This is a genomic window from Clostridium sp. AUH-JLR23 (assembly GCF_964238065.1).
GTDB lineage: Bacteria > Bacillota_I > Bacilli_A > Erysipelotrichales > Coprobacillaceae > Allocoprobacillus > Allocoprobacillus merdigallinarum.
This window is the reverse complement of the sequence record NZ_CAXSKY010000004.1, coordinates 57,672-139,005: the sequence shown is the minus strand read 5'-3', so window position 1 is coordinate 139,005 and position 81,334 is coordinate 57,672. Positions and strand designations below refer to the sequence as shown.

General features: G+C 30.9%; 89 protein-coding genes, 1 riboswitch and 1 other annotated feature (1 of these 91 running past the window's edge). Of the genes, 64 read left to right on the top strand and 25 right to left on the bottom strand.

What is annotated here, in order from left to right:
* Positions 1 to 131: 131 nt before the first annotated feature.
* Entirely contained in the window at positions 132 to 803 is a 672-nt protein-coding gene (locus tag ACESR5_RS03490; RefSeq protein WP_087245858.1) for a transcription antiterminator, read from the bottom strand.
* A 70-nt stretch (positions 804 to 873) separates the two neighbouring features.
* Positions 874 to 1,860 (bottom strand): metallophosphoesterase, encoded by a 987-nt coding sequence (locus tag ACESR5_RS03485; RefSeq protein WP_158094002.1) that lies wholly within the window; start codon positions 1,858 to 1,860, stop codon positions 874 to 876.
* Positions 1,861 to 2,027: 167 nt separating this feature from the next.
* A riboswitch (Lysine riboswitch) is annotated at positions 2,028 to 2,197 on the top strand.
* 65 nt (positions 2,198 to 2,262) lie between these two features.
* On the opposite strand from ACESR5_RS03485, the gene ACESR5_RS03480 reads away from it, so the two are divergent.
* The 4 genes from ACESR5_RS03480 to lysA are packed head-to-tail and all read left to right on the top strand — an operon-like array spanning position 2,263 to position 5,687.
* Positions 2,263 to 2,712, top strand: a complete 450-nt coding sequence (locus ACESR5_RS03480) for an ACT domain-containing protein (RefSeq protein ID WP_240924514.1) — start codon at positions 2,263 to 2,265, stop codon at positions 2,710 to 2,712.
* Between the two features lie 10 nt (positions 2,713 to 2,722).
* Positions 2,723 to 3,619: a 4-hydroxy-tetrahydrodipicolinate synthase gene (dapA, locus tag ACESR5_RS03475; RefSeq protein ID WP_373154256.1), complete on the top strand. Its 897-nt coding sequence runs from the start codon at positions 2,723 to 2,725 to the stop codon at positions 3,617 to 3,619.
* Between the two features lies 1 nt (position 3,620).
* Positions 3,621 to 4,364: a 4-hydroxy-tetrahydrodipicolinate reductase gene (gene dapB / locus ACESR5_RS03470; RefSeq protein WP_087245841.1), complete on the top strand. Its 744-nt coding sequence runs from the start codon at positions 3,621 to 3,623 to the stop codon at positions 4,362 to 4,364.
* Positions 4,365 to 4,376: 12 nt separating this feature from the next.
* Positions 4,377 to 5,687: a diaminopimelate decarboxylase gene (lysA, locus tag ACESR5_RS03465; RefSeq protein WP_373154255.1), complete on the top strand. Its 1,311-nt coding sequence runs from the start codon at positions 4,377 to 4,379 to the stop codon at positions 5,685 to 5,687.
* A gap of 12 nt (positions 5,688 to 5,699) precedes the next feature.
* Here lysA and ACESR5_RS03460 read toward each other — a convergent pair whose 3' ends face one another.
* Complete coding sequence (locus tag ACESR5_RS03460) at positions 5,700 to 6,542, bottom strand: LysR family transcriptional regulator (RefSeq protein ID WP_373154253.1); 843 nt, start codon at positions 6,540 to 6,542, stop codon at positions 5,700 to 5,702.
* Between the two features lie 106 nt (positions 6,543 to 6,648).
* Here ACESR5_RS03460 and ACESR5_RS03455 point away from each other — a divergent pair, with 106 nt between their 5' ends.
* From ACESR5_RS03455 to ACESR5_RS03445, 3 genes are all read left to right on the top strand, one after another.
* Positions 6,649 to 7,266 (top strand): YitT family protein, encoded by a 618-nt coding sequence (locus ACESR5_RS03455; RefSeq protein ID WP_373154251.1) that lies wholly within the window; start codon positions 6,649 to 6,651, stop codon positions 7,264 to 7,266.
* Positions 7,267 to 7,311: 45 nt separating this feature from the next.
* Positions 7,312 to 7,683 carry a hypothetical protein gene (locus ACESR5_RS03450; protein WP_224762555.1) on the top strand — a complete coding sequence of 124 codons (372 nt, stop codon included), beginning with the start codon at positions 7,312 to 7,314 and terminating at the stop codon, positions 7,681 to 7,683.
* A gap of 145 nt (positions 7,684 to 7,828) precedes the next feature.
* Entirely contained in the window at positions 7,829 to 9,214 is a 1,386-nt protein-coding gene (locus ACESR5_RS03445) for a M17 family metallopeptidase (RefSeq protein WP_373154249.1), read from the top strand.
* A 23-nt stretch (positions 9,215 to 9,237) separates the two neighbouring features.
* Here the strand turns inward: ACESR5_RS03445 and ACESR5_RS03440 are convergent, their stop codons facing one another.
* The 3 genes from ACESR5_RS03440 to ACESR5_RS03430 all read right to left on the bottom strand — a co-directional run bounded on the left by ACESR5_RS03440 (position 9,238) and on the right by ACESR5_RS03430 (position 11,518).
* Complete coding sequence (locus ACESR5_RS03440; RefSeq protein ID WP_373154248.1) at positions 9,238 to 10,032, bottom strand: MurR/RpiR family transcriptional regulator; 795 nt, start codon at positions 10,030 to 10,032, stop codon at positions 9,238 to 9,240.
* 58 nt (positions 10,033 to 10,090) lie between these two features.
* A complete protein-coding gene (locus ACESR5_RS03435) occupies positions 10,091 to 10,669 on the bottom strand; it encodes an RDD family protein (protein WP_289528229.1) in 579 nt (192 codons plus the stop codon).
* A gap of 123 nt (positions 10,670 to 10,792) precedes the next feature.
* Positions 10,793 to 11,518 carry a glucosamine-6-phosphate deaminase gene (locus ACESR5_RS03430; RefSeq protein ID WP_168081595.1) on the bottom strand — a complete coding sequence of 242 codons (726 nt, stop codon included), beginning with the start codon at positions 11,516 to 11,518 and terminating at the stop codon, positions 10,793 to 10,795.
* A gap of 287 nt (positions 11,519 to 11,805) precedes the next feature.
* Between ACESR5_RS03430 and ACESR5_RS03425 the strand changes: the two genes are divergently transcribed.
* Positions 11,806 to 13,176, top strand: a complete 1,371-nt coding sequence (locus ACESR5_RS03425) for a PTS sugar transporter subunit IIC (protein WP_373154247.1) — start codon at positions 11,806 to 11,808, stop codon at positions 13,174 to 13,176.
* Between the two features lie 218 nt (positions 13,177 to 13,394).
* Positions 13,395 to 13,946: a DUF5714 domain-containing protein gene (locus ACESR5_RS03420; RefSeq protein WP_087305194.1), complete on the top strand. Its 552-nt coding sequence runs from the start codon at positions 13,395 to 13,397 to the stop codon at positions 13,944 to 13,946.
* A 52-nt stretch (positions 13,947 to 13,998) separates the two neighbouring features.
* Here the strand turns inward: ACESR5_RS03420 and ACESR5_RS03415 are convergent, their stop codons facing one another.
* Entirely contained in the window at positions 13,999 to 14,922 is a 924-nt protein-coding gene (locus ACESR5_RS03415; RefSeq protein WP_373154246.1) for an alpha/beta hydrolase, read from the bottom strand.
* Positions 14,923 to 15,027: 105 nt separating this feature from the next.
* Here ACESR5_RS03415 and ACESR5_RS03410 point away from each other — a divergent pair, with 105 nt between their 5' ends.
* The 19 genes from ACESR5_RS03410 (at position 15,028) to mscL (ending at position 28,997) form a co-directional block, all read left to right on the top strand.
* On the top strand, positions 15,028 to 15,594 hold the full coding sequence (locus ACESR5_RS03410) for a GNAT family N-acetyltransferase (RefSeq protein WP_373154244.1): 567 nt from the start codon (positions 15,028 to 15,030) through the stop codon (positions 15,592 to 15,594).
* Positions 15,595 to 15,640: 46 nt separating this feature from the next.
* A complete protein-coding gene (locus ACESR5_RS03405; protein WP_373154242.1) occupies positions 15,641 to 15,847 on the top strand; it encodes a hypothetical protein in 207 nt (68 codons plus the stop codon).
* Between the two features lie 108 nt (positions 15,848 to 15,955).
* On the top strand, positions 15,956 to 16,558 hold the full coding sequence (locus tag ACESR5_RS03400; RefSeq protein WP_373154239.1) for an L-threonylcarbamoyladenylate synthase: 603 nt from the start codon (positions 15,956 to 15,958) through the stop codon (positions 16,556 to 16,558).
* On the top strand, positions 16,555 to 17,001 hold the full coding sequence (gene rpiB / locus ACESR5_RS03395) for a ribose 5-phosphate isomerase B (protein WP_373154237.1): 447 nt from the start codon (positions 16,555 to 16,557) through the stop codon (positions 16,999 to 17,001). The genes ACESR5_RS03400 and rpiB overlap by 4 nt, the downstream gene beginning before the upstream one ends.
* Positions 16,998 to 18,239: a serine hydroxymethyltransferase gene (gene glyA, locus ACESR5_RS03390; protein ID WP_191492983.1), complete on the top strand. Its 1,242-nt coding sequence runs from the start codon at positions 16,998 to 17,000 to the stop codon at positions 18,237 to 18,239. The genes rpiB and glyA overlap by 4 nt, the downstream gene beginning before the upstream one ends.
* A gap of 114 nt (positions 18,240 to 18,353) precedes the next feature.
* Positions 18,354 to 18,977, top strand: a complete 624-nt coding sequence (gene upp / locus ACESR5_RS03385; RefSeq protein WP_346698052.1) for a uracil phosphoribosyltransferase — start codon at positions 18,354 to 18,356, stop codon at positions 18,975 to 18,977.
* Positions 18,978 to 19,140: 163 nt separating this feature from the next.
* Positions 19,141 to 19,506: an ATP synthase subunit I gene (locus tag ACESR5_RS03380; protein WP_087245157.1), complete on the top strand. Its 366-nt coding sequence runs from the start codon at positions 19,141 to 19,143 to the stop codon at positions 19,504 to 19,506.
* Positions 19,507 to 20,172 carry a F0F1 ATP synthase subunit A gene (locus tag ACESR5_RS03375; protein ID WP_087936123.1) on the top strand — a complete coding sequence of 222 codons (666 nt, stop codon included), beginning with the start codon at positions 19,507 to 19,509 and terminating at the stop codon, positions 20,170 to 20,172.
* 57 nt (positions 20,173 to 20,229) lie between these two features.
* Positions 20,230 to 20,472 carry an ATP synthase F0 subunit C gene (atpE, locus tag ACESR5_RS03370; RefSeq protein ID WP_087296957.1) on the top strand — a complete coding sequence of 81 codons (243 nt, stop codon included), beginning with the start codon at positions 20,230 to 20,232 and terminating at the stop codon, positions 20,470 to 20,472.
* 37 nt (positions 20,473 to 20,509) lie between these two features.
* Complete coding sequence (atpF, locus tag ACESR5_RS03365) at positions 20,510 to 21,013, top strand: F0F1 ATP synthase subunit B (protein ID WP_087296958.1); 504 nt, start codon at positions 20,510 to 20,512, stop codon at positions 21,011 to 21,013.
* A complete protein-coding gene (locus ACESR5_RS03360) occupies positions 21,013 to 21,543 on the top strand; it encodes a F0F1 ATP synthase subunit delta (protein ID WP_168081579.1) in 531 nt (176 codons plus the stop codon). The genes atpF and ACESR5_RS03360 overlap by 1 nt, the downstream gene beginning before the upstream one ends.
* Before the next feature lie 8 nt (positions 21,544 to 21,551).
* Positions 21,552 to 23,075, top strand: a complete 1,524-nt coding sequence (gene atpA / locus ACESR5_RS03355) for a F0F1 ATP synthase subunit alpha (protein ID WP_373154231.1) — start codon at positions 21,552 to 21,554, stop codon at positions 23,073 to 23,075.
* A 3-nt stretch (positions 23,076 to 23,078) separates the two neighbouring features.
* Positions 23,079 to 23,927, top strand: a complete 849-nt coding sequence (gene atpG, locus ACESR5_RS03350; protein ID WP_087296960.1) for an ATP synthase F1 subunit gamma — start codon at positions 23,079 to 23,081, stop codon at positions 23,925 to 23,927.
* Between the two features lie 14 nt (positions 23,928 to 23,941).
* Positions 23,942 to 25,348 carry a F0F1 ATP synthase subunit beta gene (gene atpD, locus ACESR5_RS03345; protein ID WP_373154229.1) on the top strand — a complete coding sequence of 469 codons (1,407 nt, stop codon included), beginning with the start codon at positions 23,942 to 23,944 and terminating at the stop codon, positions 25,346 to 25,348.
* Positions 25,335 to 25,742, top strand: a complete 408-nt coding sequence (gene atpC / locus ACESR5_RS03340; RefSeq protein ID WP_191341708.1) for an ATP synthase F1 subunit epsilon — start codon at positions 25,335 to 25,337, stop codon at positions 25,740 to 25,742. The genes atpD and atpC overlap by 14 nt, the downstream gene beginning before the upstream one ends.
* 87 nt (positions 25,743 to 25,829) lie before the next feature.
* The gene (locus ACESR5_RS03335) at positions 25,830 to 26,138 is read left to right on the top strand and encodes a PTS sugar transporter subunit IIB (protein ID WP_087245148.1); all 309 of its coding nucleotides are present in this window, start codon (positions 25,830 to 25,832) and stop codon (positions 26,136 to 26,138) included.
* A gap of 98 nt (positions 26,139 to 26,236) precedes the next feature.
* Positions 26,237 to 27,016 (top strand): N-acetylmuramoyl-L-alanine amidase, encoded by a 780-nt coding sequence (locus ACESR5_RS03330; protein WP_373154226.1) that lies wholly within the window; start codon positions 26,237 to 26,239, stop codon positions 27,014 to 27,016.
* A 61-nt stretch (positions 27,017 to 27,077) separates the two neighbouring features.
* Positions 27,078 to 28,508, top strand: a complete 1,431-nt coding sequence (locus ACESR5_RS03325) for a polysaccharide deacetylase family protein (RefSeq protein WP_373154223.1) — start codon at positions 27,078 to 27,080, stop codon at positions 28,506 to 28,508.
* A gap of 93 nt (positions 28,509 to 28,601) precedes the next feature.
* Positions 28,602 to 28,997: a large conductance mechanosensitive channel protein MscL gene (mscL, locus tag ACESR5_RS03320; RefSeq protein WP_087245145.1), complete on the top strand. Its 396-nt coding sequence runs from the start codon at positions 28,602 to 28,604 to the stop codon at positions 28,995 to 28,997.
* A gap of 43 nt (positions 28,998 to 29,040) precedes the next feature.
* On the opposite strand, the gene ACESR5_RS03315 is transcribed toward mscL, so the two are convergent.
* The 5 genes from ACESR5_RS03315 to ACESR5_RS03295 all read right to left on the bottom strand — a co-directional run bounded on the left by ACESR5_RS03315 (position 29,041) and on the right by ACESR5_RS03295 (position 33,131).
* Positions 29,041 to 29,277 (bottom strand): zf-TFIIB domain-containing protein, encoded by a 237-nt coding sequence (locus ACESR5_RS03315; RefSeq protein WP_087296967.1) that lies wholly within the window; start codon positions 29,275 to 29,277, stop codon positions 29,041 to 29,043.
* 76 nt (positions 29,278 to 29,353) lie between these two features.
* Positions 29,354 to 30,724 carry an aldehyde dehydrogenase gene (locus tag ACESR5_RS03310; protein ID WP_373154219.1) on the bottom strand — a complete coding sequence of 457 codons (1,371 nt, stop codon included), beginning with the start codon at positions 30,722 to 30,724 and terminating at the stop codon, positions 29,354 to 29,356.
* On the bottom strand, positions 30,714 to 31,883 hold the full coding sequence (locus ACESR5_RS03305) for an iron-containing alcohol dehydrogenase (RefSeq protein WP_373154216.1): 1,170 nt from the start codon (positions 31,881 to 31,883) through the stop codon (positions 30,714 to 30,716). Before ACESR5_RS03305 ends, ACESR5_RS03310 begins: the two co-directional genes overlap by 11 nt.
* 11 nt (positions 31,884 to 31,894) lie before the next feature.
* On the bottom strand, positions 31,895 to 32,353 hold the full coding sequence (locus tag ACESR5_RS03300) for a hypothetical protein (protein ID WP_087936134.1): 459 nt from the start codon (positions 32,351 to 32,353) through the stop codon (positions 31,895 to 31,897).
* A gap of 436 nt (positions 32,354 to 32,789) precedes the next feature.
* On the bottom strand, positions 32,790 to 33,131 hold the full coding sequence (locus ACESR5_RS03295) for a DUF4299 family protein (RefSeq protein WP_165352240.1): 342 nt from the start codon (positions 33,129 to 33,131) through the stop codon (positions 32,790 to 32,792).
* Positions 33,132 to 33,303: 172 nt separating this feature from the next.
* Positions 33,304 to 33,502, top strand: a binding site (T-box leader).
* 31 nt (positions 33,503 to 33,533) lie between these two features.
* Between ACESR5_RS03295 and metG the strand changes: the two genes are divergently transcribed.
* Positions 33,534 to 35,459: a methionine--tRNA ligase gene (gene metG, locus ACESR5_RS03290; protein WP_087245138.1), complete on the top strand. Its 1,926-nt coding sequence runs from the start codon at positions 33,534 to 33,536 to the stop codon at positions 35,457 to 35,459.
* Between the two features lie 37 nt (positions 35,460 to 35,496).
* On the opposite strand, the gene ACESR5_RS03285 is transcribed toward metG, so the two are convergent.
* Positions 35,497 to 36,453 carry a hypothetical protein gene (locus tag ACESR5_RS03285; RefSeq protein WP_373154212.1) on the bottom strand — a complete coding sequence of 319 codons (957 nt, stop codon included), beginning with the start codon at positions 36,451 to 36,453 and terminating at the stop codon, positions 35,497 to 35,499.
* A gap of 135 nt (positions 36,454 to 36,588) precedes the next feature.
* Here ACESR5_RS03285 and ACESR5_RS03280 point away from each other — a divergent pair, with 135 nt between their 5' ends.
* The 3 genes from ACESR5_RS03280 to ACESR5_RS03270 are packed head-to-tail and all read left to right on the top strand — an operon-like array spanning position 36,589 to position 38,476.
* Positions 36,589 to 37,233: a YggS family pyridoxal phosphate-dependent enzyme gene (locus ACESR5_RS03280; RefSeq protein WP_087296974.1), complete on the top strand. Its 645-nt coding sequence runs from the start codon at positions 36,589 to 36,591 to the stop codon at positions 37,231 to 37,233.
* Complete coding sequence (locus ACESR5_RS03275) at positions 37,226 to 38,203, top strand: HD domain-containing protein (RefSeq protein WP_087296975.1); 978 nt, start codon at positions 37,226 to 37,228, stop codon at positions 38,201 to 38,203. The genes ACESR5_RS03280 and ACESR5_RS03275 overlap by 8 nt, the downstream gene beginning before the upstream one ends.
* 42 nt (positions 38,204 to 38,245) lie before the next feature.
* On the top strand, positions 38,246 to 38,476 hold the full coding sequence (locus tag ACESR5_RS03270) for a hypothetical protein (protein WP_087296976.1): 231 nt from the start codon (positions 38,246 to 38,248) through the stop codon (positions 38,474 to 38,476).
* A 34-nt stretch (positions 38,477 to 38,510) separates the two neighbouring features.
* Here the strand turns inward: ACESR5_RS03270 and ACESR5_RS03265 are convergent, their stop codons facing one another.
* Positions 38,511 to 39,827 carry an amidohydrolase gene (locus tag ACESR5_RS03265; protein WP_373154208.1) on the bottom strand — a complete coding sequence of 439 codons (1,317 nt, stop codon included), beginning with the start codon at positions 39,825 to 39,827 and terminating at the stop codon, positions 38,511 to 38,513.
* 148 nt (positions 39,828 to 39,975) lie between these two features.
* Between ACESR5_RS03265 and ACESR5_RS03260 the strand changes: the two genes are divergently transcribed.
* The 6 genes from ACESR5_RS03260 (at position 39,976) to ACESR5_RS03235 (ending at position 49,421) form a co-directional block, all read left to right on the top strand.
* The gene (locus tag ACESR5_RS03260) at positions 39,976 to 40,407 is read left to right on the top strand and encodes a MarR family winged helix-turn-helix transcriptional regulator (RefSeq protein ID WP_087296978.1); all 432 of its coding nucleotides are present in this window, start codon (positions 39,976 to 39,978) and stop codon (positions 40,405 to 40,407) included.
* An 82-nt stretch (positions 40,408 to 40,489) separates the two neighbouring features.
* A complete protein-coding gene (locus ACESR5_RS03255; protein ID WP_373154205.1) occupies positions 40,490 to 44,710 on the top strand; it encodes an acyl-CoA dehydratase activase-related protein in 4,221 nt (1,406 codons plus the stop codon).
* Positions 44,711 to 44,875: 165 nt separating this feature from the next.
* Entirely contained in the window at positions 44,876 to 45,997 is a 1,122-nt protein-coding gene (locus ACESR5_RS03250) for a betaine/proline/choline family ABC transporter ATP-binding protein (RefSeq protein WP_373154203.1), read from the top strand.
* Positions 45,997 to 47,562 (top strand): glycine betaine ABC transporter substrate-binding protein, encoded by a 1,566-nt coding sequence (locus tag ACESR5_RS03245; protein ID WP_373154202.1) that lies wholly within the window; start codon positions 45,997 to 45,999, stop codon positions 47,560 to 47,562. The genes ACESR5_RS03250 and ACESR5_RS03245 overlap by 1 nt, the downstream gene beginning before the upstream one ends.
* A 204-nt stretch (positions 47,563 to 47,766) precedes the next feature.
* The gene (locus tag ACESR5_RS03240; RefSeq protein ID WP_373154200.1) at positions 47,767 to 48,381 is read left to right on the top strand and encodes a hypothetical protein; all 615 of its coding nucleotides are present in this window, start codon (positions 47,767 to 47,769) and stop codon (positions 48,379 to 48,381) included.
* A gap of 77 nt (positions 48,382 to 48,458) precedes the next feature.
* Positions 48,459 to 49,421 (top strand): alpha/beta hydrolase, encoded by a 963-nt coding sequence (locus ACESR5_RS03235; protein ID WP_373154198.1) that lies wholly within the window; start codon positions 48,459 to 48,461, stop codon positions 49,419 to 49,421.
* A 62-nt stretch (positions 49,422 to 49,483) separates the two neighbouring features.
* On the opposite strand, the gene ACESR5_RS03230 is transcribed toward ACESR5_RS03235, so the two are convergent.
* The 4 genes from ACESR5_RS03230 to ACESR5_RS03215 form a co-directional block, all read right to left on the bottom strand.
* Positions 49,484 to 49,660, bottom strand: coding sequence for a hypothetical protein (locus ACESR5_RS03230; RefSeq protein ID WP_158095459.1), 177 nt, complete (start codon positions 49,658 to 49,660; stop codon positions 49,484 to 49,486).
* 74 nt (positions 49,661 to 49,734) lie between these two features.
* On the bottom strand, positions 49,735 to 50,547 hold the full coding sequence (locus ACESR5_RS03225; protein WP_373154197.1) for an HAD family hydrolase: 813 nt from the start codon (positions 50,545 to 50,547) through the stop codon (positions 49,735 to 49,737).
* A gap of 10 nt (positions 50,548 to 50,557) precedes the next feature.
* Entirely contained in the window at positions 50,558 to 51,577 is a 1,020-nt protein-coding gene (locus tag ACESR5_RS03220; RefSeq protein ID WP_373154195.1) for a M42 family metallopeptidase, read from the bottom strand.
* Between the two features lie 12 nt (positions 51,578 to 51,589).
* Positions 51,590 to 52,018, bottom strand: a complete 429-nt coding sequence (locus tag ACESR5_RS03215; RefSeq protein ID WP_087244651.1) for an Rrf2 family transcriptional regulator — start codon at positions 52,016 to 52,018, stop codon at positions 51,590 to 51,592.
* A 151-nt stretch (positions 52,019 to 52,169) separates the two neighbouring features.
* On the opposite strand from ACESR5_RS03215, the gene ACESR5_RS03210 reads away from it, so the two are divergent.
* The 5 genes from ACESR5_RS03210 to ACESR5_RS03190 all read left to right on the top strand — a co-directional run bounded on the left by ACESR5_RS03210 (position 52,170) and on the right by ACESR5_RS03190 (position 56,559).
* Positions 52,170 to 54,617, top strand: a complete 2,448-nt coding sequence (locus tag ACESR5_RS03210) for a YhgE/Pip family protein (protein WP_373154194.1) — start codon at positions 52,170 to 52,172, stop codon at positions 54,615 to 54,617.
* 115 nt (positions 54,618 to 54,732) lie between these two features.
* Positions 54,733 to 55,146, top strand: coding sequence for a bilirubin utilization transcriptional regulator BilQ (gene bilQ, locus ACESR5_RS03205; protein WP_087244649.1), 414 nt, complete (start codon positions 54,733 to 54,735; stop codon positions 55,144 to 55,146).
* 2 nt (positions 55,147 to 55,148) lie between these two features.
* Positions 55,149 to 55,475 (top strand): hypothetical protein, encoded by a 327-nt coding sequence (locus tag ACESR5_RS03200; RefSeq protein ID WP_373154192.1) that lies wholly within the window; start codon positions 55,149 to 55,151, stop codon positions 55,473 to 55,475.
* Between the two features lie 11 nt (positions 55,476 to 55,486).
* Positions 55,487 to 56,035 carry a hypothetical protein gene (locus ACESR5_RS03195; RefSeq protein WP_373154191.1) on the top strand — a complete coding sequence of 183 codons (549 nt, stop codon included), beginning with the start codon at positions 55,487 to 55,489 and terminating at the stop codon, positions 56,033 to 56,035.
* Positions 56,036 to 56,118: 83 nt separating this feature from the next.
* A complete protein-coding gene (locus ACESR5_RS03190) occupies positions 56,119 to 56,559 on the top strand; it encodes a hypothetical protein (protein WP_087244646.1) in 441 nt (146 codons plus the stop codon).
* Positions 56,560 to 56,657: 98 nt separating this feature from the next.
* Here ACESR5_RS03190 and ACESR5_RS03185 read toward each other — a convergent pair whose 3' ends face one another.
* Positions 56,658 to 57,341 (bottom strand): YjjG family noncanonical pyrimidine nucleotidase, encoded by a 684-nt coding sequence (locus ACESR5_RS03185; RefSeq protein WP_087936154.1) that lies wholly within the window; start codon positions 57,339 to 57,341, stop codon positions 56,658 to 56,660.
* Positions 57,342 to 57,437: 96 nt separating this feature from the next.
* Here ACESR5_RS03185 and rnmV point away from each other — a divergent pair, with 96 nt between their 5' ends.
* Positions 57,438 to 57,974, top strand: a complete 537-nt coding sequence (gene rnmV, locus ACESR5_RS03180; RefSeq protein ID WP_087244644.1) for a ribonuclease M5 — start codon at positions 57,438 to 57,440, stop codon at positions 57,972 to 57,974.
* A gap of 14 nt (positions 57,975 to 57,988) precedes the next feature.
* Here the strand turns inward: rnmV and ACESR5_RS03175 are convergent, their stop codons facing one another.
* A complete protein-coding gene (locus tag ACESR5_RS03175; RefSeq protein ID WP_373154188.1) occupies positions 57,989 to 58,564 on the bottom strand; it encodes a hypothetical protein in 576 nt (191 codons plus the stop codon).
* Between the two features lie 92 nt (positions 58,565 to 58,656).
* On the bottom strand, positions 58,657 to 59,166 hold the full coding sequence (locus ACESR5_RS03170) for a transcription repressor NadR (RefSeq protein WP_373154187.1): 510 nt from the start codon (positions 59,164 to 59,166) through the stop codon (positions 58,657 to 58,659).
* A 140-nt stretch (positions 59,167 to 59,306) separates the two neighbouring features.
* Between ACESR5_RS03170 and ACESR5_RS03165 the strand changes: the two genes are divergently transcribed.
* The 18 genes from ACESR5_RS03165 (at position 59,307) to ACESR5_RS03080 (ending at position 75,045) form a co-directional block, all read left to right on the top strand.
* Positions 59,307 to 59,600, top strand: a complete 294-nt coding sequence (locus ACESR5_RS03165; RefSeq protein ID WP_087297025.1) for a hypothetical protein — start codon at positions 59,307 to 59,309, stop codon at positions 59,598 to 59,600.
* Between the two features lie 26 nt (positions 59,601 to 59,626).
* Complete coding sequence (locus ACESR5_RS03160; protein WP_087244640.1) at positions 59,627 to 60,214, top strand: hypothetical protein; 588 nt, start codon at positions 59,627 to 59,629, stop codon at positions 60,212 to 60,214.
* Complete coding sequence (locus ACESR5_RS03155; protein ID WP_373154184.1) at positions 60,211 to 60,852, top strand: LytR/AlgR family response regulator transcription factor; 642 nt, start codon at positions 60,211 to 60,213, stop codon at positions 60,850 to 60,852. The genes ACESR5_RS03160 and ACESR5_RS03155 overlap by 4 nt, the downstream gene beginning before the upstream one ends.
* A gap of 25 nt (positions 60,853 to 60,877) precedes the next feature.
* Positions 60,878 to 61,432: a DUF2812 domain-containing protein gene (locus ACESR5_RS03150; RefSeq protein WP_373154182.1), complete on the top strand. Its 555-nt coding sequence runs from the start codon at positions 60,878 to 60,880 to the stop codon at positions 61,430 to 61,432.
* 131 nt (positions 61,433 to 61,563) lie between these two features.
* Positions 61,564 to 62,379 carry a 16S rRNA (adenine(1518)-N(6)/adenine(1519)-N(6))-dimethyltransferase RsmA gene (rsmA, locus tag ACESR5_RS03145; protein ID WP_373154181.1) on the top strand — a complete coding sequence of 272 codons (816 nt, stop codon included), beginning with the start codon at positions 61,564 to 61,566 and terminating at the stop codon, positions 62,377 to 62,379.
* Positions 62,380 to 62,405: 26 nt separating this feature from the next.
* On the top strand, positions 62,406 to 63,152 hold the full coding sequence (locus tag ACESR5_RS03140; RefSeq protein WP_087297028.1) for a sporulation peptidase YabG: 747 nt from the start codon (positions 62,406 to 62,408) through the stop codon (positions 63,150 to 63,152).
* Between the two features lie 5 nt (positions 63,153 to 63,157).
* Positions 63,158 to 64,018, top strand: a complete 861-nt coding sequence (gene ispE, locus ACESR5_RS03135; protein WP_087304471.1) for a 4-(cytidine 5'-diphospho)-2-C-methyl-D-erythritol kinase — start codon at positions 63,158 to 63,160, stop codon at positions 64,016 to 64,018.
* A gap of 125 nt (positions 64,019 to 64,143) precedes the next feature.
* Positions 64,144 to 65,544, top strand: a complete 1,401-nt coding sequence (glmU, locus tag ACESR5_RS03130) for a bifunctional UDP-N-acetylglucosamine diphosphorylase/glucosamine-1-phosphate N-acetyltransferase GlmU (protein WP_087304467.1) — start codon at positions 64,144 to 64,146, stop codon at positions 65,542 to 65,544.
* 18 nt (positions 65,545 to 65,562) lie between these two features.
* Positions 65,563 to 66,522, top strand: coding sequence for a ribose-phosphate pyrophosphokinase (locus ACESR5_RS03125; RefSeq protein ID WP_191340929.1), 960 nt, complete (start codon positions 65,563 to 65,565; stop codon positions 66,520 to 66,522).
* A 290-nt stretch (positions 66,523 to 66,812) separates the two neighbouring features.
* Complete coding sequence (locus ACESR5_RS03120) at positions 66,813 to 67,571, top strand: TatD family hydrolase (protein WP_373154177.1); 759 nt, start codon at positions 66,813 to 66,815, stop codon at positions 67,569 to 67,571.
* Between the two features lie 12 nt (positions 67,572 to 67,583).
* The gene (locus ACESR5_RS03115) at positions 67,584 to 68,522 is read left to right on the top strand and encodes a G5 domain-containing protein (protein WP_373154176.1); all 939 of its coding nucleotides are present in this window, start codon (positions 67,584 to 67,586) and stop codon (positions 68,520 to 68,522) included.
* Positions 68,523 to 68,585: 63 nt separating this feature from the next.
* Positions 68,586 to 69,254, top strand: coding sequence for a deoxyribose-phosphate aldolase (gene deoC, locus ACESR5_RS03110; RefSeq protein ID WP_129738373.1), 669 nt, complete (start codon positions 68,586 to 68,588; stop codon positions 69,252 to 69,254).
* A 111-nt stretch (positions 69,255 to 69,365) separates the two neighbouring features.
* Positions 69,366 to 70,655, top strand: a complete 1,290-nt coding sequence (locus ACESR5_RS03105) for a PepSY domain-containing protein (protein WP_373154175.1) — start codon at positions 69,366 to 69,368, stop codon at positions 70,653 to 70,655.
* An 88-nt stretch (positions 70,656 to 70,743) separates the two neighbouring features.
* A complete protein-coding gene (locus ACESR5_RS03100) occupies positions 70,744 to 71,259 on the top strand; it encodes an RNA polymerase sigma factor (RefSeq protein ID WP_373154174.1) in 516 nt (171 codons plus the stop codon).
* A gap of 3 nt (positions 71,260 to 71,262) precedes the next feature.
* The gene (locus ACESR5_RS03095) at positions 71,263 to 72,225 is read left to right on the top strand and encodes a PepSY domain-containing protein (protein ID WP_373154172.1); all 963 of its coding nucleotides are present in this window, start codon (positions 71,263 to 71,265) and stop codon (positions 72,223 to 72,225) included.
* A gap of 43 nt (positions 72,226 to 72,268) precedes the next feature.
* Positions 72,269 to 72,961 (top strand): polyphosphate polymerase domain-containing protein, encoded by a 693-nt coding sequence (locus ACESR5_RS03090; RefSeq protein ID WP_168081505.1) that lies wholly within the window; start codon positions 72,269 to 72,271, stop codon positions 72,959 to 72,961.
* Between the two features lie 14 nt (positions 72,962 to 72,975).
* A complete protein-coding gene (locus tag ACESR5_RS03085; protein WP_373154170.1) occupies positions 72,976 to 73,647 on the top strand; it encodes a DUF4956 domain-containing protein in 672 nt (223 codons plus the stop codon).
* Positions 73,648 to 73,650: 3 nt separating this feature from the next.
* Positions 73,651 to 75,045, top strand: a complete 1,395-nt coding sequence (locus tag ACESR5_RS03080) for a CotH kinase family protein (RefSeq protein WP_373154169.1) — start codon at positions 73,651 to 73,653, stop codon at positions 75,043 to 75,045.
* A gap of 35 nt (positions 75,046 to 75,080) precedes the next feature.
* On the opposite strand, the gene ACESR5_RS03075 is transcribed toward ACESR5_RS03080, so the two are convergent.
* Positions 75,081 to 76,550, bottom strand: coding sequence for a family 1 glycosylhydrolase (locus ACESR5_RS03075; RefSeq protein ID WP_087244623.1), 1,470 nt, complete (start codon positions 76,548 to 76,550; stop codon positions 75,081 to 75,083).
* 289 nt (positions 76,551 to 76,839) lie between these two features.
* Between ACESR5_RS03075 and nagB the strand changes: the two genes are divergently transcribed.
* Together nagB and ACESR5_RS03065 are read left to right on the top strand one after the other, a co-directional pair.
* On the top strand, positions 76,840 to 77,589 hold the full coding sequence (gene nagB / locus ACESR5_RS03070) for a glucosamine-6-phosphate deaminase (protein ID WP_373154168.1): 750 nt from the start codon (positions 76,840 to 76,842) through the stop codon (positions 77,587 to 77,589).
* Entirely contained in the window at positions 77,573 to 78,892 is a 1,320-nt protein-coding gene (locus ACESR5_RS03065; RefSeq protein WP_373154258.1) for a 6-phospho-beta-glucosidase, read from the top strand. The genes nagB and ACESR5_RS03065 overlap by 17 nt, the downstream gene beginning before the upstream one ends.
* A 43-nt stretch (positions 78,893 to 78,935) precedes the next feature.
* Here the strand turns inward: ACESR5_RS03065 and ACESR5_RS03060 are convergent, their stop codons facing one another.
* The 3 genes from ACESR5_RS03060 to ACESR5_RS03050 all read right to left on the bottom strand — a co-directional run.
* The gene (locus tag ACESR5_RS03060; protein ID WP_373154167.1) at positions 78,936 to 80,534 is read right to left on the bottom strand and encodes a potassium/proton antiporter; all 1,599 of its coding nucleotides are present in this window, start codon (positions 80,532 to 80,534) and stop codon (positions 78,936 to 78,938) included.
* A gap of 148 nt (positions 80,535 to 80,682) precedes the next feature.
* Positions 80,683 to 81,219: a hypothetical protein gene (locus ACESR5_RS03055; RefSeq protein WP_191492563.1), complete on the bottom strand. Its 537-nt coding sequence runs from the start codon at positions 81,217 to 81,219 to the stop codon at positions 80,683 to 80,685.
* Between the two features lie 16 nt (positions 81,220 to 81,235).
* A protein-coding gene (locus tag ACESR5_RS03050; protein ID WP_373154166.1) for a PstS family phosphate ABC transporter substrate-binding protein crosses the window boundary here: on the bottom strand, positions 81,236 to 81,334 show its end. The gene runs 1,353 nt beyond the window's last position; 99 of the gene's 1,452 nt are visible here — the last part of the coding sequence; the start codon falls outside the window, past its right edge; the stop codon is at positions 81,236 to 81,238.

Sequence of the window (81,334 nt, the reverse complement as noted above, 5' to 3'; positions counted from 1 at the left end):
AATTTATCAATTTGCATAAAAAATAAAAAGAAGTGGTAGATTTAATAAAAAATTCTACCACTTTGTCAACAGCCTGAAATCAGCTTATAAAGCTGATTTTTTGCAAAAAAAAGAAAGCCTTTCGACTTTCATTACTGTTTCTTTAAAGCTGTTCCAAAATGTAAAGCAATATAAGCTAATTCATGTTCATTAAATCTTTTATGATAATGTTCATTGACAATATCATTGAAAATTTCTGCACACTTATATTCTAACTGAAATTGAGCTTGAATTTTATCTTTTAATGGGTTGTTAGTGAGTTGATGATTGTTTTGTAAGCGATCTAAAGCAGGATAGAAATGAAGTGTTATACCTGTATAGAATTCTTTGTTTTTTCTTAAATCTAATTGAAGATCGGCTTCAATACGGTTGATTGTTTCATTAATAATATCTTCAGTTTCATCATCACATAAATCAAACTCACAATTAAAATCAATATCTAACAGATTAATATTTGCTAAATACATAGTGACATATTGAATTTGATTTTCATCAATTTCAACATGAAATTGTTGATCTAATTGATCAATAATTTGTTTAGAAACACCATAATATTCATGACTTTTTAAATGATTAATCTGGCTTTCGCTTGTTGGAATATAAGTTCCATTGATTTCTCTAGAAATACATAAAGAAAGATGAATAATTAAGTTATCAAAAGAAACATCAGATATTTCAATATTGTGATCTTGAATAACCTTTCTCACAATATTTTCAATGATTTCTTTTCTATTTTCAAATTGACTGTCTAATTCTATAACCATAATACCTGTACCTCGCTTTTCATATGATATATTATTTGAATTCAAAAGTCTACCATAAAAAAATTTTTTCTTAAAATGAAACATATACTTCAACATATTCACAATTTGTCATAAATCTTATAGGAAATCCCCATGAACCATAACCACTGGAAACAATTAATGAATGATGATCTTGTACCAATAAACCATAATCATTATCATAAAGCAAATTGGTAATGACATTTCCAGGAAAAATCTGTCCAGCATGTGTATGACCAGAAAGCTGAATATCAGCATATTTTTGATTTTCTTTATATCGACCAGGGTTGTGATCTAAAACAATGGTTGGTAGTGAACTATCCATATTTTCACAAATTGTATCTATGGAAGTTGAAGAATGTAAACTTACATCTTCTCGTCCTATTATATTAAACAGTCCATCAATACATACAAATTTTTCATTTAAATAAGTGATTTTGTATTTTTGATATAGTTTTTGACTAGATAGAGAAATGTATTTTTCATGGTTACCATCAACTGCATAAATACCATATTTGCAATGAGCAGCAGATAATATTTTTAATGTTTGTTCGATATAGTCTTGAGGAGAATTTTCATCAAATATATCACCACCCAAACAAATGAGGTCATATTGATTTTGATTTAATGTATCAACAAGATTTTTGATTTGTTGAGGGCTTGTTCCACTACCAATATGAATATCACTTATAAAGGCTATTTTTAATGATGAAAGAGTCGTATTTTTAGGAATAGTGACATGGTAATCTGTGATTTCTTTATGAAAATGAGAGCTATATCCTAAACCAGTTATAGAAATAGATACAAGTAAAAGACATATTATAAAAAAAGAATGATGTTTATGATGAATGATATGACACCATAAATGATATAAACCAATCCATATAAAAAAACAAAAAGAGCATAGGATATAAAAATTTATTATATTGTTCCAAACAAACCATAAAGAGGATGTTGGTTGAAAAATGACTTCTATAAGAAGTGTTATGATGGCTATAAGTGTTAAAATAGATAAAGTATAACGCCAACTTTTTTTCATATGTTTAAATATACGAAGAAAATATAGAAAAGGTGTTATAATAAGAAATAGGGATAGGAGTGTATAAAATATAATCATTCATAAAAACCTCTTTTCTTTTTTTACAAGTATAACATAATTGAACAAAAAATAAAGGTTGCTTTCAATGAAGTCATATGATAGTATTAAAAAAAGATAGAGGTGCAAGAGTTAAGAGTTCTTTTATCAATAGATGCAACTAAAAAGAAGGAGGAACGATTGCCGAAGGGATAATTATTTGCATGTGATTATTGCCTGGGGGTATAGAGAATATCTATATCACTGTCACTTTGTAATGAAGTGGTGTGCTATTGCCTTAATAAAATAATATTTATTATTGCAATGGTACCATTGCAATTTTTTATTTTAAAGAAGGTGAAAATATTGAAATTGATTGAATCAGATCATCATATTATTCAAGTTAAATTCATGAATGTAGAAAAGAATTCATTATTTGTTGGAGATATTTTTCAAACCATTTCTTCAATGAATGTCAATATAGATATGATTTCTGAAGTGATGTTAGAAGATGAAATGCGTATTGATTTTACATGTAGTCAAGATGATCAGAAAAATTTAGATCATGCTTTATCGTTAATAAGATCAAAACATCCACGTATGCAAATTTATCAAAATAGACAAGTTGCGAAAATTAAACTGGAAAGTCATGAAATGAAAGATGAAGTAGGTGTTGCTGCAATGTTATTTACATTATTAGGGAAACATCAAATTCCTTTACTTCAAGTCACAACATCAGAAGTATCTATTTCATGTGTGATTCCATTGGAATATGTTGATTTAGCTTTGTCAGAAATTCAAAATGAATATAAATAGGAGGAAAATTATGGAACCAATTTTTGAAGGAAGTGCAGTTGCGCTTGTATTACCAATGTTAGATGATGGAAGTATTGATTATGATGGCTTTAAAAGACAAGTGCAAAGAATGATTGATGGTGGAGTACAAGCTCTTTTAGTGAATGGAACAACTGGAGAAACACCAACAATTCATATTGATGAAGAATTTGAATTAACAAAGATTGTCATGGAAATGACAAAAGGAACAGGTGTGAAAGTGATTGCGGGAGCTGGTTCAAATGATACAGAAACAGCTTTGAAAAAAGCAAAGTTTGCAAAAGAAGTTGGCGCAGATGCTATTTTAGTTGTAACACCTTATTATAATAAGACAAGTCAAAGAGGTTTAATTGATCATTATACTTATATTGCAGATCGTGTTGATATTCCAATGATTATATATAATGTACCAGGTCGTACAGGAATGAATATTGCAGTAGATACAGTTTTAGAACTTGCTAAACATAGAAATATTAAGGCTATGAAAGATGCAACTGATAATATTGCTTATGCTATGGATGTTTTAACACACACAAAAGACTTAGATTTTGATATGTATAGTGGCTGTGATGATAATATTTTACCGTTTATTGCTGCGGGAGGAAAAGGGGTCATTTCTGTTTTATCTAATCTTTATCCAAGAGAAACAGAAAAATTTGCTCAAGCTGTGCTACATGGTGATATGGATTTAGCTAGACAAATGGCATATGATTTCAATGATGTCAGCAAATATTTATTTATTGATGTCAATCCAATTATGCCTAAGGCTGCACTTAAAAAAATGGGTGTATGTGGTGAAATGGTCAGAAGACCATTAATCCCAACAACAGAAAAAAATAAACAATTATTATTTGATGCTATGGAAAGATTTGAAAAGAAGGGCTATTAATATGAATGTATTGGTTTATGGTTTTGGTTTAATGGGTAAAAAAGTAACGCAAGCGGTGAGAGATAACGCCCAAATGAATTTAGTTGGTGTTGTTTCTCCTGTCTTTGATGCGAAAATTGATGAAAAAATGTATGCATCTTTAAATGAAGTTCATGAAAAAGTAGATGCTATTATTGATTTTTCGCATCCAGATAATTTAAATGATATTTTAAAATTTGGTGTTAGAAATCATTGTGCACTTGTTCTAGCAACTACAGGATATAGTGAACAACAAATTTTACATATTGAAGAAGCATCTTCACAAATTCCTATTTTTCAATCATATAACACATCTTTTGGTGTTTCTATGTTAACAAAGATTGTCAAAGAAGTAGCGAAAGAATTTTATGAAAATGGATATGATATTGAAATTATTGAAAAACATCATAATCAAAAAATTGATGCACCAAGTGGAACAGCTAAACTTTTATATGATGTGATTCATGAAGATATTGAAGAGACAAAAGAAGTTTATGATCGTTCTACTGTTCATCATAAACGTGAAAGAAATGAAGTTGGTATTCAATCTGTGCGTGCTGGAACGATTTTTGGTGAACATAGTGTTTTATTTGCGGGACATGATGAAATTATTGAAGTGAAACATACAGCTTTATCAAAAGAAGTTTTTGTACAAGGGGCTATTTCAGCATGTTTGAAGATTGCTGATAAAGAAAATGGTTTATTTAGTTTAAAGAATTTATATTAAAGGGGAAGAACAATGGTTTTACAGACACAGTTTGCTCAAATTAGGGATCGTAGTTTATATATTGATGATGTCAATGCAATGGATTTAGTTAAAAAATATGGAACGCCACTTTATGTTATGAGTGAAGGACATATAAGACATCAATTTGAAGAATTAAAAACAAAGTTTTTAGATAAGTATGATAATGTTTTGCCATTATTTGCTTCAAAGTCATTTAGTTGTTTAGAGATATATAAAATTGCCAGTGAATATGGTATTGGTATTGACTGTGTGAGTGCAGGAGAGATTTCTATTGCCTTAAAAGCTGGTTTTGATCCTCATAAAATTTATTTCCATGGAAATAATAAACTTCCATCTGAAATAGATTATGCGATAGCTCATGATGTTGATCATTTTGTGATTGATAATTTTTATGAGATAGAATTAATTGAAAAAATAGTAACTCAATACGATAAAACCATTTATGCAACTGTAAGAGTTGTGCCAGAAATTAAAGCTGGTGGACATGGATATATTCAAACTGGACATAAAGATACAAAGTTTGGTTTCAGTGCTAGAAATGGCATTTATTTAAAAGCTATCCAACAAATTGCCGATTCTACACATATTGAATTTGAAGGTATACATTGCCATATTGGTTCACAGGTTTTTGATTTATATGCTTATATCAGTGCTATGCATCGTTTTGTACGTTTTGCCTATGAAATATATGATCAATTAGGTATTATGGTGAAAAAGATAAATGCTGGTGGTGGATATGGAATTGCCTATACTAAAAAAGATGAACCACTAGAATTTGAAACAATCACTTCTGAAATCATGAATATTATTAAAGATGGTTATGATAAACGTGGTTGGGAAATGCCAATGGTACTTGTAGAACCAGGACGTTATGTTGTTGGTAATGCTGGAATTACATTATATACAGTAGGAGCAGTCAAAGACATTCCAGATGTTCGTACTTATATGAGTGTTGATGGTGGAATGACGGATAATATTAGAACAGCTTTATATGATGCGCAATATGATGGTATTATCGTTAATAAAGCTTATGAACGTCGTGATACAAAAGTGACTGTTGCTGGAAAGGTTTGTGAATCTGCTGATATTGTTGTTAAAGACATTATGTTACCATATCCTGAACCTGGTGATATCTTTGCTCAATTTTCAACAGGGGCCTATCATTATTCCATGTCTTCTAACTATAATCAGTTACCAAAGCCAGCTGTTGTTTTTACATATCAGGGCAAAAGTAAATTAGTGATTAGAAGACAGACTTTTGATGATTTAATTACTTTTGATGTACAGGAAGACTATCAATAAGAGGAAGAAACATTATTCTTTCTCTTTTTTGATACTTTGTAAAAATGCATTCAAACTTTTATTTTGAGAGTTTTTATGCCAAATCAGATAAATATGGAATTGTTGAGAAAAGTCTTTTAAAGGTAAAAAGCAAAGATATTTTTGATAAGCATAATAATCTTCAACAAATTGGGCTAAGATAGCAGTATCCTGACTAATAGCTAAATGCATGAAAAGAGTATCTAAATCATGGCTTTTAAAATCAGGATGACTTGTATCCATAATCACATGTGTTTGATTTTTTATATCAAAATAGTCTAAAGAAGGATATGAAGATAAAATATGATTTTTATTCATAGCAACAACAAATGGATAAGAATAAATATGGAGATAATCAAACTGATCTTCAAAAGGAATAGGATCATGACCAACTCTAGCAGTAAATACACAATCGACTTTATGATTTTTTAACAGCTCTTCAATTTCTTGTCTAGAATCACAATAAAGCTGAATATCCATATGTTTATTGTGTTGATAAAAATTCTGAATATTTTTAATCATAATGCAATGTTCAATACCTTTTAAATATCCAATTCTTAATTGACCAAAATTTTCATGATGTAAATATTGAATCGTTTGATAACATTCTTGATTTGCTTCCAAGACTTTAAGAGCACTTTTTAAAAAGATTTTTCCTTGTTGAGTTAACTGAACATGCTTTTTGTTTCTTATAAACAAATGAAAACCAAGTGTTTCTTCTAAATGTTTAATATGATTACTAACAACTGTTTGAGAAATAAATAGATTTTGACTGGCTTTTGTAAAGTTTAAAGTTTTAGAAACTTCGACAAAGCATTTTAATTGTTGAATATTCATAGAAAAACTCCTTTATTATAACTTTTAGTTATTATATTATATCGTTTTTATATGAGACAATTATAATAAATTGATTAAAATAAGTATAAATTGAAGGAGTTAGATTATGAAAAAAATCATTATTTATATTATTGGTTTAAATTTTTTAGCATTAGGAATTGTATTGAATATTTCTACAGGACTGGGAGTTGCTGCTTTATCAAGTTCCATTTATACAACAAGTCAAATATTTCATATATCATTAGGAACAGCCTCTATTATCTGGTATATAGTGTTTGTTGGAATACAATGTTTATTATCAAAGAAAATAACTAAGGAATACCTTTTAGAAATACCGTTATCTTTTGTATTTGGTTATCTTAATGATTTTTATGATTATATCATTCATATAACACCATCATCTTTTATACATTCACTGTTACTATTATGTATCGCTTTACTTTGTATTTCTTTAGGCGTTTATTTGACAAGTGAAACAAACTTTGTATTGAATCCAGGCGATGGCATTGTGAAAACAATAAGTGAAGTTTTCCATTATCCTTTCTATAATGTCAAAAATATGTTTGATATTTCTATGATTTTATGTTCGCTTGTTTTAAGTTGGATAACACATAATCCTATTATGGGAATAGGTATAGGAACTATCATTTCAGCAGTTATGATTGGTAGGCTTATTAAAGTCTGGCAATATCTTCTTCAAAAAAGATTATTTATTGAGGTATAAAGTTTTTATATGTGTTCATAATTCACATATGAGGTGATAAACAATATGAACAATATAAAAAAAATCGTTTTTATTATACTTGTATGCATGTTATGTGTCAGTGTTGAAGCGAAAAGTGACGTTCCTAAATATAAAATTATATCTAACAGTTATCAGCAAACTGATATTCAAGACATGTATGATATAAAAAATCAATTACTAACAGATTATAAAGAATGGGTCAAAGGGGTTGATAATCCAGATCAGGCTTTAGCTGATCACCAGAGTGATTATCAGGCAACCTTTAAACAGGGTGTTTATACTATTGTTTTAGGAAAAGGAAAAGGGAAAACTTTAACAGGAGATTTAAAGGTCAATTATTGTGAAACAACTGAAGATATAGAAACAAAATCCTTGATATGGGATTGGCTATTTTGATATGAAACAATATGTTTCATATTTTTTATTCTCTTTAAAAAATAAGAGAATAAGCAAATATTATAGGATTAAGGGTAAAATTAATGAATTATTTTATTTCGTTCTCAAAAAGTGATATGATATATATCATAAGGAGGATTGTTTCATGAAACAGTTAAAACAACCAGACAATAAAATAATGATTTATCCGATCTATCATCATCAAAGTGTCTTGAATGATATATGTGATACCTTAGGATATGATATCAACACAATCATTAATAAAGACTTCAATCAATCCACAAAAGTCTATACACTTGGAAAATATGATTTCCCTTATATTCTTTTTGTGGGACTTGGTGATGTCAGTGAACTAACTACAGCCAAACTTAGAAAGTTAGTTTTGAATATTTCAAAAAATATTAACGAGCCTGTTCAGCTGATGACTGATCATCTTGATGAAGGTATTGACAAGCATGCCTTTGTCAGAATATGGGTAGAATCACATATCATTGCCCAGTATCAGGAATGCAAGATTGGACATGATGCGAAAATGATAGCTGACTTGGATATTGTATCATCAGGATATGTTGAAAAGGATATTGAAACAGGAAGAATCTATGGAGAAGGCATCAACTATGCCAGAAGACTTGCCGATACACCATCCAATCTGATGACACCAGAAGACATGGTGAAAGAAGCTGTCGAACTGGCTAAGGCGTATAACATTGAATATACAATACTCAACAAGAGTGCCTTAGAGGAAATGAAAGCAGGAGGCATTCTGTCCGTCAATCAGGGAAGTCATATACCTGCCTACATGATTGTATTGAAGTATACGCATAATGGAAATGCACCACATAAAGCCGTGATAGGAAAAGGAATTACATTTGATTCAGGAGGATACAACCTGAAATCAAACAGCTATGGCATGAAGTATGACATGTGTGGAGGAGCAGATGTTTTAGGAATCATGAAGATTCTTGCTGGTATCCAAGCCAAGACAAATGTTTACGGAATCATTCCAGTGACAGAGAATCTGGTGAATGGAAAAGCCTATAAACCACAGGATGTCATCACAACACTATCAGGAAAGACAGTCGAGGTCGTAAGCACAGATGCAGAAGGACGACTGATCTTATGTGATGCTATCACATATGCACAAAAATTAGGAGCTACTCATCTTATTGATTTAGCGACTCTTACAGGAGCATGCGTAGCTGCTTTAGGAGATGTTTATACAGGTGTTTTCGCTAATGATGATGCCTATTATCAAGAATTTGAACAAGCCATGAAAGCAGCTGATGAAAAGGGATGGCGTTTACCAATGGATGATGAATATTTTGCAAAAATTAAATCAAATAGCGCAGATTTCAAAAATTCTATGGGAAAACCTGGTGCAGGAGCAAGTATTGCGGCTAATTTCTTGAATGCTTTTGTAGAAGAAGGTACAAAATGGATTCACCTAGATATTGCAGGAACAGCGGACAATGATGGTACTGGTGCAACAGGAGCCATGATTAGATCAGTTGTTAATATGTTTAGTAAATAAAAACCGAGATTTTTCTCGGTTTTTTAAATATTCTTTTCTTGTATGTAGTTAGAATATTCTATACATATCATATCAGCAATCATAGTCAGCGCATAAGGATGACTAGAATAATCTTTTCTCCTTTTATAACAAATATACTTATCTACATAAGGAAGATTAAGATTATCTGCAGATGTTATCATGACAATCTTAGGTTTAGATTTATTATTTTTAAAAGGTATTGTTCTAGAGAAAACACGATTAAAATATGTTCCCGTATCAGAAAAAATGATAATTAAAGTATCTTCATGAGAATGAGATATATAATCTATTTGATCAGCAAATTTAATTCTTGTAAAAATCATTTTCTCACTTGTTTGAAGATCATATTGCATATTTAAGGCAACATTTTGAGAATGCATATATCCAAATGCAGCAACGTGTTTATATTGATATATATCAATAACGAGCTCTTTGATCTGTTTATCTAATTCTGTAGAATAAAGCATATTTAAATTATCTATAACTGATAAAGTATATGATTTAGATAAACTTTGTTCATCAAAACTTTTGAAATCAAATTTATGATGCGCATGCTGGTATTCAAGAGGAATTTTTGCTATTTGGGTTTTTAAAGAATTAAAATCATTAAGGCCAATCTCTCTACAGAAACGTGAAACACTAGAATTAGAAACATAACATGTTTTTGCAAGTTCAGATATAGAGAAATCCTCTAGATTCCTAATGTTTTCTATTAAGAATTTTGCTATTTTATAATTATTAGAATCTTTAGGTTCACTATTAATTGTTGATAAAAGTATGATAACGAGATTAAACATAAAAAATCCCTCCTTAATTTGACATGATTATATCATGTAGAAAAGGGATTTCACAACATTAATTTTTTATGACTATTGTTTTTGCTATCTTATCATGAAAAGATTGTGATTTTTTATTAAAATAAGCATAAATAATAGAAATAAGTGTTAAACCATAGGCAATATATTGAAGAATTTGAGCAACTTGCATAAATCCAAAAAATTCAATGAGCTTTCTAATATATGAACTTGTTACAACAATACCACCTTCTAAAAGAGTTGCTCCAATCAGTTCTCTTTTTAACATACATGCTAAATTTATATCTTCTCTTTCTTCAGTAACAACTTTGACTTTGCATATTTTTTTACCAATTGTTTGACCTTTCCAAAGATATGTAGGAATAACTATATAATAGAAAACACCTACAAATATTCCAAATAGACCTAAAAATAAACCGATAGAGAAAGAATAGTGTGATAAATCAAACATATATGGCTTTAAATAATCACCATCTCTTAAATAAAATGTTATAGGTATAACAACAATCATATGGGTAATATACCAATCTATAATCATTGCAACACATCTTCTTACTCTTGTTTCTATAATATCCATCTTTGTTTCAGGTTTTATTTTTTGTTTTTTCTTTTTTGACATAATCATCACTCCATAACATGATTATATCAAATATAAATATATTATTTTTTATTTTTCCAAAATTTGGAAAGTATATATGTAAAAAATGACTATAAACTCTGCAGAGTTTATAGTCACCAATAATTACATTCTATGTTCTGGGTAATCTTTCATATCTAATAGAGAAGCAGCATCTTTATCACAAATAATAGTAAAGTTAGGATGAAGTTTTAAAATAGTAGATGGTAATTCATCAGAAATTGGAGAATCTAACATTTGTTTTAAAATTTCAGCTTTTTCTTTACCAGTTACAATCATAACAAGATGTTTAACTCTCATCAAACTTTTTGGTCCCATAGATAATGTGATAGGAAGATGTTCTTTTGCTGGATAAGTTGGATTTGCAGCATTTTTTGTTTTTCTATCCATAGGGTAAGTATAGCTATCCATTGGTGTACATCTTGGACAGTTACTACAGAAATGTCCATCCCAACCTAAACCAATTAACATCACATCTAAACCACCATGTTCTCTGATATCCCAATCATAAGTTTCCCAGTTTTCCATAGTCGTTGTATGAATATGATCTTCTGGAATATGTGCATCTTTGAAAAATAATTCTTGCATTTCATCCCAGTTAGGACCATATTTTTTATCTTGATATGGAGCTTCATCAAATAGATAATAATGAATATTTTTAAACTTATCTTGATCTTTAACTTCTGGAATCATCATTTGATAAAGCATTTTAGGAGAACGACCTGCTGTTAAAGAAATATTAACTCTCTTATCTTGCATCATAGCTCCTAATAAGATGTGCATTGCACTTTCACTCATTTTCTTTTCAGATTCTTCAATAATTAATTTCATATTTTTTCCTCCTTATGAATCTGTATATCATAAGAAGATAACACTAACACACACCACTCATTATAGATTATATATTTATTTTGTCAATCAACAATTTAAGAAAATAATACAAATTTTGATTAAATTTGTTAAATATACAAAAACAATTGTATTATTATATATGATTATAATTATAATAATCAATATATTTCCAAAAGTTGGAAATGTTTTCAATTATATGGAAAAATGGTGTCAAATTTTGTGTTTTTTTATATAATCAAAACAATTAAATGAAAGGGGAGATTGATATGAATTTTATGGAAAAGTTTAATGAACTTGCGAATCGTACCTTAGTCCCTGTAGCTAATAAGTTGGGAAACCAAATTCATTTGGCTTCTATTCGTGATGGTATGGTTGTAGCAATTCCATTGTCTATTCTAGGTGGGGTTTGTTTAATTATTTCAACACCGCCATTTACTCCAGATACATTGCCAAACTGGGGATTTATTAGTGACATGTTGATGGGTTGGTATAATTGGGCTCAAACATATAAAGCAGCTTTACAAGTACCTTACAACATGACAATGGCGTTAATGGGGTTATTTGTATGTTTTGCAATTTCTTATAATCTTGCAAAAAGATACGATATGGCACCATTGAATGCATCTATTGTGACTACTGCAGTATTTTTAATTGTATCTGCACCTTCTATGTCAGCTGTTCCAGCTAGTGTGATTCAAGAAGGAACTGCTGTAACTGATATGTTAACTCAAGTAGGAAGTTATATTCCAACAACATTCTTGGATGCTAAAGGTATTTTTACAGGAATTATTTGTTCTATAGGCTGTGTAGAAATTATGCGCTTCTTAATTAATAAGAACATTAGATTCAAAATGCCTGAAGGGGTACCACCTGCAATTACATCATCATTTGATGCAATTATTCCTTTATTTGTATGTGTTATAATTTTCTATGCAATATCATTAATTGTACAAAACTTTAGTGGTGAATTATTACCAAGTATGATTATGACAATATTGGCACCTGCAGTATCAGGATTAGATTCATTAGTAGGTATTTGTTTAATTACTATTATTGCACAAGTATTCTGGTTCTTTGGTTTACATGGTGCAAGTATTACTCAACCAATTAGATTACCATTTATGCAAATGTATTTAATGGCTAATATTACTGCATTTAGTGCAGGTGAACCTATTGTACATTTCTTTACGCAATCATTCTGGTCTTATGTTATTACATTAGGTGGTGGAGGTGCCACTTTAGGATTATGTCTCTTATTATTAAGATCTAAATCAGTAGAATTAAAGACATTAGGTAAATTATCTATAGGTCCAGCAATATTCAATATTAACGAACCAATTATCTTTGGTTTACCAATGGTATTAAATCCATTGATGATGATACCATTTATATTTGTACCAGTTGTTAACTCTATTATTGCTTATGGTTTAATGGCAGTTAATTGGGTAGGTAAAGGTGTTATTGAAACACCATGGACAACACCAGCACCATTAGGAGCTGCATTAGGATGTATGGATATTAAAGCAGCATTTATGGTTATTGGATTAATTATATTAGATATTGTTTTATATTATCCATTCTTTAAATTAATGGAAAAACAAAAATTAGAAGAAGAAGCTTCAAAAGCAAATTCATAATCAAAAGAAGATAAACGACTAACACACATTATAACCGTACTTTTTGTACGGTTTTTTAATTCAATAAAAGCTCTTCAGGTATTGTTTGTTTTTTGATATTCATTTTAGAAATCGAACGATATTTATGATTTATTTTACTGTACATATACAACTTTTTCTTTTTGAATTTATTGAATGTCTAAGAATGTTTATATACAATAAAAAGAGAGGTGAAATTTATGGATGAAAATATGCAAATAATCAAAGATATATGTTTAAAAGAAACAAGTCAAAATCCAATAAAAATTGTGAAGAAATTGATGAAAATTGAAAATATACCAATCCATGGACCGGTTCATCATATTATTGATGGATATGCTTTTTTGACTGCTATGCATAATGTAGGAGTTGAATTTGATTTTCCAAAAGCCTTAGATGAGCTAGAAGTTAGAGGAAAGAAAATGCCAGGAGCAACTTGCGGACAATGGGGAATTTGTGGATCAAGTTCTTCTGTTGGTGCAGCTTTAGCGATTATTCATCAGACAACACCATTATCAGATAATGAATATTATAAAGATAATTTAAAACTGACTTCATTAGCACTTGGCAACATAGCTGAAGTTGGAGGACCAAGATGTTGTAAAAGAAATGCTTATCTTTCGTTAAAAACAGCTATCAAATTCGTTGAAGAAACGTATGGTATTCTATTAGAAGATACTGATGAAAAATGTGAGTTTTCTCATTTGAATCAACAATGTATCAAAGAAAGATGTCCATTTTATCATCACTAACAGATATAAGAATTTATTATTAAAAGAAAAATGACTGAAAATCAGTCATTTTTTACTCTTTAACGTATTTATTCATAAATTCAATAATTGTGCTTTCACATAATTGAGGATCAACCAAATAGCTTTGCGCATGACCAGCTCCCTCAACAATCAATAAATCTTTATCAGCACTACATGCATTATAAAGATCATAAACCATATAGGTTGGCACAAAATTATCACGATCACCATGTATAAATAAAGTTGGTGTTTTAGATTTTTTAACTTGTTCAATTGTTGAAGCTTCTTTGAAGCTATATCCTACACGTTTTTTACTTAATAAAGTTGCAGTTGGTAAGACAAGAGAAGCAGGAATATGTCTTTGATGAAGTTCATGTTTAAATTCATCAAGAACACTTGTAAATCCACAATCAGAAATAATACATTTGACATCATCAGGAAGTTCTTCACCACTAGCCATGAGAACAGTGGCACTTCCCATTGATATACCATGTAAAACAATTTGTAAATCTTTATGAAAATAATCTTTAACCTGATGAATCCATTGAATACAATCTAATCGATCTAACCATCCAAATCCAATATATGTGCCTTCACTTTCTCCATGAGCACGATTATCTGGCAATAAAATATGGAATCCTAGATTATGATAAAATTTAATATAATAGGCATATTCTTTTAAATTATATGAACGATAACCATGAACAGCAATTAATACTTTATTTGTATCTCTATCAGCTTTTAAAAATTTAGCTTTGAGTTTTAAACCATCATTTGAAGTCATTTCCCATGTTTCAAAATGTTGTTGTTTTAACCAAGGAAGATATTTTTCAATACGTGGATCAACTTTTGGTTTCATTTTATTAAGTGGTGTGCTTTTATGACAGGCAAAATCAATTGCAGTGACACCTACAAAGCCAACAATAGCACCAGATAATAAAGCTGCACAAGCAAGAGTTTTCTTTTTCAATTTCATCATTCCTTTCCTAGTGATAATATCATACCATAAATTCATGAAAAAATAATGTTCTTTTTTCATATAATCATCATTTATTGTATACTTATAGAGGGAGTGAGACTTATGGAAAGAGAAATCATATATCAAAAAGATGGTTATACTTTAAGATTAACGCAAAAAGAAGATGCTATGGAATATTATGAAAACAACTTTAATTCAATAGATCCAGATATAGTGAGATTGACAGGGAGTCAATCTTCTTATACTCAAGATGAAGTGGTCAACTTTTTTATAAGCTGTATAGATGCTAAGGATCGTTATGACTTTATTTTAATTGATCCTGAGGGACATATTGTAGGGGAAAGTGTTATTAATGAGATTGATTATGAATTGAAGAGTGCTAATTTTAGAATTGCGATATTTCATCATCAAGCACGTGGACAGGGTATTGGAACATGGATGATTGATCAGACATTGTCATTTGCTTTTGATGTTTTAAAATTGCATCGTATCTCTTTAGATGTCTTTTCCTTCAACAAAAGAGCCATTCACACTTATGAAAAAGTAGGATTTAAACATGAGGGTGTTCTAAGAGATGCTATCAAAGATGGAAATCAATACGCTGATGATATTTTAATGTCTATTTTAGAGGATGAATGGAGAAAAATGAAATCTCAAAAACATTCATAAATTCTACATATTTTTATGTTATGATATATAAGAGGAGAAGATTTTTATGAAAAAGTTAATAGAAACTTTTGGGCTAGGGGTTTTAATGATTTTAGGTGGTTCATTAGCTGAATATACGCTTTCTTCATTTTCAGTAGTTTTTATTGATAGTGGTGCGTTTGTTTTGATTTGGGGTCTAGGATTATTTTATTGGAAAGAGATTCAAAAAGGTATGGATTGGATTAAAGAACTTAAAAATATTTCAAAAGAATAATAATGAGGCGATAGAAAATAAAGAATCTATCGCCTATTTTTTATTTTCAAGTGATATTTGTATAATTTTAAAGGCATTTGTGTTAGAATATCAGCTAAGGTGATGAAGATGACAAAAGTTGTATTAGAAAATCAAATGAATGAAATTTGTGATGTGATTCAAAAAGGTGGTATTGTTGCTTTTCCTACTGAAACAGTTTATGGCGTAGGTATTCATTTTAATGATGAAGAAGCATTAGAGCGTTTAATGGAAGCAAAAAATAGAGATTATTCTAAAGCGATTACTTTGATGGTTGCGGATAAAGCAGATATTTCTCAGTATGCTTACATTAGTCCACAGGCACAAAAGATGATTGATCAATTTATGCCTGGAATGATTACGTTGATTTTTAAGAAAAAAGAATCTGTTCATGATAGCATGACAAATGGAAAATCAACCATAGGAATACGTATTCCAGATAGTGAATTTGTTTTATCTTTATTAAAAAAGGTAGGACCTATGTTAGTCACAAGTGCGAATTTATCTCAACATTCAAATACAACTTCAACTCAAGAAGTATTGAATCAATTGGACGGACGTATTGATTTAGTCGTTGATGGTAAAACATCTGATAACATTGCCAGTACAGTTGTTGACGTGAGTCAAGATGAAATCAAAATATTAAGAGCTGGAAAAATAACAAAAGAACAGATAGAGGAGGCAATAAAATGAAAATAGCAGTTGCATGTGATCATGGAGGATATCGTTTAAAAAATGTATTAATGGAAGAAATGAAAAAACAAGGATATGAAGTTGTAGACTTTGGAACATATAATGAGGAAAGCTGTGATTATCCTGATTATGCTGCCAAAGCTGCCAAAGCTGTCGCAAATGGAGAATGTGAAAAAGGTGTTGTCGTTTGTGGTACAGGTATTGGTGTTTCTATTACATGTAATAAAGTCAAAGGTATTCGTTGTGCATTAGTTCATGATGTGTTCAGTGCCAAAGCAACAAGAGCTCATAATGATACAAATATGTTAGCAATGGGGCAAAGAGTGATTGGAGAAGGTTTAGCATTAGAAATCTTGAATGCGTGGCTACATACTGATTATGAAGGTGGTAGACATGATCAAAGAATTGCCAAAATGATGGCTTTGGAGAGTGAGCAAAGATGAGAGATGAACAAGTCTTTGAAAGTGTTGAAAGAGAATTAAATAGACAAAGAAATAATATTGAGTTAATTGCTTCAGAAAACTTTGTATCAGAAGAAATATTAGAATTAGCTGGAAGTGTTTTAACAAATAAATATGCAGAAGGATATCCAGGTAAGAGATATTATGGGGGATGTCAATTTGTAGATGAAGTCGAAACTTTAGCAATCAATCGTTTAAAGGAATTATTTGGCTGTGAATATGCAAATGTTCAGCCTCATAGTGGGGCTCAAGCCAACACAGCTGTTTATTTGGCATTATTAAATCATGGGGATAAAGTGTTAGGAATGTCACTTGCTGATGGAGGACATTTAACACATGGACATCCACTCAATTATTCAGGAATCAATTATGAATTTTATAGTTACGGAGTTTCTCGTGATACAGAAACGATTGATTATGATGAATATAAGAGAAAAGTCGAAGAAATCAAACCAAAGTTAGTTGTTGCAGGAGCGAGTGCCTATTCAAGAATTATTGATTTTGAATATATGGCCAAGATTGCTCATGAAAATGGTGCTTTATTTATGGTAGATATGGCACATATTGCTGGTTTAGTTGCTGCTGGTTTACATCCTTCACCTTTCCCTTATGCTGATGTTGTCACAACAACAACACATAAAACATTAAGAGGACCACGTGGTGGTGTCATTATGTGTAAAGAAGAATTAGGAAAAGCGATTGATAAAGCTGTTTTTCCTGGTATGCAGGGTGGTCCATTAATGCATATTATCGCAGCGAAAGCCGCATGTTTCTATGAAGCTTTACAACCAGAGTTTAAAGATTATGCGAAACAGATTATGAAAAATGCTAAAGCATTAGAACAATCTTTAAAAGAAGAAGGATTTAGATTAGTGGCTGATGGAACGGATAATCATTTGATTTTAATTGATGTTAAAGCAAGTTGTGGTATGAGTGGAAAAAAAGCTGAAAGATTGCTTGATGAAATTCATATTACAGCTAATAAAAATGCGATTCCATTTGACACTGAGAAACCTTTTAAAGCAAGTGGTATTCGTGTAGGAACACCAGCGATGACAACAAAAGGTTTTGATGAAAATGATTTTAGAGAAGTTGGTAAAATTATAGCGTATCGTTTAAAAAATGAAGAAACAGATAGTGTTAAGGAAGAATGTTTAAAAAGAGTGAAAGCATTAACTGATAAAGTGACAATGTATCAAGATAAAACATATTTGAAATAAGAGAAGTTTAATCTTCTCTTTTTTGATTATTGATCATGAAGATGGATAAAGATAGGCTTTATAGGGATAATTTGATATAATGATACTAGAAATGAAAGAAAGAAGGGATTAGAAATGGCAACAATTATTTTAAATCATCCTCTTATTGATCATAAGTTGACCATTATGAGAAATAAAGAAACAGGTACAAAAGAATTTAGACAGAACTTAGATGAAATTGCGATGTTAATGGCTTATGAAGTGACAAAGAGTTTACCATTACAAAATATTGAAATTGAAACACCAATATGTTCTATGACTGGTAAAAAATTAGTCCGTCCTATTGTTTTGGTTCCTATTTTAAGAGCAGGTCTTGGTTTAGTTGATGGTTTTAAAACAATTATACCAACAGCCAAAGTTGGACATATAGGAATGTCAAGAAATGAAGAAACTTTACTGCCAGAGGAATATTATGCTAAATTTCCTTCATGTTTAAAAGAAGCTGATGTGATTGTCCTTGATCCAATGTTAGCAACAGGTGGTAGTGCTTGTGCTGCTATTACAAACATTAAAAAAAGAGGCGCTAAAAATATTAAATTTGCTTGTCTTGTTGCTGCTCCAGAAGGTATTCAGGTGATTGAAACTGAGCATCCTGATGTGGATTTAATTGTTGGAGCACTAGATGAGAAACTGAACGATAAAGGCTATATTGTGCCAGGATTAGGAGATGCTGGAGATCGTTTGTTTGGAACAGATTAGCTATATGTCAAAATTGTATAGTGTGAATAATGGTATGATTTAAGTTATCTTGACAAATACTAAAAAGAAATGACTTTTGAACTATATCTTGTAATCAAAAGATTTGTTATTTTTGATTATCCACGGTATAATCAAGATAGTGTTAAAATAAGGAGTGAGCAATGTGAATGAAAAAGATGTTCAAACAGAGTCTAAAAAAATCTTTTTAATCATGTTGCTCTTTTTTTGTTTGATAGGTTTAATATTGAAGAATATGGCCTATCCTTTAGGAGTCATTGTTGGATATATAATTTGTTATATCAATTTTATATTGACGATTAAATTTAGTCATACTATTTTGCAGGAAGGACATCATATTTTATTAATTATATTGATGTTTATGTTAAAATTATTTTTGATGATTGTAGGATTTATGATAGCTGTTATATGGAAAGAATACGTTCATCTTTTGAGTGTGTTTTTTGGTTATTTGATTACACCTATCACAATTCATTGGTTAAATTTAAAAACAAGAAAGGAGATGAAATAGATGCATATAGTGATTCAGACAGAATTGATATTTTCTTTAATTATCATGGCCATGTTAGCAGTCTTTTTTATTTATGCAGGAAGAAAGATTGCATTAGCAGATGCAACCAAAAGACCTAAAGGTTTAGTTCTGGTCGTTGAAACAGGTGTAGAAATGATTTATAACTATTTGAAATCAATTATGCCTAGTCGTTTTGAAAAGAACTATTATCCTTATTTTGCAATGCTGTTTTGTTATCTGATTGTTGCTAATATTAGTGGATTAATTGGTTTTGATGCACCAACATCCAATTATTCTATTACGTTGGCTATGACAATTATTACATTTGTTTTGATACAGTTTAACGCAATTCGAAAAAAAGGAATTAAAGAATATATCAAGGGTAATGTTTGGCCACCAACGAATATCTTTGGAACAATAGCTCCCTTAATATCGTTATCATTCCGTATTTTTGGTAATATTTTAAGTGGTAGTATTTTAATGTCGTTGCTTTATCAGTTTACAGGTTGGTTATCAAGTTTAATTATTCCAACGACAGTTAATTTTTTAGGACCAGTTATTGCGCCAGTGTTCCATGTTTATTTTGATTTATTTGCTGGTGTTATTCAGACATTAGTGTTTGTAACAATTTCATCTATATTAATCATGATGGAAAATGAAGATTGATCTTAACTATAAATATAGTTTTGATAATTAAAAAAATATAATGGAGGTAAATAAAATATGACAGATTTAGGTTTAGTTGCAATCGCTGCAGGAATTGCAGTATGTGCAGGTTTAGGTACAGGTATTGGTGAAGGTATTGCTGCAAGTAAAGCAGTTGAAGCAGTAGGTAGAAATCCAGAAGCTGAAGGTAAAATCAGAACAATGATGATTTTAGGTATCGCATTAACTGAAACAGTTGCTATTTATGGATTATTGATTTCAATTATTTTAATTTTCGTATTCCCAGCTTTATATTTATAAAAAGGTGACTGGCTTTTTATAAGAAGGGAGGCATACAATGAGTATTGATGTTGCAGGGAAATTATTCCCTAATCTTGCGACAATCGTGATTCAATTATTATCCACAGGTGTTTTATTGATTATTTTTAGAAAGTTCTTTTGGGCTCCAACACAAAAGTATTTTCAAAAACGTGCTGATTTTATCGAATCACAAATTCAGGATGCAAAAACATCTCAGCAAAAAGCAAAGCAGCTTATGTTAGAAAGTGAAGAACAGGCACGTCAATCTGCTAAAGAGTATCATGATATTATTGAACAGGCTAAAAATGATGCTTTAAAAATTCATGAAGATTTAGTTGCAAAGGCAAAAGAAGAAGCTGCTCGTAAGCTAGAACAGGCAGAAAGAGAAATTGAAGTTGAAAAACAACAGGCTAGAGAAGACATGAAGAAAGAAATGGTTAATATAGCTATTGAGGCAGCAACAAAAGTAATGAGTAAAGAAATGAATTCAAAGGAAAATCAACAAATGGTAGAAGATTTTGTTGATCAGGTTGTTCATTAATGGATACCATTGCAAAAAGATATGCTGAAGCATTATTTGCTTTAGCAAAAGAGGAAAATGCTGTCAAAACATATCAAAAAGATATGGAGAAAGTTGAAGATATCTTTCATGATCAAAGTATTTTACAGTTTTTTAGTCATGTTGCGATTCATGATGAAGATAAATATCAGGTATTGAATCAATGCTTAAAAGGACAAATTGAAACATATGTCTATCAATTTCTTTTATTGCTGATTAAAAAAAGAAGAATCAAATATATTGTTTTGATTTGTCATCAATTTCAAAATTTATGTTATGAATACTTGGGTATTCAAGTTGGAAAAGTATGGAGTGCTTATGAACTTTCTCAAGCAGAAATAGAGAAAATTCAAGAAGCCATGTCTATGAAGACAAACAAGAAAGTCTTATTAAAACAAGCGATCGATCCATCTTTAATTGGTGGAATTAAAGTTGAGATTGATCATCATGTATATGATAATTCTATATCTTATAAGATGGGATTATTGAAACAGGAATTATTAAGAAAGTAGGTGAAAGTGTGGATTTAAGACCAGATGAGATTAGTTCGTTAATTAAGGAACAGATTAAACATTTTGCAGATCAAATAGAATCAAAAGATGTTGGAACTGTTATGACAGTAGGTGACGGTGTAACATTGATTCATGGTTTAGATAATGCCATGTTAGGAGAATTGTTGTTATTTCCTGGTAATGTTTATGGAATGGTTATGAATCTAGAAGAAGATGCTGTAGGTGCTGTTTTACTTGGTGATGAAGGTTCTATCAAAGAAGGCGATGAAGTCAAAAGAACAGGACGAATTATTGAAGTCCCTGTTGGTGATGGATTATTAGGGCGTGTTGTCAATCCATTAGGACAACCTATTGATGGACAAGGAGAAATTGTTTATCAGCATACACGTCCTATTGAAAAGATTGCACCAGGTGTTATGGCAAGAAAATCTGTTGATCAGCCACTTCAGACAGGAATTACATGTATTGATGCAATTATTCCTATCGGTAGAGGTCAACGTGAGTTAATTATTGGTGATAGACAAACAGGAAAGACAGCTATTGCGATTGATACAATATTAAATCAAAAAGGACAGAATATTTATTGTATTTATGTTGCTATTGGGCAAAAGAATTCTACTGTTGCTCAAATTGTTGAAAAATTACGTCAAGGTGGAGCAATGGAATATACAACTGTTGTATCTGCTGGGGCCAGTGAATTAGCTCCTGTTCAATATATTGCGCCTTATGCAGGATGTGCTATGGCAGAAGAATGGCTAGAAGAAGGTAAAGATGTCTTGATTGTTTATGATGATTTATCTAAACATGCGGTTGCTTATCGTACAGTCTCTTTATTATTAAAAAGACCACCAGGACGTGAAGCTTATCCAGGTGATGTATTCTACTTACATTCAAGATTACTGGAAAGAGCTTGTCGTTTAGATGATGAACATGGGGGAGGATCAATTACAGCTTTACCAATTATTGAAACACAGGCAGGGGATATTTCAGCATATATTCCAACAAATGTGATTTCTATTACAGATGGACAGATATTCTTACAACAGGATTTATTTAACTCAGGAATAAGACCGGCTATTGACACTGGATTATCTGTCAGTCGTGTTGGTTCATCAGCACAGATTAAGGCTATGAAACAAGTATCAAGCTCTTTAAAATTAGAACTTGCACAATATAGTGAAATGCAGGCATTTGCACAATTTGGTAGTGATTTGGATGCTGCGACAAAAGCAACTTTGGAACATGGACAAAGAGTGAGAGAAGTTTTAAAACAGGCTCAATATTCTCCACATAGTGTAGATCAGCAGGTTATCACATTATTTGCTTTAAAATATGGTTATACAAAACAAATTCCAGTTGCTAAAATCAATCAATTCATGGATGAACTTTATCAAAATATTCAAAACCAACATCCTGAAATGATAACAGATATTCAACAACAAAAATCAATCAGCGATGAATTATCTTTAAAAATGAAAGATGTTATCAATGCTTTTGTAGAAAATTTCTTAAAAGTGAATAAGGAAGGTTAGTTTATGGCTAATGATATGCAGTCTATTAAAAGACGTATAAAATCCGTTGAATCAACAAAGAAAATTACAAAAGCAATGCAGCTTGTCGCAACTTCTAAGTTGAGAAAAGCAAGAAATCAGATGGATGAATTAAGACCTTACTATAGTAAAATTCAAGAAACGGTAGGACAAATCTTAGAAAGCAATAAAGGTATGGTGGAAAGTCCATATTTAATAGAAAATCAGGCAGGAAAACATATTTATATTATTGTCACATCAAGTTTAGGACTATGTGGTGGTTATAATGCAAATGTTTTTAAAACCATGGTTGAATGTTTAAAGCCAGATGATGAAATTTATATGATTGGTAGTAAAGGTGCAAGCTATTTAGCGCATCATCATATTGACTATCATTCACAATATGTAGAATTAAATTCAACATTAGATTTCAAAGATGTCATTAGACTTGTTCATGAATTAACAAAACGTTATCAAAATCAAGAGATTGCAAGTATTCAAATGATTTATACAAAGTTTGTTAATAACTTGACATTCCAGCCATGTGTGATGGATTTATTGCCTGTTCATACACAGGATTTTGAAAATATGACTTTAACTAAAAAAGCGACTTTATTTGAACCAAGTCCAGAAGCTGTTTTGAATGATTTGATACCTATGTATTTACAGTCAGTTATTTATGGATATTTGGTAGAATCAGTGACAAGTGAAAATGCTTCAAGAAGAACATCTATGGAAAATGCTACAGATAATGCAGAAGATTTAATAGAAGAATTATTATTGAAATATAATCAGGCAAGGCAAAGTGCTATTACGAATGAAATTAGTGAAATCGTGGCAGGAGCCAATGCTTAATAAGGAGGTGCAGCATGTCAAATATAGGAAAAATCGTACGTGCGGTAGGTCCAGTTGTTGATATTGCTTTTGATGATGGACATTTACCAGCATTAAATACTGCTATTGAAATTGATAATAATGGCGAATTATTGACAGTAGAAGTCGCACAACACATTGGTGATGATGTGGTTCGTTGTATTGCGATGGGGTCTACTGATGGTTTAAAAAGAGGTTTGGAAGCCAAAGATACTGAGCATCCTATTTGTGTACCAGTAGGAAATGAAACATTGGGAAGAATGTTTAATGTACTAGGGCAACCGATTGATGAAAAAGAGGCATTACCTTCAGATATTCAAAAAATGCCAATTCATCGTAATGCTCCAACATATGCTGATCAAAAAACAGAAACAGAAATCTTAGAAACAGGGATTAAAGTTATTGATTTAATTTGTCCTTATATCAAAGGTGGAAAGATTGGTTTATTTGGTGGTGCCGGTGTTGGAAAAACAGTTTTAATTCAAGAATTGATTAATAATATTGCGACGCAACATGGTGGTTTATCTGTATTTGCAGGTGTTGGAGAACGTTCAAGAGAAGGTAATGATTTGTATTATGAAATGAAGGAAAGTGGCGTTTTAAATAAAACAACACTTGTCTTTGGACAAATGAATGAACCGCCAGGATCACGTTTAAGAGTAGGTTTAACTGGATTGACAATGGCAGAATATTTTAGAGATGAACAACATCAGGATGTCTTATTGTTTATTGATAATATTTTCCGTTTTACTCAGGCAGGTTCAGAAGTGTCAGCATTGTTAGGACGTGTTCCATCACAAGCAGGATATCAGCCTACTTTAGCTACAGAAATGGGACAATTACAGGAACGTATTACATCGACAAAGAAAGGGTCTATTACATCAGTTCAGGCTGTCTATGTTCCGGCAGATGATTTAACAGACCCTGCTCCAGCAACAACATTTGCTCACTTAGATGCAAAAGTTGTCTTAGATCGTTCTATTGCTGCGTTGGGTATTTATCCAGCCGTTGATCCATTGAATTCATCATCACGTGCATTGGATCCATTGATTGTCGGAAAAGAACATTATGAAGTTGCTCATGGTGTTCAACAGATTCTTCAAAGATTCCAGGATTTACAGGACATTATTGCCATTTTAGGTATGGATGAATTAAGTGAAGAAGATAAAGTCACAGTTGCTAGAGCAAGACGTGTTCGTAATTATTTATCACAACCATTTACTGTTGCTTCACAGTTTACGGGATTAGAAGGAAAATATGTTCGTGTACAAGATACAATTCAAGGATTTAAAGAAATTCTTGAAGGAAAATGGGATCATTTACCTGAACAGGCTTTCCATAATGTCGGATCTATTGAAGAAGCAGTTGAGAAAGCAAAAACTTTAACAGATGACAACATTTAAATTAAAGATTGTAACACCTAAAGGTGTTTATCAGGAAGTAGATGTTGAAATGCTAAATCTACGAACAACAACAGGGCAAATTGGTATACTTGCCCATCATATTCCTCTAGCCAGTAGCATAGATATATCAGAAATGAACTATGTTGATTCTCATCATGATAAACATTATTTTGCGATTGCAGGTGGTTTTGTTTATGTGGGTGAAGAAGATACAACCATTATCACAAGTGCTATTGAATCAAGTGATGAAATTGATTTATTACGTGCTCAAAATTCTAAAAAGAGAGCAGAGGATCGTTTAAAAACACCACAGGACATTGATGTTTTACGTGCTGAAATTGCATTGAAAAAAGCAATAACAAGAATAAATGTGAAAACAACACATCAAACATAGAGTTATCTCTATGTTTTTTTCAAAAACTGATTAAAAAATTTTACAACTTCCTTTGAAATTGTTATCATAATAAATGGAGGAATGCTTATGAAAATTTTACTAGTATGTTCAGCAGGAATGTCAACAAGTTTGTTAGTTGAAAGAATGTTAGCTGCTGCTAAAGAAAGACAATTAGATGTTGATATTGAAGCCAGACCAATTGCAGATACAGTTCAATATGGTCAAGATGCTGATGCAATCATGTTAGGACCTCAAGTTCGTTTTCAGGAAGAACATATTCGTTCATTATTTGATGAAAATAAACCTATTGCCGTTATTGATATGAAAGATTATGGGATGATGAATGGGAAAAAGGTTCTTGATGAAGCGATTCAACTTATAGAATCAAAGAAATAAATCATATTGATGAGAGTCAATATGATTTTTTTATGGAAAACATTTGATTATACGACAAAAAATGATAAAATAACAACGATTGCAAAGGAAGTGAAAAAGTGGTTAGAAAAAAGAAAAGAATTAGAAAAGATAGAGTGATTATTGTTTGTGTATTAGCATTAGTTATATGTTTTGGTATTTATAAAGGAACATCTTGGATGATTCATACAATTTCTTCTTTATTAGAACCTGAAGTTCAACAAGAAGTTGTCCAAGAAAAAGAGGAAGAAAAGGTTAAAGAATATATAGCAACAGTTGTATTAGATCCTGGACATGGAGATTGGGATCCAGGCGCTAATGTCAATGATGTCTTAGAAAAGGATATAACATTAACAACTGCAAAAGCGATTGGTCAAGCCTTAGAAGAAGCCAATATTAAGGCTGTCTATACAAGAGAAAGTGATGTCTCTTTATCTAATAATAAAATAGAAGATTTAAAGAAAAGAGCAGCGACAAGTGCTGAAAATAATGCACACTATTTTGTATCTGTTCATGTGAATTCATTTGATGAATCTGATGAAGTTTCTGGATTTGAAATTTATAAAAAAAATAATGAGAGCGAATCATTAGCTCAAAATATTGGAAAACATATGGAAACATTAAATTATTCAAAAAAAAGAGGTATTATAGATGGAGGGAAATCTCTACAAGTTTTAAGAGATAATACAGTACCGTCTGTTTTGATTGAAATGGGATATCTCAATAATAAAAATGACTATAGTTATTTGAGTGATAATGAAAAATTACAAAAAATGGGAGAAGCTATAGCAAATGGAATTATTGATGAAGTTCAAACTCATCTTTTAAAAGATTCAGCACAAAATAATACAAATAAGTAGAAATATCCACAAGAAATTCATAACAATTTGATATCATGAAAAACGTGGAAAGGTGTTATATATGAGTCTAAAATTAAAAAAGGATATAAAGAAAAAAGCTATATTATTGGTTGGAATATTATGTATTGTTACAGTTGTGTTTTTTATCTTTAAAATGTTCAATAAACCTTTGATTGCATTTAAGAAAAATCCTGTTGAAGTAGAAATAAATGAAAGTATTGATCCAACTTCTTATATAGAAGAGATACATGGAAAATATAAAAGCAGCGATGTAAAAATTGATGCAAGTCAAGTGGATACAAAAAAATTAGGTGAATATACTATCCAGTATGCATTAAATGATAAAAAATATGATTTAACTGTTAAAGTTGTAGATACACATGCACCTACTTTTAAAGTTAAAAATTTAGATATAGATGTTGGTATGAAAGTAGATGTTAAAGATGTTGTTTCAGACATTAAAGATGCAACAAAAACAAAAGCATATTTTAAAAAAGATTATAACTTTACAAAAGAAGGTAAACAAAATGTCACTGTTGTTGTGGAAGATGAAGGTGGCAATAAAACAGAGAAAGAGATAGAAGTCAATATTGTCAAGGATACTGAAAAACCAGAATTAACAGGATTACATGATTTAACTGTAAAAGTTAATGGAGATGTTGATTATCTTTCAGGTTTAACTGCTAAAGATAATCGAGATCCTAGTCCAAAAATTACTGTAGATTCAAGTGATGTCAATTTGAAGAAAGCTGGAACATATACAGTTAAATATACTGTTAAAGATAGAAGTGGAAATGAAAATGTTTTTGCAAGACAAATTGAAGTACTTGAAAAGGTTGTATCAAAGGCTGTTCCATCAAGTGAAGAGAAAATTGTATATTTAACATTTGATGATGGACCATCTGAAAATACCAAGAAAATTATTGATATATTGGATAAATATGATGCGAAAGCAACATTCTTTGTGACTGGTAACAATAAAAAATGTAATAAGTATATTAAAGAAGCTTATGAAAAAGGACATACGATAGGATTACATACCTATAGTCATGATTATAAGGAAGTTTATTCATCAATGGATGCTTATTTTGATGATTTAAATAAAATTGGACAAATGGTTAAAGAACAAATTGGTTTTGTACCTAAATATATTCGTTTCCCTGGGGGAAGTTCTAATACCAAATCAGCAAAATATAGTAAAGGTTTGATGACAACTTTAGTATCAGAAGTTCAAAATAGAGGATATCAATATTATGACTGGAATGCAGATTCAACAGATGCTGCTGGAAATAACAGACCTGTTTCTGTCATTGTGAAAAATGCAACCCAAAGTAAAGCGAAAAATATTAATTTATTAATGCATGATACAGCTGCGAAATCAACAACTGTAGAAGCTTTACCAAAAATTATAGAACATTATCAAAAATTAGGTTATACATTTAAAGGAATAGATGATACATCATTTACTCCACATCATGGGGTTAATAATTAAAGTCAGACATGATATTGTTTGACTTTTTTTACGATAAGATATTCTGTATTTTCTTGTTGGAATATGTTATTCTATGAAAAAGTAGGTGAAGATATGAAGAATTTTATGAATGAATTTAAGAAGTTTGCTTTACGTGGAAATATGCTTGATATGGCTATTGGGGTTATTATAGGGGGAGCTTTTACTGGCATTGTGACCTCTTTAACTGACAATTTTATTAACCCTATTTTGAATTTTGTCACTGGTGGAAAAATATATACTTTACAGGATATTGCAGGTTTTGCATCAGCATTTCTTTCATCATTAGTAAATTTCTTTATTATGGCTTTTGTTTTATTTTGTATTATGAAGGCTGTGAATAAACTCATGAGCATTGGTAAAAAAGAGGATGAAGTTATTCCTGATAAGAAAATTTGTCCGTTTTGTAAATCAGAAATTCATATTGAGGCATCACGTTGTCCTCATTGTACATCACAATTAGAAGACTAAAAAAAGCTGTCGGAATAAGCATTTCACTTATCCCTGACAGCTTTTATTCTCCACCAAAGATTTCAAGAATATCAATTAAAGTAGAACTTTTCTTCTTTTTGTGTGATTTTTCATAATCTTTAGATGAATGCTGTTTTTGTTCTCCTGAAGCTCGTTCAATAATTTTATCAAGTTCACCACGATCCAACCAAATTCCACGACATTCAGGACAATAATCAATTTCAATACCATGTTTTTCTGACATCAGTAATGTCACATCTTTGCATACAGGACACTTCATTATATTTCCCCCTTTATGTTGTATTTATATATATGATATATATTATATTTTAAATCAATATTAACAATATGTGAAATCATTTGAGAAACATTCTGATCAGTTTATCTTTCATTGAATTATAAGGATAATAACGCATTGGTAAATCTATCCAAGTTGCCTTTTTGACAATACTTCTGGTATGAGAGAAAGTTTCAAAACTCTTTTTACCATGGTATGATCCCATACCACTATTTCCAACACCACCAAAACCTAATTCACTTGTCGCAAGATGAATAATTGTATCATTAATACATCCACCACCAAAGCTACAATGTTTTAATAATTTCTTTTGAATCGCCTTATCTTGAGAGAAGATATAGAAAGCCAGTGGCTTTTCTCTTTGATTAATAAAGGCTATAGCTTCATCAATGTTTTGATAAGTTAAGATAGGAAGAATAGGACCAAAGATTTCTTCTTGCATTAATGGATTGTTTCCATCAACATGATCAACAACCGTTGGTTCAATCTGTAAAGTTTCTAGATTTCTATGACCACCAATCACAATATCCTGATTTTCTAATAAATGTGATAATCTATCAAAGTGTTTTTGATTAATAATTTTAACAAGTTGAGGATTTTGTAAAGGTTGATCACCAAAGAATTCATGAATAGCATCTTTCATATATTGAATGAACTGATCTTTATATTTGTCTTTGATTAATAAATAATCAGGAGCCACACATGTCTGACCAGCATTTAAAAACTTACCAAAAGCAATACGTTTAGCAGCCAGTTTTAAGCTCTTATCATCATCAACGATACAAGGACTTTTCCCACCTAATTCTAAAGTTACAGGTGTTAAATAACGACTCGCTTTTTCCATAACCAGTTTGCCAACATTCACACTACCTGTAAAGAAAATATAATCAAAACGTTGTTCCAAAAGTTCTGTATTCTCAGCTCTTCCACCTTCAACAACTGCCACATATCTTTCATCGCAGCTTTCACTCACCATTTGTTTAATCACATGTGAAACATTTGGAGCATAAGCACTTGGTTTAATAATGACAGTATTTCCAGCTGCAATAGCGCCAACTGCTGGTTCAATTGATAACATGAAAGGATAATTCCAAGGACTCATAATCAATGTCACACCATAAGGTTCATAAGATTCAAAGCTTGTTCCATAGAATTGAGAGATTGGCGTCCAGACATATTTATTGCGACTCCATTTTTTAATATGTTTTAACTGATAGTTTAATTCACTTAAAACCAAACCAATTTCACACATATAAGATTCGACAGCATCTTTATTCAAATCTTTTTTCAAGGCTTCAATAATACGATTTTGATGTTCTAAAATCCAAGTTCTCAAAGCTTTTAAAGTCTGTATTCTATGATTAATATCTTTAGTATATTGTGTCTGATAAAATTCACGTTGAGTTTTCACTAATTCTTTAATATCCATAATGACCCTCCAATATATTGATAATATCTTGTTTATTTGCATATTTGTTATTGACTATTAAAGCTCCATCATTTAAAGCCTTCTCAGCCACTTCATTGATATTTTCAGGCAAACTTTCAACACTTTCCAGTGATACAGGAAGATTTGTCTTTTCATGTAAAGTTTGTAATAAACTTGCAATATAATCAATCGCCTTTTGTCCTAACTGCTCCTTTGGTGTTTGACTATAAAGTTCTTTTTGTCCAAGATATAATAACAAATCCCCATATAAGTCTTTATTGATTTCAAGATTATAACGCATACAAGGGACAAGCAGCATACTCATGGCATCTCCATGAGCTACATGGCAGACAGCTCCTAAAGCATGTCCAATCGCATGAACAATACCAACCATTGAATTTGAAAAAGCACATCCTGCTTCATAAGAAGCTAAAGCTAAATTCAGTCGAATGTTTTCATCTTTAGGGTTTTCAACAACTTTTAAAATATTTTGTGATATGGTTTGGATAGCTAAAATTGCATAGGCATCACTGATAGGATTTTTTTGTGAACATGTGTAAGCTTCAATCGCATGTGTTAAAGCATCAATACCAGTAGAAGCTGTTGTTTTTAATGGAAGATTTTGTGTTAAAACAGGATCAAGAAAAGCCACATGACTTTGAATGTGCTGTGAGATGATTTCCAGTTTGACTTGCTTTTCAGGATGACTGACTACGGCGACACATGTCGCTTCACTACCAGTCCCACTTGTTGTTGGAATAGCAAAGAATGGCACATCTTGACCAAGTTTTAAATCTTCAAAACCTAAAATATCTTCAATGGATTCACATTCCTGTGATAACATCAAATAAACACCTTTAGCAGTATCTAGAACACTTCCACCACCTAAAGCAATCAATCCATCACAATTTTCTTTAATATAATAATCTTGAATATCTTCAATTGTATGAATAGAAGAATCAACAGGAATATCTGTATATAGACTATAATCTAATGATAAATGTTTGGTAAGAATATCAACATATTTGAGTTGATATAAAACATGGTCTGTTAAAATTAGAGGATGTTTCATATGATATTGTTGACATTCGTATTCAAGTTGGCTTAAAGCATTTTGCCCAGCACATACCTTTGTTTTATTGACAAATTCAAAATACATAATGATCCCTCCTAAGCAAATAAAGCTTTTATATAAATCAATAAAGTCGGTTTATATTTCTTTTCCTGATGATTTAAAATACGTTTTGTCATAAAACGAGGGAAAAGATAAGTTTCCACCAAATCAACACATCTGACAAATCTCATACTTTCAAAAACATCTCCTCTTAAAGAAAAACGATGTTCTAAATAAGCACTTTTGACACTCATCATACCTGTAAAAACAAGCAAAGCTGTCTGAATGCTTTTAAAGGTAATACAAATATCAGGTTTTACATTTTTGACTTTCTGTAATCCTTTTTGATATGTGTATTTGATTGTGATGGAAGGTCCATGCATGACTTGTAATGTTAAAAATTTATCTTGTTTCCATCCATCTAATTCTTCTTTCATACGTGGATCATCATGATAAAGAACTTTCATACCACGATATAAAAACTGCATCACAACCCAAATAATCAGCTTTTTCATATGCACTCACTCCTTATCAATATTATAACATTTAAAAAAGTGATAGTAAAAAGATAAAACTTGACCATTATTTTTTATACATTATCCTTTTCCCTTCATCGTGTTTATGGTTTCAATAATGATAAGAACAATATAAATAATCAAAGTTATGATATATATAATAGAATAAGAAGAAATAAAAGAGATGACACTATCTCTTTGCGTGTTGATAATCAGTAGATAAATCAATAATAAAGCAGTGAAAAGAGAATTGGCTTTTTTAAGATAACTTTAATTACGATACTTTATGTTTAAAATCTTTATTATGATACAAGAAACAACAATGAACTCTAAAATAATACCTAAAATCATTTTTTTACCTTCCTTTCATGTGTTCAATATTTGTATTTATAAGATTGTTCAAATAATCAAAATATTATAATTGTTATAAGTTATTTTATAGACTCTTCAATTCATCTAAAGTTAATCCTCTTACTAAAATAAAATTGCTATCTTCAGCAAGGATATAAGGCTGTAATTTTTTAAGACATGTTCCATAATCCATTTGACCTATCATCGAATCATTTGTCGTGCTGATAAGAGCGATTCTCCATTGTGATATACGCTGACCTTCAACCTCAAAATGTATTTGAGGCTGTTTTAAGAACATTGTTTTCACACCTTCAGTTAAACTCATCGCACCAAATACACTCCCATCAGATTGCTTATAAAAATGAGGTTTAGCTTTATAAGCATCATCCCAATTGACAGTTTTTTTCTTTTTGTTAAATAAACCCATAAAATCAGTCCTTTCTATTCTTATTAATTTCATTATATCATTAGAACTGTAATGAAATCATTTATTTCGTTTATTTAAATAGAAAAGATAGATCTCTATTTTGTGGTTTATAAAAATAGTTATGAAACTTTATTGACTTTAAAAAAAATATTTGATAATGTTTAAGAGTATAAAAAAGGCAAAGAACAGCAGAGATTAAAAGGGCGTTGTAGAGAACTGATGGTTGGTGCAAATCAGGACATAACTTTTATGAAGATGGGCTGGGAGCTGTTATCTTGAATAGTGAGAGATAAACGTTAACTGCGTTAAAGTTTTGAGGGTATATCGACAGATATAAAAAAAGGTGGTACCGCGTATAATACGTCCTTTTATAAGGACGTTTTTTATTTTGAAGGAGGAGATATGATGAAAGATCCAAAAGATTATTATTTAACGACGGCGATTACTTATACTTCAGGAAAACCTCATATTGGAAATACATATGAAATTATTTTAGCTGATGCTATCGCAAGAAGTAAAAGACAGGAAGGATACAATGTTTATTTTCAGACTGGAACTGATGAACATGGGCAAAAGATTGAGTTAAAAGCTCAAGAAGCTGGTATTCCGCCTAAACAATTTGTTGATGAAAAAGCAGCTGTTGTCAAAGAAATTTGGGATATGATGGATACAACATATGATCGTTTCATGAGAACAACAGATGAATACCATGTGAAACAAGTGCAAAAAATCTTTAAGAAATTATATGATCAAGGAGATATTTATCTAGGACATTATGAAGGTAAATATTGTACAGCATGTGAATCATTCTTTACTGAATCTCAATTGGTTGATGGAAAATGTCCTGATTGTGGTGGAGAAGTTCATGATGCGAAAGAAGAAGCTTATTTCTTTAAATTATCTAAATATGCTGATCGTTTAATTCAACATATTGAAGAGCACCCTGAATTTATTCAACCTGTTTCAAGAAAAAATGAAATGATGAATAACTTCTTAAAACCAGGTTTACAGGATTTATGTGTTTCACGTACTTCATTCAAATGGTCTATCCCTGTAGACTTTGATCCTAAACATGTTGTGTATGTATGGATTGATGCTTTAACAAACTATATTACAGGACTTGGCTATGATGTTGATGGAAATCATGGTGAATTATATAAGAAATATTGGCCAGCAGATTTACATTTAATTGGTAAAGATATCGTGAGATTCCATACGATTTATTGGCCTATTATGTTGATGGCTTTAGATATTCCTTTACCAAAACAAGTTTTTGGACATCCTTGGTTATTACAAGGTGAAAGTAAAATGTCTAAATCTAAAGGAAATGTAATCTATGCAGATGATTTGGTTAAAATCTTTGGTGTCGATGCTGTCAGATACTATGTTTTACATGAAATTCCTTATGACAATGATGGAAGTATCACATGGGATTTATTAGTTGAACGTATTAATTCTGATTTAGCTAATATTTTAGGTAACTTAGTCAATAGAACAATTGCCATGACAAATAAATATTTTGATGGTATTGTGACAAATCCAGGTGTGAGTGAACCTGTTGATGATGAATTAAAAGAAATTGCTTTAGCTATGCCAAAGAAAGTTCAGGCTTACATGGATGAATTTAAAGCATCTAAAGCCTTAGATGAAATCTTTGTATTACTAAGAAGAACAAATAAATATATTGATGATACAATGCCTTGGGCACTTGCAAAAGATGAAAGCAAGAAAGATCGTCTCGCAACAGTTCTTTATAACTTAATTGAAGCCATCCGTTTTGCTGCTATTGCATTAGAACCATATATGCCTTCTACATCTACAAAGATTTTAGATCAAATCAATACAGATCAAAGAAACTTCTTAGACTTAAATACTTTTGGTTTATATCAAGAAGGAACAAAAGTCACTGAAAAACCTCAACAGTTATTTGCAAGATTAGATCCTAAAGAAGTAGAAAAGAAAGTAGCAGCTTTATATCCTCAAAAAGAAGAAAAACAAGAGGATGACAATCAAATTACAATTGATGATTTTGCGAAGATTGAACTAGTTGTAGGTACAGTTGAAAAATGTGAAAAACATCCTGATGCTGATAAGCTGTTAGTTTCTCAAATCAATATTGGTAAAGAAACAAGACAGATTGTCAGTGGTATTGCAGATTTCTATACACCAGAAGATATGATTGGTAAGAAAGTTATTGTTGTATCTAACTTGAAACCTGCAAAATTAAGAGGTGTTGAATCTCAAGGTATGATTCTTGCAGGATCTAAGAAAAAAATGTTAGAACTTGTGTCTGTAGAAAACTTACCAAATGGTACAAAAATAAGATAAAAACACAAGACCATAGAAATGGAATCATTTCTATGGTCTATTTTTTAAATAAGAAACGATATGATTTTATGTTTCTCACTAATTTATATAATGAAATAAAGTAGATAAAGAATAAAGCTGTAATAATAAATGCATTAACAAGAATATATTGAAAATTTGTATTTATAGGTAATAAATATTGACTTAAAAAATGAGAATTCACAACAAAGATTGTTAAAGAAACAATAGTAAATAAATTAGTAATAAAGCTATATTTTAAATATTTCTTAGTATATATTTTTTTGGTCATATCTATAAAATAATCAAAAATAATGATCATAATAAATGGTTGAAAGAAATAAGTCATCATATGAATCATTTGATATGATTCATGTTGTATTTTAATAATAATATCACTAGAAAAGAAAAAACCATAACAGATAAAGAAAGCAATAAATATAATCATAAAGATGGTTTCAATAGTATGATTTGGATAATGGGATGGATGGGGTAAATGATCCAGATCTTGTATATTCCAACGGAGATTTAAATCTTGAGGAATAGGCTCTTTTTTATCCAATATGATTAAAGCTAAGATTGCTATGGCAATGATACCAATCATTATAATGATTGGATAAGAAAGAAAAGCTTCAAAGATAGATGAAGTATTCATTGTTGTCACAACATTGTTTGTTGATTGAAATGATAAACAACCAAATTGTTCAAGATAATAAAGGGTTGATAAAAAAAGATAAATACCTGAAATTAAAAAAACAAGTTTTTCAATGAAATTAACTATTTTAGGATTAAAATGATGATAAATTGTAGGACGATAACCATATGAGTAAGCAACACTTAGTGGATGTCCATAACTCATTAATAAGTCTTCCATATCTTCATATTGATGTACCGATTGACTGATTTGAGTTTTTAAATCATGATAAACATATTGGCGTTTTCTTCCAAAAAAATAAGAACACACAGCACCTAGATATCTTTCTAATAAATCATTCATTGACTTCACCTCATTTATGCATCCATTATAACACGATTTTATGAACTCTTTTTGATAAATGTATGATTTTATAATTTAAGTTATGTTAAAAAGATTATATAATAGAAATATCGAATAAAGATGGGAGGCTTTTTTATGTATGTCAATGAACAAGCAGTAAAAGAAATATTAGAGAAAGTGAAACCAGCTAAACTTGTTGCAGCAACGAAATATATAGATGAAAAAGAAATAGAAAAACTGGAAGCATGTGGTTGTTTATATTTTGGAGAAAATAGAGTTCAGGCTTTTTTGGAAAAATATGAACAATATCATGGTCAAGGACATTGGCATTTTATTGGAACATTACAAAAGAATAAAGTGAAATATATTATTGATAAGGTTGATTTGATTCATTCTGTGAATAGTTATCATTTGATTGATGAATTAGAAAAACAGGCAAAAAAACATGATTTAAAAGTTCATATATTATTACAAGTAAATATTGCTAGAGAGGAAAGCAAACATGGGTTTGATATAGAAGAAATGGATGAAGTGATGAATTATTTGATGAAATGTCCATCTTTGATTGTTGATGGACTGATGATGATGGCACCAAATATTGAACCAGAAGATACACGTATTTATTTTAGACAGACAAGAGAATTATTAGAAAGATTAAAAGAAACATATCCACAATATCCATTACATGAATTATCAATGGGTATGTCACAAGACTATCAGATTGCTTTAGAAGAAGGGGCAACAATAGTCAGAATTGGCAGAGCTTTATTTCATGAGTAACAGTCTTTATAATTTATATCATGAATTTATTCCTGATTATGTACAGGATATAATGAAAACATCTCTTTTTCAAAGATTGAAAGATGTGGGTATGAATTGTGGTATGGAGTATACTCAGTTTGAACCATTTAAAGATTGTCGAGGTGTATCAAGATATAATCATAGTATAGGAGTCGCTTTGATTGTTTATCATTTTACACACGATAAACATCAAACGATTGCTGCATTACTTCATGATATAGCCACACCTGTATTTGCTCATGTGATTGATTTTATGTATCATGATTATATACATCAAGAAACAACAGAAAATTTAACAGAGGAAATGATTCAAAAGAGTTTAGAACTTCAATCTATTTTTGAATATTATCATATTGATAGTGATAAAGTCATGAATTATCATGATTATCCCATTGCTGATAATGATACACCCCAATTATCAGCTGATCGTTTAGAATATACATTATCAAATGCAGTCTATTATAAAATAATGACTAAAGAAGAAATAGGCAATATTTATAAACATGTTCAAGTCAATGATTCCAAAGACGAATTGATTTTTGATGATTTCAAGATAGCTAGACTATTTACTCAAGTGATGTTGAAATGCAGTTTATGTTATACAAGTGATGAAAATCGTTATTGTATGGAATATCTTGCAAGATTAATGCGTTTAGCTATAAATCATCATGTTTGTTCATATGATGATTTATATACAACCGAAACACAAGTTATCCAAAAATTAATAAGTCATTCCTTAACAAAAGAACTTTATGAAAATTATACACACTTTCATAAAGTTCTGAGATCTTCATTTCCTCAAACTGGATATTTAAAGGTGAACGCTAAAAAAAGATATATTAATCCTACAGTCAATCATCAACGTATTTTAGATATTGATTCAAAGCTCAATGCACTCGTTCAGGAATATTTAAGTGATAATTTTGAACGTTATATAAAAGCTATATAAAATTATTTCATTAGAATATTTTCAAAAAAGTGCGAGAAAAAAGTGCGAGAAAAAAAGTGCGAGAAAAAAAGTTCAGGAAAAACATTCAAACAATATGAACAAATTCTTTCTTATATGGAATATGGACAATGGTATAAGGTAAAAGATTTTATAGATATTTTGGGTGTTAAGGAAAGACGTGTTCAAACATTATTAAAAGAACTAGTAGAAAATGAAAAACTTATTGATAATGGTGTAACCAAAGGAAAACGTTATAAGAAAGCTAATAAATAATGAAAAGGCATAAAAGATACTTGATTTGTATCTCTTATGCCTTGTTTTCATGAGAAAGATAATAGATAAGACTTGCAAAGATGCGAGGTCCTAATGCTAGAACTTTTTCATCAAAATCAAAAGCATCATTATGTGGTGATGAAACAATAGGTGTTAAAAGTTTCATATAAGTTGCTTTGCCACCATGAGCTTGAACACGTTCCATGAAATATGAAAAATCATCACTACCCCCAAGTGGACTTAAATTATAAGGTGGTAATTTTAGATCAGGAAGATACTGTTGACACATAGAGCGAATGGTATTCATGAAGTCATCGTCACAGTTGAGAGCATAGGCTTTACCCATTTCTTTGATTTCTACAACAGTATCATGCATACGTGCAGAACCTTCAATAATATCTCTGGCATAGATTTCCATATAGCGATTGAGTTCACTTGTCACCCCACGAACTTCAATTTCAAGTTTAGCTGTTTCAGGTACAACGTTTCTTCCCGTTCCTGCATGAACAGTTCCAACGTTCACACGTGTCTGACCATCACTGTTTCGAGGAATAGAGTGTAAATTTAAAATACAGTTGGCAGCTGATAATAAAGCATTTTTTCCAAACTGTGGCGATTCAGCAGCATGAGTCGAAACACCATGATAAGTAATATCAAGTTTTGTGGTCGCAAAAGATTCATCCATTCCAAAATACAAATCATAAGGTTCATTTTCTTGAGGCATAATATGAGCTGCACAAATATAATCAACATCATCCAAGAATCCACTTTCAGCAATACTTCTTGCTCCCATGACACCTTCTTCAGCAGGCTGAAATATAAGTTTGATTGTTCCATGCAAATGTTCTTTGATTTGCATAAGTATTCTCGCTGTGGTTAAACCAATTGCAGTATGACCATCATGACCACAGGCATGCATTGTTCCACGATGTACAGATGCAAAACCATTCGTAAAAGGAAAATGACTTGATGATGATTCTTCAATGAGGCCTAAAGCATCAATATCAAATCTTAAAGCAAGTGTTGGACCTTCGCCACATTTTAAAACACCTGCCACGGCAGTCATTCCCATTTTAACTTTTTCCAAATAGTAAGGATTTGCTCCCTGCTTTTGAGCACGGTGGTAATTTAAATGTAAAATTGTTTCTGCTGGCACACCCATACGTGCTTCTTTTTTCATAATATCTTCACCAACAAGCACTTCGTATCCTAATTCCTCTAATGTAGAAGCAATATAACAGGCTGTTCGCATTTCTAACCAGCCTTTTTCAGCATACTTATGTAAATCACGACGACAATTTACAGTATCAGGATAATATAACTTTGCAAGTTCTTTTATTTTTTCATACATATGTATATCCCCCTCTTTTCTTTATTGTATCAACATCAAATTTGAACATCAAACAATATCGCTTATTTTTCACAAATAGACAAATAAACAAAAAAATTGACAAAAGTGATAAAGTTGTATAAAATGCTCATAGTGTGAGGTAATAAAAATGGATTATCAAAAATATGCAAAAGAATTAATTTGTTATATGGTGGAAAATGAACAGAATTTTAAATTCTGTAATCATGATGTTAGTGAAATCGCTAGAGGAGAAGGTGCTGTCCTCATTTACTTGATGGATGACCATGATGGAGTGAATGCATCTGAAATTAGCCAACGTTTTGATATTAATACCTCTAGGGTAGCCGCTGTATTAAATGCTTTATCTAAAAAAGGATATATAGAGCGTGTCGTTGATTTACAGGACAAACGTAAGATTAAAGTATTTATTACAGACAAAGGAAGAATTTTTGCTCAACAAAGAAGAGCAGAAATAGAGGATTATTTTAAAAAGATGCTGGAGATGTTAGGTGAAGAAGATACAAAGGAATATCTACGTTTGTATCGTAAAGTGAATCAGATTATTAAGGCCTTAAAATAAAGCATAAAGATTGAAAAAGATGTCGAAATTCGTTAAGATTGAAAATTATAAAATAAGTTGTAATGTTTAAAGGAGAAGTGTTATGAGTCAATATTATTTAGGAATTGATGTGGGATCTACAACAGTTAAAGCTTATTTAACAGATGAAAAGGATGTCTGTTTATTTTCACGTTATGTCAGACATAATTCAGATGTAAGAAATACAATACTTACATTATTAGAAGAAATTCATCAAGAATATCCAGGAATCAATATTTATCCAGTTATTACAGGATCAGGAGGATTGTCAATTTCTCAATCATTGAATGTCAAATTTGTACAGGAAGTGATTGCATGTACCAAAACAATAGAAACTTATATTCCACAAACAGATGTTGCCATTGAATTAGGTGGAGAAGATGCGAAAATTACATACTTTGAAGGTTCGTTAGAACAACGTATGAATGGAACTTGTGCCGGTGGAACAGGTGCATTTATTGATCAGATGGCCACTTTATTACAGACTGATGCTTCAGGATTGAATGAATTAGCCAAAAATCATCAGCGTATTTATCCAATTGCTTCTCGTTGTGGGGTTTTTGCGAAAACCGATGTTCAGCCTTTAATCAATGAAGGCGCAAGAAAAGAAGATATAGCGGCTTCTATTTTCCAGGCGGTTGTGAATCAGACTATCAGTGGGTTAGCCTGTGGAAAACCTATTAAAGGAAAAGTGGCTTTTTTAGGAGGACCTCTATACTTCTTAAGTGAACTAAGACAACGTTTTATTGAAACATTAGAGCTTCAAGATGAGGATATTATTTTCCCAGATAATTCCCAATTGTTTGTAGCTATGGGAGCTGCATTAAATGCAAAAGATGTTGAAGAATCACTTTCATTAGAAAAATTGATTCGTGATTTAAAAACATTAAAAGATAATGGAACAGAAGCAGCTCATACATTAGAACCTTTATTTCATAATGAAGATGAGTTAAGAGGATTTAGAGATCGTCATCTTCAAGCCATGACAAAGAAAAGAAATCTAAAAAAATATCAAGGCAATATTTATGTTGGTATTGATGTTGGTTCAACAACATCTAAAGTTGTATTAATTGATGATGAAGGATCAATATTATATTCTTTCTACAATTCTAACGAAGGAAATCCTTTAGATTTAATTATTAGAATTATGAAGGAAATCTATGATTTAATTCCTGAAGGATGTCATATTCAAAAAACTGGTGTCACTGGATATGGTGAAGCTTTAATTAAAGCAGCATTAAAAGTAGATTATGGTGAAGTAGAAACAATTGCTCATTACACAGCAGCTAAACATTTTGAACCTGATGTTGACTTTATTTTAGATATTGGTGGACAGGATATGAAGGCAATCACCATTAAGGATGATGTCATTCAAGATATTACATTGAATGAAGCATGTTCATCTGGATGTGGGTCTTTCCTTGAAACATTTGCTCATTCTTTAGGATATGAAATTGATGAATTTGCCGAGATGGCATTGATGTCAAAACATCCACTTGATTTAGGAAGTCGTTGTACAGTTTTCATGAATTCAAAAGTGAAACAGTCTCAAAAAGAAGGTGCATCTTTAGCAGATATTTCAGCAGGATTATCATATTCCGTTATCAAGAATGCCTTATATAAAGTTATTAAGTTAAGAAGTAAAGACCAAATCGGTAAAAATGTTGTTGTACAAGGTGGAACATTCTATAATGAAGCCGTTTTACGTGCTTTTGAAAAAGAAGCAGGTATTGAAGTCATTAGACCTGATATTGCAGGATTGATGGGTGCTTATGGAATGGCAACAATTGCGAAAGAAAAAGATGATGGCAAAGGGACAACTTTATTAACACGTGAAGAATTAGAACATTTAACATATCAAAATAGTATGAAAAATTGTGGTAAATGTACAAATAACTGTATGTTGACAATTACTTCATTTAATGATGGAAGAGAGTTTATTAGTGGAAATAGATGTGAAAGAGGAGCTAATTTACCATTAAAATCTAAATCATTACCAAACTTATTTGATTATAAATATCGTCGTGTCTTTAATTATCATTCTTTACCAATAGAAGATGCTCCTAGAGGTATTGTTGGTATCCCTAGAGCTTTAAATATGTATGAAAATTATCCTTTCTGGCATACATTCTTTACAGAATTGAAATTTAGAGTTGTTTTATCATCTCGTTCATCTAAAGCCATCTATGAAAAAGGAATTGAATCTATTCCAAGTGAAAGTGCTTGTTATCCTGCTAAAATTACACATGGGCATATTGAAAATCTGATTGCTAGAGGAGTGCCTTTTATCTTCTATCCATCAGTCGCTTATGAAAGAATGGAAAATGAAGATGCTGGAAATCATTATAACTGTCCTGTTGTTGCTTCTTATCCAGAAGTCATTAGAAATAATGTGGATAATCTCCAACAAAAAAATATAAAATTCAAAAATCCATTTATATCATTAAATAATAAAAAGACATTGTTCCATGTCTTAAAAGAAGAATTAAGTGAGTTTAATATCACTGATCAGGAATTACATCAGGCTATAGATAAAGCTTATGAAGAATTAGATCATTGTCAGCAGGATATTCGTCAGGAAGGAAAACGTGCCATGGAATATATGCGTGAAAACCATATGCAAGGTATTGTTTTGGCAGGTCGTCCTTATCATGTGGATCCTGAAATTAATCATGGAATTCCAGATTTAATTACGAGTGAAGGATTTGTTGTCTTAAGTGAGGATAGTGTTTGTTATTTAGATGAAGAACATTTAAAATTACGTGTTGTTGATCAATGGACATATCATTCACGTTTATATAAAGCGGCTTCTTTCGTTTCTTCACAAAAGGATTTACAATTAATTCAGTTAACGTCATTTGGTTGTGGGTTAGATGCTGTAACAGCTGATCAGGTTTCTGAAATCTTAAAAGCAAGAAATAAAATCTATACTTTAATTAAGATAGATGAAGGAAGTAATTTAGGAGCTATTCGTATTCGTATTCGTTCATTAAAAGCAACGATTGAAAAGAAAGAAGATATTATTGATTTATCTAAGAAGTATGAACAGGTAAAAGTACCTTTTACAAAACAGATGAAAGAAGATCGTTATACAATTCTTTGTCCACAAATGTCACCAATTCATTTCCAGTTTGTTGAAACCGCAATGAATTCGGAAGGCTATAACTTTGAAGTGTTGCCTTCAGTTGATAAAGATGCAGTAGAACAGGGATTAAAATATGTCAACAATGATGCATGTTATCCAAGTATTTTAGTTGTAGGACAAATGATGAATGCTTTAAATAGTGGAAAATATGATTTGAATAAAGTGGCATTGATTATCTCTCAAACAGGTGGAGGATGTCGTGCAACAAACTATATTGCGTTCATTAGAAAGGCATTAAAAGATGCCGGAATGGAACAAATTCCAGTTATCTCTGCAAACTTATCTGGATTAGAAAGTAATCCTGGATTTAAGATTACATATAAGATTGCCAAAAAAGTAATCATTGGTGCTATGTATGGGGACTTATTTATGCGCGTTCTTTATCGTGTACGTCCTTATGAAAAAGTCAAAGGTTCAGCCAATAAACTTTATGAATCATGGGTTGCAAAATGTCAGGAAAATGTGAAAAATGGCAGCATGAAAGAATTTAAAAAGAATGTTTATCAAATTGTCAAAGACTTTGATGAATTGCCATTATTAGATATTAAAAAACCAAGAGTTGGATTGGTTGGAGAAATCTTAGTTAAATTCCATCCTACTGCCAATAATGAAATTGTGAAAATCATTGAATCAGAAGGTGGAGAAGCCGTTATGCCTGATTTAATTGATTTCTTCCAGTATTGTTTCTATAACACTTGGTATGAACATGAACATTTTGATGCGTCACAATCTTCAGTATGGTTATGTAATTTTGCCATTTGGTTTGTTGATTTCTTAAGAAAAGATATGATTAAGGCATTAAGAGATTCAAAACGTTTTGATCCACCAACACCTATTGATCAAATTGCGAAAAAAGCAAGTGAAGTTGTCTCTATTGGAAATCAGACAGGTGAAGGATGGTTCTTAACTGGAGAAATGATTGAATTAATTGAAGAAGGTGCACCAAATATTGTGTGTATGCAGCCATTTGCCTGCTTACCAAATCATGTAACAGGTAAAGGGGTTATTAAAGCCTTACGTAAAAAATATCCACAAAGTAACATTGTGGCTGTGGATTATGATCCAGGTGCGAGTGAAGTTAACCAATTAAATAGAATTAAGTTGATGCTTTCAACTGCATTTAAGAATATGAAGTCATAATTCATATTCTTTTTTTCGTCAAAATTCAAATGATATCTATGTTATTATTTAGGATATAAATAAAAAAACTCTATATTTTAAGGATATAAAGATATAGATAATTAAAGAATTCACATAAGAGTCACATCTAAGATATAAAATGTATTTAAGTGAGGTGTTTTGCTTATGATAGAATTTCAAAATGTTTACAAGTCATTTAAAGATAAACATGTATTGGAAGATATCAATTTTACAGTGAATGATGGTGAATTTGTTTGTTTGATTGGACCCAGTGGGTGTGGAAAAACGACTGCTTTAAAGATGATTAATCGGTTGATTAAACCAAGCCAGGGGACAATTTATCTAAATGGAAAGGATATTAGTGAGGAAAATGAAATTGAATTAAGACGTAATATTGGTTATGTTATTCAACAAACAGGATTATTTCCTCATATGACAGTGAAAGAAAATATTGAACTGATTCCAAAGTTAAAAAATAAAAATGATAAACATCTTTTGGAAAAAGTGAAAGATGTTTTAAATATGGTTGGTTTAGATCCAGATGAATATTTAGATAAGTATCCTGTTCAGATGAGTGGTGGTCAACAACAACGTGTAGGTGTTGCAAGAGCTTTTGCAAGTGAACCAGATATTATTTTAATGGATGAACCTTTTAGTGCCTTAGATCCTATTACGAGAAATCAATTACAGGATGAGCTGTTGACATTACAAAATAGTGTTCAAAAGACGATTGTGTTTGTGACTCATGATATGGCAGAAGCTATCAAATTGGCAGATCGTATATGTATTATGAGTGGTGGAAAAATTCAACAGTACGATACACCTGAACAAATCTTAAAACATCCTGCCAATGACTTTGTTTTAAACTTTGTTGGGAAAAAGCGTATCTGGGATTCACCAGAATTAATCAAAGCAGCAGACATTATGATAGATCGACCAATTACCTGTTATGATCGTTTAAAATGTGTAAAAGCTTTAAATATGATGTTTAATTCAAGCGTTGATAGTCTGATGGTAATAGATCGTCAGGGACATTTTAAAGGTGTTATTCATGCGGCTGATGCAGCTGATGAAAAAAACAAAGATGAAATTGTGGGTCATGTTATGCAAAAGGAATGTATCACAGTTTCTTCACAGGAATCAATCGTTGATGTTTTAAATATCACCAAAGAGAAGAATATGTATACAATTCCTGTTGTAGATGATGGGGTCTTAAAAGGTTTAATTACTAAGAGTACCCTGGTTACAACGCTTTCTAAAAAATATGATGAAAGTGAGGGAGAATAATGCAAGCATTTATAGATTATTGTTCCCAAAACTATATGCAGATTTTTGATTTGTTAATAGGTCATGTTCAATTGACTGTTATGGCTATTTTGATTGCGATTATTATAGGTGTCCCTTTAGGTATTTTTATTACTTATTTTAAGCCATCTAAAAAACCAATTATGGCATTAGCAAATATTATTCAGGCGATTCCATCAATGGCCTTATTAGGTTTTATGATTCCTCTTTTAGGCATTGGAACAAAACCAGCCATTGTCATGGTGATACTTTACTCTTTATTACCTATTATTAAAAATACAGTCACAGGACTGGACAATATTAACGGAGAAACTTTAGAAGCCGCTAAGGGTATTGGTTTAAATAAATTTCAGGTTTTATATAAAGTTCAGATTCCATTAGCTGCACCTGTTATCATGGCTGGTGTCAGAGTCAGTGCAGTTAGTTCGGTTGGTTTGATGACTTTGGCAGCTTTTATTGGCGCTGATGGTTTAGGATATTTGGTTTATGCGGGTATTCGAACGGTCAATAATGCTCAAATCTTAGCTGGAGCTATACCTGCCTGCTTACTGGCATTACTTATAGATTATATATTTTCTATTTTAGAGAGATTAGTCACACCAAAGAGTTTCCAATTATCAAAACCAAGATCTAAAATGAAAGGCACATTGGATAAAGTTGTCATTGTTATTTCATGTCTTGCTTTAGCAGCCAGCTTTGTTTATACAGGCTTAGCAAAGACAAATGGCAGTCAAGTCATTAGAATTGGAAGCATGGATTTTACTGAACAAGAAATATTAAATTATATGTTGAAATATTATATAGAGGATCATACTGATATTGAGGTTGAACAGTCATTATCTCTAGGTTCAAGTTCTATTGTCTTAGATGCCGTGCGTACGGGATCCATTGATATGTATGTAGAATATACAGGAACAATTTATGGTAATGTCTTAGGCAACGAGCCTAATGGAAATGTTGATGAAGTCTATAACGCTGTCAAAGAACAGATGAAAGAACAATATGATTTAAATGTTTTAGATTCTCTAGGCTTCAACAATACTTATACACTTGCGATTAGAAAAGATACAGCTGAGCAGTATCATATCAAAACAATAAGTGATTTATGTAAAGTTTCTCAACAACTCACATTTTCACCAACATTAATGTTTATGGAAAGAGAAGATTGCTGGGTAGGATTACAAAAAGCATATCCTATTCATTTCAAGCAGACTGTTCCTATTGATGGAGCACCACGATATACAGCTTTAATGAACAATGAATGTGATGTCATTGATGCTTATTCAACAGATGGACTATTAAAGAAGTTTGATTTACAGGTTTTAGAAGATGATAAAAATTTCTTCTTACCCTATCATGCTATACCAATTGCGAATAATACAGTTATCGAAGAGTATCCTGAAGTTGTTGAACTGATCAATCAGCTTCAAAATTATCTCAGTGATGAAGTCATGGTAGAATTGAATTATAGAGTGGATGAGTTGAATGAAAAGACAAGTGATGTCGCAAGGGAATTCTTAATTGAAAATGATTTAATCAGTGAGTAGGCAAGACCTGCTCATTTTTATTTATTTTTATAGATATTATTTATATAATGAAAGATATGGAGGTAAGATGATGGATGAATATAGGGATAATCAGGTAAAAAAATTAATGATGAAAAGAAGAAAAAAGAAAAGAATAAAAGTGATAAGATTATTCTTTGTGTTAGGAATCATAGGATTTGTTTTTTTATTTTATTGTCTGATATTATGAAAATTAAAACAATTCATGTCATAGGTGTCAATGATGCAGAATTGGAACAACAAATAAGTGAACAGCTATCAGGATATATGGGAGATTATACATGGATAGATATGTTATTTTCTAAGGACAATATAGTTCAGGATATAGAAGAAATGAAACGTTTTGAAAATGTTTTAGTTGAAATTGATTTTATGGGAAATATACAAGTGCATGTTCAAGAGGTTCAGCCATTATGTTATGCTAAGATTCAAAACAAAAATTATCTTATTAATAAATTAGGTGGAGTTTATCAAACCAAACAAATACCATCATCATTGATTCAATGTAGTGATTTTCAAAGTACAGAGATGTTAAGTCAATTGGGTCATTCATTACATAATGTTTCTGATATAGTTTTAAATGAAACAAGTGAAATTCACTATTGTGGAGATCGTTATGATAAAGATTTAATAGAGTTTTATATGTATGATCATAATTTCATTAAAATAAATATTTCTCAAATAGATCAAAGATTGTCTGAAGATTCTTTTCATTATGCTGCATATAAATTGAAAAAACCTCAAAATACAATATATAGCTTTGAAGGCAAGTATATGTATATAAAAAAATATGAAAAATAAAATATAATATTGGTGGTTTTCTTGAAGAGTCCATATTTTTTCAGTACAATAAAGCCAACATGAAGGGAATGAAGATAATGAAAAAAAGAGGATTTATCATTGCTTTTATCATTATAGCTATTTTATTAAGTGGAGCTTATGGTGTAGGAACGTATTTTGTAAATTATGCTTTATCACCAGCAAGTGAATCTGATCAAAGAGTGGTTGATGAGGAAGATGAAATCAAATTAACAGGAGATGTTCAACAACAGATTGATGACAATGCTGATGCTGAATTTATAAAAGGTGTGGATTTTGAAAATAAAACAAGACCGATGATTGTAAGTCAAGATGATTCATTAAGATTGAAAGGACAGTATCTAGATCACGATAATGTTCATCGGTGGGTTATCTTGATTCATGGTTATAAATCAAGCAATGAAGAAATGATGTCCTATGGAGCTACTTATTACGAAAATGGATATAATGTTGTCTTGCCAGATAATCGTGCTCATGGAAAAAGTGAAGGCGAATATATTGGAATGGGATGGTTAGATAAAGATGATATTGCCTGTTGGGTAGATTGGATTAATAATAGAGATTCGCAGGCACAGATTCTTTTACATGGTGTATCTATGGGTGGAGCCACTGTTATGATGGCTTCAGGAGATCGTCTTTTAAATGTCGTTGGATATATTGAAGATTGTGGTTATACAAGTGTATGGGATATATTTGCAAGTGAACTCGATAAACGTTTTTCACTTCCAACATTTCCTGTTTTAGATATTTCAAATTTTCTAGCCAGAATCAAGGTAGGATATGATTTTAAAGAAGCTTCAAGTATAGAACAAGTGAAAAATGCAAATCAGCCAATGTTGTTTATTCATGGTGGAAAAGATGATTTTGTGCCAGTTCAAATGGCTTATGAAGTTTATGAGGCTTATCCAACAACAAAGGATATATATATTGTAGATGAGGCAGGACATGCTCAATCAAAAGATTATGATGTTGAGGCTTATTGGGACAAAGTCTTTACATTTATTGATGAAAATATATTTTAAAAGAGTAAAAAAATTTCGTTGCTTTAAACAACGAAATTTTTCATATGAACAGATATGATAAATTATTTTGAAATTTTTATAGTGTCATGTTGAAAAAGAGGGGATTTCTTTGTTTTGTTTGTAAGGATTAATTTTGAAGGAATAATATACTGAGAAATATCCTCTTTTAATTGAATTTCAATGATTGGTCTTGCCTGAATCATTGATGGATAAACGACTTGACCTAAGATTGTTCTCATATTGCCGCCTCCTTTAAAATTTATCATATCTTATACTTTTATCATAGCACTTTCAAGTTAGAAAACAAGTTTTTTTAAATGATATGAAAATGTTTTAAAGCCTTGGCAATTCCATCATTTTTAACATCATCACTGATATAGTCAGCCGCTTGTTTAGCTGCTTCTCTACCACTACCTACACAAATACTTGTACCAGCACATTCAAACATTGGAATATCCACTTCAGCATCTCCAAAAGCATAAATATCCTGCTTATTGATTTGTAGATAATGAACTAATTGTTCAATAGCAGTTTTTTTATCAATATTTGGTAAAGCACAATCACCAAATAAGGCTTCTTCACCTTGTCCACCCCAAGTGAGACATTGAAACTGTGGAAAATGATTTTTAAAATCTAAATAATCTTGATAACTATTTAAAACATAGTTGATTTTTGTGATGTTTTGTTGATGCATACTTTGAGGAAATTCCATCATAGGATAGATGTCTCTAATGCGAGGTGTTCCTCCATGACCATATTTTTGATAGGCAGGTACAGCTTTGGTTTCAAAATCATGAGAACCATAAAGTCCATCATTACCTTCCATAAAATAACATAAGTCATGTTGATCTAAATAATCAGTGATGTCGATGACTTGTTGTAAAGATAGCTTCTGATCTTTTAAAACTTTTCCTTCACATTCAATATAAGCACCGTTTCCACAAATCATACCACTCACTTCAATGTTTCCAACAGTTGCTCTATTTTTCGTTCTACCCGTAACGACAAAAACATAATGTCCATGATCTTTTGCCTGCTTTAAAGCATCTTTGCAGCTTTGAGGTACAATGCCATCATAACTCACTAAGGTTCCATCTACATCAAATAATAATAGTTTTTTATTCATAATGAGATTCCTATTTATTAATATAAGCAAGAATTAATTGATATGTATTTTCTACTGCTTGCATATGTGTTCTTTCCATACCATGAGAAGCATGAACACCAGGACCAATCAAAGCGCCTTTGATATTTTGTCCACCTCTTAAAGCAGCAGACACATCACTGCTGTAAAATGGATAAACATCAACGGCATATTGAAGATTATGAGCTTTCGCAAGTTCTATGAATGTAGATGTGATTTCATAATCATAAGGACCACTTGAATCTTTAGCACAGATACTGACATCATATTCACTACATGATAAATCTTGACCAATGCATCCCATATCTACCGCAATCAATTCATCTACATGATGATCAATATAACTGCTGCCATGACCTACTTCTTCAAAAGTGGAAATCATAAAATAAAGATTATGTTTTGGTTGAATATGATTTTGTGAAAGATGTTTTAAAACACCAAAAAGAATCGCAACACTCATTTTATCATCTAAGAATCTTGATTTAATAAATCCTGAATCTGTGATTGTTGTTTTAGGATCAATCGCAATATAATCCCCATTACAGATATCTAATTGTTGCACATCTTCTTTTGTCTTCACTTTTTCATCAATACGAATATGCATTGTATCACATGTTCTTTCTTTGTTTTTAGCATCTTCATAAACATGCGCAGCAGGTGAATTAGAAAGAATCGTTCCTGTATATATTTGTTGATTTCTTGTGATGATACGACAATATTCACCATCTAAAGTTGGAATAATAGGACCACCCACATTTGTAAAAGCTAAAGTTCCATTCTCTTTAATGCTTCTGACCATTAAACCTAATGTATCGACATGGGCACAAAATCCAATCGTATAATCATCTTGTCCTTTGACAAATATCTGTAAGTTCCCTTTATTTGTCAGTTTTGTTTCAAAGCCTAAATTTTCTGCTTCTTTTTGACAGTATTGAATCACTTCTTTTGTATATCCAGAAGGACTATCAATAGCCATAATATCTTTTAAAATAGAAAGTATGTATGCATTCATAAAATAATCTCCTTATTCCTTTTGATGTGCAGCATCCACAATTTGAGCCAAAGTGATTTCTCTTAATTTTTCTTTGTATTGCCATTCTGCTGCATTTAAATAATCAACAATAAAGTCTTCAGTTTCTTTGACTCTCAATTGAGAATCAAAAACCTTTTCTACCAGATGTGTTGTCTTGACAAAAGCTTCTTTGCCTTCCATAGCTTCAAAGATATCTAATAAAGAAATGCAATCCAATGATTTGGTTAACACAAATCCCCCACGTTTATTTGCCATGGATGAAATTAAGCCAGAAACAACAAGCTGTCTGGTGATTTTTTTGAGATAAGAATCTGATACAAGTAGTTTTTCACTCAATTCATGACTTTTAATAGGTTTATCCTGTGCCCCAATTAAAAGTAATATACAAATAGCCTGTTCAAAACTTTTTCTAATCTTCATATCCTTATCACCTTCTTTTTTATTTTAACAGAAAAATAACACTTTGTATCTAAAAGAGTTGACAAATATGTATAAATTTATATAATATTTCATAGATATTATATATCTATGGATAATAAATATCTAAAGATGAAAAGAAAGAAGGAATTTTATGCTTAAGCAAGAATGGAAAAATATTTTTCATCACACTTGGATAAAAGTTGTACTGGTTGCAATCATTTTGATTCCAAGTTTATATGCGTGTATCTTTTTAGGGTCAATGTGGGATCCTTACGGAAATACGGATAAAATACCAGTTGCTGTAGTCAACCATGATCAAGCGGTTGATTATGGGAATTCAACTTTGAATGTAGGAGAAGAATTGGTTGATCGTCTGCAAGAGAATCAAAGTATGAATTTTCAATGTGTAGATGAAGGAAAAGCACAGGATGGTTTAAAGAACGGTCAATATTATATGATTATAAGTATTCCTGAAGATTTTTCAAAAAATGCAACGACGCTTTTAGATCAACAACCACAAAAGATGAAACTTCAATATATAACAAATCCAGGAAGTAATTATATTGCTTCAAAGATGGATGATTCAGCTATTGAAAAAATAAAAGAAGAAGTTTCTCAAACAGTAACGAAAACATATGCGAAAACTATCTTTGAACAAGTGGGAACATTAACAGATGGATTGAAAGAAGCACAGGATGGAACGAGTCAATTAGTAGATGGTTCGCAACAATTAACAGATGGAAATCAACTTATTTCAGATAATCTTCAAGTTTTAGCAAGCAGTTCATTAATATTTGATGATGGTGTTCAAACACTTAGCCAGGGGTTAAAAGATTATACAGATGGTGTATTGACTGTTCATAATGGCGTTTATTCCTTAAAAACAGGTTTAGATACATTCAATGATTCAACAAAACCATTAAATGATGGTGTTCAACAGCTTGCAACGGGTTCTTCTTCATTGAATGAAGGTCTCCAAAAATATACAGATGGTGTTTTACAAACTTATCAGGGGACACAGAAACTTATTGAAAACAATGAAGCATTAAATAATGGAATAGATAGCCTCAATCAAGGTGTTCATCAGCTTGTTGATGGAAATAAGCAAGTCTTACAAGGCTTAACACAGTTGGATCAACAATTAAAAAATAATTTATCATCTGATAATATGAATAAAATATCTTCAGCAAATCAAGCAAATGATTCTTTGAATCAGGCAACAACATTATTAAATCAAATACTTACTACAAATCCAACAATTGCTCAGACATGGATGAATAGGTCATTGAGCATGGATGAAGCTAATCTTATCGCTAAGGATAATCAAACTGCTCAATATTTATTAACGCATTATTCATATACAGAATTGGTAAAAACTGTCACAAGTGGAAATCAAGAAGCAATCAATCAATTAAGTTCAGGATTAACACAAGTTTATGAGAATACACAGAAATTAGAAGCAGGAAGTCAAAAAGTACAAACAGGATTAGAATCTTTAAATAATTCAGTAGAAGAAACATTGAAACCTGGCTTTGAAACTTATATGAACGGTGTAACACAAGTCTATGGTGGCTTAGAAACACTGAATAGTCAAAGTCAAGCGTTATTAGATGGGGGTCAACAAATGAATGATGGGCTATTAGCTCTTCAAAAACAGACACCAACACTTATCGATGGCATTCAACAATTAGATCAAGGAGCAAAAGCATTATATGAAGGAACTTCAAAAATCGTATCAAATAATGATGCATTAATAAACGGCTCTGCTAAGTTAAGTGACGGTTCTACCCAAATCAAAGATGGATCACAACAGTTAAGTGATGGCTCTCAAACATTGGGTTCAGGTTTACAGACATTACAAAATGGACTCGAAACTTTAGATGAAAGTTTAGCTGATGGTGTAAAAAAAGCAAGTCTTGATATCGATGATAAGACTTTAGATATGATGTCAGCTCCTGTAGAGACATCACATCAAGAAATTTCAGTTGTAGAAAATAATGGGCATGCGATGGCACCCTATATGATGAGCGTAGCATTATATGTTGCTGCACTGGCTTTGACATTGATGTATCCAATCAGAGAAGGTATAAACCAAGCTTCATCACCATTTAAGTATTGGTTATCAAAAGCCTCTGTTATTTATAGTATTTCTACATTAGCAGCAATCGTTTTAATTACAAGTTTGAGGTGGATATGTGGTTTTGAACCTCAACAATTATTGATGACATATCTTTTCGCAATTATTGTTTCTGCAGCATTTATGTCACTTGTGATGTTGTTATCACTCACAACTGGGTATATTGGAGAATTCTTACTACTCATTTTTATGATTATCAATCTTGGTGGATCAGCAGGAACATATCCATTAGAAACATCAAGTCTCTTTTATCAAGTGATTCATCCATTTGTACCTTATACTTATAGTGTGAATGGATTTAGAAAAGTCATTAGTATGGCTAATGCATCCATATCAACAGAAATGATTGTTTTTGTAGGTATATTTATCATTTGTTCATTATTAACAATTCTTTATTATCGTTTTAAAAATAAAGAAGATAAACATCTTATACCTGAAGCTTTTGAAAAAGTGAATGAATAAGAAAGGAAAGACTTACATGAATATTTAACAATGTAAGTCTTTTATATTACAAAATACTTGACTAAGTCAATTAAATGGTATATATTTGACTTAGTCAAGTAAACAGGAGGGATTTATGACTGATTCATTTGCATTTTATATAACGCTTTTAAGAAAGCAATTTACAAAATATTGTAGTGAGAGATTAAATGAAATTGGTGTAAGTTATGGTCAATTATATATCATTATTTATATTGGTAAAAAAGGGTCATGTTCGCCTAGTGAAATCTCGCAGGCTTTAAAATTAGATGCTGGTCATCTGAATCGTACAATCAATAAACTTGTAGATAATGGTTTTTTAATACAAAAACCAAATGAAAAAGACAAACGTGCAAAAATATTATGTTTGACTTTGGAAGGTGAAAATGTTTTTCATTTTAGCCAAGATTTATTTCATGAATGGGATGAACAAATATTAAAGTCATTAAGTTATGATGAACGCCAACAGATGATCAACATATTAAAGAAAATCACAAGAGAAGGAGAATAGATTTGGAAAAGAAGACAAAGATATGGTTGCTTGTTGCAATAGCCATCTGTGCACTTACAACATGTATAAATGTTGTTGAAGCAAGATGGATAAGTGTTGTTTTAGCAATAGTTTCTATTATAGGATTAATTGAGCTACTGTTGAGAAATGACAAACGTGGATTTTATTTAACATGTATATGTTATGTATTTTCATTTATATATAGTGTTATAAGTAGTATAGGAAGTTCACAAATGATTATTTATATAGTGATGTCATTTGTGGGTAGTGTTTTTATTCCAGGTATTACAGCTATGTTTTTAGTTAAAGATAAAATATTAAGGAGATAAGGAGAAACAATATGAAAGAATTAAATCATTTTATGAGTGTATTAACAGGAAATTTTGATAATCAGGAACAATTTGAACAAAAAGAAAAAGTAGGAATTGCTTATCCATATGCGCGTCATGTCAATACGATCTGTAATGATAAGATAACAGATCTTCCAGATGATTTTCAGGGAATTTTTATGGTTGAAGAAAGTTATTATACGATGGATGGACAAACACGTGCGACACCACATTTGTTTTTATTCACTCAAGAAGGACAAGATGTTCAATTAACATCTTATGAATTACCTGATGGATATGATAAAGATAGTTTTACGTATCAGCAAATGAAAGAAGTATCTTATAAAAGATTAAATTTATCAGAAAAATTTACACCAGCGATTTATCATTACACTGGGAAAGTATGGGAAGGTGGAAGTGACAGTATGTTTTCACCGGTATTAAAATTTCATTTATTTGAAAGATTTTGTGAAGATTATTTAGAAGTTGATGAATCAATGGAAGTTCGTGGAAAAAAAGTATTTGGATTTGACGAACCGATAATTTACAAGAGAAAATAAATATCTCTATATATATGATTATTTCTATAAATTCTGTATATTCTTAGAATCTTTGTCCATGCTATGTATGTGGAGGTTAGAATATGAAGAAAATTTTGGCATTACTTTTATGTATGAGTTTTTTTACTGGATGTAGTACAACCAATGATTCTGTTGATGATACAGCATCAAATAATCCAGTCACAGATAATACAACACCAAATGATAACAATACATCAAAACCTGATCAGGCGGAAGATTGGTATACAAAGTTTGAAAATGGTTTAAAGGAAGGAAATATTACTTATTCATCTAAGAATGTATTAGATGCAACAAGTGTTGGTGGTGTAGAAGGATATCGCTATGTAACAGATAATGGAAACATTGATGTGTATCGTTATGAAGATGGTGATGAATTCAATCGTATTATGAGTGAAAAGACAATAGGTGATGATAAGAAAAAAGTAGAAGTGAATGATCATATGGTTATTGTGTCAGATGGTCTATCAGAAGATGTATTAGATGTTTTTAGAAATTTAAAATAAATGTATGAGTCTTGTAGAAATACAGGACTTTTTATATGGCATTATGATGTGATGATTTGATGATAAAAAAGCTTACAGCATCACGCTATAAGCTTCAACTATAATAAGTCCAGCAATTCTCTTAAATCATGAATGATATAGGTGATATTCATATCCTGAGGCTCTTCAATACAATGAGGATTATACCAGCAAGTATCAATACCTACATTGATACCACCTTGGATATCACTAGATAGAGAATCGCCAATAATTAAAGTTTGATCTAAATCTATGTTTTTCATCTTTTTAAAACAGTAATCAAAGTATTCTCGAGTTGGTTTTTGATAACCAATATCTTCTGATACAAAAATATCTTGAAAATACTGATCAATACGTGTTCCTTTTAAACGACTATATTGAGTTTTAGATACACCATTTGTTACAACGTATAATGGATATTTTTGATAAAGCTTTTCAAGTATATCTCTAGCATGAGGTAAAAGAAAATATCCTTCACCTAAGGCATCCTGATAGTCATCTTCAAAAGCAATGCCATCTTCATCAATGCCAAATTCTTGAAATAACTGAACAAAACGTGTATAAACAATTGTTTTTTTATCAATGAGTCCATTCTCAAAATCTTTCCATAATTGTTTATTGATTTGTTCATATCTTTGATTCATCTGTTCAGTGAGGACAATATTATATTTTTGAAATGTATTGATAAGTGCCTGTTCTTCTGCTTTGTTGAAATCTAACAAAGTTCCATCTACATCAAATAACAAATATTTATATTTTTTCATGATATCAACCCCTTGTCACCATATTATACTGATAAAAGTGCTTTATTGACAATGAAAAATAATAAAAATATAGTATAATGAATATGGTGAAGAAGAATGAAGAAAAAGATCAAAGAAGTGATTGTTGTAGAAGGAAAAACAGACACAGCAGTGATTCAAAAATTATTTGATGCAGATACAATAGAAACACATGGTTTAGCTTTAGATGAAGCAACATTGGACTTGATTGAGGAATTAGAAAAAACAAGAGGAGTTATTATTTTGACTGATCCTGATTATCCTGGTATGCGTATTCGAAATATGATTATGGAAAGAGTTCCTCATGTTAAGCAGGCTTTTGTAGATAAAAAAGATGCTATTGGGAAAAAGAAATTGGGGATTGCTGAAGCAAGGGAAGAAGCTATTATACAGGCATTAGAAAATGTTGTGAGCTTTTCTAAAGAAAGTCAGTCATTGACATGGGAAGAATTTATTTCTTTAGATATTATTGGTGATAAACAAAAAAGATTGGCTATCTATGATTTGTTTCATCTAGGTTATGGAAATGCGAAAACATTATTCAAAAGATTAAATATGGCATCCATTACAAAACAAGATATTCTTAATAAATTAAAAGCATATAACCTTCAATGATTATATGCTTATTTTTATGCGTTTTTAATGAGATTGATTTTCTTCACTTGTGAAACACCAGTGATAACTCTGCTTTGACTTAAAGCCTTCCATACAGGAAGAGTGATACAAAAATCAATAGAGCTGTGAATAATAGTTCCTAATCCTACTAAACCAAAAATCATATAACAGAACATTTGGATATCCATCCCATTTCCATAATAGAAAGGAATCACAATAATCATTTCTCCAATGGCATGAATCAATGCAATCACAATATTAAACTGTAATGTTTTGATTGGTTTTTCAAAAATTTGTGGATTCTTTTGCGCATATTTTGCACCTAAATAAGCCCAAATGACATGAGTAAGAGCTCTCATGACAACAACAAATGGGAAACTTGCCATAAAGAAACCAAGTGTTGTTCCTAAAGCAACAGCAATGGCTACAGCTGGACTAATAAAGATGGCAATCATGACCGCAACATGTGAAGCTAAGGTAAAAGACATGGGACCAATAATAACTTTAGGCATAAGCATAGGAATGACTGTTCCTACAGCAATTAATAATGAAGCTAAAACGAGTACTTGCATATGTTTATGTGATTTCATATTTCTACATCTCCTTGTCAATTAATGTGTCAAGACACATGTTATGACTTATTATATTCAAAAAAGAAAATGTGTCAATAAAAAAAGAAGAATTAAATCTCCTTCTTAAATAAATATCCTTTTTCATCTAATACACTGACAATACGTTGATATGTGTCTTCATTTGGACATTGAATCGTGTGTAAATGCAAACCATCAGTTAATTGACTTAAAGGTTTAGCCTGATTGTTATTGACTTTTTTTATAAATTGATCAACATCATAACGAGATGATAAATGTAATTTACCAGTGAGTTGTCCATAGACAGGATGATCCACAATAACATCAATAGCACATCCACCCAAATCCACAATCGTATATAATTCATCAGCCATTTGTTCTTGAGAGTGATTGACCGCAATGGTATAAGTTTGATTTTGTTGTTTAGAATCTAATATATAACCTCTTGGTGTCGCAATAATATTGGTTCCACTGGCACGTATTAATGCCACATCACCGACAATGATTTGTCTGGAAACGCCAAGTTTTTTTGCCAGTGTAGATGCTGATACAGGCTTATCGCTTTTTTTGATTTCTTCAATAATTTTTTCTTTTCTATCCATAATGTTTTACCTCACAACAAATTATAAATGATTTCAACCATAAAATAAAGTAGAATAAGTCTATAAGATGTCGTTGGTGTCATATCTATTTACAATGGTATAAAAAGGCATAAAATGAAAAGTGAAAGGAGAGAGGAAATATGAAAAAAACATTTCTATCCAAATTAAAACCGTTTCTTGGCACTTTTCAATTGCATTTAGATGAAAACACAGAATTCGATTATTTTATTGTTTTTAAAAATGCAGATAATATTTCTTTGAAAGTATTCAATCAAATGGGAAGATGGACTCATTATGGTCAAAAATCAGTGAGAGGTTGGTCCTCTTTATCTAAAGAACAAATCAAAGCATTTGTTGTGGAGCATTTGAACTGTAAAGATGATGAATTTGAAGTTTTCAATGCTCATAATGAATTATTTAGAATGAGATTTTAAAGTTATATAAAAAGGAGGAATCATTAATGAAATATATTGTAGGTAGACCTAAAATCAAAACAGCTTTCACATATGTTTTGTTTATTTGTGCTTTTGGAGTCAGTATATTTATTGCTGATGCATGGGAAGGAATGCAAATTGTAGGTATACTGATTATTTTGGTAGGAATATTGATTGTTTTTCCAGGTATCAGTTATTGTGAGTTGATGTGGAAAGTTGATCAAAATGTTTTACAATACACTTATCATGATAATATGCTGATGAAGATTTCGTCTTTCTTTAAACATCTTTTGCATACACATCGTATAGAATATCAAATGACAATAGAACTCAGTCAGATTGATTATATTGCCATCACATATGCGAAAGTTCCACGTTTACCTTATGGAGCCATTGGCTATGATGTCTGGTTTCATGTGCATATGTATGATGGCTCTATATATAGTTTTATAGCTTTAACATTATCAGGCAGAAAAGATTTTAATCAGGCTGTTGATTTCATGAAGGAACAAGGTATTCATTTTAAAGATGGTTATCATATCTTGGATGCATTACATTCTCATGAACATCTTTCTTATTACTTAGAAAGAATAGATAAGGAGCAGTCAAAATGATTAGAGTTAGCATTTCTTCAAAAAATAATCAAGTGATTCAACAATTATTTGAAAAGTTCTTTCAAAAAGAACAGTTAGAATATCAAATTGTTTCTTATTCAAAAAATACGCATCAGGATATTTACATTTTTGAAATCCACCAAAGGGAAGATTTAAAACTGATTGAAGAACAACCACATTTTGATTATGCATTGTACTATGTCATTGGTCCTAAAGACTATGATTTGATTAGTGAATGTATGAGATTAAAAGTGAATCTTTATTTTTCAAAAGAGTCATTAACAGAAGACTTCAAAAAGTATGAAGCGACTATGCTTCATGATATTCAAGATAAATTTCAATACTATCAATACCAGAGAAATGGTATTGTATCTCAGATTCGTTTATCGCATATCTATTATGTAGAATCATTAAGACATCAGATTATCATTCATTCTATTAATGGGACAATGGTAGAAAGAAAAAACTTAAAAGCTTTTCTAGATACAATTCAATCATCACAGTTTATCCAAATTCATAAATCATTTATTGTCAATAAACAATGGATCCAAAATATTTTTTCTGATCATGTTTTATTAAAGAATGCTGAAACATTACAAATTGGTAGAGCTTATAAAAGTCATATTCAATTATTATAAATCATAAAGACGGGGAGGCGTTATTATGCTAAGTGTAAAGAGTGATATGGGCATGACTGCCATTCAAAGATATATCAATAAAAAAGCGACAAAAGGCTATTGTTTAAAATCAATCGTTCCATTTATATTATTTCCACCATTACATTTTATGGTTTTTACTTTTAAAAAATCAGATAAAAAACAGATTGGATATCTTGTTGAATATCAAAGATTCAAAGATGATTCTTTAGAAAAGACATATATACAAGATATGAAAGATCAGGGATGGACATTATTTACAAATGTGCCTGTCAGTTTTAGAAATAACGGTGAATTTATTTTTTATACAGATCAAGCTTCATTAATATCACAGATCAAAGTCACAAGAGAAGATTTGATAAGAGATGCACAATTACAATTTCAACATGGTTGTATTTTAGCTTGTTTATTTGTTATCTTTTTTTCAATCTTTCCCCTTTCAAATTATACAAATACTTTTCTAGGATTTGTATCTCATTATTTCTTTTTAATTGTAGCATTAGCGACAATCCTATATGCATCTATTAAATATATTTTAATCAAAAAATCAATTCTCAAATAATGTGGAGTTGAGGGCAGTTTCAAAAAGTATCATTCAAAACTTTGGGTTAAGATTGATACTTTTTTTATTGCCTGAAATAGGTTGCTTTTCTTTTGGATGAAATTAGATTATAATAAGTTTTAGGTGAGAGAATGAAAGATATTGCAAAAAAAGCGAATACAATGTATTTATTAGAAAAATACAATATGAAAGCCACAAAGAAGTTTGGACAAAATTTCTTAATAGATTTAAATGTTATTCAAAAAATTGTGGCTTGTACGCCTATTGATCAACAAACTTGTGTTATTGAAATTGGTCCAGGAATAGGAGCTTTAACAGAACAATTGTCTTATCAGGCTGGTCATATTGTGAGCTATGAAATTGATACAAGATTAAAAGCTGTTTTAGAAGAATCATTAAATGAATGTTTAAATGTAGAGGTTATTTTTCAAGATTTTTTAACAGTTGATTTAAAACAAGTCGCCAATTATTATAGACAACAATATTCAAAGATTTGTATTGTAGCAAATCTACCATACTATATTACATCAGATATTTTAGAACATATTATCACGTCTCAGGCTGATGTTGATAGTATACATGTTATGGTTCAAAAAGAAGTGGCACTGAAATTAACAGATGCATCTTATCATAGTCCATTGACTTTTATGATAGAAAGTATAGGTCAAGCTTCTTTAGATATGACAGTTTCTAAAAATGTATTTTCACCTGCACCAAGAGTCGATAGTGCGATTTTATCTATTATGATGGAAAAGACATACAACCCACTTTTAACACAGATTTTAAAACAGGCATTTACACAAAAAAGAAAAACAATCTATAATAATTTAAAAGGATTGTTTTTAGAAAATACAGAAAAAATATTAAATGAATGTGGTATTGATTTAAAAACAAGACCAGAACAATTAAGTGTTGAAGATTATATAAAACTCACACATTATTTATAAATTCATATGATATATGGGTGAGGTTTATGAAAATTGGAGATTATGTTGTCAGGAAAAAATATAATCGCGATATATTATTTGAGATTTTTGATATTAAAGATAATATTTATTATTTAAGAGGTGTAGAACTGAGATTGATTGCAGATAGTGAGTTGGATGATTTAGAGTTGAGTGAAGTTCAGCCACAGCTAGAAGATGGTTTTGTGATGGAAAGACATCCTGTGATCAGAGGAAAAGTTTTACATCTTGATGGTGATGAAAAATACTTGAAGATGTGTCAAAAGAAATATGAGGAATTAAAGATTAGGGCTGATTGTTATTATATGAAAGAAAGTGAGATGCCTGATCGAGTGATAGAATTATTAGAAAAACACAAGCCTCAGATTTTAGTCATTACTGGACATGATGCGTTAAGAAAAAATGCTGATAAAAGTATTGGACAGAATTATCAACATTCTTTAGATTATATGGCAGCAGTGAAAAAAGCACGACAGTATCAGGGAGATAAAGATGCTTTGATTATTATTGCTGGAGCATGTCAATCGTATTATGAAATGTTACTGGCGAGTGGAGCTAACTTTGCTTCCAGTCCTAAACGTATGAATATTCATGCTTTAGATCCTGTTTATATTGCCAGTCTGGTTGCTAATGAGAGTGTGAGGAATTATTGTGATATTGAAGATATTATCAATCATACATCGCATAAACAAAGTGGTATGGGTGGTATTGATACAAGAGGTGTCGCAAGAAAAATATATCCAACGAGAGGATGAGAGAAATGAAAATAAGAGCTTATGCAAAGGTCAATTTAGCATTAGATGTTGTCAGAAAAAGAGAAGATGGGTATCATGATTTAGAGATGATCATGGCACCTATTACATTACATGATTTAATTTATATTGAAAAGATTGATCATGGTATTCAAATCACTGCAAATACCAATCGTATGCCAACGGATCAAAGAAATATCATGTATAAAGTTGCACAGTTACTCATAGAACGTTATCAAATTCCTTATGGAGTCAAGATTCATATTTATAAACATATTCCTACACAAGCAGGACTCGCTGGAGGAAGCGGGGATGGTGCAGCTGTTTTAAAAGCGATGAACCAAATCTTTCAATTAAATCTATCATTGGAAACATTGGCTGATATTGGTAAAGAAGTAGGAGCAGATATACCATTTTGTATTTATGAAAAAACAGCTTTAGTGAAAGGAATTGGAGAAAAGCTTGAATTTATTTCAAAGGATTTTCATTGTTATGTACTATTGGTTAAACCTAAAAAAGGAGTATCCACAAAAAAATCATTTGGTATGTTAGACTTAAAAAATGCTGAGCATCCTCCAATCATGGATATGAAAGAAGCTATTGAAAATAATGACTATCAGGGGGTTGTCAAATGTTTAGGAAACACTCTAGAAGAACCATCTTTAAAGATAGTCCCTGATATATTAAAAATTAAAGAAGAAATGAAAGAATTAGGGTTTGATGGCGCTTTAATGTCTGGAAGTGGTTCTTGTGTATTTGGTTTAACTCAAGATCAGGAGTTGTTAGAAAAAGGGTATCAGTTCTTTTTGAATAGATATGCTTTTGTCAGAAAAACAGAGATTTTAAATAAGGATTCACTGAAGTTATAAATAACTAACTTTTGTTTTTGTAAAAAAGTATGGAAAAATATGGGTATGAACGAAAGTATTTCCCTGTTTCCTCTTTTTTTTTATATATTTTTTTGTTAGAATAGTGGCGATAAGGAGAGAAAAAAATGAAAGTATATGCTATTGTATTGGCTGCTGGTAAAGGCACAAGAATGAAGTCTGATAAACCAAAAGTAGTACATGAAGTATTATATAAGCCAATGATTAATCATGTTGTAGATGAATTAAAGGCTTTAGGTGTAGATGAAACAATTGTGATTGTTGGTCACGAAGCTGATCAAGTCAAAGCAATTGTGGATGATGTCACTTTTGTTGATCAAACAGAACAACTTGGTACAGGTCATGCTGTATTGCAGGCTAAAGATATTTTGGCTAATCGAGATGGAATGACTCTTGTTTTATGTGGTGATGCACCATTGATTCGTAAAGAAACATTAAAAGAATTTATTGCGTATCATCAAGAACATCATAATCAGGCAACAATTATGAGTGCTGATTGTGATCCAAGTACGCATTATGGAAGAATTATTAAAGAAAATGGTCAAGTCACAGGAATTGTGGAATTTAAAGATTTATTAGAAAGTCAAAAAGATATTACTGAAATGAATACTGGAGAATATTGTTTTGACAATAAAGCATTATTTGAAGCATTAAGTCAAGTGACAAATGATAATGCGCAAAATGAGTATTATTTGACTGATGTTATTGGAATCATGAATCATCAAGGTTTAAAAGTAGATGCTTATAAGATTGATGATTTTGATGAAGTTGGTGGTATTAATGATCGCGTAGCATTAGCTCAGTCAACACAGTTTTTAAGAGATCGTATTAATCGTGAACATCTTTTAAATGGAGTGACGATTGTTGATCCATCTAATACGTATATTGGTAGAGATGTTGTGATTGGACACGATACAATTATTGAGCCAGGATGTATTATTAAAGGGAAAACAGTGATTGGAAGTCATTGTCATATTGGACCATATTGTGAATTTACAAATATGGAAATTAAAGATAATGTTGAAATTAAATTCTCTGTTTTAAGTGATTCAATTATTGAAAGTGGTGTAGATATTGGACCATATGCAAGATTGAGAACAAATTGTCATATTCATGAGAATGCACATTTAGGTAACTTTGTAGAAATGAAAAAAGCTGACTTTGGTGCAGGAAGCAAGGCTTCACATTTAACTTATGTAGGAGATGCCCAGGTTGGTCAAGATGTTAACTTTGGTTGTGGAACAATTACATCTAACTATGATGGTAAAAATAAATCACTCACAAAGATTGAAGATAATGTCTTTATTGGATGTAATACCAATTTAGTAGCTCCTGTCACAGTGAGAAAGAATGCTTATATTGCAGCAGGATCAACAATTACTAAAGAAGTTGATGAAGATGCGATGGCAATTGCGAGAGCTAGACAGGAAAATAAACAAGGTTATAGTAAGATATTAAAAGAAATACGTGAAAAAGAATACGAAAGACGAAATAAAAATAAAAAATAAGGAGAATATGAGGTAAAAATGAAAAATAACATAACAATATTTGCTTTATCATCTAATCAGGAATTAGCTCATTCAATGGCTGATATTTTAGGGACAGAAGTTGGGAAAAGTAAAGTTCATCATTTTGCAGATGGTGAAATCTTAGTTGAAATTGAAGAATCAGTACGTGGAAAAGATGTCTTTATTGTACAATCAACATCAAATCCAGTGACTGAAAACTTAATGGAAATTTTAGTTTTAACTGATGCTTTAAAACGTGCATCAGCAAAAGAAATTACAGCAGTTATACCATATTTTGGTTATGCTAGACAAGATCGTAAGGCAAAACCAAGACAACCAATTACATCACGTTTAGTTGCTGACTTATTAACAGTAGCTGGGGTTGATAGAGTTGTGACAGTAGACTTACATGCACGTCAAATTCAGGGATTCTTTGATATTCCAGTTGATGAAATGGAAGCTTTACCTCTTATTTGTAGATATATTAAAAATAAAAATATTGAAGATTTATGTGTTGTATCACCAGATCATGGAGGAGCAACGCGTGCTAGAAAAATGTCAGAAGCATTGGATTGTCCAATTGCTATCATTGATAAAAGACGCCCTAAACCAAACGTTGCGGAAGTTATGGGTATTATTGGGGATGTTGCAGGTAAGAATTGTGTCTTAATTGATGATATGATTGACACAGCTGGTACAATTGTAGCTGGAGCACAAATCTTAAAAGAAAAAGGTGCTAAAGATGTTTATATTGCTTGTACTCATGGTGTATTATCAGGACCGGCAGTAGATAGATTAAAAGATTGTGTCGCAAAAGAAGTTATTATTACAGATACAATTGCTATTCCAGAAGAAAAACGTTTTGATAAATTAGTACAAATCAGTGTAGCTGAATTATTAGCATATACAATTGAAAGTATTGAAAATGATTTACCTGTTAGTGATGTATTCCAACATTTTGATTTTAAGGGTGAATAGTGATTGATGGGAGATTGAAGAATCTCCTTTTTATTTTGTTATGAGAATTTGATTAAATAATTGTGAAATAGACATACTATAAATATGATGTTGGTGATTTCAACGTTTTTTGACAAATATTTATAGATTGGAATATTTCAAAAGAGTATAGAATGATGTTTGTTATAATGACAAATATATGGAATTGTGAATAAGAAAAATGTCGATAAAATGAGAATAAATAGTATTTGCTTTATTTAGAAATTTGACAAAGTATTAAATATTTGTTATTATGCCTCAGGGTGATGGAGATGTATTTCAATACACATACACATTTAAATAGTGAACAATTGTATCCTGATAGAGATCAATTTATTCAAAATGCTTTAGATCATCAAGTCGAAAATATGGTTGTTGTAGGATATGATTTAGAGTCATCAAAGAAGGCTGTTGAGATAGCTCATGAGTATTCATTTATTTATGCAGCAGTCGGAATAAGTCCTAATGATTGTAAGGATACAACTGATGAAGATTTAAATGAAATTGAAAAATTGCTTCAAGACCCATGTGTAGTGGCTTTAGGAGAAATAGGTTTAGATTATTATTGGGAAGAAGTTCCTCATGAAAAGCAAAAAGATATTTTTGTAAAGCAAATTGAAATTGCTAAAAAATATCAAAAGCCCATTGTGATTCATGCTAGAGATGCCTATGAAGATACTTACAATATCTTAAAACAAACTGCACATTATGGCATTATGCATTGTTATAGTGGATCGGCTGAAATGGCAAAACGATATGTTGATATAGGTTTTGAAATATCGTTAGCTGGACCCGTGACATTTAAGAATGCAAAAGTCCCTAAGGAAGTTGCAAAATCAATTGATATAGATCATTTGATGATTGAAACGGACTGCCCTTATTTAACACCTCACCCATTTCGAGGAAAGTTGAATGAGCCAGCAAATGTTGTGTATATTGCCCAGGAAATAGCAAAGCTAAAGAACATGGAGATAGAAGACGTTGCTAGAATCACAACATTTAATGCCAAAAAAATGTTTGGGATTAAATAAGGAGGATATTTTATGTTAAACAAAGCTAAAGAGGCGATTGTCTCGGCTGATAGCCGAACAAAAGGAATTTTAGCAATGGCGGTTGTATACGTTGTTATTATGTTAGCAACTGTATCATCTGGAGCCGTCAATCAGATTACGAATTTTATTCCAACTGTAGACATTACATTAAAAGATGGATTGCAGGAGGAAAAGGATTATTTGGTCAAGCAGGATACAGTATCAAATGTCTTAAATGAATTGAATGTTGAGTTAGATACAAAAGATACTTTAAATAAAGATAAAGAAGAGATTGTTCAACAAGATGATTATATTAAAATCACAAGAGTTGAAACAAAAACAGTAGAAAAAATAGAGAATATACCATACTCAACAAAAACAAAAGGTAGTGGAAGCTGGACAAAAACAGTTGTTCAAGAAGGAAAAGATGGAAAAGCAAAAAGAACTTATCTTTTCACTTATGCCAATGGAAAAGAAACAAATAAACAAATGATTAAAGAAGAAATTGTTGAAAAGCCAGTGGATAAAATTATTCAATATGGTGGTATCCTTGAAGGAACAACATTTACTGGTCGTTTAACTCTATATGGTGGAGATTGTACAGGATGTGGAGGTACTTCGTCATCAGGGGTTAAGCTATCACCTACAAGTGGTGTCAATAATACAAATTCGCCATATTTATATTATAATGGGAAGAAATATTATTGTTTAGCGGCAGATCGTTCTATTCCATTTGGAACTGTGATTAAAATTTCAAATCATAATTTGAATACAGAAGGAACTATTTATGGAATTGTTGTGGATCGTGGTGGAGCTATTAAGGGAAATAAAATAGATATTTTTAATGGTAGTGAAGGTTCTGGAAATAAATATTTTGGTGGAGGAACTTCATATAATACCAAATTTGAAGTTGTTTCTCTTGGTAGTGGAAATGCTAATTTTTGGAGATAGGAATGAAACTATCTCTTTTTTTTATGTCTCATGATATAATAGAATCAATAGGAGGTATACATCATGACAAAAGAAGAACTTGCGCGTATATTTGATCATACATTTTTAAAGGCTTATGCCTCAAGAGATGATTTTATTCAATTATGTAATGAAGCAAAAAGTATTGGGGCGGCAATGGTAGCCATTAATAGTGAACCTGTAAAGTTATGTAAAGAGTTATTAAAAGGAACAAATATTCATGTGGGAGCAGCTATTTCTTTTCCTTTAGGACAAACAACACTAGATATCAAATTGGCTGAAACAAAGCAGGCTATTGATGATGGTGCAGATGAGATAGATTATGTGATAAACATAGGTAAAGCAAAAATGCATGACTGGAATTATATTGAACAGGAAATGAGAAGCATTGTTGAACTGTGTCATGAAAATCAGGTGATTTGTAAGGTTATTTTTGAAAATTGTTATTTAACAAAGGAAGAGATTGTAAAAATTGCTGAAATTGCTAAAGAGGTTAAACCAGACTATATCAAAACAAGTACAGGTTTTGGCACTTCAGGTGCAACTGTAGAAGATGTGCGTTTAATGAAAGAAACAGTAGGTAATGAAGTGAAAGTCAAAGCTGCTGGAGGAATACGTGATTGGAAAACTTGTCAAGCTATGATTGAAGCTGGAGCCAGTCGTATAGGAACAAGCAGTTCATTAAAAATATTGGAAGAATTTCAACAGGAATAAGGCATAAAAGATGGTTTCAAATCAATTTTGAAATCATTTTTTTATTTTTTTCAATTTTTATGTGATAAAAAAGGATTCTTATGCATTGATAGGGTAAAGGAGTTGAAAAAAATGAAAAAATTAAAATTATGGGGAATAAGTTTATTAGCAATGTTTTTAATAACAGGATGCGGAAGTGGTCAAAATGCACAAAAATATACGAGTCTTGTCACTTTGGATATCAATCCAAGTATTCAATTACAATTAGATGATGATCATAAAGTTGTAGATGCTATTGCAGTTAATGATGATGCCAAAAAAGTTTTACAGGATATGGATTTAAAACAGGCAGATGCCAATGTTGCATTAAATGCATTATTAGGTTCATTAGTTAAAAATGGTTATTTAAATGCCAATCAAAATACAGTTTTATTATCAGTGGAAAATGATGATGAAACAAAACGTACAGCTTTAGAAGAAGAATTAAGTCAATATATTTATACAACATTACAGAATTATTCTATTGAAGGAGCTATATATTCACAAAATATTGATATTGATGATGATATAGAGAATTTAATGAAGAAATATAGTATTTCTTATGGTAAAGCTAATCTGATAGAAGATATTATGGATGATGATCAGACACAAAAACAATATACTGTAGAAGATTTAGTGAAATTAAATGCACAGGATCTTATTTTAATTCATCAATCAATAGATGATGATCAAAACAATCAAAATATGGTAGGAACAGTCAGTACAAAACAATATATTAGTCGTGATGAAGCTTTAAATATTGCATTAAAAAATGCGTCATTGACTCAAGATCAGATAAAAAATCTAGAAATTGATTATGATACAGAAAATGGTGTCCTGACTTATGATATTGAATTTCAGTATAATCAAAGTGAATATGAATATGAAGTCAGTGCTACAAAAGGTGTCGTAGAAAGAGAAGTAGAACCTGAAAAACCAAAGGCATCTACAAATACAAATTCAAAACAAAATACAAATAATGACAATACAAATTACGATACATCAAATTATGGAACAAGTCAACCGGCAAGCACAAATCAGTCATCAAGTTCAAGCAAGCCATCAAGTTCAAGTAAGCCATCAAGCTCAAGCAAGCCAGCAACTTCAAATTCATCATCAAATAAGAATACAAATTATGATAATACAAATTATGATAATTCGAACTATAATTCAAATCAATCATCAAATTCGTCAACAAATACAAGTTCTGGATCACAAAATACGAATACAGGTTCACAAAATTCTAACTATGATCAGAATTCTAACTATAATCAAAGTTCAAGCAATAACCAGGCTTCAAATTATGACCAAAACTCTAATTATGATTCACAACAGAATTCTAATTATGACGATACAAATGATAATTCTAATTACGATGATTAATTAACATAAAATTAATATAAACTTTACAAAGATTGAAAGACATAACTATCTATATAATGTGATATTAACATTATGGGAGAGATAAGTGATGTTAAAAGAGAACAATCTGGAAAACTTATTAATAGCATTAAAAGATGATAATCGTGTGATTGGGGATATTTATGATTTGATGTATAATGAAGTCTATCGTTATATCTATAGTATTGTTCATGCAAAAGAATATGCCCAAGATCTGACCCATGATACTTTTATTCAAATCTATAAAAATGCACATTTATATAAAGGGAGCGGACATGCGAAAGCATGGATCATAACAATCTCTAGAAATATCACTTATATGTCTTTAAGAAAATCAAACAGAGAACAAGTTGTAGATTATCATATTGATTCCGTAGATGAAAGTATAAATGATATACATGATAAGATGATGATTGAAAAGCTGATGAATATTCTGCGTCAGGAAGAAAGAGAAATCATCATCTTACATGTTGTAGAGGGTTTAACCTTTAAGGAAATATCACAAGTGATGGATTTAAAATTGTCAACTGTTCTTAATAAATATCACCGTTCTTTGAAGAAGATTAGAAAGAGTCTGGAGGAATGAGCCTTGAAAAATAAAGATATAAAAAGAAAAATAAAAGAAGAGTTTCAAGATATTCATATGCCTTCAAAGAAAGAAAAACTGCTGGAAGATATTCAATTTGTTCAACCTATTCAAGAAGACAAACATAAAAATAAACATTTCAATATCAAATGGCAGTTATCAATATTAACCATTGCTTGTATATGCATCTTTTCATTTATAACTTTACAAACCCAAGATGCTTATTCCATATCATTTGAAGTTAATCCAAGTATTGAACTTAAAGTCAATAATCAAAGACGTGTTGATGATGTGATTTGTCATAATGATGATGCTGTACTTGTTTTAGATGACATGGATTTAAAAAATACAGATTTGGATGTCGCTGTCAATGCTGTGATTGGAAGTATGTTTAAACATGGCTATATTAGCGAAGCTAAAAATTCAGTCTTGGTCAGTGTACAGGGAAGTGATCAAGAAAAAAGAAATGCATTAAAGCAAGATGTCGCAACGGATGTGAAAGATATATTATCTGGTTATTCATTAGAAGCTTCGGTTGTTTCTCAGGATTATGATTTTTCTAAAGAAAGAGAAGCACTTGCAAAGCAATATGGAATCTCTGTTGGAAAAGTTACATTAATACAAAAATTAATTAATGTTAGTCCTAACTATGATTTTGAAGATTTAATTCATTTATCTATTAATGATTTAAATACATTGATACATTATAAGCATTTGAATTTTAAATCTATTACGATTGATGGTGTGGAAAGTCATAGTGGTTATTTAACAAATGAACAGGTGAAATCAAAAGTTTTACAACATGCACATGTCAATGAAGAAAGTGTTTATGAATATCGTGATGATTTGGATGTTCAGGATAACCAGCTTATATATATTGTTGAATTTACAGATGAATTTGCTAAGTATCATTATAAAGTCAATGCGATTAGTGGAGAGATTGTATCATTTGAAAGTGAAATGTAGAAAGTTTATCAATTCCATTTTATCAGCTGGGGGAGGATAAAATATGATTTTTGAGTATCAGCCAGTCACTTATCGACATGAAATGAAACATAGAATCAATCCACTGGAAGCTCAAATATTAACGAGTCGCTTTGATGTCTTATTTCAACAAGACAAATATAGTCAAAAAGATGGCTTTTATCATGTGCATAGTCTTTATTTTGATACACCTTATGACCAGGCTTTAAAAGAAAAACTGGCTGGTGTTTCTCAAAGAGAGAAATTTCGCATTCGTTATTATAATCATGATTTAAGTTTTATACGTTTAGAAAAGAAAATCAAACATAATGGATTATGTGCTAAACAAACAGCACGTCTATCTGTTGAACAGGTTCAAGATATTTTAAATGGAGAAGTTGATTTTCTATTGAAAAGTGAAAATCCGTTAATGATAGACTTTTACAGTCAAATCAAAGGAAAATTATTACAGCCAAGTGTAATTGTTTCTTATCAAAGACAGGCATATGTTTATGAAATATCACGTGTTCGATTAACCATTGATCATCATCTTTGTACATATCAAAATAAAAAGGATTTTTTAAATCTTAAACATGGAATACCAATTGACAATCATTATATCTTAGAAGTGAAATATAATGAATTTTTACCAGAAATTGTGAAAATGTCAGTACAAGGTATTTCACAAAAAACATCATCATATTCAAAATTTGCGCAATGTCGCATGATGGATTGGTAGAAAGAAGGGGAAGGATGAGTTTTCAGGATATTTTTAAATCAAACTTTTTAGAAAATGTCAATGCAGTGACATTATTAGATATGGGTATTGCGCTTGTTTTAGCTTTTACAATGGGATTGTTTATTTTCTTTGTTTATAAGAAAAGTTATAGTGGATTGATGTATTCATCAAGCTTTGCGACAACGCTTATTGCATTGACAATGATTACAACACTTGTTATTTTAGCAATCACAAGTAATATTATTTTATCTTTAGGAATGGTTGGGGCACTTTCTATTGTGAGATTTCGTACAGCCATTAAAGAACCTATGGATATAGCTTTTCTCTTCTGGAGTATTGCGGTGGGAATTGTTTTGGCAGCAGGACTTATTCCACTGGCAGTCATTGGCAGTCTTTTTATAGGAATCATACTGATTGTTTTTTCAAATCAAAAGAATATTCAAAAACCTTATATTTTAGTTGTCCATTGTGATAATACAGATCATGAACAGATGGCTATGGAATTTATTCAAAGACATGTAGAGGCCTGTTCTTTGAAAAGTAAAAGTATAAAGCCAGATTGTATAGAATTGAATTATGAAGTGAGACTTAAGCAGCAGGAAACACTTTTTATCAATGAATTATCCAAGAAGGAAGGCATTCTTTATACTGTGATGGTTTCTTATAATGGAGATTATATGAATTAGATTATGATAAAAAGTAAGTTTATGGATGTCATTGTCATTGTTTGTATCTGTATATCACTTATATTTACGATTGGCTTTATGTTTTTTGATCATTGGGGAATAGAACCAGCCCACACATCTCCACCATATATGAATAAGCTATTTGATAATCAACGTGTTCATACGATTGATATTGAATTAGATAATCCGGAATCTTTTTTTGATCAGGCAGCAAATAAAGACTATCATGTCTGTACCATAACGATTGATGGAGAAAAATTTGATATGGTTGGATTAAGGGTTAAGGGTCATAATTCATTAGAACTGATTGACAGGTATCAATCAGACCGTTTTAGTCTTAAAATAGAGTTTGATCATTATGATGAAAATTATCATTATTATGGATTAGATAAGTTTACTTTAGACTGTTCTTTTCAAGATAATGCCTATCTTAAAAATTATATGACTTATGATATGATGTCTTTTATGGGAGTCCCCACACCACTCACAAGTTATGTTTGGGTGACAATCAATCAACAGGATTGGGGCCTCTTTCTTGCAATCGAAGAGCCAGAAGAAGCTTTCGCAAGAAGACATTTTGGAAAAGATTATGGCATATTATATAAACCTGGATATACAGATGTTTATGCAGCTAATAAGGATTTAGCACTTCAATATATTGATGACCGTATTGAATCTTATCCTAACCTTTTTGATAATGCGAAATTTGATATTGATAGAGAAGATAAAGAAAGATTAATTCAATCACTTAAAATATTAGATGAAAATAAAGATTTAACCAAAGCTGTCAATATTGATGAAGTTTTAAGATATTTTGTTGTACAGGTCTTTGTGGTGAATTTAGATAGTTATCTGGGGCCAACAGGACATAATTATTTCTTATATGAAGAAGATGGTATGATTTCAATGCTTCCTTGGGATTATAATTTGGCTTATGGAACTTATGCATTAGGAATGCCAAATCCTAGCAATGATACAACGCAATATGTGAATTTTCCAATAAATACGCCTTATACCAAAGAAGTCATGTTAAACAGACCATTGTATCATCATGTGATGCTACATGATGACTATTATCAACAGTATCATGAATACTTTGATCAATTCATAAGTGAATATTTTGAAAGTGGGTATTTTGAAAAGAAGGTTAAAGATACTACAAAAATGATTGATTCTTATATTCAAAAAGATCCGACTGCATTTTGTTCGTATCAGGATCATCTTTTAGGGGTAGAAACATTTCAAGAGTTCTGTCAGTTAAGAGCGCAAAGTGTGAGAGGACAACTCAATGGAACATTACCTTCCACAATTGCCCAACAGGATGAATCTATTATAAGAATTGATGCTTCTCATATTCATTTGGAAGATATGGGAGAAATTCCAGATTTATATACATAAAAGGTGTACTCTTTGTTTTGAGTACACCCTTTTGTTTAATCTAAATCCTGACCATGACTTTCAATGACTTTTTTATACCAATAGAAAGAATCTTTTCTATAGCGATTATAAGTGCCTTGACCTTGATCATCTTTATCTACATAAATAAATCCATAACGTTTTCTCATTTCACCAGTTCCAGCACTGACAAGATCAATACATCCCCAAGTTGTATATCCAATCAAATTCACACCATTATCAATGGCTTTACCCATTTCTTTGATATGATCTCTTAAATAATCAATGCGGTAATCATCATGAATACTTCCATCTTCTTCTAATGTATCATAAGCACCTAATCCATTTTCGACAACCATGATTGGTTTTTCATAACGGTCATAAATCATTTCAAGATAATAACGTAAACCTAAAGGATCTTGTGCCCAACCCCAATCAGAATATGTTAAATAAGGATTTCTCGCTCCCGCAGCAAAGTTACCAGAAACCATATCATCTGTTTCATGTGTTGTTTCAATAGAAGACATATAATAAGAGAATGTATACATATCGACGCAACCATTTCTTAAATCTTCTAAATCTTGTTCAGTGATATCTAATTGAACATGATGTTCATTCCATAATCTTTTCGCAAAAGTTGGATATTTTCCTTTACATTGAACATCTCCACAATAGAAAATACTCTTTTCCCACATATGGCGATTAGCCATAATATCTTGAGGATCACATGTTCCTGGATAAAATGTAATGCCACAAATCATACATCCAATCATATTATTTGGATCAATTTCATGACCAATCTGAACTGCTTTTGCACTTGCAACAAATTGATAATGAAGTTGTTGATAACCTTGTTGATGTTCTTTATCTCCAGCATGATTACCAAAAAGATTTAACATCATAATTGTGTTATTAATTTCATTAAATGTGAGCCAGTATTTCACTAACCCCTGATATTCTTTAAAACAAGTTGTCGCAAAACGCACATAGAAATCAATAAGCTGACGATTGTTCCATCCACCATAATGTTCTTCTAAATATAAAGGTGTATCAAAATGCCAGATTGTCACTAATGGTTCAATACCATGTTTTTTACATTCCAAAAAGACAGAACGATAGAATTCAACACCTTTTGGATTAGGTTGATCTTCATCACCATGAGGATATAAACGTGACCATGAAATAGAAAGTCTAAACATTTTAAATCCCATCTCAGCTAATAATGCAATATCTTCTTTATAATGATGATAAAAATCTACACCATCATGATTAGGATAATAATAATCATCTAAAACAGCATACTTTGCTCCTTCAGGGATAGGTTGACCATTGATGACTTTACCAGGTTTTCCATCCTTATCAATAAATGTCACATATCTTGGTTCTTTCACAGAGCCACCTGTTGTGACATCTGTTTTGGCTGGTCCACGTCCGTCTTCGTTCCATGCACCTTCAGCCTGATTGGCAGCAATCGCACCACCCCATAAAAAATTCTCCTGAAAACTCATATCTTATATTCCTCCTTATACTTTATATTGTAATAGCGAATGATGAAAAAAACAAATACTTAAAAAGAATGTATATATATGCCTTTTACAATATTAAACTTCATAAATAAGTCATAAAGTCAATTTATATTGAAAAGATATTTAGGTTTACTTATTAAAAGTTGTCTAAGAATATACTTTAAAAGATATGAGATTAAGAATTAATTAAAATTTGTTTTTTTGTATATTCTCGTCTTTAATCATGTTACTATTAATGTGAGAAGAGAGTTATAAAATAGGAGGGTTTAAAATGAAAATTCTTGTCTTTGAAAAAGAGGAGCATCTTGATGCTTATGTAGGAGAATATATCTGTCATTTTATTAGAAATCATTCGCAACCAGTTATTGGGTTTGCAACAGGATCAACACCACTTGGAGTTTATCGCTATTTTATAGACAATTATCAGGCTCAAAAAGTAAGTTTTCGTCAGGTCAAAGCATTCAATTTAGATGAATATGTAGGATTAACTCCAAGTCATCCACGTAGTTTTGCATCAGCAATGAAAAATGAACTTTTTTCCCACATTGATATTTTACCTGAAAATATCAATGCTTTAGATGGATCAAAAGAAGATATGATTCAAGAATGTCAAAGATATGAATCTTTGATTGATGCCAATCCTATTGATATCCAAATTTTAGGAATTGGAATGGATGGACACATTGCTTATAATGAGCCAGGAAGTCCACTTGATGGAGCGTGTCATGTTGTGGATTTACATCAGGAATCTATAGAAAGTTCACTTGATTATGGATTTGATCATATTGAAGATGTTCCTACACAAGGTGTCACACAGGGAATTGGCACAATCATGAAAGCAAAACAACTGATCATGATGGCTAAGGGAGAAAAGAAAGCTGATTTAGTGAAAAGAATGATTTATGGTGAAGTGACACCAGATTTTCCTAGCTCTATTATTCAAAGACATCCAAATGTGATTGTCTGCCTTGATAGAAGTGCAGCGAGTCAATTGAAGGAGGAAGATTATGAAAAGCGTTAAAATTGTAACAATTGGTGGTGGTTCTTCCTATACACCAGAGCTTATTGAAGGATTTATCAAAAGATATGATGAATTACCTGTTAGAGAATTATGGCTTGTTGATATTGAAGAAGGGAAACATAAGTTGGAAATTGTAGGAAATCTTGCAAAAAGAATGGTGAAAAAAGCAGGAATCCCTATGAAGATTTATATGACTCTTGATCGTCAGGAAGCATTGAAAGATGCAGATTTTGTCACAACTCAATTTAGAGTTGGGCAATTAGATGCGAGAGAAAAAGATGAATTGATTCCTTTAAAATATGGTGTCATTGGACAAGAAACAAATGGTCCGGGAGGTATGTTTAAAGCTTTAAGAACAATACCTGTTATCTTTGATATTATTAAAGATTGTGAAAAATTATGTCCAAACGCATGGATTATTTCATTTACGAATCCATCGGGTATTAATGCCGAAGCTGTTTTTAGACATACAGGATGGAAGAAATTTATTGGTTTATGTAATGGACCAGTGAATATGATTAAAGATATTGAACATATTTTAAATGTTCAAGACAATGATGAATTAGATGTTAAAATCGGTGGTATCAATCATATGATTTATGCATTAGATATTACATTGAATGGAGAAAATGCGAATCGAAAATTGATTGATACAATGATTGATCAGGGAAATAGTGAATCTTTGAAAAATATTGTAGATATACCTTGGTCAAAAGAGTTTTTAAATAGTTATGGATATTTAGGTATTGGATATTTACGCTATTACTTACAAAAACAACAAATGTTAGAACATTGTCAGGAAGATGCTGCAAAAGGACAATGTCGAGCACAAGTTGTTAAAAAGGTTGAAAAAGAATTATTTGAAAAATATAAAGATGAAAATCTTGATGTTAAACCAAAAGAATTGGAACAACGTGGTGGAGCATATTATAGTGATGCAGCCTGCAACTTGATTTCGTCATTATATAATGATAAAGGTGATATACAAGTTGTTGATACATTAAATAAAGGTGCTATTTCTAATATGCCTGATGATGTTGTGGTGGAAGTGAGCTGTAAAATCACAAAAGATGGACCTGTTCCTATCCCAGTCGGAGAGCTTCCTTTACAAACAGTTGGTTTAATTCATCAGTTAAAAGCTTTTGAAATTTTAACAACAAATGTTGCATTAAGTGGAAATTATGATGATGCATTAGTTGCGATGACAATTAACCCTCTTGTTCAAAGTGAAATCACTGCTAAAAAGATATTGGATGAAATGCTAGAAGCCCATAAAAAATACCTACCTCAATTTTATAAATAATAATAAAAAGACTTCAATTGAATTTTGAAGTCTTTTTCGATATTTATATTTCATCCTGTGTTTCAATTGTCACAAGAATATCATTTTCTAAGATAGGCGTTGTTCCATTAGGGATAATAGATTGATGATTTCTTTGAATCATGATAATTAACTGTTTAGCAGGTAAAGAAATATCCTTAACAAGCTTATCTTTCCATTTATGTGATGAATGAATATGGGTTTCATCTAAACGAATGTTTTCCCTGTTTTCAAATTTCTTTGCGGCTAAAACAAGTAAATCTCCTTCTAATATTTCTGTATCACCATTAGGAATCAAAGTTTGGTGATCTCTTGCGATTAAAATAACTAACAAATCATCAGCATTAATATCTTTAAGCTTTAGATTTTTAAAATGATGATGATGACCTATTTTCATTTTCACAAAACACATATCATTATCTTCCTGATAATCATTAAATGTACGTAATATATCAACTTGTGGGTTAATCATATGACATTTCTTTGAAATCCATGGTAGAAGTGAGCCTTGAATAGAAAGTGAAAATAAGACAATACAAAAGACAAGATTAAATAAATCAAATGGTAAATCAACTTGATAAAGCACAGCGTATATCGCAAAGACGATTGATGCTACACCTCTTAATCCTGCCCATGATACAACGGCCATTTGTCGCAATGGTGAACGAAACATACCAAGGAGTACAGAAATTGATAAAGGACGAGCTACAAATGTTAAGAAAATCATAATCAAAATGGCAGGAATAATAACTTCTGGAAGTTCGGATGGTGTGACAAGTAATCCTAGTAAAAAGAAGATTAAGACTTGTGCCATTTTTGTAAGAGTTTCATAAAAATGAACCATGTCTTTTTTATGGGGAATATAACTATTACCTAAAATGATGCCACAAATATAAACACTTAAATATCCATTTCCACCAATCAGATTAGAAAAAGCATAAGTGATAATACTACTCGCAAAAATAATAACTGTATTTTCATAGCTTTCATTGACATGAACTTCATTTAAAATTTTCACTATGATTTTTCCAATACAAAAACCACATAATAAACCAAAGATGATTTGTTGAAAAATCATAACTGGTAAAGATATGTTTTGTCCTGTCATAATCATAATCACAGATATTGTTAACATATATGAAACAGGGTCATTCGATCCTGATTCAATTTCTAATAGTGAGTCTGTTCCATACTTTAAAGATAAATGACGAGAACGTAAAATGTTAAAGACAGATGTAGCATCAGTAGAAGAAATGACGGATCCAATTAATAAACTCTGTAACCATGATAAATCTAAAACATAATAAACAAATCCCGCAACCAGCAATGCTGTTAATAAGACACCCAGTGTTGATAAGACAATAGATTTGATAATCACTGGTTTGGCTACTTTCAAATTGGTTCCAAAACCACCAAAGAACATAATGAATATCAAACTGGTTGAACAAATCATTTCGGCAATCTGATAATCATTAAAAACAACACCTAAAATACCATTTTCACCTAAAAGCATGCCTAAAAGAATAAAAAACAAAAGAGAAGGAATAGCCAATTTATCTAAAAAACGATTTAATAAAATACATATAAGAATAACACATCCAACTAATACAAAATATAAATCCATCGCATCATCTCCTTTTTCCAAACTATATCATATATTTGTGTATCCCATAATAACAAAAGATGAAAAAACGAAAATCTTTGTATAGAGAATAAATACTATACAAAGATTTTATTCATTAATAAGTTTTAAACTGTTCGTTATAGTAAGCTTAATAACAGACAGTATGAGCTATATCTGGTGAAGGAAGATAAGCATAGTACTCTTGAATTTGTTGACTTAAATCAAATGAATGGGATGAGTGATTTAAGATATGATTTTGTATTTGAGGTGGAAATAGCCTTTGAATAGAATCAATATAAAGATCTCCACTTTCCGGCGTTTCACATTGAATGACCTGGTTATCTTTGTAAGTGATTTTATAAGGAATAGAAAAGCTTTCGTCTTGAATAAGTTCATCATTCAAAACATAGAAACTTTCTAAATGTATCCACATAAAGATATGTTGATAATGACCTGTTTCTTCAATACCATAAGGAATATAATCTGTAAAAATATGATAGTCTTCCTTATCTTTATGATAAGAAGCATTCTTTTGTTTGGATATGACATAGTCTAAGGCTTTGGAATATAGTGTGTCTTCTTTTGCAACATGTGTCATCGAATCCTTTGTTATTGGACTTAAACAAAATAGACAGATGATTATCATAATGATGACCAAAAGTGATAAGCTGATTACTTTTTTCATGAATGAAACTCCTTTTCTAATTTAATGCACAATAACCTGTTTTTTCAATAATATATTGTCCCTGTGAAGAGAGAAGATAGTCTTTTAATTTTTTAACATTTTCTTTCTGATTTGA

Excerpts from the sequence above, each read along its gene's own strand:
- ACESR5_RS03490 (WP_087245858.1), bottom strand. The coding sequence starts at position 803 with ATGGTTATAGAATTAGACAGTCAATTTGAAAATAGAAAAGAAATCATT.
- ACESR5_RS03485 (WP_158094002.1), bottom strand. The coding sequence starts at position 1,860 with ATGAAAAAAAGTTGGCGTTATACTTTATCTATTTTAACACTTATAGCC.
- dapA (WP_373154256.1), top strand. The coding sequence starts at position 2,723 with ATGGAACCAATTTTTGAAGGAAGTGCAGTTGCGCTTGTATTACCAATG.
- dapB (WP_087245841.1), top strand. The coding sequence starts at position 3,621 with ATGAATGTATTGGTTTATGGTTTTGGTTTAATGGGTAAAAAAGTAACG.
- lysA (WP_373154255.1), top strand. The coding sequence starts at position 4,377 with ATGGTTTTACAGACACAGTTTGCTCAAATTAGGGATCGTAGTTTATAT.
- ACESR5_RS03460 (WP_373154253.1), bottom strand. The coding sequence starts at position 6,542 with ATGAATATTCAACAATTAAAATGCTTTGTCGAAGTTTCTAAAACTTTA.
- ACESR5_RS03455 (WP_373154251.1), top strand. The coding sequence starts at position 6,649 with ATGAAAAAAATCATTATTTATATTATTGGTTTAAATTTTTTAGCATTA.
- ACESR5_RS03450 (WP_224762555.1), top strand. The coding sequence starts at position 7,312 with ATGAACAATATAAAAAAAATCGTTTTTATTATACTTGTATGCATGTTA.
- ACESR5_RS03445 (WP_373154249.1), top strand. The coding sequence starts at position 7,829 with ATGAAACAGTTAAAACAACCAGACAATAAAATAATGATTTATCCGATC.
- ACESR5_RS03440 (WP_373154248.1), bottom strand. The coding sequence starts at position 10,032 with ATGTTTAATCTCGTTATCATACTTTTATCAACAATTAATAGTGAACCT.
- ACESR5_RS03435 (WP_289528229.1), bottom strand. The coding sequence starts at position 10,669 with ATGTCAAAAAAGAAAAAACAAAAAATAAAACCTGAAACAAAGATGGAT.
- ACESR5_RS03430 (WP_168081595.1), bottom strand. The coding sequence starts at position 11,518 with ATGAAATTAATTATTGAAGAATCTGAAAAGAAAATGAGTGAAAGTGCA.
- ACESR5_RS03425 (WP_373154247.1), top strand. The coding sequence starts at position 11,806 with ATGAATTTTATGGAAAAGTTTAATGAACTTGCGAATCGTACCTTAGTC.
- ACESR5_RS03420 (WP_087305194.1), top strand. The coding sequence starts at position 13,395 with ATGGATGAAAATATGCAAATAATCAAAGATATATGTTTAAAAGAAACA.
- ACESR5_RS03415 (WP_373154246.1), bottom strand. The coding sequence starts at position 14,922 with ATGAAATTGAAAAAGAAAACTCTTGCTTGTGCAGCTTTATTATCTGGT.
- ACESR5_RS03410 (WP_373154244.1), top strand. The coding sequence starts at position 15,028 with ATGGAAAGAGAAATCATATATCAAAAAGATGGTTATACTTTAAGATTA.
- ACESR5_RS03405 (WP_373154242.1), top strand. The coding sequence starts at position 15,641 with ATGAAAAAGTTAATAGAAACTTTTGGGCTAGGGGTTTTAATGATTTTA.
- ACESR5_RS03400 (WP_373154239.1), top strand. The coding sequence starts at position 15,956 with ATGACAAAAGTTGTATTAGAAAATCAAATGAATGAAATTTGTGATGTG.
- rpiB (WP_373154237.1), top strand. The coding sequence starts at position 16,555 with ATGAAAATAGCAGTTGCATGTGATCATGGAGGATATCGTTTAAAAAAT.
- glyA (WP_191492983.1), top strand. The coding sequence starts at position 16,998 with ATGAGAGATGAACAAGTCTTTGAAAGTGTTGAAAGAGAATTAAATAGA.
- upp (WP_346698052.1), top strand. The coding sequence starts at position 18,354 with ATGGCAACAATTATTTTAAATCATCCTCTTATTGATCATAAGTTGACC.
- ACESR5_RS03375 (WP_087936123.1), top strand. The coding sequence starts at position 19,507 with ATGCATATAGTGATTCAGACAGAATTGATATTTTCTTTAATTATCATG.
- atpE (WP_087296957.1), top strand. The coding sequence starts at position 20,230 with ATGACAGATTTAGGTTTAGTTGCAATCGCTGCAGGAATTGCAGTATGT.
- atpF (WP_087296958.1), top strand. The coding sequence starts at position 20,510 with ATGAGTATTGATGTTGCAGGGAAATTATTCCCTAATCTTGCGACAATC.
- ACESR5_RS03360 (WP_168081579.1), top strand. The coding sequence starts at position 21,013 with ATGGATACCATTGCAAAAAGATATGCTGAAGCATTATTTGCTTTAGCA.
- atpG (WP_087296960.1), top strand. The coding sequence starts at position 23,079 with ATGGCTAATGATATGCAGTCTATTAAAAGACGTATAAAATCCGTTGAA.
- atpD (WP_373154229.1), top strand. The coding sequence starts at position 23,942 with ATGTCAAATATAGGAAAAATCGTACGTGCGGTAGGTCCAGTTGTTGAT.
- atpC (WP_191341708.1), top strand. The coding sequence starts at position 25,335 with ATGACAACATTTAAATTAAAGATTGTAACACCTAAAGGTGTTTATCAG.
- ACESR5_RS03335 (WP_087245148.1), top strand. The coding sequence starts at position 25,830 with ATGAAAATTTTACTAGTATGTTCAGCAGGAATGTCAACAAGTTTGTTA.
- ACESR5_RS03325 (WP_373154223.1), top strand. The coding sequence starts at position 27,078 with ATGAGTCTAAAATTAAAAAAGGATATAAAGAAAAAAGCTATATTATTG.
- mscL (WP_087245145.1), top strand. The coding sequence starts at position 28,602 with ATGAAGAATTTTATGAATGAATTTAAGAAGTTTGCTTTACGTGGAAAT.
- ACESR5_RS03315 (WP_087296967.1), bottom strand. The coding sequence starts at position 29,277 with ATGAAGTGTCCTGTATGCAAAGATGTGACATTACTGATGTCAGAAAAA.
- ACESR5_RS03310 (WP_373154219.1), bottom strand. The coding sequence starts at position 30,724 with ATGGATATTAAAGAATTAGTGAAAACTCAACGTGAATTTTATCAGACA.
- ACESR5_RS03305 (WP_373154216.1), bottom strand. The coding sequence starts at position 31,883 with ATGTATTTTGAATTTGTCAATAAAACAAAGGTATGTGCTGGGCAAAAT.
- ACESR5_RS03300 (WP_087936134.1), bottom strand. The coding sequence starts at position 32,353 with ATGAAAAAGCTGATTATTTGGGTTGTGATGCAGTTTTTATATCGTGGT.
- ACESR5_RS03295 (WP_165352240.1), bottom strand. The coding sequence starts at position 33,131 with ATGGGTTTATTTAACAAAAAGAAAAAAACTGTCAATTGGGATGATGCT.
- metG (WP_087245138.1), top strand. The coding sequence starts at position 33,534 with ATGATGAAAGATCCAAAAGATTATTATTTAACGACGGCGATTACTTAT.
- ACESR5_RS03285 (WP_373154212.1), bottom strand. The coding sequence starts at position 36,453 with ATGAATGATTTATTAGAAAGATATCTAGGTGCTGTGTGTTCTTATTTT.
- ACESR5_RS03280 (WP_087296974.1), top strand. The coding sequence starts at position 36,589 with ATGTATGTCAATGAACAAGCAGTAAAAGAAATATTAGAGAAAGTGAAA.
- ACESR5_RS03275 (WP_087296975.1), top strand. The coding sequence starts at position 37,226 with ATGAGTAACAGTCTTTATAATTTATATCATGAATTTATTCCTGATTAT.
- ACESR5_RS03265 (WP_373154208.1), bottom strand. The coding sequence starts at position 39,827 with ATGTATGAAAAAATAAAAGAACTTGCAAAGTTATATTATCCTGATACT.
- ACESR5_RS03260 (WP_087296978.1), top strand. The coding sequence starts at position 39,976 with ATGGATTATCAAAAATATGCAAAAGAATTAATTTGTTATATGGTGGAA.
- ACESR5_RS03255 (WP_373154205.1), top strand. The coding sequence starts at position 40,490 with ATGAGTCAATATTATTTAGGAATTGATGTGGGATCTACAACAGTTAAA.
- ACESR5_RS03250 (WP_373154203.1), top strand. The coding sequence starts at position 44,876 with ATGATAGAATTTCAAAATGTTTACAAGTCATTTAAAGATAAACATGTA.
- ACESR5_RS03245 (WP_373154202.1), top strand. The coding sequence starts at position 45,997 with ATGCAAGCATTTATAGATTATTGTTCCCAAAACTATATGCAGATTTTT.
- ACESR5_RS03240 (WP_373154200.1), top strand. The coding sequence starts at position 47,767 with ATGAAAATTAAAACAATTCATGTCATAGGTGTCAATGATGCAGAATTG.
- ACESR5_RS03235 (WP_373154198.1), top strand. The coding sequence starts at position 48,459 with ATGAAAAAAAGAGGATTTATCATTGCTTTTATCATTATAGCTATTTTA.
- ACESR5_RS03230 (WP_158095459.1), bottom strand. The coding sequence starts at position 49,660 with ATGAGAACAATCTTAGGTCAAGTCGTTTATCCATCAATGATTCAGGCA.
- ACESR5_RS03225 (WP_373154197.1), bottom strand. The coding sequence starts at position 50,547 with ATGAATAAAAAACTATTATTATTTGATGTAGATGGAACCTTAGTGAGT.
- ACESR5_RS03220 (WP_373154195.1), bottom strand. The coding sequence starts at position 51,577 with ATGAATGCATACATACTTTCTATTTTAAAAGATATTATGGCTATTGAT.
- ACESR5_RS03215 (WP_087244651.1), bottom strand. The coding sequence starts at position 52,018 with ATGAAGATTAGAAAAAGTTTTGAACAGGCTATTTGTATATTACTTTTA.
- ACESR5_RS03210 (WP_373154194.1), top strand. The coding sequence starts at position 52,170 with ATGCTTAAGCAAGAATGGAAAAATATTTTTCATCACACTTGGATAAAA.
- bilQ (WP_087244649.1), top strand. The coding sequence starts at position 54,733 with ATGACTGATTCATTTGCATTTTATATAACGCTTTTAAGAAAGCAATTT.
- ACESR5_RS03195 (WP_373154191.1), top strand. The coding sequence starts at position 55,487 with ATGAAAGAATTAAATCATTTTATGAGTGTATTAACAGGAAATTTTGAT.
- ACESR5_RS03190 (WP_087244646.1), top strand. The coding sequence starts at position 56,119 with ATGAAGAAAATTTTGGCATTACTTTTATGTATGAGTTTTTTTACTGGA.
- ACESR5_RS03185 (WP_087936154.1), bottom strand. The coding sequence starts at position 57,341 with ATGAAAAAATATAAATATTTGTTATTTGATGTAGATGGAACTTTGTTA.
- rnmV (WP_087244644.1), top strand. The coding sequence starts at position 57,438 with ATGAAGAAAAAGATCAAAGAAGTGATTGTTGTAGAAGGAAAAACAGAC.
- ACESR5_RS03175 (WP_373154188.1), bottom strand. The coding sequence starts at position 58,564 with ATGAAATCACATAAACATATGCAAGTACTCGTTTTAGCTTCATTATTA.
- ACESR5_RS03170 (WP_373154187.1), bottom strand. The coding sequence starts at position 59,166 with ATGGATAGAAAAGAAAAAATTATTGAAGAAATCAAAAAAAGCGATAAG.
- ACESR5_RS03165 (WP_087297025.1), top strand. The coding sequence starts at position 59,307 with ATGAAAAAAACATTTCTATCCAAATTAAAACCGTTTCTTGGCACTTTT.
- ACESR5_RS03160 (WP_087244640.1), top strand. The coding sequence starts at position 59,627 with ATGAAATATATTGTAGGTAGACCTAAAATCAAAACAGCTTTCACATAT.
- ACESR5_RS03155 (WP_373154184.1), top strand. The coding sequence starts at position 60,211 with ATGATTAGAGTTAGCATTTCTTCAAAAAATAATCAAGTGATTCAACAA.
- ACESR5_RS03150 (WP_373154182.1), top strand. The coding sequence starts at position 60,878 with ATGCTAAGTGTAAAGAGTGATATGGGCATGACTGCCATTCAAAGATAT.
- rsmA (WP_373154181.1), top strand. The coding sequence starts at position 61,564 with ATGAAAGATATTGCAAAAAAAGCGAATACAATGTATTTATTAGAAAAA.
- ACESR5_RS03140 (WP_087297028.1), top strand. The coding sequence starts at position 62,406 with ATGAAAATTGGAGATTATGTTGTCAGGAAAAAATATAATCGCGATATA.
- ispE (WP_087304471.1), top strand. The coding sequence starts at position 63,158 with ATGAAAATAAGAGCTTATGCAAAGGTCAATTTAGCATTAGATGTTGTC.
- glmU (WP_087304467.1), top strand. The coding sequence starts at position 64,144 with ATGAAAGTATATGCTATTGTATTGGCTGCTGGTAAAGGCACAAGAATG.
- ACESR5_RS03125 (WP_191340929.1), top strand. The coding sequence starts at position 65,563 with ATGAAAAATAACATAACAATATTTGCTTTATCATCTAATCAGGAATTA.
- ACESR5_RS03120 (WP_373154177.1), top strand. The coding sequence starts at position 66,813 with ATGTATTTCAATACACATACACATTTAAATAGTGAACAATTGTATCCT.
- ACESR5_RS03115 (WP_373154176.1), top strand. The coding sequence starts at position 67,584 with ATGTTAAACAAAGCTAAAGAGGCGATTGTCTCGGCTGATAGCCGAACA.
- deoC (WP_129738373.1), top strand. The coding sequence starts at position 68,586 with ATGACAAAAGAAGAACTTGCGCGTATATTTGATCATACATTTTTAAAG.
- ACESR5_RS03105 (WP_373154175.1), top strand. The coding sequence starts at position 69,366 with ATGAAAAAATTAAAATTATGGGGAATAAGTTTATTAGCAATGTTTTTA.
- ACESR5_RS03100 (WP_373154174.1), top strand. The coding sequence starts at position 70,744 with ATGTTAAAAGAGAACAATCTGGAAAACTTATTAATAGCATTAAAAGAT.
- ACESR5_RS03090 (WP_168081505.1), top strand. The coding sequence starts at position 72,269 with ATGATTTTTGAGTATCAGCCAGTCACTTATCGACATGAAATGAAACAT.
- ACESR5_RS03085 (WP_373154170.1), top strand. The coding sequence starts at position 72,976 with ATGAGTTTTCAGGATATTTTTAAATCAAACTTTTTAGAAAATGTCAAT.
- ACESR5_RS03080 (WP_373154169.1), top strand. The coding sequence starts at position 73,651 with ATGATAAAAAGTAAGTTTATGGATGTCATTGTCATTGTTTGTATCTGT.
- ACESR5_RS03075 (WP_087244623.1), bottom strand. The coding sequence starts at position 76,550 with ATGAGTTTTCAGGAGAATTTTTTATGGGGTGGTGCGATTGCTGCCAAT.
- nagB (WP_373154168.1), top strand. The coding sequence starts at position 76,840 with ATGAAAATTCTTGTCTTTGAAAAAGAGGAGCATCTTGATGCTTATGTA.
- ACESR5_RS03060 (WP_373154167.1), bottom strand. The coding sequence starts at position 80,534 with ATGGATTTATATTTTGTATTAGTTGGATGTGTTATTCTTATATGTATT.
- ACESR5_RS03055 (WP_191492563.1), bottom strand. The coding sequence starts at position 81,219 with ATGAAAAAAGTAATCAGCTTATCACTTTTGGTCATCATTATGATAATC.